Origin of the sequence: Zhongshania sp., from assembly GCF_041623545.1 — a bacterium.
In the GTDB taxonomy this organism is placed as follows: Bacteria; Pseudomonadota; Gammaproteobacteria; order Pseudomonadales; family Spongiibacteraceae; genus Spongiibacter.
In genome coordinates this window covers 1-115,343 of the sequence record NZ_JBFJWS010000001.1, presented here as the reverse complement: position 1 = coordinate 115,343, position 115,343 = coordinate 1, and the positions used below count along the sequence as shown (strand labels likewise).

98 protein-coding genes, 1 tRNA gene and 1 pseudogene (1 of these 100 running past the window's edge) are annotated in these 115,343 nt (G+C 50.7%); 83 read left to right on the top strand and 17 right to left on the bottom strand.

Annotated elements, in window-relative coordinates; translation table 11 throughout:
- Both ABYT30_RS00500 and ABYT30_RS00495 read right to left on the bottom strand, forming a co-directional pair.
- On the bottom strand, positions 1-2,422 hold the 5' portion of the coding sequence (locus ABYT30_RS00500) for a translocation/assembly module TamB domain-containing protein (RefSeq protein ID WP_373078217.1). Its footprint begins 1,301 nt before the window's first position; 2,422 of the gene's 3,723 nt are visible here — the first part of the coding sequence; it begins with the start codon at positions 2,420-2,422; its stop codon lies off the left edge, out of view.
- Positions 2,419-4,275, bottom strand: coding sequence for an autotransporter assembly complex family protein (locus ABYT30_RS00495; protein WP_373078215.1), 1,857 nt, complete (start codon positions 4,273-4,275; stop codon positions 2,419-2,421). Before ABYT30_RS00495 ends, ABYT30_RS00500 begins: the two co-directional genes overlap by 4 nt.
- Before the next feature lie 241 nt (positions 4,276-4,516).
- Here ABYT30_RS00495 and ABYT30_RS00490 point away from each other — a divergent pair, with 241 nt between their 5' ends.
- On the top strand, positions 4,517-5,791 hold the full coding sequence (locus ABYT30_RS00490; RefSeq protein ID WP_373078212.1) for an MFS transporter: 1,275 nt from the start codon (positions 4,517-4,519) through the stop codon (positions 5,789-5,791).
- Positions 5,792-6,025: 234 nt separating this feature from the next.
- Positions 6,026-6,493: a PleD family two-component system response regulator gene (locus ABYT30_RS00485; RefSeq protein ID WP_373078210.1), complete on the top strand. Its 468-nt coding sequence runs from the start codon at positions 6,026-6,028 to the stop codon at positions 6,491-6,493.
- An 80-nt stretch (positions 6,494-6,573) separates the two neighbouring features.
- Here the strand turns inward: ABYT30_RS00485 and ABYT30_RS00480 are convergent, their stop codons facing one another.
- Together ABYT30_RS00480 and ABYT30_RS00475 are read right to left on the bottom strand one after the other, a co-directional pair.
- Positions 6,574-7,239, bottom strand: coding sequence for a nitroreductase (locus ABYT30_RS00480; RefSeq protein WP_373078209.1), 666 nt, complete (start codon positions 7,237-7,239; stop codon positions 6,574-6,576).
- A gap of 180 nt (positions 7,240-7,419) precedes the next feature.
- Positions 7,420-8,400, bottom strand: a complete 981-nt coding sequence (locus ABYT30_RS00475) for a malate dehydrogenase (protein WP_373078208.1) — start codon at positions 8,398-8,400, stop codon at positions 7,420-7,422.
- A gap of 297 nt (positions 8,401-8,697) precedes the next feature.
- Here ABYT30_RS00475 and ttcA point away from each other — a divergent pair, with 297 nt between their 5' ends.
- From ttcA to ABYT30_RS00360, 23 genes are all read left to right on the top strand, one after another.
- The gene (gene ttcA / locus ABYT30_RS00470; RefSeq protein ID WP_373094850.1) at positions 8,698-9,591 is read left to right on the top strand and encodes a tRNA 2-thiocytidine(32) synthetase TtcA; all 894 of its coding nucleotides are present in this window, start codon (positions 8,698-8,700) and stop codon (positions 9,589-9,591) included.
- Positions 9,592-9,825: 234 nt separating this feature from the next.
- Complete coding sequence (locus ABYT30_RS00465) at positions 9,826-10,494, top strand: hypothetical protein (RefSeq protein WP_373078559.1); 669 nt, start codon at positions 9,826-9,828, stop codon at positions 10,492-10,494.
- A gap of 53 nt (positions 10,495-10,547) precedes the next feature.
- Complete coding sequence (locus ABYT30_RS00460; protein WP_373078557.1) at positions 10,548-11,549, top strand: flagellar motor switch protein FliG; 1,002 nt, start codon at positions 10,548-10,550, stop codon at positions 11,547-11,549.
- A 62-nt stretch (positions 11,550-11,611) separates the two neighbouring features.
- Positions 11,612-11,953 (top strand): Hpt domain-containing protein, encoded by a 342-nt coding sequence (locus tag ABYT30_RS00455; RefSeq protein ID WP_373078555.1) that lies wholly within the window; start codon positions 11,612-11,614, stop codon positions 11,951-11,953.
- 185 nt (positions 11,954-12,138) lie between these two features.
- Positions 12,139-13,086 carry a flagellar motor switch protein FliM gene (gene fliM, locus ABYT30_RS00450; RefSeq protein ID WP_373078553.1) on the top strand — a complete coding sequence of 316 codons (948 nt, stop codon included), beginning with the start codon at positions 12,139-12,141 and terminating at the stop codon, positions 13,084-13,086.
- A 41-nt stretch (positions 13,087-13,127) separates the two neighbouring features.
- A complete protein-coding gene (fliN, locus tag ABYT30_RS00445) occupies positions 13,128-13,559 on the top strand; it encodes a flagellar motor switch protein FliN (protein WP_373094848.1) in 432 nt (143 codons plus the stop codon).
- Positions 13,560-13,572: 13 nt separating this feature from the next.
- Positions 13,573-14,130 carry a hypothetical protein gene (locus tag ABYT30_RS00440; protein WP_373078548.1) on the top strand — a complete coding sequence of 186 codons (558 nt, stop codon included), beginning with the start codon at positions 13,573-13,575 and terminating at the stop codon, positions 14,128-14,130.
- Positions 14,127-14,975 (top strand): MinD/ParA family protein, encoded by an 849-nt coding sequence (locus tag ABYT30_RS00435; RefSeq protein WP_373078546.1) that lies wholly within the window; start codon positions 14,127-14,129, stop codon positions 14,973-14,975. Before ABYT30_RS00440 ends, ABYT30_RS00435 begins: the two co-directional genes overlap by 4 nt.
- Positions 14,976-15,066: 91 nt before the next feature.
- Complete coding sequence (locus ABYT30_RS00430) at positions 15,067-15,441, top strand: response regulator (protein ID WP_373078568.1); 375 nt, start codon at positions 15,067-15,069, stop codon at positions 15,439-15,441.
- A gap of 129 nt (positions 15,442-15,570) precedes the next feature.
- The gene (locus tag ABYT30_RS00425) at positions 15,571-16,425 is read left to right on the top strand and encodes an Hpt domain-containing protein (protein WP_373078543.1); all 855 of its coding nucleotides are present in this window, start codon (positions 15,571-15,573) and stop codon (positions 16,423-16,425) included.
- 152 nt (positions 16,426-16,577) lie between these two features.
- On the top strand, positions 16,578-17,207 hold the full coding sequence (gene ccmA, locus ABYT30_RS00420; protein ID WP_373078540.1) for a cytochrome c biogenesis heme-transporting ATPase CcmA: 630 nt from the start codon (positions 16,578-16,580) through the stop codon (positions 17,205-17,207).
- Positions 17,207-17,884, top strand: coding sequence for a heme exporter protein CcmB (gene ccmB, locus ABYT30_RS00415; protein WP_373078537.1), 678 nt, complete (start codon positions 17,207-17,209; stop codon positions 17,882-17,884). The genes ccmA and ccmB overlap by 1 nt, the downstream gene beginning before the upstream one ends.
- Before the next feature lie 88 nt (positions 17,885-17,972).
- Positions 17,973-18,740: a heme ABC transporter permease gene (locus ABYT30_RS00410; RefSeq protein ID WP_373078565.1), complete on the top strand. Its 768-nt coding sequence runs from the start codon at positions 17,973-17,975 to the stop codon at positions 18,738-18,740.
- Positions 18,730-18,918, top strand: a complete 189-nt coding sequence (gene ccmD, locus ABYT30_RS00405; RefSeq protein ID WP_373078535.1) for a heme exporter protein CcmD — start codon at positions 18,730-18,732, stop codon at positions 18,916-18,918. Before ABYT30_RS00410 ends, ccmD begins: the two co-directional genes overlap by 11 nt.
- A gap of 26 nt (positions 18,919-18,944) precedes the next feature.
- Positions 18,945-19,406 carry a cytochrome c maturation protein CcmE gene (ccmE, locus tag ABYT30_RS00400; RefSeq protein WP_373078563.1) on the top strand — a complete coding sequence of 154 codons (462 nt, stop codon included), beginning with the start codon at positions 18,945-18,947 and terminating at the stop codon, positions 19,404-19,406.
- On the top strand, positions 19,403-21,379 hold the full coding sequence (locus ABYT30_RS00395; protein WP_373078533.1) for a heme lyase CcmF/NrfE family subunit: 1,977 nt from the start codon (positions 19,403-19,405) through the stop codon (positions 21,377-21,379). The genes ccmE and ABYT30_RS00395 overlap by 4 nt, the downstream gene beginning before the upstream one ends.
- Complete coding sequence (locus ABYT30_RS00390) at positions 21,366-21,920, top strand: DsbE family thiol:disulfide interchange protein (protein ID WP_373094845.1); 555 nt, start codon at positions 21,366-21,368, stop codon at positions 21,918-21,920. Before ABYT30_RS00395 ends, ABYT30_RS00390 begins: the two co-directional genes overlap by 14 nt.
- On the top strand, positions 21,917-22,408 hold the full coding sequence (locus ABYT30_RS00385; RefSeq protein ID WP_373078528.1) for a cytochrome c-type biogenesis protein CcmH: 492 nt from the start codon (positions 21,917-21,919) through the stop codon (positions 22,406-22,408). Before ABYT30_RS00390 ends, ABYT30_RS00385 begins: the two co-directional genes overlap by 4 nt.
- Complete coding sequence (ccmI, locus tag ABYT30_RS00380; protein WP_373078526.1) at positions 22,408-23,625, top strand: c-type cytochrome biogenesis protein CcmI; 1,218 nt, start codon at positions 22,408-22,410, stop codon at positions 23,623-23,625. Before ABYT30_RS00385 ends, ccmI begins: the two co-directional genes overlap by 1 nt.
- A 144-nt stretch (positions 23,626-23,769) precedes the next feature.
- Positions 23,770-27,270, top strand: a complete 3,501-nt coding sequence (gene smc / locus ABYT30_RS00375; RefSeq protein ID WP_373078525.1) for a chromosome segregation protein SMC — start codon at positions 23,770-23,772, stop codon at positions 27,268-27,270.
- A gap of 144 nt (positions 27,271-27,414) precedes the next feature.
- A complete protein-coding gene (zipA, locus tag ABYT30_RS00370; RefSeq protein WP_373078523.1) occupies positions 27,415-28,368 on the top strand; it encodes a cell division protein ZipA in 954 nt (317 codons plus the stop codon).
- Between the two features lie 41 nt (positions 28,369-28,409).
- Positions 28,410-30,437 carry an NAD-dependent DNA ligase LigA gene (ligA, locus tag ABYT30_RS00365; RefSeq protein ID WP_373078522.1) on the top strand — a complete coding sequence of 676 codons (2,028 nt, stop codon included), beginning with the start codon at positions 28,410-28,412 and terminating at the stop codon, positions 30,435-30,437.
- Positions 30,434-31,039: a transglycosylase SLT domain-containing protein gene (locus ABYT30_RS00360; protein ID WP_373078521.1), complete on the top strand. Its 606-nt coding sequence runs from the start codon at positions 30,434-30,436 to the stop codon at positions 31,037-31,039. The genes ligA and ABYT30_RS00360 overlap by 4 nt, the downstream gene beginning before the upstream one ends.
- Before the next feature lie 4 nt (positions 31,040-31,043).
- Here the strand turns inward: ABYT30_RS00360 and gloA are convergent, their stop codons facing one another.
- Positions 31,044-31,484 carry a lactoylglutathione lyase gene (gene gloA, locus ABYT30_RS00355; protein WP_373078518.1) on the bottom strand — a complete coding sequence of 147 codons (441 nt, stop codon included), beginning with the start codon at positions 31,482-31,484 and terminating at the stop codon, positions 31,044-31,046.
- Positions 31,485-31,572: 88 nt separating this feature from the next.
- Here gloA and ABYT30_RS00350 point away from each other — a divergent pair, with 88 nt between their 5' ends.
- From ABYT30_RS00350 to ABYT30_RS00330, 5 genes are all read left to right on the top strand, one after another.
- Entirely contained in the window at positions 31,573-32,046 is a 474-nt protein-coding gene (locus ABYT30_RS00350) for a flavodoxin family protein (RefSeq protein WP_373078515.1), read from the top strand.
- A 203-nt stretch (positions 32,047-32,249) separates the two neighbouring features.
- Positions 32,250-34,640 (top strand): TonB-dependent receptor, encoded by a 2,391-nt coding sequence (locus ABYT30_RS00345; protein WP_373078514.1) that lies wholly within the window; start codon positions 32,250-32,252, stop codon positions 34,638-34,640.
- A gap of 291 nt (positions 34,641-34,931) precedes the next feature.
- The gene (locus ABYT30_RS00340) at positions 34,932-37,457 is read left to right on the top strand and encodes a TonB-dependent receptor (RefSeq protein WP_373078511.1); all 2,526 of its coding nucleotides are present in this window, start codon (positions 34,932-34,934) and stop codon (positions 37,455-37,457) included.
- Between the two features lie 77 nt (positions 37,458-37,534).
- Positions 37,535-38,515 (top strand): XdhC family protein, encoded by a 981-nt coding sequence (locus ABYT30_RS00335; protein WP_373078510.1) that lies wholly within the window; start codon positions 37,535-37,537, stop codon positions 38,513-38,515.
- Positions 38,515-39,114, top strand: a complete 600-nt coding sequence (locus tag ABYT30_RS00330; protein WP_373078508.1) for an NTP transferase domain-containing protein — start codon at positions 38,515-38,517, stop codon at positions 39,112-39,114. Before ABYT30_RS00335 ends, ABYT30_RS00330 begins: the two co-directional genes overlap by 1 nt.
- A gap of 5 nt (positions 39,115-39,119) precedes the next feature.
- On the opposite strand, the gene ABYT30_RS00325 is transcribed toward ABYT30_RS00330, so the two are convergent.
- Entirely contained in the window at positions 39,120-40,004 is an 885-nt protein-coding gene (locus ABYT30_RS00325; protein ID WP_373078505.1) for a LysR family transcriptional regulator, read from the bottom strand.
- Between the two features lie 128 nt (positions 40,005-40,132).
- Between ABYT30_RS00325 and leuC the strand changes: the two genes are divergently transcribed.
- The 20 genes from leuC (at position 40,133) to ABYT30_RS00225 (ending at position 63,514) form a co-directional block, all read left to right on the top strand.
- Positions 40,133-41,554 (top strand): 3-isopropylmalate dehydratase large subunit, encoded by a 1,422-nt coding sequence (leuC, locus tag ABYT30_RS00320; RefSeq protein ID WP_373094861.1) that lies wholly within the window; start codon positions 40,133-40,135, stop codon positions 41,552-41,554.
- A gap of 10 nt (positions 41,555-41,564) precedes the next feature.
- A complete protein-coding gene (gene leuD, locus ABYT30_RS00315; RefSeq protein WP_373078503.1) occupies positions 41,565-42,215 on the top strand; it encodes a 3-isopropylmalate dehydratase small subunit in 651 nt (216 codons plus the stop codon).
- Positions 42,216-42,254: 39 nt separating this feature from the next.
- A complete protein-coding gene (gene leuB / locus ABYT30_RS00310) occupies positions 42,255-43,337 on the top strand; it encodes a 3-isopropylmalate dehydrogenase (RefSeq protein ID WP_373078501.1) in 1,083 nt (360 codons plus the stop codon).
- 74 nt (positions 43,338-43,411) lie between these two features.
- On the top strand, positions 43,412-44,530 hold the full coding sequence (asd, locus tag ABYT30_RS00305) for an aspartate-semialdehyde dehydrogenase (RefSeq protein WP_373078500.1): 1,119 nt from the start codon (positions 43,412-43,414) through the stop codon (positions 44,528-44,530).
- Positions 44,530-45,495, top strand: coding sequence for an Asd/ArgC dimerization domain-containing protein (locus tag ABYT30_RS00300; protein ID WP_373078497.1), 966 nt, complete (start codon positions 44,530-44,532; stop codon positions 45,493-45,495). Before asd ends, ABYT30_RS00300 begins: the two co-directional genes overlap by 1 nt.
- 138 nt (positions 45,496-45,633) lie before the next feature.
- Entirely contained in the window at positions 45,634-49,044 is a 3,411-nt protein-coding gene (locus tag ABYT30_RS00295) for a FimV/HubP family polar landmark protein (protein ID WP_373094842.1), read from the top strand.
- A gap of 21 nt (positions 49,045-49,065) precedes the next feature.
- Positions 49,066-49,902 carry a tRNA pseudouridine(38-40) synthase TruA gene (truA, locus tag ABYT30_RS00290; RefSeq protein WP_373078493.1) on the top strand — a complete coding sequence of 279 codons (837 nt, stop codon included), beginning with the start codon at positions 49,066-49,068 and terminating at the stop codon, positions 49,900-49,902.
- A gap of 75 nt (positions 49,903-49,977) precedes the next feature.
- Complete coding sequence (locus ABYT30_RS00285) at positions 49,978-50,613, top strand: phosphoribosylanthranilate isomerase (protein ID WP_373094839.1); 636 nt, start codon at positions 49,978-49,980, stop codon at positions 50,611-50,613.
- Entirely contained in the window at positions 50,614-51,837 is a 1,224-nt protein-coding gene (gene trpB / locus ABYT30_RS00280) for a tryptophan synthase subunit beta (protein WP_373078487.1), read from the top strand.
- A gap of 12 nt (positions 51,838-51,849) precedes the next feature.
- Positions 51,850-52,659 (top strand): tryptophan synthase subunit alpha, encoded by an 810-nt coding sequence (gene trpA, locus ABYT30_RS00275; RefSeq protein ID WP_373078485.1) that lies wholly within the window; start codon positions 51,850-51,852, stop codon positions 52,657-52,659.
- Positions 52,660-52,818: 159 nt separating this feature from the next.
- The gene (gene accD / locus ABYT30_RS00270) at positions 52,819-53,688 is read left to right on the top strand and encodes an acetyl-CoA carboxylase, carboxyltransferase subunit beta (RefSeq protein WP_373078483.1); all 870 of its coding nucleotides are present in this window, start codon (positions 52,819-52,821) and stop codon (positions 53,686-53,688) included.
- A gap of 14 nt (positions 53,689-53,702) precedes the next feature.
- Positions 53,703-55,016, top strand: coding sequence for a bifunctional tetrahydrofolate synthase/dihydrofolate synthase (folC, locus tag ABYT30_RS00265; RefSeq protein ID WP_373078480.1), 1,314 nt, complete (start codon positions 53,703-53,705; stop codon positions 55,014-55,016).
- Positions 55,013-55,648: an SPOR domain-containing protein gene (locus tag ABYT30_RS00260; RefSeq protein ID WP_373094838.1), complete on the top strand. Its 636-nt coding sequence runs from the start codon at positions 55,013-55,015 to the stop codon at positions 55,646-55,648. Before folC ends, ABYT30_RS00260 begins: the two co-directional genes overlap by 4 nt.
- 96 nt (positions 55,649-55,744) lie before the next feature.
- The gene (locus ABYT30_RS00255) at positions 55,745-56,269 is read left to right on the top strand and encodes a CvpA family protein (protein WP_373078476.1); all 525 of its coding nucleotides are present in this window, start codon (positions 55,745-55,747) and stop codon (positions 56,267-56,269) included.
- A 36-nt stretch (positions 56,270-56,305) separates the two neighbouring features.
- Entirely contained in the window at positions 56,306-57,826 is a 1,521-nt protein-coding gene (purF, locus tag ABYT30_RS00250; protein ID WP_373078474.1) for an amidophosphoribosyltransferase, read from the top strand.
- A gap of 25 nt (positions 57,827-57,851) precedes the next feature.
- The gene (locus ABYT30_RS00245; RefSeq protein ID WP_373078471.1) at positions 57,852-59,063 is read left to right on the top strand and encodes an O-succinylhomoserine sulfhydrylase; all 1,212 of its coding nucleotides are present in this window, start codon (positions 57,852-57,854) and stop codon (positions 59,061-59,063) included.
- Positions 59,053-59,982, top strand: coding sequence for an AAA family ATPase (locus ABYT30_RS00240; RefSeq protein WP_373078469.1), 930 nt, complete (start codon positions 59,053-59,055; stop codon positions 59,980-59,982). The genes ABYT30_RS00245 and ABYT30_RS00240 overlap by 11 nt, the downstream gene beginning before the upstream one ends.
- Positions 59,983-59,984: 2 nt before the next feature.
- Positions 59,985-60,938, top strand: coding sequence for a DUF58 domain-containing protein (locus ABYT30_RS00235; protein ID WP_373078467.1), 954 nt, complete (start codon positions 59,985-59,987; stop codon positions 60,936-60,938).
- Entirely contained in the window at positions 60,939-62,948 is a 2,010-nt protein-coding gene (locus ABYT30_RS00230; RefSeq protein ID WP_373094835.1) for a DUF3488 and DUF4129 domain-containing transglutaminase family protein, read from the top strand. It begins immediately after the preceding gene.
- Positions 62,945-63,514, top strand: coding sequence for a mechanosensitive ion channel family protein (locus ABYT30_RS00225; RefSeq protein WP_373078461.1), 570 nt, complete (start codon positions 62,945-62,947; stop codon positions 63,512-63,514). Before ABYT30_RS00230 ends, ABYT30_RS00225 begins: the two co-directional genes overlap by 4 nt.
- A gap of 12 nt (positions 63,515-63,526) precedes the next feature.
- Here the strand turns inward: ABYT30_RS00225 and ABYT30_RS00220 are convergent, their stop codons facing one another.
- Positions 63,527-64,138: a TetR/AcrR family transcriptional regulator gene (locus tag ABYT30_RS00220; RefSeq protein ID WP_373078458.1), complete on the bottom strand. Its 612-nt coding sequence runs from the start codon at positions 64,136-64,138 to the stop codon at positions 63,527-63,529.
- 115 nt (positions 64,139-64,253) lie between these two features.
- On the opposite strand from ABYT30_RS00220, the gene ABYT30_RS00215 reads away from it, so the two are divergent.
- From ABYT30_RS00215 to ABYT30_RS00205, 3 genes are all read left to right on the top strand, one after another.
- Entirely contained in the window at positions 64,254-65,321 is a 1,068-nt protein-coding gene (locus ABYT30_RS00215; protein WP_373078456.1) for an efflux RND transporter periplasmic adaptor subunit, read from the top strand.
- Positions 65,322-65,327: 6 nt separating this feature from the next.
- Entirely contained in the window at positions 65,328-68,459 is a 3,132-nt protein-coding gene (locus ABYT30_RS00210) for an efflux RND transporter permease subunit (RefSeq protein WP_373094833.1), read from the top strand.
- A gap of 213 nt (positions 68,460-68,672) precedes the next feature.
- Positions 68,673-69,029 carry a YibL family ribosome-associated protein gene (locus ABYT30_RS00205; protein ID WP_373081569.1) on the top strand — a complete coding sequence of 119 codons (357 nt, stop codon included), beginning with the start codon at positions 68,673-68,675 and terminating at the stop codon, positions 69,027-69,029.
- Positions 69,030-69,287: 258 nt separating this feature from the next.
- On the opposite strand, the gene arsB is transcribed toward ABYT30_RS00205, so the two are convergent.
- From arsB to ABYT30_RS00190, 3 genes are read right to left on the bottom strand one after another with little or no spacing between them, the layout of a single operon-like run.
- On the bottom strand, positions 69,288-70,292 hold the full coding sequence (gene arsB, locus ABYT30_RS00200) for an ACR3 family arsenite efflux transporter (protein WP_373081566.1): 1,005 nt from the start codon (positions 70,290-70,292) through the stop codon (positions 69,288-69,290).
- Positions 70,293-70,329: 37 nt separating this feature from the next.
- Positions 70,330-70,812: an arsenate reductase ArsC gene (locus ABYT30_RS00195; protein WP_373081563.1), complete on the bottom strand. Its 483-nt coding sequence runs from the start codon at positions 70,810-70,812 to the stop codon at positions 70,330-70,332.
- Between the two features lie 36 nt (positions 70,813-70,848).
- Positions 70,849-71,178, bottom strand: coding sequence for a metalloregulator ArsR/SmtB family transcription factor (locus tag ABYT30_RS00190; protein ID WP_373081574.1), 330 nt, complete (start codon positions 71,176-71,178; stop codon positions 70,849-70,851).
- Between the two features lie 221 nt (positions 71,179-71,399).
- Here ABYT30_RS00190 and ABYT30_RS00185 point away from each other — a divergent pair, with 221 nt between their 5' ends.
- The 3 genes from ABYT30_RS00185 (at position 71,400) to ABYT30_RS00175 (ending at position 74,391) form a co-directional block, all read left to right on the top strand.
- Positions 71,400-71,837: a hypothetical protein gene (locus ABYT30_RS00185; protein WP_373081560.1), complete on the top strand. Its 438-nt coding sequence runs from the start codon at positions 71,400-71,402 to the stop codon at positions 71,835-71,837.
- Positions 71,821-74,163 (top strand): CFI-box-CTERM domain-containing protein, encoded by a 2,343-nt coding sequence (locus tag ABYT30_RS00180; RefSeq protein ID WP_373094830.1) that lies wholly within the window; start codon positions 71,821-71,823, stop codon positions 74,161-74,163. Before ABYT30_RS00185 ends, ABYT30_RS00180 begins: the two co-directional genes overlap by 17 nt.
- Positions 74,164-74,304: 141 nt before the next feature.
- A tRNA-Leu gene (locus ABYT30_RS00175) sits at positions 74,305-74,391 on the top strand.
- A gap of 111 nt (positions 74,392-74,502) precedes the next feature.
- Here the strand turns inward: ABYT30_RS00175 and ABYT30_RS00170 are convergent.
- Positions 74,503-76,038, bottom strand: coding sequence for a fatty acyl-CoA reductase (locus ABYT30_RS00170; RefSeq protein WP_373081555.1), 1,536 nt, complete (start codon positions 76,036-76,038; stop codon positions 74,503-74,505).
- 407 nt (positions 76,039-76,445) lie between these two features.
- Here ABYT30_RS00170 and ABYT30_RS00165 point away from each other — a divergent pair, with 407 nt between their 5' ends.
- From ABYT30_RS00165 to ABYT30_RS00135, 7 genes are all read left to right on the top strand, one after another.
- Positions 76,446-77,111: an outer membrane beta-barrel protein gene (locus tag ABYT30_RS00165; RefSeq protein ID WP_373081553.1), complete on the top strand. Its 666-nt coding sequence runs from the start codon at positions 76,446-76,448 to the stop codon at positions 77,109-77,111.
- A gap of 230 nt (positions 77,112-77,341) precedes the next feature.
- Positions 77,342-77,848, top strand: a complete 507-nt coding sequence (locus ABYT30_RS00160; RefSeq protein ID WP_373081551.1) for a (2Fe-2S)-binding protein — start codon at positions 77,342-77,344, stop codon at positions 77,846-77,848.
- Positions 77,848-80,010 carry a molybdopterin cofactor-binding domain-containing protein gene (locus tag ABYT30_RS00155; RefSeq protein ID WP_373081548.1) on the top strand — a complete coding sequence of 721 codons (2,163 nt, stop codon included), beginning with the start codon at positions 77,848-77,850 and terminating at the stop codon, positions 80,008-80,010. Before ABYT30_RS00160 ends, ABYT30_RS00155 begins: the two co-directional genes overlap by 1 nt.
- A 60-nt stretch (positions 80,011-80,070) precedes the next feature.
- On the top strand, positions 80,071-81,171 hold the full coding sequence (locus ABYT30_RS00150; RefSeq protein WP_373094827.1) for an MBL fold metallo-hydrolase: 1,101 nt from the start codon (positions 80,071-80,073) through the stop codon (positions 81,169-81,171).
- A gap of 50 nt (positions 81,172-81,221) precedes the next feature.
- A complete protein-coding gene (locus tag ABYT30_RS00145; RefSeq protein WP_373081544.1) occupies positions 81,222-81,665 on the top strand; it encodes an HIT domain-containing protein in 444 nt (147 codons plus the stop codon).
- A gap of 144 nt (positions 81,666-81,809) precedes the next feature.
- Positions 81,810-82,679 carry an amidohydrolase family protein gene (locus ABYT30_RS00140; RefSeq protein WP_373081543.1) on the top strand — a complete coding sequence of 290 codons (870 nt, stop codon included), beginning with the start codon at positions 81,810-81,812 and terminating at the stop codon, positions 82,677-82,679.
- A gap of 52 nt (positions 82,680-82,731) precedes the next feature.
- A complete protein-coding gene (locus ABYT30_RS00135; RefSeq protein WP_373081540.1) occupies positions 82,732-83,175 on the top strand; it encodes a nuclear transport factor 2 family protein in 444 nt (147 codons plus the stop codon).
- Positions 83,176-83,229: 54 nt separating this feature from the next.
- On the opposite strand, the gene ABYT30_RS00130 is transcribed toward ABYT30_RS00135, so the two are convergent.
- Both ABYT30_RS00130 and ABYT30_RS00125 read right to left on the bottom strand, forming a co-directional pair.
- Positions 83,230-84,144: a haloalkane dehalogenase gene (locus ABYT30_RS00130; protein WP_373081537.1), complete on the bottom strand. Its 915-nt coding sequence runs from the start codon at positions 84,142-84,144 to the stop codon at positions 83,230-83,232.
- 31 nt (positions 84,145-84,175) lie between these two features.
- Positions 84,176-85,990 (bottom strand): cation:proton antiporter, encoded by a 1,815-nt coding sequence (locus tag ABYT30_RS00125; RefSeq protein ID WP_373094824.1) that lies wholly within the window; start codon positions 85,988-85,990, stop codon positions 84,176-84,178.
- 161 nt (positions 85,991-86,151) lie between these two features.
- On the opposite strand from ABYT30_RS00125, the gene ABYT30_RS00120 reads away from it, so the two are divergent.
- The 12 genes from ABYT30_RS00120 to ABYT30_RS00065 all read left to right on the top strand — a co-directional run bounded on the left by ABYT30_RS00120 (position 86,152) and on the right by ABYT30_RS00065 (position 101,386).
- The gene (locus ABYT30_RS00120) at positions 86,152-87,789 is read left to right on the top strand and encodes a hypothetical protein (protein WP_373081890.1); all 1,638 of its coding nucleotides are present in this window, start codon (positions 86,152-86,154) and stop codon (positions 87,787-87,789) included.
- Positions 87,790-87,908: 119 nt separating this feature from the next.
- Positions 87,909-88,847 (top strand): recombination-associated protein RdgC, encoded by a 939-nt coding sequence (rdgC, locus tag ABYT30_RS00115; protein ID WP_373081888.1) that lies wholly within the window; start codon positions 87,909-87,911, stop codon positions 88,845-88,847.
- Between the two features lie 246 nt (positions 88,848-89,093).
- Complete coding sequence (locus tag ABYT30_RS00110; RefSeq protein WP_373081886.1) at positions 89,094-89,867, top strand: SDR family NAD(P)-dependent oxidoreductase; 774 nt, start codon at positions 89,094-89,096, stop codon at positions 89,865-89,867.
- A 76-nt stretch (positions 89,868-89,943) separates the two neighbouring features.
- Entirely contained in the window at positions 89,944-90,726 is a 783-nt protein-coding gene (locus ABYT30_RS00105; RefSeq protein ID WP_373081885.1) for an enoyl-CoA hydratase/isomerase family protein, read from the top strand.
- A 54-nt stretch (positions 90,727-90,780) separates the two neighbouring features.
- Entirely contained in the window at positions 90,781-91,545 is a 765-nt protein-coding gene (locus ABYT30_RS00100) for a crotonase/enoyl-CoA hydratase family protein (protein ID WP_373081883.1), read from the top strand.
- Positions 91,546-91,617: 72 nt separating this feature from the next.
- Positions 91,618-92,862 (top strand): acetyl-CoA C-acetyltransferase, encoded by a 1,245-nt coding sequence (locus ABYT30_RS00095; RefSeq protein WP_373081880.1) that lies wholly within the window; start codon positions 91,618-91,620, stop codon positions 92,860-92,862.
- Between the two features lie 266 nt (positions 92,863-93,128).
- The gene (locus tag ABYT30_RS00090; RefSeq protein WP_373081878.1) at positions 93,129-94,436 is read left to right on the top strand and encodes a homoserine dehydrogenase; all 1,308 of its coding nucleotides are present in this window, start codon (positions 93,129-93,131) and stop codon (positions 94,434-94,436) included.
- Between the two features lie 132 nt (positions 94,437-94,568).
- Positions 94,569-95,966: a threonine synthase gene (thrC, locus tag ABYT30_RS00085; RefSeq protein ID WP_373081894.1), complete on the top strand. Its 1,398-nt coding sequence runs from the start codon at positions 94,569-94,571 to the stop codon at positions 95,964-95,966.
- Positions 95,967-95,982: 16 nt separating this feature from the next.
- Entirely contained in the window at positions 95,983-97,710 is a 1,728-nt protein-coding gene (gene recJ, locus ABYT30_RS00080) for a single-stranded-DNA-specific exonuclease RecJ (RefSeq protein WP_373094821.1), read from the top strand.
- A gap of 104 nt (positions 97,711-97,814) precedes the next feature.
- A protein-coding gene (gene prfB / locus ABYT30_RS00075; protein WP_373081872.1) for a peptide chain release factor 2 occupies positions 97,815-98,913 on the top strand; the annotation gives its coding sequence in 2 pieces (ribosomal slippage) (positions 97,815-97,889 and positions 97,891-98,913; 1,098 coding nt in all).
- Positions 98,914-99,077: 164 nt separating this feature from the next.
- On the top strand, positions 99,078-100,574 hold the full coding sequence (gene lysS / locus ABYT30_RS00070; protein ID WP_373094818.1) for a lysine--tRNA ligase: 1,497 nt from the start codon (positions 99,078-99,080) through the stop codon (positions 100,572-100,574).
- Positions 100,575-100,732: 158 nt separating this feature from the next.
- Entirely contained in the window at positions 100,733-101,386 is a 654-nt protein-coding gene (locus ABYT30_RS00065) for a Crp/Fnr family transcriptional regulator (RefSeq protein WP_373083440.1), read from the top strand.
- Positions 101,387-101,443: 57 nt separating this feature from the next.
- On the opposite strand, the gene xseA is transcribed toward ABYT30_RS00065, so the two are convergent.
- On the bottom strand, positions 101,444-102,817 hold the full coding sequence (xseA, locus tag ABYT30_RS00060) for an exodeoxyribonuclease VII large subunit (protein WP_373094816.1): 1,374 nt from the start codon (positions 102,815-102,817) through the stop codon (positions 101,444-101,446).
- Positions 102,818-102,927: 110 nt separating this feature from the next.
- Here xseA and guaB point away from each other — a divergent pair, with 110 nt between their 5' ends.
- The 6 genes from guaB to tadA all read left to right on the top strand — a co-directional run bounded on the left by guaB (position 102,928) and on the right by tadA (position 109,730).
- Positions 102,928-104,394: an IMP dehydrogenase gene (gene guaB / locus ABYT30_RS00055; protein ID WP_373083442.1), complete on the top strand. Its 1,467-nt coding sequence runs from the start codon at positions 102,928-102,930 to the stop codon at positions 104,392-104,394.
- Positions 104,395-104,498: 104 nt separating this feature from the next.
- Positions 104,499-106,082: a glutamine-hydrolyzing GMP synthase gene (gene guaA, locus ABYT30_RS00050; protein ID WP_373094813.1), complete on the top strand. Its 1,584-nt coding sequence runs from the start codon at positions 104,499-104,501 to the stop codon at positions 106,080-106,082.
- 270 nt (positions 106,083-106,352) lie between these two features.
- Complete coding sequence (locus ABYT30_RS00045) at positions 106,353-108,317, top strand: flavin-containing monooxygenase (RefSeq protein WP_373083003.1); 1,965 nt, start codon at positions 106,353-106,355, stop codon at positions 108,315-108,317.
- Between the two features lie 38 nt (positions 108,318-108,355).
- Positions 108,356-108,535, top strand: a complete 180-nt coding sequence (locus ABYT30_RS00040; RefSeq protein WP_373083002.1) for a hypothetical protein — start codon at positions 108,356-108,358, stop codon at positions 108,533-108,535.
- 63 nt (positions 108,536-108,598) lie between these two features.
- Positions 108,599-108,988, top strand: coding sequence for a hypothetical protein (locus ABYT30_RS00035; protein WP_373083001.1), 390 nt, complete (start codon positions 108,599-108,601; stop codon positions 108,986-108,988).
- A gap of 253 nt (positions 108,989-109,241) precedes the next feature.
- Complete coding sequence (gene tadA / locus ABYT30_RS00030) at positions 109,242-109,730, top strand: tRNA adenosine(34) deaminase TadA (RefSeq protein WP_373082999.1); 489 nt, start codon at positions 109,242-109,244, stop codon at positions 109,728-109,730.
- A gap of 386 nt (positions 109,731-110,116) precedes the next feature.
- Here the strand turns inward: tadA and acnB are convergent, their stop codons facing one another.
- Positions 110,117-112,744, bottom strand: a complete 2,628-nt coding sequence (acnB, locus tag ABYT30_RS00025; RefSeq protein ID WP_373082998.1) for a bifunctional aconitate hydratase 2/2-methylisocitrate dehydratase — start codon at positions 112,742-112,744, stop codon at positions 110,117-110,119.
- 219 nt (positions 112,745-112,963) lie between these two features.
- Here acnB and ABYT30_RS00020 point away from each other — a divergent pair, with 219 nt between their 5' ends.
- The gene (locus ABYT30_RS00020; RefSeq protein ID WP_373083004.1) at positions 112,964-113,422 is read left to right on the top strand and encodes a DUF1289 domain-containing protein; all 459 of its coding nucleotides are present in this window, start codon (positions 112,964-112,966) and stop codon (positions 113,420-113,422) included.
- 108 nt (positions 113,423-113,530) lie between these two features.
- Entirely contained in the window at positions 113,531-114,139 is a 609-nt protein-coding gene (locus ABYT30_RS00015; protein ID WP_373082996.1) for a tRNA-(ms[2]io[6]A)-hydroxylase, read from the top strand.
- A gap of 79 nt (positions 114,140-114,218) precedes the next feature.
- On the opposite strand, the gene ABYT30_RS00010 is transcribed toward ABYT30_RS00015, so the two are convergent.
- Both ABYT30_RS00010 and ABYT30_RS00005 read right to left on the bottom strand, forming a co-directional pair.
- Entirely contained in the window at positions 114,219-114,788 is a 570-nt protein-coding gene (locus ABYT30_RS00010) for an ANTAR domain-containing response regulator (RefSeq protein ID WP_373082994.1), read from the bottom strand.
- 8 nt (positions 114,789-114,796) lie between these two features.
- Positions 114,797-115,343: pseudogene (locus tag ABYT30_RS00005) on the bottom strand (nitrate ABC transporter substrate-binding protein); the annotation flags it as partial.

Here is a 115,343-nt window from a genome sequence, read left to right as displayed (position 1 = left end):
GCTTGCCGCTCATGGTACCTACTTCGGCGATATTAAACTCTATATGACTGCTTATTTTATTGTCTTCAAGCGTCGCGCCGAGGCTCAGATTGCCGTGATGCTCAAGTAGGTCTTCATCAATTCCGGCTTGGTAGCGAATCACTATTGGCTCAGCGTGCAGCGCAAACTGGCCAGTTAGCTGATCGAGGCGGCCTCCAACATTGAATTCGCTATCGACCTTACCCTGCAACGACGAACCTGGCGGAAGGCTTGCACTGAGCCGGTCTAGCGACAGATTGTTCAGGCTACCATCGAGTTTAATGGCCTTGTTCAATAGCGCGAAGGTGCTACACAAGCTTGCTGGAACGCCTTCTTGTTCTTGAACTAAACAAAAGCTTTCGAGCTGTACTTCAGTTGCTGATAACGTTAATGAACTAGGCCGCGGTGATTGCCACGGACCTAATTGGGGGTGGTGCAGTGCAAGGCTTTTTATCTGGCCACGCCATGCGGTGGCTTTGCTTTGTTTTGTGGTTTGACCAAGCCCGCCCGCGAGGTGTAGTTCAAGTTGCTGGTCGCGGTCACTTATATTGAGGGCGAATGTGTGGCTGTCGAGATCGCCGTTACCAAGCAAGGCAATTTTAGCGTCATTGAGCGGCCCGGCATTCAGTTTTGTGGCAGTAATGTTCAGTGCGAAGCTTTGGTCCGCTTTTAAATGTATGGCTAAGTCGGCAAGGCCAATTGTGTAGCCTTGGTACTGGACTTTGTTTGCCCTGACGGTGGCATTGATCTGCGGTGTGTTAATAGCTTGGTTGTTTAGCGGGCCTAGGAGCAAGGCCAAGGGACCGCCCCGTAAACTGCCTTTACTTACGATGGCGCCGCTTAGCTCCGGGAGAATTTGACCGAGGTCTTGCGCGTTTATCTGCCAGTCCAGTGAACTTGTTTTGGCTAGGCGACCATGTAATTGAACTTGGTTGTCGCCTAAACTTAGATTAAGTTGTTTAAACTCTTGGCTTTGCTCATCGACTTGAATCACGCCACTTCCTGAGAGAGGCCTGCCTAAAAAATTGCCATTTAGGGCGGCGATGTCGAGGCTGGTCTTATAGTGTTCGGCCTGCCACTGGCCACGACTGCTCAGTTTTGCGGATACCTGTGCAGGCCAATCGGGAATAAACGGGCTGCTATCAATATTGCTAGCTTCGATACCAAGTTGCCAATTAAGCGCTTGTCTCGAGTTTGCGGGGGAGTTGTCGAGAAAATAATTGGCATTGACCTTGCCTGCTACAGCCAAGTCGCCCGCGGATGTTTCCGCGGTGAGTTTGGCAATGGCAATGTTAAGTTCATTGCCACTGAGTCGAGTGCTGATATGTAAGGGCCGCTTAAATAGTGTACTTAGTATATTGGCGATATCTGTGGTCTGCTTGTCTGCGACAGTAGTGGTGATTTGCGCGACCTTTTTCGCACTAGCTGCTGGCGCCACGGGCATTTCAATGGCGCTGATTGTGCTGTCTAAATTGAGTTTGTATTCCTGCCAGCGGCCTTCAATGTTAAGGCTGCCAGTACTCGTTAGCGGTAAAATAGTGGTGTTTAAGGCCGTCGTCTTGAAGTTCTGCCACCGGTTTTTCAGATCTAGGTGAATTTCTTTGTAGTCAATACTCATGCGCTGAGCATTGTAAGGGAGGCTAATTTCCGCCTGAGAATCGAGCTGAGCGGGCTGTATTAAGCGATGTTGCAGTTGCAGCTTGCGGAGATCGCCGCTGAGTTGAGCCTGGCCACTTAGTCGGCCAATATCTTCTAAGGATGTTGCCCAGTCTACGTTTAAGTTCATTGGGTAGGGGGGGGCATTGTTTATTTTAGCGCTTAAATTTAGCTGCTGAGTGCTTGTTTGAATGTTTAGGGTTTTAATTTTACTGCGAGTTAAGCCGAGTGCGGCGCTGAGGTGTATACGATCAATTTTTTGAACACTCTCTCCCTGAATACTGTCGCCCTGAATTAACATGACTCGGGTAATCGTCACGTCGTCAATTGTAACGGGCATCGGTAAACCCAAACTGGGCCAGGGGCCGGGACTACTTGTGGGCTGGGCTGGGTGCGGCGACTCGTCAGGGCTAATTCTTACCGTTAGCTCGGTAAAGTGGAGCTTATTGATGGACAAGCTGCCGCTCAGCATGCCCCATAAATTCCAGCTACTGTCTAACTCACCGAGTTGAATATCAATTCCGTCTAAAGGTAGATGCAATCCTTCGAGCTGAATTCCACGCGCTAAACTACCGCTATAGGCAGTGAATTTAGCCTCTGGCGACAGCATTGCGAGGCCACGGTGTAAAAGCCAGTCGCTGCCACGCTGAGTGTCTAATATTAGGTGAATACTGGCGACGCATAAAACAGCGAGACCAAATAATGCGAGGAGTGTGCGTAATGCGTAGCGACCGATTGTGGCGATCATAAATCCGGCCCCATCGATAAATGGAAGTGGAAACCACCGTCTTTAAGAGGAAATGCAAAGTCGACTCGTACCGGACCAATGGGTGATAACCAGCGTAGGCCAACGCCGGCGCTTTCATAAAAAGTGAAGTCGCTGGTGTTAAAGGCATTGCCCGCGTCATAAAACGTCGCAAGGGCAAAGTCGCCCCAGACACGGTGATCGTACTCGATACTGCCGGTGAGGCGATGACTGCCGCCAACGACTTTACCCTCAGCGTCTTCGGGCCCGAGGGTCTCATAGCCAAAGCCCCGCACACTATTATCGCCGCCGGCAAAAAAGCGCAGCGATGCAGGTAGCTCTGAAAAGTCATCGAGCGCGGTGATACCTAGGCCGCCGCGGCTGATAAAGCGGCCACCCCATAGTGGTAAAATCCATTTTGTGTCGAACTCGGCCTGAGCCAGACTGACATCGGAAACCACCCCTTTGAGTGCAGCGCGTAAGGAAGTATTAATTCGCCAGCCCCGGCTTGGGTAACGGCGGTCATTGGCTTCACTGCGTGACCAACCAATGCCGGGCATGAGCAGGGTTGATGTGTTGCTCAGCTCGGCTATATCGTAATTTTCGCGGAGGAATTTGAGGCTAAGGGTTTGGATCCAATTATGGTTTTGCAGTGATATTTGGGCGACTTCAGCGCGGTAACTGGTGCTGTCTGAGGTATCGGTATTCTTGCGTTCAACACCAGTGGCCCACTGTAGTTTGTCGGTCAGGGGCTTGCGACCGGGCACGGTGTATTGAAAACTAAGATTGGATAAGACGGGTGAATACTGGCTCGCTATTTGGTAAGTGTGGCCGTCGTCATTAACCCGCCTATTGCGAAGTCCATAGCTAACTCGGGGCCCGGTATCGGTGGAGGCCCCTATGCCCGCAGTGGTTTCGTATTTCCGTTTTTCCACGGTAGCGATATTAATGCCAACGCTGTGGGTTACTGGCTCTGGGCTTTGCTGGTCGATGTTGACGGATGAGAAGTAATTACTGCTGATTAAATTGTTTTGCAGTTGAACAATTTTGGTCGACTCGAAGGCATCTCCTGATTTAAAGGGGAGGTAGCGCTCCAAAAACGTTGTTTTGAGTAGTGACGGTGCAAACTCGATATCCCCGAAGGTATAGGGACTGCCACTATCAAACACCAAAATGATGGCGGCGCTGTGCTGGTCTAGGTCGACTTCGAGGCGGTGCTCCACGAACTGTCCGTCGAGATAGCCAGCGTTCCGCGCGCGCTGGTTGATCGTCTTTTTGGTTTCTTCGTAAAGTTCATGCTGAACAGGATCGTCGACCGCAATCGGCAATTTTCCGAGGTACTGGGTGAAGAGTGGGTCGTTTGCGCCGGCGCCGGTGATTCTAACATCGACACGTTTGATCAAGGTTTGTGGGCCGGGCGTTAATTCGAGTGTCAGTAGCCAGCACTCATCGGGTTTTGATTTGCTTTTATTTGACGAGCCGTTGCCTATTTTTTTTACTGCAGTAGTGAGCGGGTTACTTTTTAGGAGTTTGGGCTTTATTTGCGCGTGCTCGCGACGCATGACCCATGTGCCGTGGTAATAGCCAAGGGCCCGCATGGCCTTGGAAATTTTCTCGTCGCTGCCCCGCAGGCGGCTGCGCACTCTCGCTTCGGTGCTATTGCAGGGGATATCGTCTAGATCGAGATGGGCACGAATATTCTTTTGCAATTCGCTTTTGCCGCCATCAATCTCCAAGCTAGCGAAATCAGCTGCCCAGCTGGGGGTAGCCAAAAACAGGCCGCAGAGCACGGCCAGAATAAAACGGCTGCTTTGCTTTTGGGCTAACAATGAGTTGGAAAGCAAAGCTTTAAGCATAAATCCAGATATTGCTTGTTATGTAAATGCCCGAATATGCCGGGGTGAATTGTGATGTAAATAGCGGTTCTAACACCATGTGGCGTATTTTAGCTTGCCATGAGGGTTTGTGATACGTACGAGCTAAATTTTAGATTTAACAGGGCTTAGTTTAGTACAATAAGCTGCATGTGCATGCTCCAGTGTAGTGAGTTTTTGGCTTGGCCGATATTGCAGCGCCAGCCCCCGAGATGGACGATTCATGAGACGCTTATTATTGCCCCTGACGGCGCTGTTGTTATCTGACGCGTTACTGTTACTTGCTCACGGCATGATGCTTACACTGCTGCCGTTGCGAGCCGAAATTGAGCAGTTTAGTCCAACGGAAATAGGCTTCACTGCGTCCTGTTATTTTGTTGGCTTTGTCGTTAGTAGCCTAGTTACGCCTCATATTGTTCGTCGCGTTGGTCATATTCGCAGCTTTGCGGTTCTGGGTTCAGTATTCTCTGCGATTGTATTTTTATTCCACGCCATGCCAATTTTTGAGGTGTGGCTAGTGCTGCGTTTTGTGTTGGGTTTTTGTATCTCTGGTTTATACATGGTCATAGAGAGCTGGCTTAATGATCGTGCTACCCGTGAAACGCGCGGCACCTTATTGTCGACCTACACTGTGATCAATTTAAGTATGATTATTTTGGGCCAGCAAATGATCAACTTTGCGGCGCCATCGGGACCAGTATTGTTTGGTCTTGCGGGGGTGCTGTTGTCGTTGGCGATTGTGCCAGTGTCACTGACTTTGACCTTAGCGCCAGCGCCGATGCAAGTGGTGAGGCTAGACTTTAAACGCTTGTGGCAGCTGTCTCATGTTGGCATGGAAGGCGCGGTGTGCAGCGGTTTGATTACTGGCGCGTTTTGGGCATTGGGGCCGGTGTATGCTCGAGGATTAGGTTTAGACACCAGCCAGTTAACACTCTTCATGAGTGGTGCGGTATTGGGCGGGGCTTTATTCCAGTTACCGCTGGGGCGGTTGTCTGATCATTATGATCGACGTTTAGTGTTGTTTTTTACCAGCATTTTTGGAGCTGTGGTATCACTGGTCTTGGCATTTATTCCCGCAAGCGGAACTGGCTTGCTCATCCTCGCGGTACTGTGGGGCGCTGCGGCAATGACAATGTACTCAATTTGTTTGGCTCACACGTCAGACAATGCTGAGCCCAGCGATTTTGTATTAATTGGTAGCGGGATATTGTTTATCTTCGGTGTTAGCTCCGCACTGGGGGCACCACTGGCTTCGCTATTCATGACGCTGCTTGGCCCGCCAGGTTTGTTCGTGTTTTCCGCACTTAGCCTCCTTGGCTTTACCCTTGGTATTGCGATTCGTCGCGAATCCCATACCCTGCCAATTGTCGACGAAACCGAACCCTTCCAGCTGGTATCAGTGACCTCACCGGTTATTTTTGAGCTAGACCCCCGCATGGAGGAAGACGCTCTAGCGGACGCTGGTGGTGATATGCCGCCAGATGGGCCAATAAATTAGCGTAGTTACTTCTCGTCGCTGGGTTTTATGGGTGGGGGGGTATCGCCGATATGCTCAGATCACTTTGCAAATTGCAACGCGACTTAAGAAAAATAGGCGTTGCTTTTGCGTTTATATTATTAATATTTTAATTAGTTTAATAAAAACAATGTGTTATAGGTTTTTAAATATTCGGCGTAGTCGGTATGTGATTTGCAATATTGCTATTATCAATGCGTAAGTGGAGTAGCAACTATGACAAATTTATCCGAAGGTGGGCTTGACCCGATCGTGCGCGTTCTCGTAGTGGAAGATAATCGTGTGGAGCGGACACGCTTACAGGCTGTATTACAATCAATGGGTATGCAAGCCATACTCGCCGAAAATGCGGATGAAGCGGTGCGGTTCTTAAAAAAGCACAAAGTCGATATCGTGCTCAGTGACTGGTTAATGCCGGGTATGACAGGCTTGGAGTTTTGCCAGCGCCTGGCCGGTGATGAGGATTTGGGGAACCCCTATTTCATCATGCTAACTGGCCGCAATGCGTCGGTTGATTTGATTGCGGCGATGGACGCCGGTGCCGATGACTATATTGCAAAGCCTGCTTGGCGTGAAGAGCTACGTGTTCGCTTACAGGCGGGTGTTCGCTCCCTTAGTCGCTCGCGGGAGCACCGCGTTTTGCCATCCTCACCTGGACTTATCAGTGTTAACGCGAAGGCTTAAGTTAACACTGATCGCCACTGCCTAGATGGCGGTTAAGTTGTTTGTGGTCGGTGCCCGCTTAATACAATGACTCGCTTTTTTTAAGCGATAAACTGCACAGTGTCAGCCAGTGGCGCTCGATCCATGATTACATTGTTAATTTGCGCGCCAACTTCCTCGTAACCAAAAGATAAACCGCAGATAATGCCATTCCCCTCGGGGATGTTGGCAATTTTCTTCACTTCATCTGGGTAAAATGCCAGTGCGCCCTGGGGGCAGCTAGCCAGGCCATGCTCCACAAGGACAAGCATCAGTGTTTGCAAATAAATACCGATATCAACCGCATTGACCGGCCCCATGCTGGTCGGCATGGAAATGAAGGCGACATGGGGTGCGCCAAAGAACTCCCAGTTTTTCATCATAAGTGCAAAGCGCTTGTCTTTTTCATGCCGTTCAATGCCCATCGTTCCGTAATAGCCAAAGGCGCATTGATATTGGCGGTCTTTGTAGTCGCCAGTGAGGTTTTGATCGCCGGGTGGAAAGGCTGGCGAGGGCGTCTTTCCTGCGCTCATTTCAGCGAAGATTGCTTTTTGCAAATCTGCCCGCGCCTGTCCAGAAACTACCACGGTGTGCCATGGCTGAGTGTTGCAATTGGACGGCGCGAGGCTGGCAGTGGTGAATATTTTCTCGAGTAGCTCGGGTGCGACCGGATCTGGTTTAAAGCCGCGAATGGAGCGGCGGGCGGCGATGGCATCTGAGACATTCATGGTGTTTATCCTGTGTTACTGAGCAAATAGTGAAAGTTTTCACTGAAAACAAGCGAGCTAAGATAAGGTATTTTGGTGTAGCTGTCACCGCCGTTTTGTTTAAGAGAGACAGCAGTACTTATTCTTGAAATATAAAAAAGGCGACCATAAGGTCGCCTTTTGGAGCTTACTTTTTATAGCTTAAGGCAGTAGGTGCTTTACGCCGTCGCGCTCTTCAGCCAACTCTTGTTCAGTGGCTTGCATTTTAGCGCGGCTGAAATCATTGACTTCAACGCCTTGCACAATTTCCCACTCGCCGTTTTTGCAGCGGCAAGGGAAGGAGTAGATCAGGCCTTCGGCAATGCCGTAGCTGCCGTCACTGTAAACGCCCATAGATACCCAGTCGTCGCCTTCAGTGCCGAGTGCCCAGCTGCGCACGTGACCGATTGCAGCGTTAGCCGCAGAAGCAGCAGAAGAAGCGCCACGTGCTTTTATGATGGCTGCGCCGCGCTGCTGTACAGTCGGGATGAAGTCGCCTTCGAGCCATGCTTGATCAATCAAGTCACTTGCCTTTTGGCCGGAAACCTTAGCATTGAACAGGTCTGGGTACTGAGTCGCCGAGTGGTTACCCCAAATAGTCATATTGGTCACGTCGTTCACAGTTTTGCCGGTTTTGATGGCAATCTGAGTCATGGCGCGGTTGTGATCCAAGCGGGTCATCGCAGTGAAGTTGCGCGGGCTGATAGACGGCGCATTGCGCTGAGCGATCAGGGCGTTAGTGTTAGCTGGGTTGCCAACAACCAATACTTTGATGTTTTTGCTAGCGTTCTGGTCAATGGCCTTGCCTTGAACAGAGAAGATTGCCGCGTTTGCTTCCAGCAGATCTTTGCGTTCCATACCTGGGCCACGTGGGCGTGCGCCAACGAGCAGGGCGTAGTCGGCATCTTTAAAACCAACGTTTGGATCGTCAGTGCATACCACACCGGCGAGCAGTGGGAATGCACAGTCTTCAAGCTCCATACGCACGCCTTGCAGGGCGTCCATGGCTGGAGTGATGTCTAGCAGGTGCAGAATGACGGGCTGATCGTCGCCCAACATAGCGCCAGAAGCGATACGGAAAAGAAGAGCGTAGCCAATTTGGCCGGCTGCACCGGTAACGGTGACGCGAACTGGTTGTTTCATTGGGCGATTCCCTTTCTGAATGAGTGGCTGATTTGTGAGCGGGTGCGATCGGATGTGGATTACACAGTCCGACATGCACCCGTGCCGGGGTCTGGCCGTGTCCAATACACCTCGTGCCAGCAGATTTTGGCGCGCTAATGATAGTCATCTCGGCCGAGGATTGCCAGTGCCGCTGGCCTTGGACGGCAAAAACGCGCGATTCTTTGCTTCGGGAGTGATTAGATTGCTTACTTTGTAGCCGCATTATTGGCGTTTCTATATAATGCGCAGCCCCAGACTTTGATTGATTTGTGTGCTATGTCCAGTTTGCCCAAGCTCGAATTTAACAAACTCCAGAAACGTTTGCGCCGGCACGCCGGTCAGGCGATTGAAGATTATAAAATGATCGAGGAGGGTGACCGAGTAATGGTGTGCCTGTCTGGCGGTAAAGACAGTTATACCATGCTGGATATCTTAATGAACCTGCAAAAGAGCGCGCCGGTTAAGTTTGAACTGATCGCGGTTAATATGGATCAGAAGCAGCCGGGCTACCCAGAGCATATTCTGCCGGAATACCTAGAAACACTGGGAATTGAATATTACATTGTCAATAAAGACACCTATTCGATTGTTAAGCAAAAGATTCCCGAGGGGAAAACCACCTGTGGCCTGTGTTCGCGGCTGCGGCGGGGTACTTTGTATGCATTTGCAGAAGAGATTGGCGCAACTAAAATTGCACTGGGTCACCACAAAGACGATATTGTGCAAACCCTGTTCTTAAATATGTTTTACGGCTCGCGGTTGTCCGGTATGCCACCAAAGTTACTGTCTGACGACAAGCGCAATATTGTCATACGACCGCTGGCTTACTGTCGTGAGTCGGATATCGAAGCTTTCTCCCAATACAAAGAGTTTCCCATTATTCCTTGCAACTTATGTGGTTCGCAGGAGAATTTGCAGCGTCAGAATATTCGGAAAATGCTGCTGGACTGGGAAAAAGCCGATGGCAGCCGCATTGAGAAAATTTTCTCGTCTATGCAAAATATTGCGCCATCACAAATGGCAGATACCGAATTATTCGATTTCGCCAGTCTCACCATTGACCGGTCGGGGGAGCGCAAAGAATATGGTTTTGACTCGAGTCAGACCATTGATTCTGGCGGCGTGCCGCTGTCGTCAAGAAGTGATTATATTGAGATCACTCAGCTTTAGTTGGCCTAATGGCTAGTGCTGAGTGTTAAGGTCGCGCTCACTATCGCCAATGGGCTCTGATGCTGGCCCAATTCCTGCTCTATTTACACTTAATGAGTTCGCTGAGCGGTTTAGCTCGGCATTTACTTTCGTTTGTCAAAAAATTGACGGCTTGAAAGTCTGCTTTTTTACTGGCTTTGTAGCTTTGTCATAAATTTGACGCTGATGTGTGGAAGAGACGGAGTCGATTACGCTGTGCTTGAGAAAAGCCTGCTTGAAAAATTAATGCCACTCGCGCTTTTACTCTTGTTGCTTTGCGGCGCAGGATTAGTGGCGCAGGCAACGTGGCAGTTGACCAAGGGAAAAGACGTTCGCCCGCCTTCGGAGGAGGGGCCGCTCACTGATGAACTAAGTCAACGCGAAATGCATCTTCAGCGGCAAGCACTGCACTTGGCTGAGACCATGGTTGTGCGGACAGATCTTCGTCTTGCAGTGACTATCGATGACACCAAACCCGGCGCTAGACAGATTACACTGCTGGTTCATCGCCAGAATGCGGACCCCATTCTCGAACAAAAATTGCGGGAAGTCATTTGGTCCGGCCTTGCGCTGCGTAAAGATCGCGGCGATCGCATTGTTATCCAGTTTCACGAATTTGCGGCTACTCACTCAGGAGGCCCCGAGGGCGAGCAGCTGCCGACTCTAAGCTTCGCTGGATGGCGCGCTGCCGCAGGTGTTGGTTTGGTGTTGCTGGTGTTATTGGCGTTGTGGTTGCAGCAGCGGCGGCAAAATCGCGATTCTATAAAGTCGCAGGAAATAAATGATTATCAAGAACAACTGCTGGCGCTTAAAGAGATTGCTCAGCAGGAGCCAGCGCGCGTCGCTGGGGTATTAAGTGCTTGGTTAAATGATGAGCGTCATTGATATGGATGCAAATTTGTTTGACCTTGAGCGCAGTGAGGAAAGGGAGCGCGGTTATGACAAATGACGTTGGCGCAACCTTGTCTAATACTGAGCAGGCTGCAGCGTTGCTCATGTCACTGGATAAGGCGGATGCTGCGGCGGTAATGCGAGCAATGCCGCCGCGGGATTTGCATCGCATTGCGACTGCCATGACAGTGATAGCAGCACCTAATAACGCAGATTTTTTGGGCGTCCTACGTCGTTTTCACGCTGATGTTAAGGGGTTCTCTGGGGTGAAGTCCGGCGCCAGTGACGCGGTGCAGAGTCTGCTTGAGGATGCCTTGGGGGAAGATCACGCTAAGCTAGTGAGTGACCGCCTGGCATTTCATGGTCAGGCAAAGCATATCGCAAAACTAAAATGGCTCGACGCGCCGACGATTGCCGGTATTATTCGCCGTGAACACCCGCAGATTCAAGCTGTCGTGATTGCCTGCTTGGAATCGGTGTTGGCGAGCGAGGTTATACTTGAGTTTGACGAGCCTAAGCGGGTTGATATTTTGGCGCGGCTATCAAATCTTCGATCGCTTACACCCGCAGCACTTGATGAGCTGGATTGGCTGTTGGAGCAGTATTTTAATGATCTCGGTCGTCCGGTTGGCAGGGCGTTGCAGGGCGATTTTATGGCTGCTAATTTATTAAACGAAATGGACGTTGGCACTGAAAGCGCGCTTTTAAATGGCCTGCGTGCGGCACAGCCAGAAAGCGCGGCGCGGGTTGAAGAGTTGATGTTTGGCTTTTCGCAAATTAGCAATATGGCCGCGCGTGACATCAAATTACTACTGGCGCAGCTCGCGCCTGAAGTGCTGGCACCTGCGCTGCGGGGCAGCGATGCGGTGGTGCGGACGCAGTTGCTTGGAAATTTATCGGCAGAGAAGTTGGCGGCCGTTAATGGGCTCGGTTCGCGATTTACTCCAGCGGAAATTGATTCTGCCCGCGTTGAGATTGTTAGTATTGCGAAACAGATGGCTGCGGTTGGTGAAATAATACTCGATGCGCGTAAAATAGACGTGTTTTAACGTTTTTGAATTTAAAGATTGTTAGCCCTTGGTGGGCAGATTAATGCATGGATGGCGTAAGTATGAAAGCTCTTGATTTAGAACTGTTAGAGGAATTGCGGGAGTTTATGGACGCCGATGTCAATATTCTGATTAGCGAGTTTGAAGTTGATACCCGCGAGCGGCTTATCCAGGTGGAGCAAGCTATTGAAAATCGCGATGCAGAAACCTTGCGGCAGACAGCCCATAGTCTAAAGGGTGGTGCGGCAACGTTGGGTGCGGTTAGTCTATCCCAGCAATTTCGCGGCTTGGAACTACGGGGTAGGGATGCCAGTTTTAGCGGGATCGAGCAAGATTTTGGGAACACTCAACGCAGTTTTGAGGAAGCCATGACCTCCCTTCACCAGTGGCTGGGCCAGTTTTAGCAGCAGATTGAGTAAATCGAGCACGTTTTTAGTCTCCCTACTTAAGGCCTTCTTTTATTGAGCGTCAATTTATTGACACTTATTGATTTATGTAAGCCATTGATTTATAACGTAAAATAATTGGCTTATCCCTTGCATTCTTTAGTGCTGAAGTCCTAATTCAACACTGATTGGTGTGTCTCCGTATGGTTAAAGATTTACTGTCCCAAGCCGAGATCGATGCCTTGCTCGCCAATGTGCAAGCGCAGGATCATCGTGCGGAGAATATTGAGACGCCACCACGCGCTTTTGATTTGGCGAGCCGCCGACAGCCCAAGAAGCGACGCCTACCCGGTTTAGAGCAAGTTAATAAGCGTTTTGCTGAGCGCTTCCGCGATAGTATTTCAGACGTTTTGGGGCAGGGCGTGGATGTCGTTGCACTGGATTTGCAGTTTTTACCCTATAGTGAATATCTGCATTCCCTCTATGTTCCCACAAGTTTAAACCTGATGCGTGTTCACCCGCTTAAGGGCGCGGCTATGCTGGTGTTTGATGCGCGGCTAGTGTTTAGATTGGTTGATATGTTCTTTGGTGGGAGCGGTGCGCAGGGCAGTGCCGATGGTCGCGATTTTAGCCCAGTTGAGCGTCGCGTTCTTGGACGTTTGGTGCAGCGTGCCCTCGGTGATTACCAGCAGGCTTGGACCTTGGTCAGCGAAGTGGCCTGCGAAGGTATCGCAATGGAGGTCAACCCTGCGATGGCCGCTATTGCCGGTCCGGCGGAAACCGTTATCCTGTGCCGGTTTCAAATTGAACTTGAGGGCGGAGGTGGTGGCGAGTTTCATATTACCCTGCCGCAATTGATGTTAGAGCCTGTGAAGGAGCGGCTTAGCAAGCATGAGAGCGCTGACCAGGCGGTCGAAGACCCGCTGTGGCAAGCGGCGCTGCGTGATTCCTTAATGGACTTGCGGGTGGCGACTCGTTGTACTATTGCTGAGCCCGTGTTGAGTTTGCGGGAGGTGGCCAGTATGAAAGTTGGCGATATTATCCCCTTGGGCGCGGGTCAGCGCTCAATATTAAAGGCCGGCGGTATTGCTATGGCGTCGGCAAGTTTAGGTGTCGCCAATGGCCAGCTGGCCCTTAGAATTATTGAATGAAGCGCTGCGGTTAATGAATAGCGCGGCGGGAGATGTGGTCTATGGATAATCAGGAAGAGCTGCGACGTCAGCGTCGTGCCCTTAAAGAAGAGATAGAGGCTGCTGATAATGGGGTTGCTGGGGTGTCAGGCAAGTCGCGGGGCGGTGACGGGTTTCAAAGTGCTGGCGCCTTTCAGGAAGCTGGCGTGCGGCTCCGAGACCGCAAACCGGCCGCACCTGATTTGGAGATGGTGCTAGATATTCCTGTGCGTATAACCCTTGAGGTTGGTGGCGCCGATATGCCAATTAGAGAGTTGCTGCAACTGCACCAAGGCGCAATCGTGGAGTTGGACCGACAGGCTGGCGAACCCCTCGATGTGTTGGTCAATGGCACCCTCGTTGCGCGCGGCGAAGTCGTGGTGGTCGAAGATAAGCTCGGAATTAGATTGACTGAAGTGGTTAGTCCAGCCGAACGCCTTCAGTCTTTGCGATGATCAGGAATATTCAATGAAGCACCGCCTTATCTTTCTCAGCAATACCCCGGCTAAGCTTAAGGAGGTTGCTGAATTACTTGACCAGCCCCACTTAACGGGCTGGCGTTGGTGTGTGGTGAGCAAACATACCGCCGACGTGCAGCGTTTGGGGGTGCCGGTGGCGTCAGTGGCGCTGCTCAGTAATTTATATGGCCGCGCTTGGCGGGGTGGCTTCTGGGGCTTTTTACTAGGCTGTTTATTAGTGATGGTCTTTAGCTCGGTATTTGCTTTGGAGGAGGGCTTGGCGCGCTCAATTCTGTATTATTCGCTGCCATTGAGCTTTCTTTTTTTTGGCACTTGGGAGGGCGGGTTTGTAGGCCTCACTGAAGACAATCCGGATTTAATGCACTTCCAATCCTATGTGGATGCTGGTCGCCTTGTGGTTCTTGTTGATGTCCATGCCATCGATCAGCGTTTGGTTAAAAAGATAATGGCCATGTGCAATGTGCGACAAATTGGTGACTATACCCGGCTTTTGCCAGGAATGCCGTGGCGGATTAATAGTGTTGTCAATGAAGAGGTGGCGGGGTGAGCCGTCGCCCAGTGCAAGTGATTGCCGTGAGCGGGGGCAAGGGCGGCGTCGGCAAAACCAATGTCTCGATCAACCTAGGTGTTGCACTGGCCGAAGCCGGTAAAAGAGTTGTTATATTGGATGCCGACTTTGGCTTGGCGAATATCGATGTGCTACTGGGCTTGCAAAGTACCAAAACCATTGAAGATGTCCTTGCTGGCGATTGTTCTTTGCAAGAGGTGATGTTGACGGGCCCAGCGGGCATTAAAATTATCCCTGCGTCATCCGGCACTAGACGCTTAACGATGTTGTCTAGCCTTGAACACGCGGGATTGATCGGGGCGTTTAGTGAGATTGCTGACCAGCTAGATGTTTTGATTGTCGATACGGCTGCAGGTATTTCTGATTCGGTGGTTAATTTTGTTAGCGCCGCCCACGAAGTGTTATTGGTCGTCTGCAATGAGCCGAGTTCGATAACTGATGCCTACGCCATGATCAAACTATTAAGCCGAGATTTTGCCCGCAGCCGCTTTCGGATTATTGCCAATATGGTGGCTAATGACGCGGAAGGGCGGCAGTTATTTGCAACCTTAAATAATGTGTGTCGGCAGTTTATTGATGTATCGTTGATTTACACAGGGGCGATCCCCTTTGATCAAAATTTGCGAGATGCAGTGCGCCAACGGCGCCCTGTTATTGTGAATGCACCAAGTAGTGTCTCGGCCCGCGCTTTGCGCGAGATAAGTCAAAATGTTCTAGCCTGGCCACTGCCGACGCGGTTAGAGGGGCATTTGATGTTTTTTATTGAGCAATTAATGACCTTAGACAGCGCTCGTCGCGGTACAGTAGCGCCCGCCCATGAGTGATAATTACGATAAGTTGTCATCGCCAAGTCCCTTTGATCACAACCAAGCGGCCAGTGATCCGGTGTCTTCTGGCTCAGGTCTGCGCAGCGAGATGCGAATTCTGGTCGTTGAAGACTTTTCGACTATGCGCCGTATAATTCGTAATCTCCTTGGCGATTTGGGTTACCACTATATTAGTGAAGCCGACGATGGTTTGGCAGCGCTGCCCATGTTGCACAACCAGCATTTTGATTTTGTTATCACCGATTTATTAATGCCCCATATGTCGGGCTTAGAGCTGTTGCGGGCAATCCGTGCAGATCGTCGGCTCTGTCATATTCCGGTACTAATGATTACCGCTGATGCCCATCGCGAACAAATTATTGAGGCCGCTGAGGCTGGCGTGAACGGTTATATTGTCAAGCCGTTCACTGCGGCAATGCTAGAAAGCAAAATATTGCGGATTTTTGCGCGAGTTGGCGGTTAATCAATGCAATGGGGCGCTTAATTTGCTGGATTGTGATCAGTCCTACAGTCGGTGTTGGCTAAATTGGTGATAATGAAATTATGTATTGGTGTCCCGCTCGCCTAGCAGCGGGCCTTAAGTGAGTTGTGTGTGAATAAGACCGAACATGAAGGCATTATGGCGATTTTTTTGGCGGAAGCTGAAGAGATCGTCCAGCGTTTATCTGAACAATTGACCGAATTGCAGTATGGCTATGACGGTCAGCGCATCCTTGATGATATTCATCGTGGTTTCCATACCTTATATGGCGGCGCAGCGGTACTTGAGCTGGCGGAGCTGGTTGAGTGTGCACAACTTTCTGAGCGCTTAATGGAGCGGCTGCGCACTCGGCGCCTAGCGTTAAACCCCGGCGCGGTTTCACTTATTTTAAGCGCTGTTGCTGCCATCGAGGTGATGCTCGCGCGGCGAATAAATCATCAGACACCGGAAACTGTGAACCATGATTTAAAGCAGCGCCTAATTAGGGCGGCTGACGGCAGCGATAAAGCGGCAAACACGGTGGTATCAGCGAGCGCCGATGCCGATCCTATGGGCTTGTTTTTTGATGGTCGTCTAGCGCCGCGCAAGGTCGATGCCGCGGCTAATATGCCATCTGACGCCGCTGCGCAAATTACCGACGACGAATTTGAAAATTTACTCGATCGCCTCTACGGGGAGGGCCGCGGGCCTACTTCTCGTAAAGCTAAGTCCTCAAGCGGTGAGGCTGCGGCTGATGTTGCTCTTGAGACACTGGCACGGCCGCAGCAACAAAGCGCTATTGCGGAGGTTGCGGCGGATAACACCGGTATCAGTCATCTGGTTCAAGAGCTTTGTTGGGTGCGTAATCGCTTATTGCGTTTTCAGGGGCTTGAACAAAAGACCGAACTTGATAAGGCGCTGGCCTATCTTGATTTGGTTACGCAGGATATGGAAGCATGGTTGCAGGATAGGGCCAATACTCCGTAATACTGAGAAAACCAAATACTGCCCTCGTCTGCCAGAAAAGTGATTTGCGCGACGCCAATCCTGTTTGGACACTAAATTCCGCTCGGCTTCGTATATACTTGCAGCGTTTTGATTAATGCTGAGGCCCGCTATGGCCTGCTACGGGAGTAATTTTGGCACAGACAGGGCTGGAGGTTAGGCAACTCTATAGTGAACGCGACGATCGCGTTCTGTTTGCTGACCTGTGTTTTACCCTTAATGCTGGCGATGTACTGCAAATTGCTGGGCCAAATGGCAGCGGTAAAACCAGCTTGCTGCGCATTTTGGCAGGACTGTCGAGCCGCTATCAAGGTGACATTCTTTGGCACGAGCATTCCCTTGCTCAACAGCGTGCTGACTACCTTCAACAGTTGCTGTATATCGGTCACGGCGCGGGCATCAAGGCGACATTAAGCCCTTTGGAAAACTTGCGCTGGTCCTGCGCCCTGCGTGGCTTAGCCGCGGATGATCAGAAAATTCTAGCGGCGTTGGCCAAAGTGGGTCTCGCAGGGTTTGAGCGGCAAGCTTGTTACAGTCTATCGGCTGGGCAGCAGCGCAGGGTGAATCTCGCTCGGTTGTTTTGTATTCCCGCGCAGCTGTGGATCTTAGATGAACCCTTTACGGCAATTGATCAGCGCGGTGTTGCTGAAATTGAAGAGTGGATTAGCGATTTTGCCGATGATGGTGGCGCGGTTTTGCTAACGACCCATCATCGCCTCGCCATTAGTCGCCCACTTCGTGTTATCGAACTGGGGGTGGCTTGATGACATTATTTAGCCTGGCTTGGGCGGTGTTGCGAAGAGATTTATTGGCAGCCGCGCGCCGGGGCAGCGAGTGGTCAAATCCACTGGTGTTTTTTATTATGGTCTGCGCCTTGTTTCCTCTTGGAATTGGCCCCCAGCCCCAGCGTTTGGCGGAATTGGCCCCGGGGATATTGTGGGTGGTCGCTCTGTTAGCGTCACTACTTGCTAGTGATACCGTGTTTCGTAGTGATTACGACGACGCCACACTTGAGCAGATGCTGCTTAGCCACCAAGCACTCTACCCCCAAGTGATAGCTAAAACCTTAGCGCACTGGCTTTTAAGTGGTTTACCCTTAAGTTTACTTTCGCCTTTATTAGGGGTGTTACTGCATTTGCCCACCACTGGCATGGTGGCGTTAATGCTCAGTTTGGCACTCGGCAGTGCGGTATTAAGTTTTATTGGCGCTATCGGTGCGGCGCTAACAGTTGGCTTACGTAAAGGCGGTTTGTTGTTGTCATTGATTATTTTGCCCCTGTATATTCCGGTGCTGATCTTTGGCAGTAGTGCGGTCAAACAAGCGGTAGAGGGTGCCCCGTTTCTACCTCAGCTCGCGATGCTAGGCGTATTTTTTCTCGTGTCACTGGCGTTGGCGCCATTGGCAATAGGCGGCGCTTTGCGTATTAGCGTAGATCAGTAGTGGCGCATTGTATCTGGTATACTGCCGCGCGGTGTTTATTCGTATAACACCCATTCGGCTTGAGTGAAAAGAGAGAATAGTTTTGTCAATTTGGACTACGTTTCACAAATGGGGCTCACCGCGCTGGTTTTATCAGTTCAGTGGTCGTTTGCTTCCGTGGCTTGGCGCCATGGCGACGCTATTGCTCGTCGGCGGCGCGGTATGGGGCTTGGCCTTAGTTCCTCCTGATTATAAACAGGGCAATAGCTTTCGTATTATTTACGTCCATGTTCCCGCCTCGGCTGTCGCCATGGGGGCATATATGGTGATGGCATTTGCCGGCGCCATCCACTTGATTTGGCGAATGAAGCTGGCGGCAATGGTGATGAAAGCCATTGCGCCGATTGGGGCATCATTAACTTTTCTCGCGCTGGTGACTGGGGCCGTGTGGGGGAAGCCAACTTGGGGGACATGGTGGGTATGGGATGCTCGCATCACCTCAGTATTGATTTTGTTCTTTTTGTACTTGGGTGTCATTGCGTTGCACCAGGCTTTTGAAAATCGCGAGGCCGCGGCTAAAGCCTGTGCGGTTTTGGTCATTGTTGGCGCAGTAAATATCCCCATCATATATTGGTCAGTAGAATGGTGGTATAGCCTTCATCAGCCCGCCAGTATTCGCTTTGTCGGCGAGTCTACTATTCACCCCACAATGTTGCGGCCGCTAATGGCGACCATGTCCGGTATGTATTTGTTTTTTGCATGGGCCATGTTGCTGTTTACCCGGGCCGAGATTCTCGATCGCGAGCGCAATACTCGTTGGGTTCAAGACCTTGTCATTGGCGGCGACAAATCAGCGGAGAGCACTAATGTACTTTGAGTCCTTTGGCGCACTACTTGCGATGGAAGGCCACGGTCCCTACGTGTGGTTTTGCTATGGCATAACAAGCTTAGTGATAGGCGCAATATTATTTGACGCCCGTCGCCGCCGGCGCAGTGCAGAGCAAATGGTGCGCACGGTGATCCGCCGTAAACAGGCTAGCCTCGGTAAAGAGTGAAAGGTAGAGAGTAAAAAACTATGGCAATGCACCCCCAGCGCAAACAGCGCTTGATGATCATTCTTTTTATTTTACTTGCGGCGGGTCTGGCGGCAGGTTTACTTGGTTATGCATTAAAGGAAAATATTAATTTGTTTTATCCCCCAGCCGAAATTGTTTCGGGGAAAGCGCCTGTTGGCAAGGCTATCCGCGCTGGTGGAATGGTGCAGGAAGGCAGCGTACAGCGCGCCACCGATAGTTTAAAAATTCGTTTTGCGGTGACTGATTACAGTGCCGTCGTCAACGTGGAATACGAAGGTATTTTGCCAGATTTATTCGCTGAAGGTGAAGGCGTGGTGGTCTCCGGCAAGCTTGCTGAGGACGGAATATTTTACGCGAGCGAAGTGCTGGCCAAGCACGATGAAACCTATATGCCACCGGAAGTAAGTGAGGCATTGAAGGACTCTGCGGCTAAACGCGCCGAGCTGGAAAAGAAGGGATCCCTGTGATTGTAGAACTGGGTCATTTTGCTTTAATTCTCGGCTTTTGCTTTGCCATAGCGCTAGCAATTTTGCCTCTGTGGGGCGTGCAGCGCGGTGATCAGCTGGCGATGTCGACAGCGCGCTATTTGAGCTTCGCTCAGTGCCTATTTACCACGATTGCTACGGTGTGCTTAGTTTACGCCTTTATGACCGATGATTTCTCTGTGGATATTGTTGCTGCGCAATCGAACTCGCTGCTGCCGACGGCCTATAAATTCAGCGCACTGTGGGGTGGTCACGAAGGTTCACTATTGTTGTGGTTGGAGATTCTGACGCTGTGGACTGTGGCCGTGGCGATTTTTTCCCGACAATTGCCCCGGGATATTCTCGCTAGGGTACTGGCCGTAATGGGCATGATCGCAGTGGGCTTTTTTAGTTTTTCGCTGTTTACCTCAAACCCCTTTGCTCGGCATATGTTGAATGTGCCTCGCGACGGCCAAGATTTAAATCCACTGTTGCAAGATCCGGGTATGGTCATTCACCCACCAATGCTCTATATCGGCTATGTGGGGTTTTCGGTCGCCTTTGCCTTTGCAATTGCGGCGTTGTTGAGCGGGCGTATGGATGCAAGTTGGGCGCGCTGGTCCCGACCGTGGACTAACACCGCTTGGCTGTTTTTAACCGTGGGAATTGCGCTGGGCAGTTGGTGGGCCTACTACGAGTTGGGTTGGGGCGGCTGGTGGTTTTGGGATCCAGTAGAAAACGCTTCATTTATGCCGTGGCTGGTTGGCACCGCGTTAATTCATTCCCTTGCGGTGACTGAAAAGCGCGGGGTCTTTAAAAGCTGGACGCTACTGTTAGCGATATTTGCATTTTCTTTGAGTTTGTTGGGCACCTTCTTGGTTCGCTCCGGGGTATTAACCTCGGTCCACGCTTTTGCCGCTGACCCCACGCGGGGTATGTTTATTTTGGCGTTTTTGGTCTTAGTGGTAGGCGGCTCTTTGACGCTCTACGCTTTTAAAGCACCTGCGGCAAAGACGGCACCAAGCTTTGGTTGGTTGTCGCGGGAGGCATTGCTGCTGGCAAATAATATCGTGTTACTGGTTGCTGCGATGACCGTTCTGCTCGGTACTTTGTTTCCTTTGATTATGGATTTTGCTGGGCTGGGCAAATACTCGGTTGGTCCGCCGTATTTTAACGCAATCTTCGTTCCCTTGATGTGTTTACTGGCGTTACTCGTCGGGGTCGGCCCGTCATCCCAATGGAAGCGGACCGGCGCTCAGCGATGGTGGCGGGCATTGCTTGGGGCTTTTGTCAGTAGTGTATTAATTGGCTTGATTTTGCCAAATGCCTTTGCCGAGACATTCCAGCTTGGTGCCACCGTCGGCGTGTTATTGGCCGCGTGGATTGTGCTCAGCAGTGCCGTTAATTTACGCAGTAAAACCCGTAATGCTGGGACTTTGATTGCAGGTTTGCGGCGGTTAACTCCTTCTTACTACGGGATGCTGCTCGCGCATATTGGTTTTGCCGCCAGCGTGCTTGGGGTGGCTATGGTGACAAGCTTTAATGATGAGCGCGATATCCGCATGCAGGTCGGCGAGCGAATGGAGAGTGTGTCCGGCTACGAAGTTAGTTTTGACGGTGTAAAATCCATAACAGGGCCCAACTATAGTGGTCAGAGAGGTAGCTTCACGCTTTGGCAGCACGGTGAATTTATCGCCGATATGCACCCAGAAAAACGTCGTTATCACGCTCGTAGCTCTCAGGTGATGACCGAGGCCGCGATTGATGCCAATTTATTGCGTGATGTGTACATTGCCCTTGGTGAGCCTGTGGGTGAGAGCGCATGGGCGGTTCGAATTCACGTTAAACCCTTTATCCGTTTTATTTGGTTGGGCGCCATTTTGATGGCGCTGGGTGCGTTGTTGGCAATATGTGACAAACGTTACCGAGGCGGTGTGCCGCGCAATGAGCAAGGGGCAGATTATGCAAAGGTTTAAGCTTTTTATTCCGCTATTGGTGTTTGTCGCCTTGGCGGCGATGTTTTTTGGCGTGGAGCGCAGGGTGCAACGGGGTGAATACACGCCGACTGATTTACCTTCCGAATTATTGAATCGGCCGTTGCCTGACTTTTCTTTACCCGCCCTGGATGACGGTAGATTGCTCAGCAAAGCTGATATTCAAGGTGAGCTGTTTTTATTAAATGTGTGGGCGACGTGGTGTCCGACTTGTCACTACGAGCATCCTTTTTTAGTCAAGCTTGCTGAGCAAGGTGTCAAAATTTACAGCGTCGATTACAAAGACAATGCGGAGGCGGCGCGCCGCTGGTTGGTAGAGAAGGGCAATCCCTATGTGGCAACGATCTTTGATGAAGCTGGTAACTTTGGTTTAGATTTAGGCGTGACTGGGGCGCCGGAAACCTATTTGGTAGATTCTAGCGGGATCGTTCGCTTTCGTTACCAGGGGGCGCTAGATCAGCAGATCTGGGATCGCGAGTTTGCGCCAATAATAGCTGATCTTGCAGGCGAGGCCAGTCAATGAAGTATCTACTGCTAACGAGCTGGCTGTTATTCGCCAGTTTTGCGGCGCACGGAGTTATTGAAACTTATCAGTTTGATACGGATCTGCAGCGCGCCCGTTATCACCATTTTATTGAGGAGCTGCGTTGTCCAAAGTGCCAAAATCAAAACCTATCAGGTTCTGACTCAGCTATTTCCCAAGATTTGCGGCGGCAGATCCACCGTATGATCATGGATGATAAATCGGATATCGAAATCACCCAGTACATGGTGGCGCGTTACGGTGATTTTATTCTTTATCGGCCTCAGTTTAACGCTGCGACAGCGGTATTGTGGTTGGCGCCACTGGGCTTATTATTACTTGGTATTCTGATTTGGTGGCGTATGGCAGCAATGCGTGCGCGGCCCAAATTGACCGTTGAGCAGACCCTGTCACCGGCCGAGGCGCAGCGCTTAAAGCAGCTACTTAGCGATGACGAAACCGTTGGTAAGGATGGGGACGACAAGTGATGGGTTTGTATGTAGGTATTTCAATCCTGTTGGGCCTTGCCGTGCTATTTATACTCCTTGGCGCGCGAATGGGCGTGCGTGTGGAGGCGGACGGCCAGTTGCATCGCCGTGCCCAGCGTCAATTTTATTTGCAGCGCAAAACGGAGTTAATTGCTGATCGCGACGCCGGGCTGATAGATGTGGCTCAGTGCCAGGAGCTTGAACGGGAACTCGATCGGCAGTTAGTTTCTGAATCGGAGACTGACGCGCCGGCCAAGAATATCCGTCGTCAGCGTTCATTGGTCGTTATCTTAGCGTTTGCTTTACCTTTGTTAGCCTTATTTATTTACGCTCAACTCGGCTACCGCCTAGACCTACAATTGCGGACTTTACAGTCTGAAATTCTTGCTGAAGGCTTGGATGAGGCGCGCTGGCAGCGCTACCAAGATATTGTTGCAGACATCTTGGCGCGGCGTCCGGAGAGTGCCGAACATTTGGTAATGATGGCAACCTTGTTTCGTCAGCAAGGTGACTTCGCCGGGGCTTTACCGTATTACCAGCGATTGGCTGCATTGTATCCAAAGGATGCGGATGTTTTGGCGCAATTGGCTCAGGCCCGTTATTTGTCAAATCAGCGCCGAGTCGATAGCGAAACACAGGGGCTTTTAAATAGGGCGATTGCCATTAACCCTCAGCAGGCAACTGCCTTGGGCGTGCTCGGTATTGATGCCTTTGCGGGTGGTCGCTACCTCGAGGCACTGAATCATTGGCAGCGTTTATTGCAGGTATTGCCGGCAACGTCTGGTGAAGCAGCGGTGATCGCAGGCGGAGTCGCGGAAGCTAAGCGCTTAGCGATTACTGCTGGCGAATTAGACGGCGTGGCGGTCAGTGTGGGTCTAAATCCAGATTTAGGCCCCGCGCCGACAGGGGTCTTATTTGTTGTTGCGAAGAGTGCAGATGGGTCGCCAATGCCGGTTGCGGCAACGCGGATACCACTGTCTGGTGATGCCGCGGATCAAAACTGGCCAATTAGCGTCTATTTAACGGATGGTGATGTTATTCGTCAGGGTAAGGTGTTGGCAGATTTTCCGGATTTACTGGTATCCGCGCACATTAGTGTGGCAGGTACCGCTATTCGCCGATCTGGCGATTGGGTTGCGGCACCGGTTGCCTACAGCGGCGGGGTGGTGCAGTCGCCGGTCGCGTTACGTATTGATGTGATACAAGGCGCTGAGTAGAAATTCCGCCAAAGTCGGAATTTCTACTGTTAGTCGTCGCCATGACGGCTATAATCGCGCTTTGCGCAAATTTATCCTGCGTTTGCCCCGAAAACGATAAGAATACAGCGGCTGGCAAGGGCTTCATGTCTTGGTTATTGGTTTATGCGTCTAAAAAGTATTAAGTTGGCTGGATTTAAATCCTTCGTAGATCCGACTACGGTCCATTTTCCGACGAATTTGTCGGCGGTGGTGGGTCCGAATGGTTGCGGTAAATCGAATATTATCGATGCGGTGCGCTGGGTAATGGGCGAAAGCTCCGCGAAAAACCTTCGTGGCGAGTCCATGACCGATGTTATTTTCAACGGTTCGGTCAATCGCAAACCCGTTGGTCAGGCGACTATCGAGCTAGTATTTGATAATACTGATAGGAAGTTAGGGGGGGAATACGCCGCCTATGATGAAATTGCTATTCGCCGTAAAGTGACCCGCGAGGGGCTCTCTGAATACTATCTAAATGGCAGTAAATGTCGGCGCCGTGACATCACCGACATCTTTTTAGGTACGGGGCTGGGGCCGCGCAGTTACGCGATTATTGAGCAGGGCATGATTTCCCGGTTGATCGAGTCCAAGCCGGAAGAGCTGCGGGTGTTTATTGAGGAAGCCGCCGGTATTTCCAAATATAAAGAGCGTCGCCGGGAAACTGAAAGCCGGATGCGCCGCACCCAGGAAAATCTTGAGCGCCTAACCGACTTGCGCGATGAATTGGAACGCCAATTACAGCATTTGCAGCGTCAGGCAGCGTCAGCTGAAAAATACACTGAGTTTAAGAAAGAAGAGCGCCTACTTAAAGCTCAGGTACAAGTTTTACAGTGGAAAGCCTTAGATGAGCAGGCCAGCCTCAAAGAAAAAGATATTAATCAGCTGGAATTGGATCGCGAAGCCATTGTTACGGAGCAAGTAGGCCTAAATACCGGTATTGAGCAGGCGCGGGATCAGCACAGCCAATTAAACGATACCTTTAACGAAGTGCAGGGCCGCTTTTATAGCATTGGCGCCGAGATTGCGCGGGCGGAACAGGCGATAAAGCATCAGCAGGAACGGCGCCGGCAATTAGACGCGGATCTCCAGCAAGTCGCGGGCAATGTTTTAGAGACCACGCGTCATCTCGACAGCGATAAAGAAAAAATAGCGCTGTGGGAAGAGGAGATAGCGGAGATTGAACCAGAGCTGGAGCTCACCGAGGCCAGTGAAGAAAGCGCCAGTGAGGCATTGGCTGCGGCTGAAGAGGCTATGCAATCTTGGCAGCAGCGTTGGGATGAATTTAACCACGCCGCCGCTGGGCCCCGTCAGCGCGCCGAGGTTGAACAGTCTCGTATTCAGCACCTTGAATTGAGCCTACATCGTATTCAGGAGCGCGTTGAGAAGCTAGATCTCGAGCGTAAAGGTTTGAGTCTTGCCGATGTCGATGAAGACATCGAGCTCCTTCAGCAGGAGGTCGCTGAGGGTGAACTCGAAGAGTCTACGGCGCAAGAGCGCCACGCTGGGTTGTTACCACAAATTAGCGAGTGTCGTGAGCGAATTAAGCAAGCTAATGATGAGCTCGATCGCTGCCGCAGCGACTTGCAGAGTATGCGTGGTCGCATGGCTTCGTTGGAAGCCCTGCAGCAGGCCGCACTGGGGCAGGGCGATAAGGCGACGAGTCAATGGCTCGCCAGTCATGGTTTAGACAAGCATGCACGGTTGGCGGAGCAGTTGCAGGTTGATGAACACTGGCAGCAAGCGGTAGAAACCGTGTTGGCGGATCAGTTGCAAGCATTGTGCGTGGATTCCTTAGATGGCGTTGCAGGCTTGCTGGCAGGACTTGCTGAAGGCAGTGTGGCCTTTGTTGAACCGCAGACAGCAGGGCTGGGTAGTTCTGCGCCGTCGCTGGCAGATAAAGTGACTGGTAACGCGGCGTTGTCGGGTATCTTAGCCACAGTTAAATTGGCGGATGACCTCAATGCGGCGCTCGCGATGCGTGCTAGCTTGGCTGCTCACGAATCGGTCATTACCCCAGAAGGTCTGTGGTTGGGTGGTAACTGGCTGCGAGTCAGCCGGGGCAATACCGCCCAGGGTGGTGTGTTGCAGCGCCAGCAGGATTTACAGGATCTTCGTGAGGCCGTTGCCACGAGCGAGGCCCGTGTCGAGGCTATTGTCAGCGCGCTTGATAGCGATCGAGAGTTGCTGAAAAGCCACGAGCAGGAACGCGAGAATTTAAATCGCGAGGTACAGCAGTTTAATCGTAAGTTAAGCGAGTTAAGAGCCAAGCTTAGCGCGCAGAAAGCGAAAGTTGAGCAATTGAGCGCGCGACGCCTGCAATTAGAAAATGATGCTAAGGAATTACGTAATCAGTTTGCCATCGAGCAGGAGTCTATTGCCGAAGCGCGGATGACCTTGCAAGAGGCTATCGAGGCGATGGAGCAGGACTCGGGGAAACGCGAAACACTCTTGGGTGAGCGCGACAATAACCGCACAGTTTTAGATGCGGCGCGGCAAACCGCGCGGCAATCGAAGGATCACTCTCACCAGCTCGCGATGCGCCATCAATCTTTGCGTACTCAGCGCGATTCGGTGATTCAGAATATTGGCCGTACAGAGGAGCAGTTGGCACAGTTACAGGAGCGTCGTGAACAGTTGGCGCTGACCTTAGAAGATAACGACTCGCCTATCGATGATTTAAAAATTGAGCTGGAATCTCGCCTTGAACAGCGTCTCGCGGTTGAAGAAGAATTGGCAGAGGCGCGCCGTGCGCTGGAAGTTGTTGATCATCAGTTGCGCGAAAATGAACAAAAGCGTCACGGGATTGAGCAGCGTCTGCAGACCGTTCGCAGCCGTTTGGAACAGGCGCGTATAGAAAACCAAGGCCTGCAAGTGCGTCGTAAGGGCTTGCAAGATCAGTTGCAAGAGGCGCAGTTCGATTTACAGTCCGTGCTCGACAGCCTGCCAGAAAATGCCAATGAGTCTGAATGGCTAGAGGCTTTGGAGCAGGTTGGGCGTCGCATTGCGCGCCTCGGGCCGATAAATCTTGCGGCTATTGAGGAATATAAACAGCAGTCTGAACGTAAAAATTATTTAGATGCTCAGAACGCCGATTTGGTGCAAGCACTGGAAACCCTAGAAGCAGCGATTCGCCGCATTGATAAAGAAACCCGCAATCGTTTTAAAGAAACCTTTGATCGGGTTAATGCCGGTTTACAAGATTTGTTTCCGAAGGTATTCGGCGGTGGTAGCGCATCACTAGAAATGACCGGAGATGATCTGCTTAATACCGGTATCTCTATAATGGCGCGGCCGCCAGGCAAGCGCAACAGCACAATTCATTTGCTGTCTGGCGGGGAAAAAGCGTTAACAGCGATAGCCTTGGTATTCTCAATCTTCCGGCTAAATCCCGCGCCGTTTTGTATGCTTGATGAAGTCGATGCGCCATTGGATGATGCCAACGTTGGCCGCTATTCACGAATGGTGAAAGAAATGTCATCGGAAGTGCAGTTTATTTATATTAGCCACAATAAAATAGCGATGGAAATGGCTCATCAATTAATGGGTGTGACCATGCATGAGCCGGGTGTTTCGCGTTTAGTTTCAGTTGATTTAGAAAAAGCGGCAGAAATGGCGGCGATGTAAGGCTAAGCTTTAGTTTATCGTTGGCGCGGAAAACGGGAAATTATGGAAATTTATTAAAACGCGTGGAACAATAGCGGCAGAATTTCATCCAAGGCCACAGCGTATTAACGGGGATGCGGTCGTAAGGGCCAAAAGGGCTAAATAATGGACCTCAGTGTCAGAGATTGGTTAATTATAATTGGCTCACTGCTAGCATTGGCAGTTTTGCTAGATGGCTATCGGCGGATGCACAAAGACCGCAGTGATACCATTCGCTTAACGCCGAAAGCGCGCAGCGAAGCGGATGACGACCTAGTGAACCCGGAGTTGCCGGGTGGTGCTGCGCGAGTGATCGCCGTGCGCGAACAGCCAAGCTTGCATGTTAAGCGCGCGCCGGGCGGATCAGGTACTGCACGCAAGGAACCTGTCGCGAGCCCAGTAGACGACGCTGCAGATGATGACATTCTATTTCGCGACCCCGCTGAGGAGTACGCTCGCAAGGTCGTCGATGATTCGGAAGAGTCAGATGAAAGGCACGATGTCGATGCTGGTTGGAGTGGCGACTTAGACGATGGCGAGGAACTTGGGGAGCCCCGCCGCAGTGAAGCCAAACCTGTAACAGCTGGTGCTGAGCGCCAGTCAGAAAATGAGGCCAAATCCCTGAAATCGGCTCAGTCGACACCTACTGCGCATCAAGAATTAATTGTAATCAATGCAATGTCGCCAAGCGGCAAGCCCTTTAAAGGCAGTGATTTACTACAGATATTAATGGCCTGCGACGTACGCTACGGCAAAATGAACATTTTTCATCGCTACGAAAATGCCGATGGCAGTGGGGAAATCCAATTCAGTGTGGCAAATTTGGTGGAGCCAGGTAATTTTGACTTGGATGAAATAGAGGATTTTAGTACGCCCGGCGTCGTTTTCTTTATGCATCTACCAGGCCCTGCCGACAGTATGAAGGCCTATGAAGCTATGGTCGAGACGGCTCGTTGCTTAGTCAAAAACCTCGACGGCGAGTTGCGCGATCAGACCCACAGTGTGGCGACCAAGCAAACACTTGAGCATTATAAACAGCGAATTCGCGATTTTGAGCGTCGCCAGCTCACTCTTATGTGAGTGTGGCGGCCGCGCAATCCACTATAACAACGGCGTCCTGAATGGCTGAACCCTCCCTGCGCGAGCGCTTAGATGTGCTTCGCGAACGACTTCACACTTATAGTTACCATTACTACGTTCTCAACGAATCAAGCATTCCCGATGCGGAATACGATCGCTTGTTTCGCGAGTTACAGGAAATTGAAGCAGCCCATCCAGAATGGCAGAGCGCTGATTCACCGAGCCAGCGAGTTGGCGCGGCGCCATTGGCGGCCTTTAATCAAGTTCGTCACGAAACCCCCATGCTGTCTCTCGATAATGTGTTTTCTGAAGAAGAACTACTGGACTTCGATCAGCGGATTAAAAGTCGTTTAAAAGACAGTGCTGAATTGACGTATGCCTGCGAACCGAAATTAGACGGCATAGCTGCAAGCCTGCTCTATGTCGATGGTGTTTTGGTGCGGGGCGCAACCCGTGGTGATGGTCGGGTGGGCGAGGATATTACTCAGAACGTTAAAACCATCGCGTCGATTCCACTGAAATTACGCGGCACTGGATGGCCGGAAGAGTTAGAGGTAAGAGGCGAAATCTATATGCCCCGGGCCGGTTTCGCGCGAATAAATGAGCTGGCGCGCAATAGTGACGGCAAGGTGTTTGTAAACCCACGGAATGCAGCGGCAGGTAGCCTGCGTCAACTTGACAGCCGAATTACCGCGACTCGTCCCCTTGAAATGAGTTGTTATGGTATTGCTCAAGGTGACGGTGAACCTTGGTTTGCAAGTCACAGCGAAGGCTTGGCGCGATTGCGGGATTGGGGCTTTTTGGTTAGTCCTGAATTACGGGTGGTGAACTCGATTCAAGGCTGTCTTGAATACTACCGAGATCTTTTGGCGCGTCGCGATAATTTAGCCTATGACATTGACGGTATCGTGTTTAAAGTTGATTCATTGGCATTGCAAGATCGCTTGGGCTTTGTTTCCCGTGCACCGCGTTGGGCAATTGCCCATAAATTTCCGGCGCAGGAAGAGATTACCCAGCTCCGGGATGTAGAATTTCAAGTTGGCCGCACCGGCGCGGTCACGCCTGTTGCCAAATTGGAGCCAGTATTTGTAGGGGGAGTGACGGTCAGTAATGCCTCGCTGCACAATTTCGACGAAGTCGATCGTCTTGGCGTAATGATTGGTGATTATGTCGTGGTGCGTCGCGCCGGTGATGTCATCCCTCAGATCGTACAGGTGGTTCTCGAGCGACGGCCTATAAACGCGCAGGCGATAAATCCGCCAGCGCGTTGTCCTGTTTGTGATAGTGCGCTGGAAAAGGCGCCAGGAGAAGCGGTATTACGCTGCACTGGCGGTCTGGTATGTGGTGCCCAACGCAAAGAGGCGATTAAACATTTTGCCAGTCGCAAGGCCATGGATATTGAAGGGCTAGGCGATAAGCTGGTAGAACAATTAGTTGATGCCGGCATGATCGACACTGTGGCGGATTTGTTCACGCTAGAGCTCGAGCAGTTAGCCGGTCTTGATCGCATGGGCCAAAAGTCGGCGGAAAATGTCTTGGCCGCTTTAGAAAAATCACGGTCTACGACCTTGCCGCGATTTCTGTACTCGCTAGGTATTCGGGAGGTCGGTGAGGCCACTGCCTTGAATTTAGCAAATCACTTTGCCGAGTTGCCGGCCTTGATGGCTGCCAGCGAAGAAGCTTTGCTTGCTGTCCCAGACGTGGGGCCGATTGTGGCGAGCCACATTCATGCGTTTCTGAACAGCGATTATAATCGTGAGGTGATTAATTTGCTGATAGCTCGGGGTGTTCATTGGCCCGCCGCCAGCCAGGCGGGTGGCGAGCAGCCTTTGGCAGGTCAAACCTGGGTGTTGACTGGTAATTTGGAGTCGATGACACGGGGCGATGCAAAAGAAAAATTACAAACACTGGGCGCGAAAGTCGCGGGCAGCGTGTCGGCAAAAACGGATTGCGTCGCAGCCGGTGCTAGCGCGGGATCGAAATTGGCCAAAGCCGAAGCGCTAGGGGTGAAAGTGATAAATGAGCAGGAATTACTGCAGTTGTTTGCCGAATATGGCGGAAATGTATGAGGATTTTTGGGCTTTTACTGCTGCTGGTGGTCATTGGCGGTTGTACGACTTCACCGCCGCGTAATCCCGGTGATATCTGCGCCATTTTTAAGGAAAAAGACGACTGGTATGGCGATGCGAAATCGGCATCAAAAAAATGGAATTCACCAATTCCAATTATGATGTCGATTATGTATCAGGAATCCGCTTTCGTGGCTAAAGCTAAGCCACCTAAAAAGTACTGGTTGGGCTTTATCCCTGCTGGTCGTATGTCAGATGCCTATGGTTATGCTCAAGCGAAGGATTCAACGTGGGCTTGGTATATTGATAAGTCCGGGAATTGGGGGGCAGATCGCGACGATTTTGCTGACGCCATCGATTTTATCGGCTGGTATAACAATGTGAGCACCCGCACCGTTGGGATTAGCCCCACTGATAGCTATAGTTTGTATATGGCTTATCACGAGGGGCATGGCGGCTTCAAAAGACGCACTTATAATAACAAGCCGTGGTTAAAGCGCGTCGCGAGTAAAGTCTCGTCGCGCTCCCAAACGTATACCGCGCAGCTCGCCCGATGTGAAAAAGAACTGAAAAGCGGCGGCTGGTTTTTTGGCCTTTTTTAGTTTATTACCATTCCCCGGTATTTGGCATAGATAGCCACGGTTCTTGGGGCGAGAGCGCATCGCCGCGCTGCAATAACTCTATGGAGATGTTGTCAGGAGAGCGGACAAAGGCCATATGCCCATCTCTAGGCGGCCGCCTAATGGTTACACCGCCAGCCTGCAGCGTCTTGCAGCTTTCGTAAATATTGTCGACTAGAAAGGCGAGGTGGCCGAAGTTGCGGCCGCCTTGATAATCTTCTGGGTCCCAGTTATAAGTAAGTTCGATGGTTGGTGCTTGGGTTTTTTGGGCGGTTTCGACATCCTCGGGCGCTGCGAGAAAGATCAAACTAAAGCGGCCTTTGTCATTGTCGTAGCGGCGTACTTCTTTGAGGCCGAGTAGTTCACAATAAAAATGTAATGACGCATCGAGGTTTTTAACTCGAATCATTGTGTGTAAAAATTTCATAACATCGTGTCCTTAATTTCGCGCTAGCGCGTAAAGCTTTGGTCTCAGTATTTCCGCTGCCGAGCATGCGGCAACTCAGGTATTACTTGTGGATGACAATAAACCCAAACATTTACTCATTGTATATCACAGCCAGTCCGGTAGAAATGAGCGCTTGGCCTACGCCGCACGAGCCGCTGCGTTAGCCGCTGAATCGGAGGTTGATGTCCGTTTGTTGCGGGCAGCGGAGGCGGGTACCCGCGATGTAATATGGTGCGATGGGCTTTTGCTTTTCATGCCGGAAAACTTCGGCGCTATTGCGGGTGGGATGAAGGATTTTTTTGACCGCAGTTATTACCCAGTGCTGGCGAGGGAGCTAATTCGGCCTTACGGCGTGTGTATTTGTACTGGTAACGATGGCAGCAATGCGCTGCGGCAGTGGGAGCGTATTGCTAAAGGTTTTGGGTGGCGCATGGTTGCCGACCCCGTTGTTTGTTTTGGCGACCCAAGCGCGGAGGCCTTTCGACATGCGGAGGACTTGGGCGCGGCGCTTGCCGTTGGTCTCGTGTTGGGTGTTTTTTAGTAACTTTCCAAGCCATTATTACTGATCTAAGCCACCCTACTATTCGTATCATGTCTTGCGCCATTCAGCTGCGCTTATAGGGGTTATTCACATTTTACATTGGCGAATTCCCGACTAGACTGTGTATTAGCCCTTATGCGTGTACTAGATGTACCGCTAATGGAGCGGAAATAATTACAATAAATCTCTTGGGAGAGACATTGATGAGAAATCATTCCAAATCGAATCGCCATTTAGTGCCCTTGGCCATGGCCGTGGGGCTTTGTGCAAATACTGCCGTATTCGCCGCGCCGGCGCTTGAAGAAGTGCTCGTCACGGCTACCCTGCGTACCGAGAGTTTGCAGGACGTGCCGGTATCAGTAAATGCGGTGTCGGGTGAGAAAATGGCCGAAGCGGGCATCGATAAAATCGAAGACCTGCAGGCCTATGTGCCTAACTTATCAATGTCGGAAACGGGCATCGGTACCAATATTTATATTCGCGGTATCGGTTCGGGTATTAACCCCGGTTTTGAACAATCGGTGGGTATGTATTTCGATGGCATTTCTTATGGTCGTGGTCAGCTTACCCGGGCGCCATTTCTAGATTTAGCTCGCGTCGAAGTATTGCGTGGCCCGCAAAATATTCTTTACGGGAAAAATAGTATTGCAGGTGCTTTGAGTCTGGTTTCGGCTCGCCCTGGCCAAGAAGATGAAGGCATGATTTCTGGTTTGTACGAGCCGGACCATGGCGAAAAAGTTATTGATTTTATGGTCTCGGGTCCACTCACTGACACCCTTGGTGCGCGATTAGCGCTGCGCAAGCGTGAGATGGACGGCTATATTGAAAATCTGACCTTGAATCGCGATGAACCTCAGCGCGATGAGAGCACCGTTCGCGTAATCCTCGATTGGGATGCTACAGAAAACCTTACCGCGATGCTTAAGTTTGAGTTGGGCAAATTTGATGTGCTCGGACGGCAGGTAGAAATTATTAATGATCAGCCCTCGGTGATATTGGGGGGGGCAACTTATGCCCAGGCCTTGAATGCGTCATTTGGTGCGGACTCATCGGTTTTAAATACCAAACAAGATTACAAACGATCGTCTAATGGTGACTACAGTAATAACCGCACCAAGAATCTGACTTTAAATGTTGATTACGCCCTCGGCGAAAGTACATTAACGTTTATAACTGGATTGATGCATTATGAGTTTGCTGAATTGTGCGACTGCGACTTTACAGGCGCGCCAGTGTTTAGTGTGCCATTTGAAGAAGATTACGACCAATACAGCCAGGAAATTCGCTGGGTCTCTGCGGCTGGCGGTGATTTTGAACACATCGGTGGTATGTACTATCAAAAAAGTAACTTGGATTTCTTTGATACAATCTTGATTGATAGTCCAATTATTCCCAATGCTGTTCGCTCAAGAGTCATTGCCGGTGGTGGATCTGCAGCGGCAGGTGATGCCGCGAGAGATGCAATTTCAAATACGACGACACCTCGCTACTTTACGAGCGATGCGGAGCTTTGGTCGGTCTTTTGGCAGACTACATGGAATGCCTCTGATCGCGTGAGAGCGACTTTGGGGGTTAGATACGCCTACGAGGAAAAGGAGGGTAGTAGAAGCCTTTCTGTTGCTGATCTGAATGGCCAAGTGCGTCCGATAGGTACCGTTGATGGGGTGCTTGCGAGTGTGTTTAAAATGGAGCGTCACGATCTCAAAGGTAGCCAAGATGGCGGCAATGTAGCTCCGTCATTAAATGTGCAGTTTGACGTTAATGATGACGTGATGGCCTATGCAACGGCGAGTATCGGTCATAAATCGGGTGGCTTTGATGCGCGCTCTAATGCGTCGCCAAGTGCGGCTCCCAACCCAGTTGGTGCTTCGATTTCAGGTTCGTTTGAGTACGATGAAGAGAAGGCGACCAGCTTTGAAATGGGTGCAAAAACCAGCTTCATGGACGGGCGTGGCGAATTAAATATCGCGGCTTTCTTTACTAAATATGACGACCTCCAAGTGAGTATTTTTGACGGAACCCTCGGCTTTAATGTGGGTAACGCCGGTGCCGCCGAGACTAAAGGTATCGAATTGGATGGCCGTTTTGCGCTTACCGACCGCTTGATGATGAGTGCTGCATTGGCTTTCTTGGACTTTGAGTTTACTGATTTTGAAAACGGTCAGTGCTACCAAGGCCAGACTCCAGATAAGGTCACTCCTACGGCTAATTACTGTAATTACAAAGGTAAAACCAATCAGTACGTAGCGGATTACTCGGGTAATGTTACCTTTACCTATACTCGCGAATTTGGTGATGCCATGGAGTTGCGTGCTGGCACTGACTTTGTCTTTACTGATGACTACAACTCCTCTCAGAATTTAGACCCGAGTCAGGAGCAAGACGGCTACGTAAAAGTGAATGCCCGTCTAGCGCTTGCGGACCTGAAGTCAGGTTGGGAAGTGGCCTTGGTAGGTAAGAACTTGACTGACGAGGATGTGATTTCCTACTCTAATGACACGCCATTGGCGAAGAGTAGCTTTGGTAGTACTGGTCATTACGCCTTCATTGAGCGTCCCCGCAGTGTAGCGGTGCAGGCCAGCTATCGTTGGTAAAAATGGCGACCAGCTCTCATTGGGGGCTGGTCGAAAATGGTAAAGTAAATGCCGCTTTTGCGGCATTTACGTATTGCATTTAAGTGCTTCGCTGATTATTTCTAGTTGCTATAATAGCTATACTGATAAAAAATGCTAATTCATTGAACTAAAAGCCAAAATGCTATATGTTTTCGATGCAAACATTTTGGTAGCAACGTATAATAACGGCTACTTTATATAGGCCGCTAGTTCAACTGGCTAACTTAGTTAGTTGGCAGCACATAAAAATTAACTGCATCTGGAGGTCATATGACCTTGAAAAGAACTATTTCCGACTTTCGCTTATCCGCTTTAGCTGCTGGTCTCCTGCTGTGTTCGGCACACAGCCAAGCCGCTGGGGTGCTCGAAGAAGTTATCGTTACGGCCACCTTACGCGCCGAAAGTCTCCAAGACGTTCCTGTGTCAGTAAATGCGGTATCTGGCGATAAGATGATGGAAGCGGGCATCAGCAAGGTTGAAGACCTGCAAGCTTATGTCCCTAACCTTACAATGTCTGAAACCGGTATCGGTACTAATATTTATATTCGCGGTATTGGCTCGGGTATTAACCCGGGCTTTGAGCAGTCCGTGGGTATGTATTTTGATGGTGTCAGCTATGGCCGTGCGCAGCTGACTCGTGCACCGTTCTTGGATTTGGCGCGGGTTGAAGTACTGCGCGGTCCGCAAAACATTTTGTTTGGTAAAAACAGTATTGCTGGTGCCTTGAGTTTGATTTCGGCGCGTCCAGGCCAGGAGTTTGAAGGTCTAGCATCTGCGACTTACGAAGTGGAAACGAATGAGCGGGTCATCGATTTGGTTTTGTCTGGTCCAATGACTGACACCATCGGTGGTCGTTTGGCGATTCGTAAGCGCGAAATTGATGGTCACATGGAAAACCTGACCTTAAATCGTGATGAGCCCCAGCGTGATGAGCAAACTATTCGCGCCATGTTTGAATGGGATGCGACCGCGAATTTAACTGCAGCACTAAAATTAGAAGTTGGTCAATTTGACGTTAATGGTCGCCAGATTGAAATTATCAATGATAACCCATCTAACTCATCGACCAGCGCATTCACGGGCCGCACTTATGGTGAGATCTTGGATTTTACAACAATAGATGTTGGCCCTGTAAATCTTGTAACGGTTGATGCAGATTCATCGGTGCTCAACAACTACCAAGATTTTAAGCGCTCATCGAACGGTGATTACAGCTACAACGACACTCATAATGTCACCTTGAATGTTGATTACGCTTGGGGTGAACACACATTTACCTTTATTACCGGTATTTTAGGTTACGAAACTTCTGAGCTATGTGACTGTGATTTCACCGGCGCCTCGGTGTTCAGTGTTGCCGCAGAAGAAGAGTACAGTCAGTTTAGTCAGGAAATTCGCTGGGTGTCACCCGTGGGCGAAACCTTTGACTTTATTGCTGGTGCCTTCTATCAGCAAAGCTCTTTGGACTTCTTTGACAGTATCCGTGTAGAGAGCGATATTCTCCCTCAGCTTTTAAATGCAGCTGATATTCAAGAGGGTGGTGCTCGCGGTGAGCGTCCGCCGTTTGATACGCAAGGTGGTCCAACAATCAACGGTGTGCCGGTTGTTGCGGGTGGTGTCGGTGATGCGGGTGATGAAATTCTTAACCTAGGAACTCCACGTAATTTTAAGTCTGACACTATGCTGTTGTCTGGTTTTGTGCAGGCGACGTGGAATATGTCTGATTTGACTCGTGCAACCCTCGGTCTGCGTTATTCTTATGAAGAGAAAGAGGGGGCGCGTAGCCTTAACTTCAGCGACATCACTACCGGTGAAATTCGTCCTGAGGGTGAAATTGATACCGTTGTGGCGAAAAACTTCTCGGCAGAACGTCACGACCTAAAAGGCAAGCGCACTGGCGGCAACCTCGCGCCATCGTTAAATATCCAGCATGACTGGAGCGACGATGTGATGCTGTATGCAACGGCAAGCCTTGGTTATAAGTCAGGGGGTTACGATGCGCGTTCCAATGCATCGCCTGAGGCCAATGTGATTCGTCCCTTACAAAATCCTGACTCTGCGCCAATCATTTTAGTAGGTAGCTTCGAGTATGATGAAGAACAGGCCACTAGTTTGGAAGCGGGCGCCAAGACAACTTTGCTGGATGGCGCAGCTGAGCTGAATGTGGCGGCGTTCTACACCCAGTACGATGATCTTCAGGTCAGTATCTTTGATGGTACCTTGGGCTTCAACGTCGGTAATGCCGGTGCGGCAAAAACCATGGGTATCGAACTTGATGGCCGTATGGCGCTAACCGAAAACTTGATGATGACCGGTGCTTTGGCAATCTTGGACTTCGAGTTTACCGATTTTGCTAATGGTCAGTGTTACCAAGGCCAAACGCCTGATTATATTGTTGATGGCAATCCCTACTGTGATTACAAGGGTAAGACTAACCAGTATGTGGCAGACTACTCGGGTAACATGACCTTTGTTTACACCACTATGGTGAGCAAAGATTTGGAATTCCGCGGCGGCGCTGACTTTGTATTCACTGGTGCATTTAACTCGTCTCAGAACCTTGATCCGAGCCAAGAGCAAGATGCTTATGTTAAGACTAACTTGCGCTTTTCCTTGTCTGACGTAACGGCGGGTTGGGAAGCGGCTTTATTGGTTAAGAATGCGACCGATGAAACCACAATCTCTTACTCAAATGACACGCCACTGGCGAACAGCATATTCGGCGCGCCAGGTCACTATGGCTTTATCGATGCCCCTCGTACTGTTGCATTGCAGGCAACTTACCGCTGGTATTAATTTAGTCCCAGAGACGATAGATTATAACGCCGCGTAAGCGGCGTTTTTTTTGGCTGGAATAAAGTAAGGTCGAGCGAGTGAAAACAGTAGATCAATTAGTATTGGCGGCGGCATTGGCATTTTTACAGCGTGGAGAATCGGGCTGGCTGTGCACGGTCGTTAAAACCTTTGGTGCGTCACCGCGGCCATTAGGCTCTATGATGGCTTTAGATGAGCACGGTAATGTGCATGGCTCACTTTCAGGTGGCTGTATAGAGGATGAGTTGCTCGCCAAATTACAGCGTGGTGAGCTGGCTGTGACGACCCCGGTAATATTGGAATACGGGGTAAGCCCTGAAGAAAATGAGCGCTTTGGTTTGCCCTGTGGCGGCCGTATGCATATTTTACTTGAGCCTTTAGCGCCGACACCAGTGCGCTGCGATCAATTGCAGGAGTTATCCAATGCGCTCGCCGCGCGTCAACCGATTCGCCGAACGGTTGATTTGCATACTGGTAAGTGGCTGCTTGAATGCATTGATAGCTGTCAAACATTGGGCATAGATGGCAAATGTTTGCGGCAGGATTTTGGTCCGCGCTTTCAGCTATTGCTGATCGGCGCGAATGAATTGGCGCGCTGTATTGCTGAAATTGCACTGGCGATGGACTACCGCGTTTTGGTTTGTGACCCCCGCGAAGATCGCCGTAGCCAGTGGTCGGTGAGTGGCGCTGAATTATTGGCAGATATGCCAGATGATGCGGTAAGCGCGTATGGCGACAGCTATACTGCGGTCGTTACTCTGACCCATGACCCGCGTATTGACGACATGGCTCTGATGCAGGCACTCACACAATCGCTTTTCTATGTTGGTGCGCTGGGCTCGCAGCGTACTTCAGACAAGCGGCGCGTGCGCTTAAAAGAGCTTGATATAACTGACGCCCAGTTGCAGCAATTGCATGCGCCGGTAGGCTTACCAATTGGCAGTAAATCGGCAATGGAAATCGCCGTGGCGATTATGGCGGAACTGACACAGCTGCGGGCAGCTCATAAGCAAGTTGAAGCTGTGGGCATCACAAGCTAATGAGCTTACCAATATTAATTTTGGCCGCAGGTAAAAGTCGGCGTTATGGCGCGGCCGATAAGCGTTTTACTAAGCTACCTCACGGTGGTTTGCTGGTGAATGCTATGGTGAGGCGGACACGTAAAGCTGGCTTGGAGGCTAGCGTAGTGCTTGATGCCGACGACGATGTGTCGGACAAAATTGATGCGCCCTGTATTTTATCCGCTAATGCGAATTTGGGTATGGGGCACAGCATTGCCGATGGGGTGGCGGCGCTCGCCTCGGCAGGCACCGCCGAGGCGGTATTGATTTTGCCAGTTGATTTGCCGCTGCTACGAATTGCGTCTTTGCAAGCCGTTGCGCAGGCGGCGCAGGCTAATCAAATAGTGGTTCCAGTGTGTCATGGGCAGCGTGGGCACCCCGTGGCGTTTGGTCGAGATTTTTGGCCGCTGTTGAGCGCTTTGACGGGGGATGTCGGTGCCAAATCAATTCTGCGCAGTCGTGTGGATTGTGTTCGAGAGCTGTTGGTAGAAGATCACGGTATTTATCAAGACGCCGATACGCCAGAAACCATGAGTGAATTGCTATTGAGTTTAAAGCCGCGGTTGCGGCCTCGGTGATAAATTTATTTTAGCGGGGTAGTGCGGGCGGCAAGTAGTAGCGCAATAAAAGCCTCGGCGGCATTAGACAGGCTGCGGCTGCGATGATGAACACAGCCAAGGGTGCGCGACAATGCCTGGCCTTGCCATTGCAGAGCGAGTACCGAGTCGTCGAGCAGAGTGAGTGGCAATATGCTCCAGCCCAAGCCAATACTCACCATCACCTTGATGGTTTCCAAATAATTGGTCGACATGCCGATATTCATACTCAGACCTTGTTGGTCGAATAGATCCTTAATAATTTGCCCGGTGTAGGTGTTTAAGCCCGGCGGCAGCGCAATGTGCTGGCTGAGCATTTCTGCGCTGACTGTTTTGAACTGGGCGAGTGGGTGGTCTACCGCGACCGTGACTGAGAGCGGGTCCTCCCAGATTGGGATTGAGAGCAATTGTTGCTCGTCGCTGGGGGATAGGGTGATTACCGCCAAATCCATTTCGCCGTGCAAAATGCGTTGGTGGGCAAGCTCCGAGTCCATAAAGTCGATGTCGAGTTTTACCTCTGGGTAGCGCTGGCTGAACTCCCGTAATACCGGCGGCAGGCGGTGGAGGCCAATGTGATGACTGATGCCCATGGAGAGGCGACCGCTGACTGCCCCGCGCAGGTCGTGAATACTGCGCTCAGCTTCTTTAATATCTTGTAAAATCCGCCGACTTTGGGGCATAAGGGCGCGCCCAGCTTCGGTTAAATGAATGTTGCGCCCTATGCGGTCGAATAATTTACAACTTAATTGCCGTTCCAGCGCGGCGATTCGTTTGCTTACCGCAGGCTGGGTTATGTGCAGCTGTTCCGCAGCGAACGAGAATGACTGGAGCTCGGCGACGGCGAGAAAGGCTTTGAGTGATTCGGTATCCATGCTGAATTGTATTTGTATTCCACATAGGAATGCAAATAATGAAAAATATGAATTTGTGTTATTTGATGGGCCTGCGTACTATTGCAGCTCTGAAAATTACTCTTTTAGATAGTACGGCGGAACAGGATATGGCTGGACAAACACTATATGACAAATTGTGGGCGGCTCACTTGGTAAAAGAGCGCGACGATGGCACGGCGCTGCTGTATATCGACCGTCACTTGGTACACGAAGTCACCTCGCCCCAGGCATTTGAAGGCCTGCGTTTGGCCGGCCGCAGCCCATGGCGGGTAACGGCGAATTTGGCTACCCCTGATCACAATGTACCCACCGAAGCGGTAGAGCGCAGCGGCGGTGTCGAAGCCATTGCCGACGAAGTGTCGCGTATTCAAGTGCGTACCTTGGACGAAAACTGCAGTGAGTTTGGGATTACCGAATTCTCTATTAATGATGTGCGCCAAGGTATTGTTCACGTGGTTGGCCCCGAGCAGGGCGCAACCCTGCCAGGCATGACAGTGGTGTGTGGCGACTCCCACACTGCAACTCACGGCGCTTTAGGTGCTTTAGCCCACGGTATTGGTACCTCTGAGGTAGAGCACGTGCTGGCGACCCAATGTCTGATTCAGAAAAAAAGCAAAAACATGCTGGTGCGGGTTGATGGTGAACTCGGTCCCGGCGTGACCGCAAAAGATGTGGTGTTGGCCATTATCGGCAAAATCGGGACGGCCGGTGGTACTGGCTATGCGATTGAATTTGGCGGAGAGGTAATTCGCAAGCTGTCTATGGAGGGTCGTATGACCATCTGTAATATGGCGATAGAAGGCGGCGCTCGAGTAGGAATGGTTGCGGTAGATGATATTACCCTCGACTACGTCAAGGGTCGTCCGTTTGCACCCAATGACGCCGAGTGGGATCAGGCGGTTGCCTATTGGCGGACTCTGCACAGTGACAGCGATGCGGTGTTTGATGAGACGGTGGTGCTCAACGGCGCTGACATTTTGCCGCAAGTAACCTGGGGTACCAGCCCCGAAATGGTTCTGCCCATTAATGGCTTCGTGCCTAGCCCCAATGATTACACGGACTCCGCCAAACGCAGCGGTTGTGAGCGGGCGCTGGAGTATATGGGTTTAAGTGCGGGGCAGGCGATTACTGATATTAAATTGGATCGCGTGTTTATCGGCTCTTGCACCAATTCGCGTATTGAAGATTTACGCGAAGCTGCCGCCGTCGTTCGTGGTAAAAAAGTGGCCGCGAATGTGAAAGAGGCCTTGGTGGTGCCCGGTTCTGGCTTGGTTAAAAAGCAGGCCGAGGCTGAGGGCTTGGATAAGATATTTATCGAAGCAGGCTTGCTGTGGCGCGAGCCTGGTTGCTCGATGTGTCTGGCAATGAACGCCGACAAACTGGGTGCTGGAGAGCACTGCGCATCGACCTCAAACCGCAATTTTGAGGGGCGCCAGGGCTTCGGTGGTCGCACCCATCTGGTAAGCCCCGCGATGGCTGCCGCCGCAGCGGTAGCAGGTCATTTTGTTGATGTTCGGGACTGGATTTGAGGAGTTGGCTATGAAGGCATTTACAGTGTTAGACGGTATTGTGGCGCCAATGGATCGCGCTAATGTTGATACTGATATGATAATTCCCAAGCAGTTCTTAAAGTCGATTAAGCGCAGCGGTTTTGGTCCTAATTTGTTTGATGAGCTGCGCTATCTTGACGAAGGGCAGCCGGGCCAAGACTGCAGTCAGCGGCCCTTGAATCCAGACTTTCCATTGAATTTTCCGCGATATCAAGGCGCTGAAATTTTGTTGGCGCGGGAGAATTTTGGCTGTGGCTCGAGTCGAGAACATGCGCCGTGGGCACTTGAAGATTACGGGTTTAGCTGCGTAATTGCGCCTAGCTTTGCTGATATCTTTTTTAATAATTGTTTTAAAAATGGCGTTTTACCAATTGTTTTGCCAGCACAAAAAGTCGCTGATTTGTTTGCCCAGATGTATGCAGACGAAGGCTATAAGCTCAAAATTGATTTGCCCGCGCAAACGGTTATTACGCCCTCGGGGGAGTCCATCCCCTTTGCGGTCGATGAGTTTCGTAAGCACTGCATGATTAATGGCTTGGATGATATCGGCTTAACCCTGCAAGACGCCGACGATATTCGCGCTTACGAAAGCAAGTTACAAAGCACTGCGCCGTGGTTGTTCCGCGAACATATTGCTTAAGCTATCAGCTCGGTAAACGTATTAATAAAGGAAACTAACGTGTCTACACAAAGAACAATTGCAATATTGCCCGGTGATGGCATCGGTCACGAGATCATGGCGGAAGCTGTAAAAGTTTTAGAACACATTAACACCCGCTATTCGCTAGATTTAAAGCTAGAGCATGCATTGGTTGGTGGTGCGGCTATTGATGCTCATGGTAATGCTTTGCCCGAGGCGACATTTGAACTATGCGCTCGCGCTGACGCCATTTTACTTGGCGCGGTAGGTGGGCCAAAGTGGGATAAACTGCCGCCAGCGGATCGGCCGGAGAAGGCGGGTTTATTGGCGATTCGCAGCCGTTTGGATTTATTTGGCAATCTGCGCCCCGCGATTTTGTATCCGCAATTAGCGGATGCGTCGTCGCTAAAGCCGGAGCTGGTTGCCGGTTTGGATATTCTGATTGTGCGAGAGCTGACCGGTGGGATTTACTTTGGTCAGCCCCGCGGCATTCGAGTGTTGGAAAACGGCGAGCGCGAAGGTTTTAACACTTATGTGTACAACGAGTCAGAGATTCGGCGCATCGGCAAGGTCGCCTTTGAGGCAGCGCAAAAGCGTGGCGGGCGGCTCTGTTCGGTAGATAAGGCCAATGTCCTCGAAGTCACCATGTTGTGGCGGGAGATCATGGATGATATGGCCAAGGACTACCCAGATGTTGAGCTGAGCCATATGTATGTCGATAACGCCGCAATGCAGCTTATTCGCGAACCTAAGCAATTCGACGTAATCGTCACCGGCAATATGTTTGGTGATATTTTGTCAGACGCCGCCGCTATGCTTACCGGCTCGATCGGCATGCTGCCGTCGGCTTCGTTGGATGTGAATGGTCGGGGTATGTATGAACCCTGTCATGGCTCGGCGCCGGATATTGCGGGGCAAAATAAGGCTAACCCATTGGCCACTATTTTGTCGGTGGCCATGATGTTGCGCTACTCCTTGGGGGAGGCGGAAGCGGCGCAAACGATCGAAGACGCAGTGAGTAAAGTGCTGGATAAGGGCCTGCGCACTGGCGATATTTTCTCACCGGGAAGCACCTTGGTGAACACCGTTGAGATGGGCGATGCAGTTATTGCTGCGCTTTAAAGCTTAAGGAATGAATTACGGCGGATATTAGCGCTAGCGGTGTCGCTGGTTGCAAAACAGGTTTAGGAGTCGTTATGAAAAAAGTAGGATTTGTAGGTTGGCGCGGAATGGTTGGCTCGGTATTAATGGGCCGTATGTTGGACGAAAATGATTTTGATGGTATTGAGCCGGTCTTTTTTACTACCTCCAATGTCGGCGGTCAGGGCCCAGCAATTGGTCGTGATATTGAGGCATTGAAAGATGCCAATGATGTCGCCGAATTGCGGCAGATGGATATCATTATTTCTTGTCAGGGCGGCGATTACACAAAGGCAGTGTTCCCGGCGCTGCGTGAGGGTGGCTGGGATGGCTACTGGATCGACGCGGCCTCGTCGCTACGGATGAAAGATGATGCCATTATCGTTCTTGATCCGGTCAATCTCGACGTGATTAAAGACGGTTTAAGTCGTGGCGTTAAAAACTTTATCGGTGGTAACTGCACAGTGAGCTTGATGCTTATGGCCGTGGGCGGTTTATTCCGTGAAGGCTTGGTGGAGTGGGTGAGTGCTCAGACTTATCAGGCGGCCAGTGGCGCCGGTGCGCAAAACATGCGGGAATTAATCGCGCAAATGGGCAGTGTGCGTGATTGTGTTGCCGATGAATTGGCTGATCCGCGTTCAAATATCCTTGATATCGACCGCAAGGTTGCCGAAATGATGCGCAGCGATGCCTTCCCTAAAGAGCAGTTTGGCCATGCCTTGGCTGGCAGCTTATTGCCATGGATTGATACTCAGCTTGAAAACGGTCAGAGCCGTGAGGAGTGGAAGGGGCAGGCCGAGACCAATAAGATTCTTGGTCGTGAGCAATCGCCTATCGCGATTGACGGTAATTGCGTGCGGATCGGTGCTATGCGCTGCCACAGTCAAGCGTTGACCATTAAATTGAATAAAAATGTGGCGATTAGCGAAGTTGAAAGTATCTTGGCCAGTGCCAATGATTGGGTGCAAGTGGTACCTAATGATCGCGCAGAAACCCTTGCCAAACTGACACCTACTGCTGTTACCGGCAAGCTCCATGTGCCGGTTGGCCGTTTGCGTAAATTGAATATGGGCGAGCAGTATTTGTCAGCATTCACCGTCGGCGACCAGTTGCTGTGGGGCGCTGCCGAACCGCTGCGTCGGATGCTGCGAATCCTGCTGGGAGATATAAAGTAATGGCCTTTAAACGCGTTGCGGTTTTTGGGGCCACAGGGCTTGAAGGCGAGTCGTTGTTGGAAGCCTTGTCTGAGTCAGACCTTGGTATCGAAAGTGCAAGCGTGTTCGCGGTTGATGCCGAGGGCGAAACCGCGATGTTTAAGGGGCGGCCGGTGGGTGTTAAGGCACCCACTGACGCTGATTTTAGTGCGGTAGATCTCGCTATATTTTTACCCGAAGTGGGCAGTGATCCAAGCTTGGTCGATGATGCCTGTGATGCCGGTATTGTGGTGCTTGATGCTACCGATACCTTGGCGCAGCGCGACGACGTGCAGGTGTTTTGTGAGGGGGAGGCTGTTGTCGGCGGCAAATGCTTTGCTATTGCTGATGCGCCTGCTAGCCATATTGCAGCTTTATTAAAGCAGCTGCCGCCATCGACAGTTAGTCGTGTTGATGTGAGTCTCGCTCAGGCTGTTTCTGTTGCCGGTCGAGATGGCATCGAAGCGCTCGCGGCAGAAACGGCACGCTTACTTGGTGGGCAAACGCCGGATAAAACTGTGTTGGGTCAGCAGATTGCCTTTAATGTTTTGCCTCAGCCAGCAGACCGTGCAGCGGCTGAATTAGAGCATAATTTAAGCCGACTCCTCGGTGATGGCGTCACTATTTCGGCAAATGTGATGATGGTGCCAGTGTTCTATGGGCACACGATTATGTTGCGAGTTGGCTGTGTGTCGCGGCCGGATTTGGCGGAATTGAAGGCGGGATTAAGTGCCGATTCGCGCTTTCGCTTATTTCCAAATGATGATGCTGAGCAGGCCTCGCCCGTTTGCCTGCAAGGCAGTGAATGTATAGATATTGATCAGCTTAATTATGATCGACGTGAAGAAACAGCCTTTCGTTGTACCGTAGTCGGTGATAATCTCCGTAAAGGTGCGGTGTTTAACATTATTGAGCTACTTAAAAACTTGATTAAAATCAACATCTAGCTAATATCTACGCATGTGATTTGGAGATGCAGTCGGGCTTCACGCTGCGTATTATTTGAAAGATGGATTTAATTATCTAAGTGCAGTATTTCAGTTTAGCCGCTGAGAGCTGAGTGCTAAGACACAGACGGTGACAATATGGGTAGGAAGAGGCTTGCAACAGCGGTACTGGTAACGGGTGCCCTGCATAGCGGATTTGCGAGCGCGTTGGGCTTGGGGGACTTAACATTAGATTCGGCGTTAAATCAGCCTTTTCGCGCGGAAATCCCGTTGCGGGATGTTGGCGAGCTGGACGTGGCCGAGATCAAAATTGCCCTAGCCGATGATTCTGCTTTTGAACGTGCTGGTGTTGAACGCAGCCAGTTTCTTAGCTCACTCCAGTTTCAGGTTGAGCTGCAATCCGGTGGAAATGGTCGGATCATTGTTACGACTGCGAAAACAGTCCAAGAGCCCTACCTCGATTTTATATTAGAAGTGCGCTGGCCCAACGGCAAAATGAATCGTGAATACACGGTGTTATTGGATTTGCCGGTATTTGCCCCAGCGTCTCCGGCACCGACAGTGAATGTGGCGCGCAGCGCCGTGCAAAGTGCACCTGTTGTTAGGCCTGTCGTGGTCAATGAAGTGATGCCTGTTCGCGAGCAGGGTGGCAGTATTGGTGTTGCCAGCCGCGTTGCCCCGCAAGCGCGCGATATTGATCGGCAGCAAAGTTTACCTGAAGCCGCTGACGCGACGGAATACCGCGTCCAGCACCACGATACCATGTGGAAGATTGCTGATAAATTGCGCCCGAGTTCTTATGTGACCACACAGCAAACGATGCTGGCGCTGCTGAAAAAGAACCCAAAGGCTTTTGTCGCGGGTAACGTGAATAGAATCAAATCTGGCTATATTCTGCGTATACCCAGTGAGGCTGAAGTACGTGAAATTAGTCACGATCACGCTGTTGACGAAATTCGTGCTCAAGCAGTTGAGTGGCGTGGTGGAAAAGTTAGCCGAGTAAGCCCTGAAAAAAAGTCTGCGTCGACCTCTGCGAAAAGCTCGTCACCCGATCCTGCCTCAGCCAGCGCGCCGCAGCTTGATGCTACCGATAAATCTGGCCGGGAAACGCCAGCAATTGAAGAGCAGGCAGTTAAGTTCTCCGTTGGCAGTGCTGGCAGCGATACAGCCGCGAGTAACGACGTTGACGCACTGCGCCAAAAGGTGCGAGAAGAACAGGAGAATCTCGAAAAATCAATGCTAGAAAACGGCGCTATGCAAGCCCGTGTCATTGAAATGGAAAAGCAGATTCGCACTCTTCAAAATCTGATCACTCTTAAAAATAGCCAGTTGGCCGCGTTGCAAACTGGTCTGGCAAAAGGCGAAACGCCTTCTATCTCTGAAACACGCGCTGTAGGCGAAGATAATAGCGATCTTGTTGTGGCATCGGATGCCGAGCAAAAGGCAATGGCGCCAGTTGTGGATGTGGATAGCGGTAGCGAAGTAGTAATCACCGATCCGCTGCAAACAGAGAGTGTCGCAGAGGCTAAAGCGCCAGCAGTTGCTGAGGTGGATGAGACAGTTTCTGTAATCGATAGTGTTAAGTCTTCTGGTGCAAGTTTACTGGCGACTGCTCAGGCTTGGTTGAGCAATGGTTTTGTGAAATTTATTGGTTTGGGCGTTGCGGTACTGGCCCTGCTGATTTTAATACTGCGTCGTCGTGGTAACGAGAGTGATAGCGAGGCTGATCTTGCCGCTTTTGAGGCGAGTTTGGCTGGCAATGACGCCGCCGAGCAAGATGTGTTTTCGGCGGAGCGCGATACTTTTGATTTCGATATTGGAAATACCGACGCTACCGAGCTGAGTGATTCGGCCGACGAAGGTCGTGAACAGTCCTTTAATGCCGACGATTTTGATTTTGATAAGCTTGACGCCTCCGTAGATGGCTCCGACAAAGTGATGGTGGAGGAGGATGAGGGCGAGGTAAGTGTTAGTTCAATTGAAACTGAGGCTGTGCAACCCCAGACCGGTGATATTGTTGCTGAGGCTGATATTTATGTCGCTTACGGCCGCTACGATCAAGCGGCGAGCTTATTGAAAACGGCCATAAGCCAGGACCCTAGCAACGCCGATTTACAAGTTAAATTGGTTGATATTTATTTGGATACTCGGGATCGTGATAATTTTGCGTTGGCGTTTGCCGGGCTGCAAAGTTTGGGGGATAGCAATGCAATTGCCCGCGTTAAAGAATCTATGTCGGCAATTGAAGGGGTAAGTGATTGGCTTGAAGACGACGGCGATTTCGATCTTGATTTGGCCGTAGCGGATGAGGTCAGCCCGGAGTTAGTAGATAGTGACTTGGACTTTGAGCTTGACGACGACCTCGACTTTGAGCTTGGCGAAGAGGAATTAGCCAGTAGCGACACTGTTATTGATAAAGCAGTGATTGCAGAGGATGTCGCGGAGTCGAATGCCCCAGAAGCTACTGACGTTGACGACTTCGCTGAAGCTGCGTTGACGGGGGCTGCTGCAGATGAGTTGAATGAGGATAAAGCAGAAGACAGTGGCATGCTTGCTGAGAGTGATGTCGTTGACGAGTCAATTCGCAGTGCTGAGGCGGATGCATTGGCGTCTCTCGATGTCGATTTAGCCGATCTCGATTTTGATTTTGAGCCGAGTGCCGCGGCGAGCGCTGAAAATGACAGCGGATTGGATAATGTCAGTGATGACGAGCCTGAGTTGAGTGAGCTTACCAAGGCGGAGTCCTCATCGCTCGATAGTGATAGCGTTGCGGGTGTCAGTGACCTTACTGAAGATGATGATTTCGAGTTTGATTTTTCTGCATTTGATGAAGCAGAGGAAACCGCAGAAAGTTCCGCGAATGGCTCTGAGCCTGATTCCTTGCCGCCTAAGGCTAGCGAAGCCGATAGTACTGACGATGGTATCGATTTGGGTTTGTCTGAGTTCGCCAGCACAAGCGACGAGAATGAGGAGTTGCTCTCTGCTGATAAGGACTTTAGCTTCGACGAAACTGATCTCGAGCTCGATACCACGACGCTTAATGCTGATGCAGATCTTTCTGAATCCATCGACTTTAGTGCAGATGACGATTTAGATCTTAATTTGGCCGATTTCGATACGCCGGTAAACCCTGCAGCTGCAACGTCACCGCCGAGCGAAACGTCATTTAACGCTGGCGCTAGCAGTGATGCTGAGAGCTCGTTGGATTTAGATGATGACTTCTTTATGGACGCTGGTGACGGTGATGCGGTCTCAGATAATATTGAAAGTGAGTCAGAATTAAGTGGTACTGAATCGGCCGTTAAGCCTACCGACAGTGGCATAGCGGTTGAAGACTTGAGTTTTGACGAATTTGATGCGACCGAAGGCGAAGAGGAGTTTGATAACTTACTCGACACCGAATCCGTGGCAACTAAGCTAGATCTTGCCAGAGCCTATGTAGATATGGGCGACAGTGAAGGCGCACGCGAAATGCTTGAAGAGGTCTTGGTCGAAGGGGATATTCAGCAACAAAGTGATGCCAAGGCACTATTGGATATTATTGGCTAATCAACAGATATGGCAGTTGGCATGACGAGTTTTGATCGCTTTGCCGATGAGCAATTAGCCCCCGGAAGTCGGATAGCACTGGCCTTTGAGTACCAAGGTAGTGCTTATCGCGGCTGGCAAAGTCAGCTAAAGCCCCAGGTAGCAACGATTCAGGAGGTGCTTGAAAAAGCGATCTCCGCAATTGCGGCAGCGCCTGTGATCGTCATGTGCGCTGGGCGAACTGATGCGGGGGTGCATGCCACTCATCAGGTTGTGCATTTCGATGCGCCAGTAAGCCGGTCCTTAAAGTCCTGGGTGGCTGGCGTCAACGCCAAGCTACCGAAGGATATCGCCGTGCTGTGGGCGAAAGTCGTTCCAGATGATTTTCATGCCCGATTTTCTGCGACTGCTAGGCGCTATCGCTATGTTATTCTCAATCAGCCCCGTCGCTCCGCTCATCTTGTTCACGGTGTGACCTTAGTCGATACCGCGCTCGATGAGTCGCTTATGCATAAAGAGGCTCAGGTTTTAATTGGTGAACAAGATTTTAGCGGGTTTCGGGCCGCGTCTTGCCAGTCAAAAACAGCGATGCGCAATATCCATTTTGCCAACGTAAGTCGACGTGGTCGCTACGTGGTTATTGATATTGCCGGTAATGCTTTTTTGCATCACATGGTCAGAAATATCGCCGGCGTGCTTATTGCTGTTGGCAGTGGTGAAATGCCTGTGGGCTGGACGCAGCAAGTTTTGGATGGCAGGGATCGCAGCAAAGGCGGGGTAACCGCGAAGCCTGACGGCTTGTATTTGGTCGATGTTATCTACCCTGAGCGCTTTAATTTGCCACCAACCCATTTGGGCCCCGATTTTCTTGTGTCCTAAAGCGGGGTTTTACAGACACATCCCTAGCTTATTTGTTAATATTCGCTCCAATTAATTGCCTGGTCGTACATCCGAGTGTCCCGTACCCGCGTAAAAATCTGTGGTATTACCCGCGCTGAAGATGCTGTTGCAGCAATACGTGCTGGCGCAGACGCCTTGGGCTTTGTTTTTTATGAGGCAAGCCCGCGCTATGTCAGGCCTGAGCAGGCCGCAGGGCTAATGGCTGGATTACCGGTATTTGTTAGCAAAGTCGGCTTATTCGTAAACGCGAATGCTGCAGACGTACGCCGAGTAATGGCAGCGTGCCCTTTGGATTTATTGCAGTTTCATGGCGATGAAACGCCGGAGTATTGTGAGTCCTTCGCAAAGCCGTATATGAAAGCCATCAGAATGCGTGATGACATCGACGTAGAGCAGGTGATACTCACCTACGGCAGCGCCTCGGCAATATTACTAGACAGCTATAAACCGGGTGTACCCGGTGGTACGGGTGAATCCTTCGACTGGGGGCGTTTCCCTAAAAGTAGTGAGCAGCGGTTGGTCCTTGCCGGAGGCCTGCGCCCAGAAAATGCCGATGCGGCAATAGTGAGCTGCAAGCCTTATGCCGTAGATGTCAGTGGCGGGGTAGAGGCTGCACCGGGCGTTAAGTGCAGCCACGCAATGACGCGATTTATTGAAGCGGTCAGCCTTGCTGATCGACGGGAGGATTGAGTGAGTAGTAAGGTAGTAACACCTGATTTTAGCCAGTTTCCAGATGCCAAGGGCCACTTCGGTCCCTATGGTGGTCGGTTTGTATCTGAGACTTTAATTTTCGCTTTAGACGAGTTGGCTGAGGCCTACCAGCGACTGCGCAAAGACCCTGCCTTCCAGGCTGAGTTTGATCACGACCTAGCACACTACGTTGGCCGGCCGTCACCGCTTTATTACGCTAAGCGCTGGTCCGAAGAGCTTGGCGGTGCACGAATTTATCTAAAGCGTGAAGACCTTAATCATACCGGCGCTCATAAAGTAAATAACACCATTGGCCAGGCCTTGCTAGCAAAATACATGGGTAAGAAGCATGTTATTGCCGAAACCGGGGCGGGCCAGCACGGGGTTGCGACCGCTACTGTAGCGGCGCGCCTGGGTATGAGCTGCCAGGTATTTATGGGCGAGGATGATATTCAGCGACAAGCCTTAAACGTTTACCGCATGAAATTGCTCGGTGCGGAAGTTATTTCGGTTAAGTCGGGTTCGCGGACCTTGAAGGACGCCATGAATGAAGCCATGCGTAACTGGGTAACGAATGTTGATGACACCTTTTACATTATTGGTACTGCAGCGGGTCCGCATCCATACCCGATGCTGGTTCGAGATTTTCAGTCTGTCATCGGCCGCGAAGCACGGGAGCAGTGTTTGGCGCAGAATGGCCGTCTGCCAGACGCCTTGGTTGCCTGTGTTGGTGGCGGCTCTAACGCGATTGGCTTATTTCACCCCTTCTTAAATGACGACGATGTTGCAATGTACGGCGTTGAGGCTGGCGGTCATGGTCTTACCACAGGTGAGCATGCGGCGCCGCTAAATGAAGGTATTCCGGGAATATTGCACGGCAATCGCACTTACCTGATGCAGGATGAGGCGGGCCAGATTATTGAAACTCACTCTGTCTCTGCTGGCTTGGATTACCCAGGCGTTGGTCCCGAGCACTCATGGCTTAAAGATATGGGACGAGTCAATTATGTTGCAATTAATGACGACGAAGCTTTGGCCGCTTTCCGCAAGCTAACCTTGGTTGAGGGCATTATGCCTGCCTTGGAGTCTGCTCACGCAGTCGCTTACGCTGAGAAACTGGCTAAAACCATGAGTCCGGAACAACACATTGTGGTGAATTTATCTGGCCGCGGTGATAAAGACATTCATACCGTTGCAACACTCGACGGTATTGGGATTGAATAACGGGGAAGTATTTTGAGTCGTTTAGCTGCTTTATTTGCAAGTTTAAAGAGTCAGGGGCGTAAGGCTCTAGTGCCGTATATTGTTGCTGGCGACCCAGAGCCGTCGGTGACGGTCAGTCTGATGCATGAGCTGGTTCGCCAAGGTGCCGATATAATCGAATTAGGTGTGCCGTTTTCTGACCCAATGGCCGAAGGCCCGGTTATTCAGTTAGCTCATGAGCGGGCTTTGGCGCATAAGGTGTCATTAACCATGGCTTTGGCAATGGTCGCGGAGTTTCGCCAGACAGACAGTAAAACCGCGGTTGTGTTAATGGGCTATGCCAACCCCATTGAACGCATGGGTTACAGCGTGTTTGCCGAGCGCGCAGCCGCAGCCGGGGTCGATGGTTTATTGACCGTAGATATGCCGCCGGAGGAAGCGGAAGAACCAAGTCGAATCCTTAAAAATGCGGGCATCGACAATATCTTCTTGTTGGCGCCGACAACAGACGATGCGCGAATAGCAAAAATTGCGGCGCTCGCCAGCGGCTATCTTTACTGTGTCGCTCTCAAAGGCGTTACTGGGGCGGGTAATTTGGATATTGCCGCGGTTACCCAATTATTAAACAATATTAAAGCACACACAGATTTGCCCGTTACTGTGGGCTTTGGCATAAAAGATGGCGCCTCAGCGGCGGCTTTGGCGCCCTTGTGCGCTGGTGTTGTTGTCGGGAGTGCGTTGATTGAGCGCTTGGTTAAAGCCGACCGGAGTCAGAGTGCAGAAGAGTGGATTCCATCCGTTGTGGGCTTGATAGGCGAAATGAGAGCCGCGATTGACGTCTGATTGCTGGTAATGATTTTGCTCTAAGTGTCTTTGCGCTATGATGCCATTTTTCGTGTGAATGCGATAAGGTGGCGGCCCTGCGGCGCGTTACACATATTGCTATGCATAATAATTTTGTAAATTCAGCCAGTGGCTGATTATAACTAACAGGAATGGATTATGAGTTGGGTAGACAAAATTCTTCCTTCGGGAGTGCGTCGGGTAGAGTCAGAAAAACGCAGCGCGAAAGGGGTTGTTCCGGAAGGGCTTTGGAAAAAATGCGTGAAATGCGAGGCGGTGTTATATCGCCCAGAATTGGAAAGCAATATGGACGTGTGTCCAAAGTGCGACCACCATATGCGCATTGGTGCCCGCCGTCGTATTTCACTCTTTTTAGATGAGACTGGCCGTGAAGAAATTCTAAGCCACATCGAGCCTGTAGATCGTCTTAAATTTAAAGATAAAAAGAAGTATCGCGATCGCCTATCCGCAGCGCAAAAAGCCACGGGGGAAAAAGATGCGCTCATCGCCTTTACCGGTAAGGTAAAGGGTTTGCCCGTTGTCGTTGTGGCTTTTGAATTTAATTTTCACGGTGGATCAATGGGCTCGGCAGTGGGCGAGAAATTCACCCAGGCAGCCAATGTTGCAATGAAAGAAGGTTGGCCACTTATCTGTTTTTCTGCATCCGGTGGTGCGCGTATGCAGGAAGCGCTGATATCCCTGATGCAAATGGCCAAGACCAGTGCGGTTCTAGAGCGCATGAAGCAAAACAGCGTGCCTTATGTGTCGGTCATGACCGACCCCATCTATGGCGGGGTGTCAGCGAGCCTAGCATTGTTGGGTGATATTAATGTTGCTGAGCCCGGTGCAAGAGCTGGATTTGCTGGCCCCAATATTATCGAGCAGACTATTCGGCAGAAGTTGCCCCCAGGTTTTCAGCGAAGCGAGTTTTTGCTCGCCCATGGCGCTATTGATATGATCGTGCGCCGCGCGGATATGCGTGACACTTTAAGTCGAGTTTTATCTAACCTGACTCATTACACGCATTAAGCATTAGAAAAGCGATGCGCTTCACAAGGCTTGATGATTGGTTGCGGTGGCTGGAATCCCAGCACCCCCGTGAGATTGATTTGGGTCTTGAGCGCGTATCTGTCGTTGCCAAGGCTCTTAATATCGCCCTAGCTATGCCAGTGATTACCGTCGCGGGCACTAACGGCAAAGGTAGCTGTGTGGCGCTGAGCAGCGCCATACTGCGCGCCGAAGGGTATCGGGTTGGTACATACACTTCTCCTCACCTCGTTGAATACAACGAGCGTATTCTCATTGATGGTCGCCTAGTCAGTGATGACGAGTTAATCTCTGCGTTTGCGGCAATAGATGCGGCGCGCGGGCTCACTTCACTCACATATTTTGAATTCGGCACCTTGGCCGCGCTGTGGCTTTTTCAGCGAGCTGAACTCGATGTTGTGGTACTTGAGGTCGGTCTTGGCGGCCGTTTGGATGCGGTGAATATTGTCGATGCTGATATCGCCATTGTCAGCTCAATCGCGATCGATCACGAGGCGTGGCTGGGCCGTGACCGAGAGGTGATCGGGCGTGAGAAGGCGGGCGTTTTTAGGAAGGGGCAGGTCGCTGTGGTGGGCGATTTACGTCCTCCGCAGTCTTTGTTGGATTATGGTCGAGATATCGGTGCTCGATTATTTGTTAGGGAGCAGGCTTTTACTTACAGTGCCTCTGCGAATCAATGGCGGTGGCGGGGTGTAGGTGCTGATGGTGAGCCCGTCGAGTACCGCGGCTTACCTATGCCGGTACTCAAGCTAGACAACGCGGCATCAGTTTTACAGGCTTTGCAGCATCTTGACATGCCTGTTTCCGAAGGCTCAGTGTGCCAAGGTCTACGTCGAGCTACCTTAGCGGGCCGTTGTCAGCATATTGTGCTCGATGGCGTTGATATTGTCTTAGATGTCGCGCATAACCCTGCCGCAGTTGTTACACTGCGCGAACATTTGCGTGATCACGAGGTTAGTGGGCGTACGCGCTGTGTGTTTGCAGTGATGGCTGATAAGGCCCTTGCGGAAATGATTACTATTTTAATGCCTAGTTTTGATAGTTGGGTGTTGGCTGATCTGCATGGAAATACCCGCGCAGCGACTAGTGGAGATGTCGCTGCGCAGTTGGCGGCGCTGGGAGTATCGGGTGTCGAATGCGGGGGCTCGGTGGCAGAAAGTTTGCGGCGAGCTTTGGGTCAGTCGCAAAGGGGTGATCGCCTAGTGGTTTTTGGCTCTTTTTTCACTGTGGCAGCAGCGATGTTGTACTTGTCTGAAAATGGGGGAGTTACATTGAATTCGGCAGTGGCGCCCAGAGGAACCATATTATGATGAAACAACGCTTAATTGGCGCCTTGGTATTGCTTTGCGGCGGCGTAATATTGTGGTCTTTACTGTTTACCGGCCCGGCCGCTTCTAAGCTTGATCGTCACAGTCAAATTCCGGCGGCACCACAGAATGAGCCCCTGCTTGCGGTTGAACCGGAGCGGCCCGAGGGGATATTGCCGGCGAACACCGAGCTGCTCCCGCCTCAGCCGGTTCCGCGTGTTGACGATGACGCGTCGCAAGTACCAGTAGACACCAAGCCTAAGCCGCTCCCAGTCGCTGAGGCGCCGGCGCCTAAAGTAAAGCCAAAGCCAGCGGCGGCACCGGTACCGGCGGAAAAGACTAGTACGCCAAGGCCTAGTGTCGCGACCAAACCCGGCCTAGATCAACATGGGCTGCCGTTAGCTTGGGTGGTGCAGGTAGGGGTGTTTGGCAATGAAGGCAATGCTGCCGCGCTTAAAAAATCCCTGCAAAGTGCTGGCTATAAAGCGTTTACAGACCAAATTCAACGCGATGGTAAGCGTTTAAACCGCGTTTTAGTCGGGCCGGTAGTGAGCGAAGAGAAGGCTATTGCCCAGCAATCTGCAATTAATCAGCGATTCGGCGTAAAGTCGATCGTTAACCGCTTTGAACCATAGTGTCGTCATTTTAACGCTCAGAGTGAAATCTTACTTGGGCTGGGAGCGCGGGCTTGTTAGAATTCGCGTCTCGAAATTCCACGGGAGCTGTTTAGAGTGCTAAGCACGTTTGTTTGGGTAGACTGGGCCATTATTGGCGTCGTCACCATGTCAGCACTTATTAGTTTGATTCGTGGGTTTGTCAAAGAGGCTTTGTCACTGGCCTCGTGGGCAGTTGCTTTTTTTGTAAGCGTGGCATTCCACAACCAAGCTGTTGGTCTGCTAGAAAACCTAGTTGACAAAATTTATCTGCGAGAATTATTGGCGTATGTGCTGTTATTTGCCGGGACTTTGGTGCTTGGCAGTTTAACGACGCACTTTATTGCAATGATTGTTAAGCGCACTGGCCTGAGCGGCACCGACCGTCTGCTAGGTATGATATTTGGCACCACCCGTGGTTTGATTGTGGTGTTGGCCGCCTTAGTTTTACTGCCGTCTATGTTGACGGGAATAGAAAATGATCAGTGGTGGAAGGAGTCGCAGCTGATACCCGAGTTTCTGTTGATGAAGGACTGGTCAGAGCAGAGCTTCAACGATGTCGTTACCTGGTTTTCGACCTTAGTGTCGAACAATTCAGTATAAACGCATTGATCTTCACCTTAATTGAGGTAGTACTGCATGTGTGGCATTGCAGGCATAGTCGCCAAGTCCAACGTAAATCAAGATTTATATGATGCTTTAACGGTATTGCAACATCGCGGCCAGGACGCCGCCGGTATTGTGACCTTTGCCGATGGCAAATTAAATCAGCGCAAAGGTAATGGCTTGGTGAAGGATGTATTCCACACCAGACACATGCAGCGCCTGACTGGCAATATTGGTATTGGCCATGTTCGTTACCCAACAGCGGGCAGCTCAAGTCCGGCGTTGGCACAACCTTTTTATGTTAACTCCCCCTATGGTATCAGTCTCGCTCACAACGGAAATTTGACCAATGCTGCTGAGCTGTCCCAGGAGCTATTTCAGTCGGATTTGCGCCATCTCAATACGGATTCCGATTCCGAGGTTTTATTAAACGTTTTTGCTCATGAATTGCAAAAGCTTGGTAAATTAGTGCCTGAAGCAGACGATGTTTTTTCTGCTGTTAGCGGTGTCCATAATCGCTGCAAAGGGGGTTATGCCGTTGTCGCCATGATTGCCAATTACGGTGTGATTGGCTTTCGCGACCCGAATGGTATTAGGCCACTGGTTTATGGTGTGCGGGAATCTGCTGCTGGCAAAGAGTATATGCTGGCGTCAGAAAGTGTGGCTTTAGATGCTCTTGGCTATAAACTTATTGGAGATGTTGCCCCAGGCGAAGCGGTTTATATTCAAACTACTGGCGAAATTCACGTGCGTAAGTGCGCGGACCAAGTAGATTACCGCCCCTGTATTTTTGAACACGTGTATTTTGCCCGTCCAGATTCAATTATGGACGGCATTTCGGTTTATAAATCACGTTTGCGTCAGGGCGAGCGTTTGGCGGATAAAATTCTGCGCGACCACCCTGGTCACGATATTGACGTTATTGTGCCAATCCCTGATTCCAGCCGAATTGCAGCCCAATCTATGGCGGCAAAATTGGGTGTGAAATTTCGCGAAGGCTTAGTAAAAAACCGCTATATCGGTCGTACCTTTATCATGCCAGGTCAGAGTGCTCGCAAAAAGTCAGTAAAGCAAAAGCTCAACGCCATTGGCCTTGAGTTTAAAGACAAAAACGTGATGTTAGTCGATGACTCTATTGTGCGCGGCACCACCTGCCAGCAGATCATAGAGATGGCGCGGGATGCCGGTGCTCGCAAAGTTTACTTTGCCTCAGCAGCGCCACCAGTTCGCTATCCCAATGTTTATGGCATCGACATGCCGTCGGTTGACGAACTTATTGCCCACGGCCGCTCCGTTGAAGAGATACGCACCGAAATTGGCGCCGACTGGCTGATATACCAAGATCTCGATGACTTGGTAAGTTGCTCGTCGGAAGGCAACCGGAGAATCAACGATTTTGAATGTTCGGTCTTTAATGGTGAATACGTTACTGGTGATGTTGATAAAGCCTATCTTGATAAGCTGGCGGCTGACCGCAATGATAACAGCCAAAACGAACGTAACTCAGGCGGTGGTGACGGCGCGCTGATTGGCTTGCATAATGACGTTTCATAAAGACAGAGTGGTCTAGGTAGGCGATATGACGGAACAGGAATATTTAGCCCAGCGCGTGGCGGTACTGGAGGCTGCAGCGCTTGATACGCGCGCAGTGCGCAGTGGTCAGCGGCGCAGTGCTGAAGGCGAGCACTCTGAGCCAATATTTACAACTTCTAGCTATGTTTTTGGCTCCGCCGCAGAAGCGGCGGCGCGATTTTCTGGCGACCAGCCCGGTAACGTTTATTCTCGTTATACCAACCCAACCGTGCGAACTTTTGAGGAGCGTATTGCCGCTCTAGAGGGCGCTGAAATGGGGGTGGCTACGGCCTCAGGTATGGCTGCTATTCTCAGTACTTGCATGGCGCTATTGAAGGCAGGGGATCATATCGTCTGTTCTCGCAGTGTGTTTGGTACCACCACGGTATTGCTGACTAAGTTTTTAGGCAAGGTCGGCATAAGCACTACCTTTGTCGACTTGGTTGATCCCAGTGTTTGGCAAGCGGCAATTTGTGACAACACCCGACTTTTGTTTTTGGAAACCCCCTCTAATCCGCTATCGGAAGTGGCAGATATTCGCGCGCTGGCCGATATTGCCCATCAGCATAATTGTTTACTTGTTGTTGATAATTGTTTTTGTACACCGGCACTGCAATTGCCGTTAGCTTTGGGCGCCGATATCGTTGTGCACTCGGCTACGAAATATTTAGATGGCCAGGGGCGCTGTGTAGGCGGCGCTGTGGTAGGTCGTCGTGAGCATATGGATGAAGTTCTCGGCTTTATTCGGACAGCTGGGCCGAGTATGAGTCCCTTTAACGCTTGGGTATTTCTTAAAGGCTTGGAAACATTGCGACTGCGGATGATGGCTCACTCCGCCAGCGCATTGAGCTTGGCCCAATGGCTCCAGACCCAGCCCAATATTGCCAAAGTGTATTACTCCGGTTTGGCCGATCACCCCCAACATGCTTTGGCCGCGGCACAACAAAAAGCCTTTGGCGGGGTCATGTCCTTTGAAGTACATGGCGATAAAGACGCTGCGTGGCGGTTTATTGATGCGACGCGGTTGGTGTCAATTACCGCGAACCTCGGTGATGCGAAGACGACGATTGTCCATCCGGCAACGACTACCCATGGTCGCTTAACACCTGAACAGCGCGCCGAGGCGGGCATTCGCGATAATTTGATACGTGTTGCCGTGGGGCTTGAAGATATCGACGATTTACGTGCTGATTTACAGCGTGGTCTCGATGCAGTCTGATCAGTTGGCACTGCTAGCGCAGGTTAGCGCGGAAATTGGTCGCGTTGTTCTCGGTAAAGATCGTCAGGTACAGCAAGCCTTGTGCTGTCTGCTAGCGCGGGGTCACCTATTAATCGAGGACGTGCCCGGCGTCGGTAAAACGACCTTGTCGCAAGCCTTTGCCAAGGTCACTGGGCTAGATTACCAGCGGATGCAATTTACCAGCGATCTACTGCCCGCCGATATTCTTGGCGTGTCGGTATTCGATCGCAATAGCAATGCCTTTCATTTTCATCCGGGGCCGATTTTCACCCAGTTTTTACTTGTCGATGAAATAAATCGCGCAAGCCCTAAGACCCAAAGCGCGCTGCTTGAAGCAATGGCGGAGCAGCAGGTCAGCATTGAGGGGGAAACTCGGCCCTTGCCTCAACCGTATTTCGTTATGGCCACTCAAAACCCTTGGTTTCAGTCAGGAACTTTTCCCTTGCCGGAATCCCAGCTCGATCGTTTTTTGATGCGTATTTCACTGGGCTATCCAGACGAACGATCTGAGCGGCGTTTATTGGCCGGCGGCGATCCACGGGGATTACTTGCCCAGCTGCGGCCGCTGCTTAATGCCGAGAAAATTATTACTCTGCAAAATGCGGTAGATAAAGTCGAAGTTCGCGACAGTGTGCTGTCTTATGTTCAGCGTTTAATCGGCTTTACTCGACAAGACTCCCATTACGCGTTTGGTTTATCGACAAGGGCAGCGCTAGCACTTATTCAGTGCGCTAAAGCGTGGGCAATGTTGCAAGGGCGGGATTATGTTTTACCCGACGATATTCAGTTGATTCTCGAGCCGGTAGCGGGACATAGATTAAAAGCGGCGGCAGATAGCCAAGACGATGGCCCTGATTTAATCAAGCGCCTAATGTCGCAGGTACCGGTAGTGATATAGCGATGACGAGCCGGATCAGAGCGTTGTTTCGTCGCCGGTTTAACAGTTGGCTAGACAAACGCAGTCCGCGCTGTAGCGAGATCACCCTCAATCAACGCCGTATTTTTATTATTCCCTCCAGTGCCGGGCTCGGATTTCTGATCATGGTGCTGGGGCTGCTATTACTCGCCATTAATTATCAGAACAATTTAATTTTCGCACTGTGTTTTTGGTTGTTTAGTTTGTTCTTGGTGGCGATCTTACACACTTATGCGAACTTGTCTGGCTTGTTATTGCGCGCCGGTGCCGCTGAGCCTGTTTTTGCTGGCGAGCTCGCCAGCTTTCATTTGCACCTAGAGGCGGGGCGTCGCGATCGTCATCGATTAAGTGCAGGCTTTCCGGGGCAGCAATTAGAAGTCTGTGATATCGATGCTGATACTGGCTCCGCCAATGTCATTATTAAATATCCCACACAGCGCCGCGGGGCTTTGCGGCCCGGGCGAATGGAAGTGACGTCGCGATATCCCCTTGGCATACTCCGATGCTGGAGTGCGCCATCTCTAGACTGGCATTGCCTAGTTTACCCGCGTCCGCGCGCCTTGCGGCCGCTGCAAAATAGCGCCGACAGCGGAGAGGGGCATATTCCAGATCGTAGCAACGACAGCGATGAGTTCAGCGGGTTTAATCGCTATCAAACTGGCCACTCTCCTCGTCGCATATTTTGGAAGGCGTATGCCAAGGGGCAAGGGTTACTGATTAAACAATATGAACAGTCGCAGGCCGATGAGCTAATTCTGGATTGGGACAGCTTAGAGGGCCTCGGTGTGGAAGAGCGCTTGAGCACCCTGTGTGCTTGGGCCCTAGAATGCGATAAGCAAGGCCTTGCCTACGGTTTAAAGCTGCCAAGTGTGAGTCTAGCGGCAACGACTGGCAGTGGACAGCTTGGTAAGGTCTTACGCGAATTGGCACTTTTCTAAATGGCGACAACTAAAATTAATTTTGTCGCGCAGCGGCAGTCGGTAATTTGGTTGCTATTGGCGCAACTGGCGGCATTGGCACCACAAATTGGGGTGTTGCCCCTGTGGATGCTGGTTGTCTGGGCGCTGGTAGCGGTTTGGTATTGGCGTATTGTCACTGCGGCCTGGTCGTTTCCGTCGCGCTGGGTAAAGACGGGGGTATCGCTAAGTACCCTCGCGGGTGTTTATTTCTCATTTCCATCGCTGTTCTCCCTTGAAGCCATGGTCACCATTTTGGTGTTAGCGGTAATTCTTAAATTATTGGAGTTAAAAACCGCTAGGGATCACTGGCTTATTTTAATGCTCAGTTACTTTATTGTGGCATGCGGTCTATTGTTTTCTCAGCAGATTGGCGCGCTTATTCTAGCGCTCATCCAGATCGCGATTTTGTTGATGGCACAGCAATCACTGCAGCGTAGTCAAGCTAAAGCACTACCCATGTTGCGGGTGGTTGGCGTGATGGCGCTCCAATCGCTGCCGTTAATGTTGTTGCTCTTCGTAATATTTCCCCGCATCGGGCCTTTATGGACCATGCCCCTGCCGGGCGGTGAGGCGACAACGGGAATGTCGGACTCCCTTGAATTTGGCGATATTGCAAAATTAAGTCAGTCAGGTGCACTGGCATTTAGGGTTCAATTTAAGGGCCCGATGCCGGCTACTCAAGACTTATATTGGCGGGGGCTGGTACTTGACGAATTTGATGGTCGGCGCTGGAGTCGGAGTAGCTGGTCCCTGTGGTCCAATAAAATAGCAGCCCCATTACTGGGGGAGCAACAGCTTGATTACACGGTGACTCTAGAGCCAGGCAACCACAAATGGTTGTACACCCTGCCTTTGGCGGTCGTGCGCCGAGACGACGTTTATTATGCAAATCAACATTTGTGGATGCCTGAGCGGCCCTTGAACGGCCGCTTGCAGTATTCTGTGAGCAGCCATTTAGGCGGTACGTTGGCTGATACTGGGGCTGCAAACCGAAAAAACCTGAGCTTGGGTCGAACGCCTAATCCGCGCGCACAGGCATTGGCTGCGCAGTGGCAGGCGCAGTGGCCCGATAGTAAAGATCGCGTCGCTGCCGCTATCGCGTTTTTTAAGGAGGCGCCGTTTATCTACACATTGACGCCGCCGCTATTGGGTGAAAGCAACGTTGATGAGTTTCTGTTTGATAGTCGCCAGGGCTTTTGCGAACACTTCGCCGGTAGTTTTGTGTATCTAATGCGCGCGGCGGGAGTGCCTGCGCGGATAGTGGCTGGGTATCAAGGTGGCGAATTTAATGACCGCGACGGCTACCTGCTGGTTAATCAGTCCGACGCGCACGCTTGGGCGGAAGTGTATATTGAAGGGCAGGGTTGGCTGCGGGTTGACCCAACGGCAACAGTGGCACCGAATCGAATTCGCTTAGGCGCGGAAGCGTCACTTCGGGGCCAAAAAGGCTACTTGGGGGAATCGCCTTTGTCGTTGCGAAAATTCGATTGGACCAAACGCCTGCGTTATTTTGTTGATAATATTAATTACGGCTGGGCGCGTTGGGTACTGAATTTTGATTCTAGTACCCAAAATGATTTTCTCCTTCGTGTATTGGGTGATATAAATCCCCAGCGTTTGATGTTGGTGATTATGTTGGCTGGCGGTATTCCATTGGCGCTGGCGGCATTTTTTAGTTTACGGCTACCCCGCCGCGCGGGCGAGGATTTGGCTGCCCGTTACTACTTGGCCAGCTGTCTAGCGCTATCAAGCAAAGGTGTGGTACGAGGCGCAGGGGAAACGCCTGACGATTTTGCTCGGCGGATTGCGCTAGAGCAGCCTTGCTGGGCCGCCTGGTTAAATGAACAAACACGCCTGTTTACTGTGTGCAGTTATTTACCGCAAAACAGCGCTGCCTATCAGGAAAATCTTCAATCTTTAAAACGCGGGCGCCGACCCCAAAAGTGGCTAGGCCGCGCTAATGTTAAAACGGGAAGTGTGAGTAAATGAGTAAGTTTTTAATTGTGTTACTTGCGGTTGCGGTCATGTTTTATTTGAACCGTGTACTCAATACCATGCTGATCAATTTTGCTGAGAAAAATCAGCGTTCCGCGCTGCGTGTAGGCTATGTCCGCAAAAGTTTAAATTTTGGTACTTTGCTTTTGGGTTTCGTCCTAGTGTGCTTTTTTTTAGGTCTGGGGTATCACCAAGTATTTATTTTCATCTCGTCGTTTTTGGCTGTTCTGGGTATTGCCCTGATCGCCCAATGGTCAATGCTCAGTCATTTAACCGCAGGCGTGATAATCTTTTTTGCTTTCCCGTATGGTATTGGCGATCGCATCAGGGTCGTGGATAAAGACGATGATATCAGCGGCCGAATTCTGGAAATCGCTTTGTTCCATGTGCTTATTCGGCGCGATGACGGAACCACAGTGGTTTACCCCAACAGCATGATGCTGCAAAAAGCGATTATTAAATTAAATGCAAACTCATCCTTGGCCGCGCAAACAGAGGGCGCTCGCCCTCAAGCAGATCCGGGTGCGGCGCCGGCGCTGCACAAGGAGCTTAAGGATTAACGCTGTATAAATTTAGGCTTTATAAGCCTTTAAAAACATCTGCACACAGTGCTCGGCATAGCTTTGTAGTTCTGCCGTGGATTTGGAATTGCCAATACCAAGCAAGCTGCGGAATTGGGCTTCGCTGTGGATCATGGCGATGAGTTGGCTGGATGCAAAGTCGATATTGTCGATGTGCAAATGGCCTAACTGGTTTTGTTCATGTAAATAGTTGTTCAGGCGTTGTCTTATTTTACCGGGGCCGGCAGCCCAAAATAATTCGCCAACCTCAGTATTGCCGCCTTCACGTACGCAGACCCGAAAGATACCGATAGCTTCCGGACTGCCTAGTAGCGAGGCGAGGTGGCTACAAAAGTAATTAAGATAGGCCTCGCAATCCATGGCGCTGCTTTGTTTTTGGGGCACTAATTCGTATTCATCGCATTTGGACTCGATGGCGGCGGTGAATAGCTGCTGTTTGCTGCCAAAGTGGCTATAGACCGTTTGCTTCGAAACCCCGGCGGTCTTGGCAATACCTTCCATGCTGACTTTTTCAAAGCCGTGCTCGACAAACAGCATGCCCGCCGAGTGGATGATTTGTTGGCGCTTTTCTTCGCTTTTGGAGCGGCCGCGTTTTTCTTGCACGTTTCTATATCCGTTATTGCTTTTTTGTAATGCTAATTTAAACAAAATAGACTAGACAGTCCAGTTTGATTTATCTATATTCGTGCCATTCTGGTCCCACTTGAGAATTTTGGCAATGAAGCGCTTTTATACCGCAGCGGCACTGATATGTTTAGCGAATTTTCTTAATGGGGCAGCGCAAGCTGAAACACGTTTACATCCAGTCAGTCATCTGACGATCGAAGAACAGGAGTCTTACGAGGCTCAACGTTTATTTGCTGGCCGTGTGATTGGTAGTCAGCGCGCAGAAATTGGCTTTGAACTCGCAGGGCAAGTGTTGAGTGTCAGTGTCAAAGACGGTGAGCGGGTCGAAGCAGGGCAGCTGCTTGCTAGTTTAGATACCAGAGGCTTGCAAATTGAACAAACTGAACTCAACGCGGCACGGGTTGAAGTCAGCGCTAGGTTAGCGCAAATCGATAAAGATTTAATTCGTTTTCAGGCCTTACGTGACAAGTCTTACGTATCTGAAGGGCAACTCGAAACCCTCAATTCAAATCGTCAAGCGACAGCTGCGCAATTGGCGCAAGTTGAATCTAAGCTCAAAGGTGTCGCCCTACGTTTACAAAAATCAAAGTTAACCGCGCCCTTTGCCGGAGAAATCGCCGGCATGCAGCTGGAGGCCGGCGTTTTGGTTGCCGCTGGACAGCCACTTATGCAAATAGTGCAGTCTAGCCGCAGCGAAGCCGTATTTGGTATCTCCGACCAATTGGGTCGTAACCTTGTGGTCGGGCAGCCGCTGTCCGTCTTTGGTGACTTTGGTCAGTGGCAGGCGAATCTCATTTCCGTTTCGCAGAATCTCGACTGGCGTACTCAAACTCGAACTGTTCGGGTGAGCTTGCCGGTGGAGGCGCCAGCCGTTGACGGTAATACCGCATATTTATTGCTGCCCGAGACTCGCCCGGTTGAGGGTTTTTGGTTGCCCTTGCAAGCGCTACTTGAAGACGTGCGTGGGACCTGGGCTGTTTATCAACTTGCCCCCACGGAAGACGGGGTATTTCAGTTGAAAAAACGCTCCGTGCAAGTCATCTACCAATTTGAAGATCAGGTTTATTTAAGTGGCGGTCTGCGCAGTGGGGACCGCGTTGTTAGTGCTGGCATTCATCGGCTAGCGCCTGAACTCCATGTTAGTTTGGCTCAGGAGTAAAATCGAATGAGCCAAAAACTGCTGAATAACCCGCGCCTAGTCGCTCTGGCGTTCGCGCTCATTGTGGTGGCGGGGCTCGCTGCGATCGCTAGTTTGCCGCGTATGGAAGACCCGCAGATGACCAATCGGCATGCACTGGTCATCACTGCCTTTCCTGGCGCCAGTGCTGAACGGGTAGAAACCCTGGTGTCTGAACCCTTAGAAGACGTCATTCGTCGAGTTCCTGAAGTTGTTCATGTCACATCACATTCCAGCTCGGGTGTTTCGATTGTGGTTGTGCAATTGAAGGACGAGATAAACGGTGACGAGAATGTTGTATTGTGGGCGGAAATACGCGACAAAATTGATCAGTCGCGACACCTGCTGCCAGCAGGCGCGTTAGCGCCGGTTGTCGATACTGAGCGGGGGCACGCTTTTACTTGGATCGGCGCGCTGGTTTGGCAGGGTGAAGGCCAAATTGATGAGTTGCGCCTTGGTCGTTACGCTGAGGAATTGGCGAGTCGGCTGCGAAGTCTGGCAGGAACCGATTTGGTGAAGCTTTACGGCGCGCCAGTAGAAGAAGTTCAGGTAAAAGTTGATGTCGTTAAAGCCGCTGCGGTAGGACTAGACGTACCACAAATTGCGGCCTTGCTTAATAATAGTGATGCTAAAACGGCAGCCGGTGAATTGAGTAATAGCACTCAACGTCTTTCCTTGGAGTTGGAGGGTGGTTTTGACGAGCTTGAGCGAATCCGCCGTACCCCGCTGCTAACTCTGCCGACAGGTGGTTCACTGCAGCTGCAGGATATCGCAAAAATATATCGTGGTGAGCCAGATTCGCCGTCTGAATATGCCATTATTGATGGCCAGCGCGGCGTAGCCGTTGGGTCGCGGATGCTTTCAGACCGCCGTGGCGATCGCTGGACTGAAAGACTGCAGCAGGAAGTCGCGGAGTTTAAGAAAACATTACCAGTAGAAATCGCGGTGCAGGAATTGTTTGTGCAAGAGCGCTATAACGATGTCCGGCTCAGCGAATTGGTTAACAATATTCTACTCGGCTTTATCTTTATTTTTATTATTTTACTCTACACTTTAGGCTTGCGGTCTGCGGTCATTGTTGCGGTGTCACTGCCATTGACGATGATGTTTTCCTTCGCATGTATGCGCTTCTTTGATTTGCCTATTCACCAGATGTCGGTGACTGGGCTAATTGTTGCGTTGGGGATTATGGTTGATAACGCTATTGTGGTTGTCGATACTGTAATGCGAAATCGTCGTCATGGTTATTCGCCAGTTGCCGCATCCGCGAAGGCTTTACGTCATCTTTGGATTCCATTGTTGGGATCAACATTAACGACTATTTTAACGTTTATGCCCATCGTGTTGATGGCTGGCCCCGCAGGTGAATTTATAGGTCCTTTAGCTTATGCGGTGATTTTTTCGCTAGCGGGTTCCTGGCTCATTTCGCTGCTGATAATTGCACCAATTGCCGGTCGCTGGCTGGACAAAAAACAGCGCAGTGGTACCAGTCACCCGAGATTGGATAGTTACTTTCGGTCCACGCTTGAGTGGGTTTTACTGAGACCGCGCCGAGTGATGTTATTAGCGTCTATTCTGCCGCTGTGTGGTTTCTTTTTGATCAATACTTTGCCTGAGCAGTTTTTCCCGCCATCAGACCGGGATATGATCAATTTTGAGCTATTTCTCCCCGCGGGCACCAGTATCCACAGTACCTTAGCGGCAACCGAGGAAATCAGCGCGCTTATCAATGCCCATCCAGAGGTAAAAGCCTTAAATTGGTTTGTAGGGCGAAACGGACCGTCGTTTTATTATAATTTAAAAGATAGTCGTGACGGCTCATCTAATTATGCGCAGGCGATGATTACCATGGTCGACTTTCAGGCGGCCAATCGCTTGGTCGGTGAATTGCAAGCGGAATTAGATGCGGCATTTCCTGACTATCAAATTGTGGTTCAGCGCCTAGCGCAGGGGCCGCCCTCTAACGCCCCTGTAGAACTGCGCTTGTACGGCAATGATTTGGCCCAGTTAAAAAGACTGGGTGATCAGCTTCGGCGAATAGCCTTAGAAACCGAAGACGTTATTCATACGCGAGATTCGTTAGCGGAAGTTGTGCCCAAGGTTTGGTTAGATATTGATGAAAGTGAGGCGCAGCGCAGTAAAGTTGGGTTAAAGGATTTGTCACGGTTACTTGCAGCAAGTGTCGACGGTATTGTTAGTAGTAGTTTGCTCGACCGCACTGAGCAAATTCCGATTAGGGTATCCGGTGCTGAAGTTAAGCAACTGAGCGTTGATATGTTGATGTCCTTCCCCTTAGCGCTGCCTACTGGGCCACGCCCTCTGTCGGCCTTGGCAGACGTTAGTTTACGCCCGGCGCAGGCTAAAATATCTCGGAGAGACGGTATGAGAATGAATACCGTTGAGGTGTATATCGGAAACGGTGTATTGCCTGCGGTGGTGCTTAATCGGATTAAAGCAAACTTGGCGAGTGAAGGCTTTGTGGTTCCCGACGGCTATAAACTGGAGGTTGGCGGCGAAGCTGAAGAGCGTAATAACACCGTAGGCAAGTTACTTGGGAGTGTCGGTATTATCCTAGTGCTACTGGTCGTCACGGTGGTGATGGCCTTTGATTCATTTCGGTTTACGGCTTTGGTCTTTATTGTGGCTATTCAGTCGGCGGGTATGGGGATGTTAAGCCTTTGGTTAGGGCAATTCCCATTCGGTTTTACGGCAATTATCGGCTTGATGGGCTTAATGGGGCTAGCGGTTAACGCGGCCATTGTTATTTTGACAGAGCTTAAAGCTTCCCCGTTAGCGATGTCAGGAAGTCGCGTTGAAATTGTTGAAACCGTCGCGGTTTGTACTAAACATATCAGCTCGACGACCATAACGACGGTCGTGGGCTTACTACCTCTCATTATAGCTGGGGGCGGATTCTGGCCGCCATTTGCGATTGTGCTAGCGGGTGGCACAGTGTTGACGACCATTTTGTCTCTGTTTTTTGTGCCTGCAGCGTTTCTCGTGCTGCGTAGACCCTATTTCTTGAAATATTTTCCTAAATCAAAAGCTGACAATGGGCAGCCTGAGGACTTACTTGCCGCGGAAACGCCTACGCGCCAGCAGGTCAAGGATTTAGTCTAGTGTTCAAATATCGGCGGTGACCCAATTGCCATCACCGCCGATATTGCTTGAATTGATGGTCCTCATCAGCGCTTTATAAGGTAATTTTCGCGAACTGGCTTAGTTGATTCAATTCTGGTCGAGACTTCTTGTTATACTGCGGCCCATTACGCCAGCCTGCACTAGGCTCGGGGCCGGGGTTTGCTGTTGCACGCCCAGACTGAGGTTTATGCCATGAATTTGAATCAAGATATCCAACTACTGAATAACAAAATTGACCTGTATCGCCGCAAATTAGAAGCGGCGAAGCTGCGCGACGATCAAAAATCGGTACTGCAGTTTAAGAAGGAGCTCGGTGCGCTTAATCGCAAAGTTGCCAGTATCAAAGGCATGCGCGGTGCACAAAATGCTGGCAAAGCCGAAGACCTAAAAGCTTTGGGTTTTAGTCGTGCACTGACTAAAAAAGAACAGGCCGATATGGGGCAATTCAAAAAGACTGTGCGGGGCTTGGTAGTGGTACATCCACTGACTGCACTTGGTAAAGAAATGGGGATTAGTGAAGTGACAGGCTACGCACCTGCTAAATTCTAGCAATGCGCTCGCGCTGGAATGGACGGACATCGGGCGTCGGATTTAGTGGGCCATTGCCTTTGTATTGTTCAATACTAGATGGGAGACCTTAGGCGCAAAGATCAAAAACACGTTTCAGTTGCACAAGGCCGATAATGCCGAAGCCCGTGCTAAATCTAGTTCTTACATTTTAACGCAAGCATCTAATGAAATTTTCGTTAGCACGCTTGCGTATGCCATCTCCCGTCAGGCATTGAGGGGGGGTTCCCCTAGCCAGCTTCACGCAAACCGATGCTGATTGCGATTCGCAAAATACACCAGTGATAACATCACCGGCACTTCGACCAATACGCCAACAACGGTCGCGAGGGCCGCTCCTGAGTTTAAGCCAAACAGAGAAATAGCCACCGCGACGGCGAGTTCAAAAAAGTTGGAGGTGGCGATCATGCACGCCGGGGCCGCAATGTTAAACGGTAGGCGCAGACGTTGCGCGACGAAAAAACTCAGGGCGAAAATACCGTAGGTTTGGATCAATAACGGAATGGCAATAAGGACAATAATATGGGGTTTGGTCAGAATAACCTCAGCCTGGAAGCCAAAGAGCAGCACGATTGTCGTTAGCAAGCCACAGATAGACCAAGGTTTTAGTGTTTTCCCCAGTTTAAGCACGCCCTGGGAACCGATAATTTTACGGGTGAGGTAGCCTGCGGCGAGGGGGATGAGCACGTACAGAAAAACCGATAGCAATAGGGTTTCCCACGGCACAGTGATCGCGTTTACGCCAAGTAGCAGCGCGCAAATAGGTGCGAAGGCAAAAACCATAATGATGTCGTTCACAGAGACCTGAACAAGTGTGTAGTTCGGGTCGCCATTACATAATTGGCTCCACACAAATACCATGGCGGTGCAGGGCGCAACCCCGAGTAAAATCATTCCAGCAATGTATTCGCTAGCAGATTGTGGGTCGACCCAGCGTGCAAACACGATGTCAAAAAATAGCCAAGCGATGATCGCCATGGTAAACGGCTTAATCAGCCAGTTTACGACCAACGTGAGTGCTATCCCCTTAGGCTTTTTGCCCACATCCTTCATTGCAGCAAAATCGATGTGGATCATCATGGGATAAATCATGATCCAAATTAGCGCCGCGACCACGAGATTGACATGGGCTATTTCTAAACTGGCGACGAGGCTAAATAGTGCGGGGAAACCCGTACCTAAGGCAACGCCGACCACAATGCTCAAGGCCACCCACAGACTTAAATAACGTTCAAACAATCCCATGTTTTGCTCCGGAAAAGGGTTTAATAGGGCGAGGCACTTATAGTGCGCCGAGCTTGCGCAATGCGTCGGCACGCTCATGGATTGGCATAGCACCAAGATTTAAACTGATTAATGCCTCTGTACGCTGCTGAATTTCGGCGATGCAGGCGCGAAAGGCCGCTTCTATTTCGCTATCGCTGCCGTTGAGCTTAGATGGGTCGGCTAAGCCCCAGTGAACCTTTTGTGCTTTTCCAAGCCACAGTGGACATGCTTCACCAGCAGCGCTGTCGCAAACTGTGATGACTAAATCGGGGGCAAAATCGCGGTGTTCATCCCAGGACTGGCTACGTAGACCATTGGTTGAAATGCCAATTTCTTCTAAATGGCGAAGACTTAGTGGGTGGACGATGCCACTTGGCTGGCTGCCGGCACTGCGGGCGTCTAAAACCCCGTTGCCGATAGTATTGCTAATCGCTTCGCACAAAATACTCCGGCACCGGTTGTGGGTACAGACATATAGAATTTTAAATGGCGTGGTCATTTGTAGTCTCAATGTGTTGGGTCAACTTGGCGCTTTCTAGCAACAGCGCTCAGTAAGGTGCTTGTTTAATAGCGCTGTTTCTACATCGATGAATTCGGCGTTGCTGTCTAACGCTGTGCTGATAATGATGGCTTGCCAAGAAGGGAGATCGGCACTTAGGCGGTAATAAATCCATTTCCCGCGTCGCTCGTCACTGACAAGTCCATATTTTTTGAGCTCAGCTAGGTGTCGTGAGACTTTTGGCTGGCTTGTCTCAAGTGCAAGGGTAATATCACAGACGCAAAGCTCAGGGTGGCTTTTAAGAAGCAATAATATTTTGAGTCGCGTGTCTTCTGCGAGACATTTGAAAAATTGAGTTGGTGGCATGTGGGCATCGGTGCTGAAATTCATATTCGAATTTTCATATATGAAGTGCCGCCGTGTCAAGCAAGCATTCTGAATACAAAACATGTGAGAATCCCTTACTTATAAAGCATCGCATCGGCGTTAAACTATGCCGGTTAAACAAGCATTAATCTCATCAGTTCTAGATAGGAGGACAGATTCTGACGCTCAAAAGGTATTTTATCGCAGCAGTTGATCTGTGCTTGGTCGTAGTCGCTTTGGGCGGACTGCTATTTGCCTGTACTAACCAAGAGGCGGATCGTCAGCGCCAAAGCCGTGATGCCGCCATAATTCAAAATGTTGTTTTGCAGGCGCCTTTAGATACATTAGTAAATCTAGATGAGTCGCTTTGGCGTATAACGGCCGAAGGCTTAGCCGTAGATGTTGATCCGGAGCGGGGTTTGTTGGTCGATATTCGCTATTGGTCTAAGAATGTCGATTTGATGGTCGCCAATATTAAAAATGCAGGCTATACCTTAGACTATATGGATCCGGTCAGTCAGCGCTTAAGGCTCTGGGTGAAGACTCGTTTGGAATTACAGCAGTTAGTGGCGATCGATGGTATTAGTGCAGTGTCAGCGAGCGCGGGCACTGCCAAGCGTGAATTATCTCTGAAGGCATTTGATGAGCGTAAAAACTAGCTGGGCAATTATATTGGTTTGTGGCATTAGTCTCTTTGCTGGGGCGAGTGTTGCCGATGAAAATTTAAAACAACGCCTCACTCAAACGCAGCCCGCTGTTGCTAAAATGGACAGCCATTTGCGACGTGTCGTCGGCGTTGATCCCCAAACCCCTCAAACTGCTGGGCAAGACCTGCGTTTCCTGCGCGGGGACAACAGCTCGCCAGCACAAGACGTCATTGTTGAGCTGAATCTCTATAGCGCCGACGGTTTGCCGGAGTTTTTAGCTGAACATGACATTCAGTTATTGTTCTTAAGTGACAATGGTAAGTACGCGTCGGTGAAAGCCCGGTCCACCAGCGCGCTGCTTGCGCTAGCGGAACACAGTAACATCCGTTCACTGAATTTGCGTACCCCATCGATACTGCGCGTTGGCTCAGTGACCAGTCGCGCTGGTCGAGCGATGCGCTCCAATATTTTAAGTAATAAGCTCAAAGTAAACGGCAGTGGGCAAACCATTGGTATTATCTCAGACAGTTTCGCTCAAACCAGTGCAATGCGGGATGCTAATACCTCCCCAGCGCTGAACACAGCGGGTAATTTGCAGGGTAGTCGCTCCCAAGTCAGTGGCGACCTTCCTGCATCAATTGGCATACTTCGCGATGATGTCGATGGCGGTACTGATGAAGGTGCTGCTATGGCTGAGTTAGCTTTCGACGTTGCGCCGGGCGTCAATTTTTTGTTCCACACAGCGGGTATTAGCCGGTTTGAGCTGGCGGCGGCAATTGATCGATTATGCAGCCCGGGGCAGGCGGATATCGTTGTCGACGATATCCTGTTTATCAGTGAAAGCGTTTACCAAGACGATTTACCGGCAATGGCGGCAAGTCGCTGCGTAGCGGCCGGTATTCCCTATTTGACCGCGGCGGGCAATGACGGTGATCAGGCCTACCGCTATATCTATAAAGATGCCAATACTGCTATAGATGAACCCGGTATTAAAGACATCCCAACTGGCAATGACCTGCACAACTGGAGTGCAAATGGCACTGATCGATTTTTGACGGTGAGCCTTGCAGCTAACTCAACAGTTTATGTGGTCTTGAACTGGAATCAGCCCAATGCTTCAGTAAATACTGACAACGGTGCACAGATTGATCTTGATCTATACGCCACGCGCGCGCCGAATGTGCAGGCCTTCAATCGAGGCAGCCCAGATTTTGTTGATGCCAGCACGAATGAGCAGGGCACAACCGGAAATCCAAAAGGCGATGCTTTTGAATATGTCACCTTAAAGAGCGGTGCAAATGCCGAGGTGTTTTATATCGCGGTAGAGCATTTTGCCGGTAACCAAGACGCTATCCCCCAACAGCTTAGCGTGCCGTTGGAGTTTAGGATGCTGCTCACTGGAGGCAGGCCCAGCGCCGTCGAATACCCCTATAACGGCGTTGCTGTTTGGGGGCACTCAATGGCGGCCAATGTTGCTTCGGTCGCCGCAGTCCCCTGGTGGGAGTCGCCAGAGTTTCGGCCTGAGGGGTACGACACCATTGGCGTTGACCCTGAACCGTTTACCTCGCGTGGTGGTATTAATCGTTTACAGTTTGATAGTAATGGCAATTACCGAGTTGAAAATCGCAATGTTCCAACATTTGCGGCGATCGACGGCAATAATAATACCTTTTTAGGCTCTAGCTCAGCCACGGTTGCCCCAGAAGATGGCGAGCCAGATCGCTTCCCGAATTTTTTTGGGACCTCTGCAGCTGCGCCTAATGCCGCTGCGGTTTTTGCGCTCTACAAAGAGGCTTATGCAGCGGCTACGCCAGCGCAATTAATTGCGGCAGTGACCGACACCGCGATTGACGTAAATGGGCGTCGTGCAGCCAATGGCTATGATGATGTGAGTGGCGAGGGCTTAATCAATGCAGAGGCCGCAGCAATTGCACTCGCAACGGCCCTTGGTCAGGCGCCTCCAGTAAACCCTACGCCTACACCTACACCTGCGCCAAGGAGTGGCGGTGGCGGGGGAGCATGCTTTATTGCAACTGCCGCTTATGGCAGCTACCTCGCGCCGGATGTGAAAGTGCTGCGGGATTTTCGCGACACGGTCTTATTGCCCTACAGTTGGGGGCGCAGCTTGGTAGCAAGCTATTATCAATATTCACCGCCGATTGCCGATGCCATTGCAGACTCAACAGCACTGCGCTTAGTCACTCGGGTGGGCCTCAGCCCCTTGGTTTACGGGCTTAAATACCCGTTGTGGTCGATCACTGGCTTAATCGCTGCTTTGTTGCTGTCTTTTCGCTATCGCGCCCGCTTGCAGGCGCGCAAGGCAGAAATTGCCAATTAGGGAGTAATTAATGCGCCTAAGCCGTTGATTTTTTTGAATCATATCAGTAGACTGCGAACGCTTTTAAAGCACTAGCGCTACCCAAAAGCTGTTTGTCCTAAGCTTTTGTATCATTACCGGCATCGAAGCCGGAACCCCTTAGCCCGGGTGGTGAAATCGGTAGACACAGGAGACTTAAAATCTCCCGACAGCAATGTCGTGCCGGTTCAAGTCCGGCCCCGGGCACCAAAAATCTGTTTCACTCTTGTCTGTAAGTCCTAAATACTCGTCCGACCCGCAATCGTCCAGCACTCGTCATCGGCTAAATGATTTTAGTCATTGTTTTGGTTTGCGCCTTTTTCAGGCCGCTTGCTTTTGGCTTGTTGCCAGAATTGTTCTACTTGCAACTTTATCGCTTTTGCCTTTCAAAGCGTAACGGTTGAGGCCGGCCATATGGACTTTACGTAAGTAGTGTTCCCAGTCAATTGCGCGGGCGTCAACGGGGAAAAGGGCTTGGTCTACAGGTCCCATGCGCTTCGCAAGGTCGATGAGTTTGTCATTATGAAAGACGTACTCTGGCTCGGTGTAGAACGAGAATATCGTCGACAACGTGATCGCAGCGTCTAGATTACGGCGCGCCTTTAGGCTGCGTTTCCAGCCTAGTTTGCCAAGGGTTTGGCTGGCGATAAGCAATATTATGCTCATGCTGTAGGTGATGGCATTAAACAGGCGTTTGTTTACCGCAATAAATGGCTTGCGAGGTTGGCGCAGGAAAAGTTTGTCGTAGGTCGCATGATTTTCTTTGGCTTCAGCCATAAGGTGGTCGATAAAATTGCCAAGTGTTAGGGGGTTTGCCGCGCCACTGCAGCACTGGTAAACGTGGTGGTTGCCGGGGGTTTTAAACTGCTCTGCCAATGACAATAAGATACTATTGGCCACGAGGTCTGCGGGAATTACGTCGATCACGCCACTGCGTTTCCCTGGGAAAAAAGTCACTTTTTCTTTGGCGTAGGCAAGTAAAATGGCGTCGGCCACTTTTACTCCCTCAATCCAACCTGGCGCAGGTTCGTTTAGCGTGCTTTCAATAATCGATGGCCTTAGCAGAGTAAGCGAATAACCGCGCAGGGATTTTAACAGTAGTTGTTCGCCTAGCCATTTTGTAAAGGTATAAGTGTCGTTCCAGCCCAGTGCATTGGCTTCGCGAATACCGAGATCGATTAGTTTGCTTTTGAGTTCTCTACCCTGATATTGACTGCGGATATCGGCGATTTTTAATTCTAGTTCCTCGATTAAACTGCCGACTTCAAAATAGCCTGCCTTGTGTTGTGGGAGCTCGCCGCGCGTCGGGGCTACCGTAGTCTCATGAATATGTCCTTTGTTAAAGCCATTTACATAGCAGGTTGAAACTTGAATCACAGGTATATTGCCAGCGATATCGGACAATTCGACAATATTTCGAAGGCTGTGGGTGTTTATGGCGAAGGCGCGGTCTAGCTCCTCGCGGAAATTGACACTTGCCGCACAGTTCACAATCGCATCGATTTTACCGGCAAGTTCGCGAAATTCTTGCCGAGGTAGGCCGAATTGCGGTTCGCTGATTTCGCCGCTAATACAGTGTATGCGCCTGTCGCAAAAATCATTAAAGTAGTCTGCGGAATTTAATTTTAAAGATTCAAAAACGGAGGAGGTGGCTATTTCCTTTGCAAATCGACTGCCCGCATTGGCGTACTTTTTATTACCGCGTATGACTAAATAGACACCGCCGATATCGGGGATGCTACGCATTATTTTCTCTAGCATGACTTTGCCAACAAAACCGGTAGTACCAGTAATTAAAACGTGTTTCCCCCTGAGAAGTGGCAAGGTTTGCGAGACTTTATTGCTAGATACGTCCATGAAAGCGTCCTCATTAATGCTGGTGTGTTGACCTGTTGCGTATGATGCTTGTTCATAAAGCATATTACGGGCAAAAGTTGACTCTGATGTGACAGTTAAATTGCGGCCGCTAAACAGCGGTATTAGCGAGTTGGATGCATCAAGCAAGCCAAGTTGGGCTAGTCATGTGATTCGCCAAATATCTGCGTTGGGTATTGGCTAGTAGGTTCTTGATGGGAAAGGGTGTCTTTTTTGCTGCACCAGGCTTAAGCGTGTGATGCTAGTTTGGTGCAAATTTGGCTTAGGATAGATTGCTGCGGCGAGCTTTAAACTTGAGTCTTTCCTTGCAAATTATACCGGCGCCTTGTTAAGCCGGGATTAAGTTAGCAGTGAGCATACTGCGCCCATACTTAATCTGGAGCACCGCCATGAAGATACTTCCTATAATGACTCTCGCTACCGTTGTCACGTTGCCTAGTTTGGTATTAGCTGAGCATGGCAGTAGCAATCGCTATCGCAGTCAACCAAGTATGTATGTGTTCGGTGGGCTCAGTGCGACGGAGTATGACTTTGAGGCTTCCGACTTTCGCTACAGTTTTGGCGATGGTTCGCTGTCGGATGTGAAAATAGACAATGAAACGAATGGGCTGCGCTTCGGTGTTGGTTTCGGCTTTAGTCCTGAATTGGCACTAGAAATGGGCTTTGTTGATTTGGGTAAATTAACAGCAAGCGGTGTGTCTGATGGCTCACAAGTATTGAATAATGGTTATAGCGCTGGGCGCGTGGATATGGACGCCGAGGTGGATGGGGTATTTCTCGGTGTGAGGGTCCATACCCCGGTGCGCGAGCCGATGGGAGCTTATGCTCGCTTCGGTGTCTATTCTTGGGAGTTTGCCGGTACTTTAGAGGATAGTAGTCGCAGCGGTAAATTCTCGGTGGAAGGCACTGACCCCTATATTGGTATAGGATTGCGGTTTGCCGTGGCCCATAACGCGGACATACAGATCGGTTATGATCATTACGTGCTTGACGATGATGAGTCGGTGAATATGTCGGCCAATACCTTGTCGGCAGATTTGGTTTTACGATTTTAAAGTGATCAGGCAGTGCGAAAGCGGCGGCAATTCATATGATTGCCGCCGCTTTTTTATTTCCAAATTACGCCTGATGAGGCCATGCCTTTATATTGGCAAGTTTCGGTGTTCGCTGGGTATCGGCACTGCAATTGGCGGCGGCTGAATCGCATTCTGGCTATTTTGTAACAGGACATTGATTTCCCAGATCGGTATAGTGTGGCCCATTCCAATATGTTCTCGGAGACAACATGGCAGATCTAGCGTTTACTTTAAATGGGCAGCAGCAGACCTTAAGTGTCGATGACGGTACGCCGCTGCTGTGGGTCTTGCGCGACCACCTTGCTATGACGGGCACCAAATTTGGCTGTGGCATGGGCTTGTGTGGCGCCTGTACTGTGCATTTAGACGGTAACCCCATCCGGAGCTGCAGCTACCCGGCTGAATTTGTAAACGGCCGTGCTATTACCACGATCGAAGGTTTGGCTGCTTCAGAGAAGAATTTGCACCCAGTGCAACAGGCTTGGCTGGAGATGAATGTCCCCCAATGCGGCTACTGTCAGTCGGGGCAAATCATGTCTGCGGTGGCGCTGCTTGCCAACAACAGCGCGCCCAGCGATGCTGAGATAGATGCAGCTATGTCAGGAAATATCTGTCGCTGTGGCACTTACCCCCGTATTCGAAAAGCAATTCACCGTGCGTCAGAGCTTGTTGTTCAGCACTACCAGCCGAGCAATAGCGTTAAGGAGACTGTGTAATGGGCCTATCTCGACGCGGATTTATTAAGAGTAGCGCTATTTTAGGTGGGGGCTTGGCGATTGGCTTTAACCTCAGTGGCTGTGAAAAGGCAAAGTACCCTCATTTTGCAGCTGCTGATTTACAACCCAATGCTTATTTGCAAGTTAGTCCCAGTGGCGAAATGATTTTGCAATTGCATAAGTGTGAAATGGGGCAGGGCGTATATACCGGTATGGCGACCATGGCCGCTGAAGAACTGAATATGGACCCCAGTTTAATTACGGTGCAGCAAGCTGAGTTCCACCCTGATTTTCGCGATCCGGAATTTTACGTGATGATCACCGGCGGCAGCTCCTCAATTAAACTGAGTTATAGCATTGTGCGCGAGGCCGCCGCCACAGTTGCCGCAATGTTAAAAACCGCTGCGGCTCAGCATTTATCCTTACCTGAGTCAGCGTTAAATCTGAAAGATGGGAAACTCGTCTACGCTGGCGGTGAAGTGTCTTTTGCCACACTATTGCCTATTGCTCGCGCCTTGCCTACGCCTGCGGAGGTGACACTGAAGTCGCCACAGGATTTCCAATACATCGGCCGCTACAATCGGCGCCTAGACGCCTTAGCTAAAGTGACTGGTAAGTCCGAATACGGTATTGATGTTCAATACCCAGAAGCGTTAACCGCAGTACTACTGCGTTGCCCGCACTTTGGCGGCAAGATGAAAAGCTTTGACGCAGCTAAGGCGTTGACAAAGTCTGGCGTTAAAGCGGTATTCGAAGTCGATGGTGCCGTGGCGGTGTTGGCTAATAGTTATTGGCAGGCACGTCAAGCAGCTGGTGTAGTGCAGGTGGTGTGGGACAAAGGTCCGCTAGCTGGCGTAAGTAGTCAGGCGCTGCGGGAAGAGCGCCATCGCTTGCTCACGAGTGAAGACGGTAAAAAAGTCGAAGAGAAAGGCGATGTCAGCGCTGCAACAGGGGAGTTGTTTGAGGCTATTTATGACGTGCCTTACCTTGCGCACGCGACGATGGAGCCCATGAATGCCTTGGCTGTCGCTAGTAAGGACGGTATTGAGATCTGGACCGGCAATCAATCGCCGGATATCGCTATGTCAGAAATTGCGGATGCCACAGGGTTTAAGCGCGAGCAAGTTCGAATTCATAACCAAATGCTTGGCGGTGGTTTTGGTCGTCGAATCATGCCAGATTATTTGGTCGAGGCCGCGCGCGTTGCCCAGATAAGTGGCAAGCCAGTCAGAGTGGTTTGGAGTCGTGAGGACGATATGCGGGGCGATTTTTATCGGCCTAATTCGACTGTGGCAATGCGTGCGATGATTGATCAATCTGCGGTGACCAGTCTGCAGGCCAAGGTCGTTGCGCCCAGTATAATGGGTAGCTTTGTGCAGTTTATTAGCAATACTTTGTTGCCCCAGTGGCTGCCCAATGGTTTGCATTCAAAACTCGCTGGCTTGGCCAGCGGCGAAGACCCTGCTGCATCGGAAGGCCTAGCGCATTCTGATTATGGGTTTCCCTACATGCGTACTGATTTCGTTGAGCAGAAAACCACAATCCCACTTGGATACTGGCGCTCAGTAGGCCATTCGCAGAACGCCTTTTTTATGGAGAGTTTTATCGACGAGCTTGCGCACCGAACTGCGCAAGATCCAGTTGCGTTTCGCTTAGCGCATTTAGCAAAAGACTCTCGGCGGCGTAAGGTTTTAGAAATGGCTGCTGCTAGAGCGAATTGGGGTAATCCGCCTGCCGGACAATTCCAGGGCGTCGCGGTGCACGAGTCGTTCTCAACCGTGGTTGCGCAGATCATCAATATCTCGATTGTGGATGGCAAGATAAAGGTTCACAAAGTCGTGTGCGCAGTGGAATGCGGTATGGCAATTAACCCTGATATTGTCACTATGCAAATGGAAAGTGGTATTGTGTTTGGCTTAACGGCTGCGTTGAAGGGCGAGATTACCATCGATGATGGTGCGGTTCAGCAGAGCAATTTTCACGACTACGAGATGCTGCGCATGAATGAGTCGCCGGAAATTGAAATATATCGTGTAGACAGCGCGAACGCGCCAACGGGCGTTGGTGAGCCAGGCGTACCGCCGTTGGCGCCGGCCTTGGCTAACGCCGTGTTTGCTGCAACAGGGCAGCGCTTGCGGCAATTGCCCCTGCGATTAGGGTAAGTTGTACGAGGTGATGTCGATCAATTCATTGCCTTGTTTGCCGTATTAATTGGATAAATTATGAGTAGTGATTCGAAAGCCGGAATTTCATATCCTTTCCCAGACGTGCCTGAAAAGGGACGGTGGCAAGAAGTTGCCAAGGGAGTCTACTGGCTGCAAATGGCGCTGCCGATGGCGTTGGACCATATCAATCTCTACGTGCTTGAAGATGATGCCGGTTGGTGGATTATTGATACTGGGATAAATCTCGGCGATACCCGTGAGCGTTGGGAGCTGCTGCTCGCTGGACCAATGGTGGGCAAGCCCGTGGTCGGCGTAATTTGCACACATATGCATCCAGACCATATAGGTCAAGCAGGGTGGTTGTGTGAACGGCTGCGCGTGCCCTTGTATATGAGTTTTCGCGAGTATTTTGCGGCGCGTACCTTCACTAGCATGGAGAATGGGCGCGTAAGCTGGACGACTGAGGAGTATTACTCACGGGCTGGCGTAGACAAAGCCTATCAGCAAGAGATGGCGTCGCGCTTTAAGGGTTTTGGTTCCGTAGTAGAGCCTTTACCTAATGCGTACCGGCGATTGGAAGAAGGGCAGGTGTTACGAATTGGCGGTCGCGACTGGCTGATAATGACCGGTGCTGGTCATTCGCCTGAGCATGTTTCGCTTTATTGCGCAGAAGACAAATTGATGATGTCGGGGGATCAGATTATTCCGCGCATCACCTCTAATGTTAGCGTCATGCCCTCGGAGCCGGAGGCGAATCCACTGGCGGATTGGTTTAGTGCATTGCGTCGTTTTCGCAGAGACCTTGCCGGTGACACCTTGGTCATGCCCGCGCACAATGCGCCTTTTTACGGCGTTCACGCTCGATTAGATTATTTGATTGCTCATCACGAAGGGCATTTGGAGGCCATCGAAAAGGCCTGTGTAGAACCGAAAATTGCCCTGGATTTATTTAGTATTATGTTTGCCCGGGAAGTGGGTATGGATCAGCTTAGTTTAGCGCTGGGAGAAGCGGTCGCTCACCTTCATTATTTGTGTGCCGAGGGGAGAATGCAGCGCGAGCTCGGTAGTGACGGTGTTTACCGATATCGCAGTATTGATCCGCAAAACTGCCCTTATCACGGCGTATATGAACCTGATAGCGGTCCAATGGAAGTTTAGTTCAGGGGCTGTGCCTAGACAATTCACCGAGCGAAAAGGGTAGGACAACCATGCAACAAGGCTTGTTTGGCGATGAGTCAGTGGCACAGAACTGTGTTTTTTGTAAAATTATCGCAGGTAAGGCGCCTGCTCATATCCTGCATAAAGACGATAAAGTTCTAAGTTTTTTGGATATTTCGCCGGTTAGCGCCGGCCATAGTTTGATTATCCCCATCAATCATCACGACAACATATTCTCTCTTAGTAGTGACGAAATGACTGCCGTTGCGCTGCATGCTAAGCGCCTTGCACCGATTCTAAAGCGAGTTGCTAGAGCCGAAGGTTTGGCGATTCATCAGCTCAATGGCCGCGCCGCTGGGCAGACCGTTTTTCACTATCACATGCATTTAATTCCCTGCCAACACAGCACGCCAAAACAAATTCACGGCCGGCGTCCCGCGACGCAGAGTGCTTTGGCGGAAATCGCAGCCGACATTCGCCAAGCCCTATCATAAGCTCGCCAAACGCCTTTCTCAGCTGACCGTTTTTGCTATGCCGATGACGTCTTATGTTATTGAGGGCAGCGGGTATATCGTGAAGAATGTGAAGTCTGAATTGGTGTACCCGGCCATCATGCAACCATTAACAGGAGCCGAACCATGGCAATGCCCAACGACATTAAAGTAATAGACCTGATGCTCAGTGTACCGGGCGAGGACAATACCCAGTGGTATGAGTTTATGAAGCCGCTGCTGATGGATGAAGAAAGTCGTACGATGTTTAAGATGCCGGCTCAGTATATGTTTAAAGATATACCGGAGAGCGGAAAGAAAGAAGATTATATTGCGTATACCATTGAGCAAATGGATAAACACAATATTGAGCGAGCGATGCTCGGTATTGACGATCACAATGAAATCGCTAAGGAAGCGCTGCGTCGTCACCCGGATCGCTTTTTTTGCTCGCTAGAAGTTAATCCTAACAATGGTATGGACGAAGTCAGAAAAATGGTGCGTTTGCACAAGGAGTTCGGAGTAAAGGCCATTACTGGTTTTGCTTCTGGCTTGTGCCCACAGGTACCTTATGATGATAAAAAATGGTATCCGATTTACGCCAAATGCGTTGAGTTGGATATCCCGTTCTGCCCCTGTGTTGGTGTTCCTGGGCCGCGTTTGCCAATGGCGCCGCAAAAGGTCGAGCTGTTGGATGAAGTATGCTGGTTCTTCCCGGAGCTAAAAGTCGTTATGCGCCACGGCGCTGAGCCTTGGGAAAAACTGGCATGGAAGCTCATGCTCAAATACCCAAATTTGTATTACATGACCAGCGCTTTTGCACCGAAGCACTACCCAGAAGAAATTGTAAAATTTGCTAATAGTCGCGGCGCAGACAAAATCATGTACGCTGGCTATTTTCCCATGGGATTATCGTTGGATCGTATCTTTAAAGACATGCCTAGTGTGCCTTTTAAAGATGAGGTGTGGCCTAAGTTCTTGCGTGAAAATGCGCGTCGGGTTTTTAAACTCGATTAAGTAGGGCGGGGCAAGCGCAATCGCATTAAAACAATAAAAAAGGAGCGGCGAGATGCCCCTATCTTTGCAAGAAATGTCAGATCGTTTTGAAATTCAAGATATGCTGTATCGCTATGCGGATATTATCGACCGTAAAGCGCCAGCGGAATTGACTGAGATTTTTACTCCCGACGCCCATATTGATTACAGTGCCTTTGGCGGAACTGTCGGCGACTTACCGAGCACTATAGCGTTTTTGAATGAGGCGATGCCCGCCTTCAGTGCCACTCAGCACCTCAACGCCAATATACAGATCACGGTAAGCGGCGATACCGCCAGCGGCCGAGTGATGTGCTTTAATCCGATGGCAATGCCCGTGGGTGAAGAGACTAAGGTATTTATGTTGGGACTTTGGTACGTTGATAGCTACCGGCGCACTGACGGTGGGTGGCGGATAAGTCAGCGCAAGGAGGAAAAAAGTTGGGTATTTAATGTGCCGGATTTTATGGCACTTTAAGACGCTAGATACAAAAAGCGAGACGCCGAGGAAGTCAATTCTCCCTCGGCGTTTTTATTTGTGCAGCGTTGCGCCAATAAAATTCAGAATGACCTGGACTAATTGTTCGCTTTGATCTTCTTGTAAGAAATGCCCACCACCTTGAATTGTGGTGTGAGCTTGGCCGTTGCAGCCGGGAATCATTTTCTGAAAAGCCGCATCGCCCCCTTTAGTGATAGGGTCTTTATCACTAAAGGCCGTTAAAAAGGGTTTCTGCATTTTGCTTAACACTGCCCAGGCCTGTTGATTGGGAATAGCTGCGGGATCCTCAGGTGAAACAGGTACCAACATGGGGAATTGGCGTGCGCCCGCTTTGTAGCTTTCATCAGGAAACGGCGCGTCGTAGGCCGCAATGGTGTCGGCTGAAACCGCGTTGACACAAGCGCCAGCAATGATTTTACCCGTCGCAAAAATGGGGATGTTTTGGGATAGCTGCTGCCATTGAATAAAGGCATCTCCAGGGTGACGATCGCCAGTTGGTAGCATGGTATTGGCGGCGACGGTGCGGCGGAAGCGGTCTTGTTCCTCCGCTAAGAGACGCAGGCCAAGCAAGCCGCCCCAATCTTGGCAGAACAAGGTAATGTCCTGAAGGTCGAGCTGAACCAACAGCGCTCGTAGCCAATCGACATGGCGCTGGTAGGTGTAGTCGCTGCGCTCGCTCGGTTTGTCTGAGCGGCCAAAACCAATTAAATCCGGGGCTATTACGCGAAATCCCGCTGTAGCCAGTGGCGGTATCATCTTACGGTATAAATAACTCCAAGTTGGCTCACCGTGGAGTAATAAGATGATTGGGGCGTGCTTTGGTCCCTCATCCACATAGTGCAGTCGTAAGCTACCGCCTTCAGTATCGTCAACGTTGATGTAATTTGGCGTAAAGGGGTAGTCCACCAAATTAGTGAAATGGCTGTCGGGGGTGCGAAGTGGGGTCATTGTTGGCTCCGAGTGCTTTTATATTTAGGCATTAGCCCGGCAGTAGCGATGGCTTTTCGGCTGGTTCATCTGTCGACTCAGGCGGCACAAAACTAATCACCGTGTCGCCAGCTTGAAGTTTGCGGGCTTTTTGACTCAGCCATTCCAGCTTGCCACTTTCTGGAATAATGGCCAGCCGCACCGCATTTTCAGGTAGTTTGCCGAGAAAGTCGTTCTCGGTATAAGTATCGGTGATGATGGTCTTGCGTATTGCCCAGCCACGAATCATTCGTGTCCATAACTCGGCATAGGAGATATTGGCCGAGAAAGCAGTAATACCACGGCGGGTCTCTGATACGACTCGGCTGTGACGCTCCATGCCGCTATCATAAGGCTGGAACACTCGATGACGCCCTAGGTGTGGTGCGAAGTGGTTACAGACCATGGAGTTGTAATGGTTGTTGCCGGTTGCTGCAAGGACAGTATAAATATTATCTAGGGCCATGGCTTCTTCGGCCAAATCAGAGAGTACCTCACCAAACCACGTATCAATACCCTGCTGGCGAGCAGATTGCAGGCGTCCCCATTCGGTATCCGCAATGACCACATCTTGATTAATCTTTTTCAGGGCACTGGCAAGTTCTACTGTCCATGGCGAGGCACCAACAATCAAAATTCGGCCTTTACCTGCCGACCCGAGCTTGAGTAGTTTTGTAAGGGGGCCAAGGGAGAAGCCGTGGGCGATGATGGTGGTAAAAATAAGCATAAACACGGCGGGTACTAGGTATTCCGCGTCGCTGAATCCGGCGTCGATAAGCGCTGGTGCGAAGGCACCGGCAGACGCGGCCGCTACAACACCACGGGGTGCTATCCAGCCCATTAATACGCGATCCTGCCAGCTGCAATCGGTGCGAATGGTCGCAAGAAATACCGCGAGCGGGCGTACCACAAAAACAAAACCCGCAACCATGGCGATCAGCTGCCAGTGAATAGACCTAATCGAATCCATGGTGAGTGAGGCGGTGAGCACCACGAACAAGAAAGAGACGAGAATAATGGTGATATATTCTTTGAAACGGCGCATCTCATCTAAGCTACGCAGCCGCATATTACCCATAACCACCCCCATTAAGGTGGTGGCGAGTAGGCCGGACTCGTGTTGAGCGAGATCGGATAAGGCGTAAACTGCGAGCACGGCGGCGATGATCGAGGGTGCTTTTAGGTACTCAGGAATCCAGCCTTGCCGAAAAGCGTGGCCCAAGCCATAGGCAACACCGCCACCGAGCACGGCTGATACCGCGAGGGCTAAGCCAAGGCTCGCAAGAATAGATTGCAGCGCGGGGCCTTCACCTGAGTACAGCAGGTACTGATAGACCAACACTGCTAATAAGACGCCAATGGGGTCATTGATGATACCTTCCCACTTTAAGTAAGACGCTGTGCGGCGGTTGAGCTTGGCATGCTTTAATAAAGGCATAATAACGGTAGGGCCGGTGACGACCAGAATCGCGCCGAGTAGGGCGGACACAGCCCAGCTTAAACCACCGACCCAGTGCGCCATGGCAATGCCGAGCGCCCAGGCTAATATGACGCCAATAGAGGTTAAGCGCCGTGTTACTTGCGCTGTTTCACGTAATTCGTGGAACTGAAGGTTAAGTCCGCCCTCGAAGAGAATGATTGCGACAAATAATGAGGTAACGGCAGTGAGGCCTGTGCCAAAATCAACGGCGGGTTGAATCCAGCCGCTAATTGGGCCGAGTACCAAACCACAGGCAGCTAATAGCACAATCGCGGGCAGGCGGAACCGCCATGCCAGCCACTGGCAAATAATTCCGGCAACTAAAATACTGACTAAAGCGATGGTCATTGTTAAGCGAATTCCTTTGTTATATTGCGGTGCTGAAGATGTCACGGTCTGGGCTGTAAAGTAAAGCTGGGAACTGGGTCAAATCAAATTAAACTGTGTGAGTTATGATGGCTTAGCGCTAAAACCATGTATCTGCGCGCTTTTGGGTTATGGGGGAGTCAATGATTAAGCAACTCAGCAGCATCCTTTGGGGATGTTTGCTTGTGTTTGGATTAAGCGCCTGCGCACAGCATGCGGAGCAGCGTCGTTTTAGTGAAGAAGGTCAGCCGTCGCCGCTGTTTACTGGCGAATATCGGCGGGGGGTGTTTCAGCGGGGTGAAGTAAGCTTTGAAGATGCCGCGAATTCGATATTTGTAGGTACGTTTGATGAAGCGGGGTTTCCCCTGCGAGGAGAGCTTCGTCAGACCTATGAAGATAGTCGCGGCGCTTTGCTACAACTGATATTGAAGGGCGATTTTATCGCAGATGCTGCTACAGCCAGTCTTGGTTTTAGTGGTGGATTCGTCATCGTGGATGCCGACGGGCGTGCCTTGGCGAGCGCAAAGGATAGTCGTTGGCAGGGGCAATATGACGCTATTCATCCATTTCAAGCGCCGGCCCTGATGGCAATGGCCGGAGAAAATCGTTACACGCAATATCGCCGTGATATTAGCCCAGCGGGCATGCCGAATGCTTTCGTAAAGATCCATCGTCGCTTATCGGGCCCGTTTTTTGTTGGGCTGAGGTATGAGGCTGGAGTCCCGCGTGGGATCGTAAAGATTACGACGGCAGTCCGAGAGGGGAAGGCCTATGTGGTCGAGCGCCAATACTTTAATTACCAAATTAAAGCAGCGCCGGTTCATTATTTTTACTATGAGCCTGGGAGTTTTACTGAGGTCGATATCTTGGGTAGCTGCCAAAGTATGCCCAATTTAACGGTGCCTCAGCAGCTATTGAGTGTCTATGCCTACGATTGCGATAAAGCGGCGTTTTACGCCCTTAGCGAGGATTTTCCCGCCTCAGTATTAGAAATCGCGGCAAGAGATTTGGATAATAGCGGTACGTTTAACCGTTTTACACTCTACCATCACGGTGAAGTTAGCAAGATCAGTATTAGTGTTGATGCCTTGTATGATGGTCAGTGGTTGCGCCATGGCGAGATTCAGCAAATGCATTATGGTGAGCTTAGGTCGTACGCTAAATACCAGTTTGGTGCGCCAATAGGTATCGGTATTAGTGTTGACGATAGCGGTGCGAAATATATTCGCTTTAGCCACCCTCAAGGTGCGCCGGAAGCGCTTCCTAGCGCAGAATTATATGATCGAATTAATGGCCGCTATGAGTGGCAGCTGTCGCGCTTAAACGCTCATTTCTCGTCGTTGTTAAGCAGCAAGATTCTTTCTGGGGAAGCTCTCGCGGGTCTTAAAGAGAAACTATTGGCCGATGTTACGGAAAACAAGGCTATTGCCCAAGATGGTCAAGTGGCTGGCCTGAGTGAGCTGTGGCAGAGCTGGCAACGCCAGAGTAAAGCGCGGGTCGTCACGTGGCGGCCAAATGGAGTCGATGGTCAAGAAAATACGCCAGCGGTCATGCATTTACGACTTAAGGCGGATCTCGATAAGTGGTTGGCGCAAAGCCAAAAGTTGCTTATTAGCGAGGCGACTCGGCGATGTGAGCTAAGTGGCCGGAGTTTTAGTAGTGACGATTGGCAATGTCAAAGTCGCCCAGATGTTCGCTTAGCGGCGGTGTGCGTAAACTTCTTAGGGAAGTCGGCGTGCGACAAGATGGCTAACGAGTTTACGGCAGCGGCATCGCAGTAGGTTTACCGCTGGCGTTATAAAAATACCAGTTAATTCGTTTTGTTGGGTTTCCCCTCGGCCATAAAGCACTACAATGGCCGAGAATATTTTCTTTTATCGTTACACAGGCAACGCGATACATGTGGTTTAAAAATCTTCTTATCTACCGTTTTACCAAGCCGTTTACCCTTACAGCGGACGAAGTTGATCAAAAATTAGGCGAAATGGCTTTCACACCTTGTAATAGTCAGGATCCGTCCAGTTATGGCTGGACTGCGCCACTCGGAAGTCAAGGTAGCCAATATGTGCACAGCGCCAACGGCTATATTATGGTTTGCGCCAAAAAGCAGGAAAAAATCTTACCGGCTGCGGTCGTGAATGAAGTGTTGGCCGATAAGCTCGAAGAGATAAAGTTGGAAGAAGACCGCAGACCCGGTCGTAAAGAGCGCACTGACTTAAAAGAAGAGATTATATTTTCATTGCTGCCCCGGGCATTTACTCGCTCTAATCGAGTGTTTGCCTATATCGCACCGGCAGAAGGCTTATTGATTGTCGACGCTGGCTCACATAATAAAGCCGAGGAGTTAATGGTTCTTTTACGTGAGTCGCTGGGTAGCTTACCGGTCATTCCGATTAAAGCCAAAAATGTTGCCCAGCACGCAATGACAGAGTGGCTGACTAACGGCAGCGCCCCTAAGGGCTTTGAATTAGGCGGCGAATGTGAATTGCGCGACAAGGCCGACGACAGTGCAGTGATTCGCTGTAAAAATCAAAATCTTTGCTCGACTGAAATTAATAATCATATTCAGGCCGGCATGTTCGTCAATAAACTAGCGCTGCATTGGGTGGGGGATATCGACTTTATCATTGATGATCAACTCACCATCAAACGTTTAAGTTTTGGTGATCTCGTGCAAGAAAAAATTGGCGAAACCAACGCCGATAGCGCCGCTGAGCAATTTGATGTTGATTTCACCATTATGACTGGGGAATTTGCCAAATTCATTCCCGCGGTACTAGAAGCCTTTGGCGGCGAAGATACGACTGAGCAGGATCCTGTTATTTCCAGCGCGGCTTAAGTTCAATTCATACGTCCTTGTGGCGTAAAGCGTGATCCAAAAAGCCCCCATTAGCATTTGCTAATGGGGGCTTTGTTATAAAAGTGTAAGAAAATGTCAGTTTTTTTGTTCTCAAGTGACATGTCGTCAGGGTCCACGATGGCACAAAATATGGCCAATTTTAGAGCCTAGGCTTAATTGCGGTTAATGCCGTAGCGATTCTTTGGGTATTCTGAAAGTTCATTCAACAAACTCGGGAGAGATAGCATGGATATTACAGGCAAAATTGCGGTTGTTACCGGTGGTGCATCAGGTTTGGGTGAGGCTACTGTTCGCGCCTATGTGGCCAAGGGTGGCAAGGTAGCCATTTTTGATATGAACGCTGAACGCGGCAATGCCATCGTCGCGGAGCTGGGTGCGGATAATGCCAGTTTTCACAATGTGAATGTCTCTGACGAAGAGTCGGTTAGCACTGCGATTGCCGAGGTTATGGCGAAGTTTGGCGCAATCCATATCTGTAATAACTATGCCGGAATTGGTAACGCTGTAAAAACCCTAGGTAAAAATGGCCCATTCCCGTTAGATGCCTATAAGCACGTAATTAATGTCAATTTGATTGGCACCTTTAATGTTGCGCGTTTGGTTGCTGAGCAAATGGCTAAGAACGAAGCTTATGACGGTGCCAACGCCCGCGGCGTGATTATTAATACTGCGTCGGTGGCCGCTTACGAAGGTCAAGTTGGTCAGCTGGCTTACAGTGCGTCCAAGGGTGGTGTGGTTGCAATGACTCTGCCGATGGCACGCGATCTCGCGTCTTACGGTATTCGAGTCAACACAATTGTGCCGGGCTTGATCCACACGCCATTGTTCGAAACGCTGCCCGAAGAGGCTTACAAATCCCTCGAAAACAGCGTGGTAAACCCTCGTCGCCTCGGCCGGCCGGAAGAAATTGCGCACTTGTCAGTGATGATCGCTGAGAACGAATATATGAATGGCGAATGTATTCGTTTAGACGGCGCTATTCGCATGCAGCCGCGCTAATTAGCGAAGAATGACCCTCGGCCCCGCTTCTAGCGGGGCTAAATGCCGTACAGACTAATAAAATATAAGGTTAGCTATGAGTGATAAGCCAACGGTTGATTTTACTATTGATGGCCATGTCGCCACGATTTGCCTAAATAGGCCTGATTCTCTAAACGCCTTTAATAGGCAGATGCGTATCGACTTACTCGCTTCTCTTACTCGAGTGGCGGCTATGCCAAATATTCGGGTAGTGGTGCTCGGCGCGAATGGGCGAGGGTTTTCGTCGGGTGCGGATCTTGGCGAAGGCTTGTTGCCTGGGCAAAGCGTCGAACGCCAAATACTAGATGAATACGGACCGATTTTACGCTTGATCGAAACCATGGATCAAACCTTGATCGCAGCCATACCGGGTGTGATGGCGGGCATCGGTGCCGCATTAGCCATGCATTGCGATTTGTCGGTCATGGCAAATAACGCCGGAATGGTGATGGCCTTTAGTAATGTGGCATTGGTGCCTGATGGCGGAGCGAGTTGGAACTTGTTGCGTCGCTTAGGTTACCAGCGTGCGTTTCAATTGTTGGCGGAGGGCGGCAAGCTCGACGCTGCAAGCTGCTTAGAGCTAGGTTTGGTTACTAAATTAGCTGATGCTGATAAAGTTCTAGCGACCGCGCAAGATTGGGCTGGGGTATTGGCTCAGCGCGCGCCAATTGCTTTGCGGGAGACCAAGGCCTTACTGCGCAACGCGGCGACCCAGTCATTTAATGACACCGTGGCTGCAGAAGCCAAAGCACAAAACCTGTGTTTGGCTAGCGAGGATGCTGCCGAGGCGATAAGTGCTTTCATGAATAAGCGCAGCCCAGTTTTTAGTGGCCGTTAAACTCCCGGATGGGAAACACAATAAGTTAAAGATACCTTTTTAGGAGAATCGTCAATGAATGATGAAGTTATAGTCAGCGTCGAAGACGGCGTTATGTTAGTTACGCTAAATAGGCCGAAGGCAAAAAACTCGGTGAATTTGGCTGTAGCAAAAGGTATTGCCGCAGCAATGGAGGAGCTCGACAGCAATGCGAGCATCCGTTGTGCAATCATTACTGGCGCAGACAACACCTTTTGCGCGGGCATGGATTTAAAAGCCTTTGTTAGCGGCGAAATGCCCTTTGTTGAGGGGCGTGGATTTGCAGGCTTGGTAGAAGCGCCGCCGAAAAAGCCGTTAATTGCCGCAATCGAAGGGTATGCGCTGGCGGGAGGCTTTGAAATTGCGATTACTTGCGATTTAATTGTGGCTGCCAGTAATGCCAAATTTGGTATACCCGAAGTGAAGCGTGGCTTAGCCGCTGCTGCGGGCGGTTTAATGCGTTTGCCTCGTCAAATTCCAACACGGGTTGCCAAAGAAATGGCTTTGACGGGTGAGTTCATAGACGCCGCGCGAGGTTATGACTTGGGTCTAATCAATAAAGTGGTTGAGCCAGGCACTGCCCTTGATGCGGCTAAGGAAATGGCGAAACTCATAGCGGCTAACGGTCCTATGGCTGTCATTGCCAGCAAACAGGTCATTGATGAGTCTCAAGATTGGACTGTCGCCGAAATGTATGCCGAACAGCAGAAAATTATTGAGCCTATTTTTAGTAGCCATGACGCGATTGAAGGCGCTACCGCCTTTGCTGAAAAGCGCGCGCCTAATTGGCAGGGTAAATAGCGCCTTAGGTAGTTAGCTGCAATCAATGTCCCATGGCTAATTGGTCATGCCCAAACAGAGAGAATTTTGAATATGAGCGAAGCTTGGATTATAGACGCCTGCCGCACACCGCGCGGAATTGGTAAAGTAGGTAAGGGTTCTTTGGCCGGTATCCACCCCCAGCAATTGGGCGCGACGGTACTAAAAGCAATTGCAGAGCGTAATAATTTAAATACCGCTGATGTCGACGATATTATTTGGGGTACAAGCTCCCAGCGCGGCACCCAAGGCGGCGATTTAGGCCGCATGGCGGCTTTGGATGCGGGTTATGATGTGCGCTCAAGTGGCGTTACCTTGGATCGCTTCTGCGGCTCAGGTATTACCGTCGTGAATATTGCTGCAGCGAGTATCATGTCCGGCATGGAAGACGTGGTCATCGCAGGCGGGACCGAAATGATGTCGACCTACGCCGAAAATACTAGCCCGAATCAGTCGCCATTTATGGACGGCGGTAATACCCGATTGCGGGAGCGTCATCCTCAGCCTCATCAGGGTGTTTGCGCCGATGCCATTGCCTCCCTAGAAGGCATTAGCCGCGAAGATCTTGATAAATTGGCCTACACTAGCCAGCAGCGTGCGGCCCATGCAATTGCCAACGGCTATTTTGATAAGAGCTTGGTGCCTGTCTACCGTGAAGATGGCACGCTAGCCTTGGACAAAGAGGAGTTTCCGCGTCCGGGCACTACGCTGGAAGCGCTCTCTCAGTTAAAGCCGGCATTTACCGATTTGGCTAATTACCCGTTGAATGAAGAGGGTACAACCTACGCGAGCTTGGTTGCTAAGGTTTATCCGGACCTAACGATCAGCCACGTCCACCACGGTGGTAACTCCTCGGGTGTTGTAGACGGCGCAGCGGCATTGTTGCTGACTTCACCGGCTTACGCCAAGGCCCACGGTTTAAAGCCCCGCGCCAAAATCGTGGCAATGGCCAATATGGGTGACTCTCCTACGTTGATGCTTAACGCACCCGTGCCAGCAACCTTGAAAGTACTGAAAAAAGCCGGTTTGACCATCGACGATATCGACCTGTTCGAAATCAATGAGGCCTTCGCCGTCGTCGCGGAGAAGTACATTCGGGATCTGAAGCTGGATCGCGATAAGGTTAATGTAAACGGCGGCGCGATGGCGCTAGGCCACCCCATCGGTGCAACGGGATCGATTCTTATCGGTACCTTGCTCGACGAACTTGAGCGTCGTGGTCTAAAGCGCGGTCTCGTTACCATGTGCGCAGCGGGTGGCATGGCGCCTGCAATTATTATTGAGCGCATCGAAGCTTAAATTTACGAGAAACTGTAATTTTGAGATGAAAGGCCGCATTCGCGGTCTTTTTTTGCTTTATGCATGAGGAAAATGGGGATATTTAGGCGTCAAAGCCCAATCGCGCAAGAATAAAGCCCGCTGAATCCCCATAGACCATAGCCTTAGCGCCTCAGCTTGACTAAAATGCACTCCTTTCGGCTTGGAATTAATAATTTCAGTGCCAGTCCCAGTATTGTCGGGTAGCTCAGCACCCGAAATATTGCCTGATGTGTAAAGGAGCAATAGTGGATTCGGTCAAAGTAGGAATATGTGGTTTAGGAACCGTGGGCAGCGGTACGTTTGCCGTATTGAAGCGCAATGCAGCAGAAATCTCTGCTCGGGTTGGCGCGGATATCGTGGTTGCGCAAATTGGCTCACGCCGCGATAGCCCCAAGTGCGACACCGGTGACGTGGCGATTAACCGCGACGTATTTGCGGTGGCTGAAAACCCCGAAATCGATATTCTGGTGGAGTTGATTGGCGGCACCACTGTTGCCAAAGAGCTGGTCTTAAAAGCGATTGCCAATGGCAAACACGTGGTCACGGCCAACAAAGCGCTGATCGCCGAGCACGGCAATGAAATTTTCGCGGCGGCAACGGAGAAGGGCGTTACTGTTGCCTTTGAAGCGGCTGTAGCCGGCGGTATCCCTATTATCAAGGCGCTGCGCGAAGGCTTGGCGGGTAATAAGATTCAATGGCTGGCAGGTATCATCAATGGCACGGGTAACTTTATTCTCTCGGAAATGCGTGAGAAGGGCCGTGACTTTGCTGATGTACTGGCGGAGGCGCAGGAATTGGGCTACGCGGAAGCTGACCCGACGTTTGACGTGGAAGGCATCGACGCCGCTCACAAGCTGGTCATCCTTGCCTCCTTGGCCTTTGGGATTCCCCTGCAATTCGACAAGGTCTTTACCGAGGGCATTAGCCGTATTGCCCAAGAAGATGTGATTTACGCCGAAGAGCTCGGCTATCGGATTAAGCATTTGGGTATTGCCAGAGATACTGCTGCGGGCATCGAACTGCGGGTTCACCCGACATTAATTCCAGAAAAACGTTTGATCGCCAATGTGAATGGCGTAATGAACGCGGTTCTGGTGCAGTCCGATGCGGTCGGTCCGAGCCTCTATTACGGCGCTGGTGCCGGTGGCGAGCCGACGGCTTCTGCGGTGGTTGCAGATATTATCGATGTGGCGCGGACACTGAACTCGTCACAGAATAATCGCGTGCCGTATTTGTCATTTAAAACCGAATCACTTAGTGCCCATCCGGTTCTGCCAATCGACGCTGTCGAAACTGCCTATTACCTCCGAATGACAGCAGTGGATAAGCCAGGCGTGCTGTCTAAAGTCGCACAGATTCTGAGCGACGGCGGCATCAGTATAGAAGCCTTGATTCAGAAAGAAGCAGCGGACGATGCGAATTTGGTTCCAATGATTATTCTGACCAACCGCACAATAGAAGCTAAACTTTCTGCTGCAGTAAGTCAGATTGAAGGTTTGGAAAGCATTGTGGGTGAAGTGACGCGGATTCGTGTTGAGTCATTGGCTGGATGATCTGGTCAGACGTCTGAAGTCGGATGTCTGACGCGTCCGACCTCAGACATCCGACGTCCGACCCGCAGTTTATAAATGTGCGCTAAAATTAATGGACGCACTGAAACAAGTATTAGCGATGAGTACAATCAATTGAAATACATCAGCACCCGCGGCAAAGCGCCCGCCTTGAATTTTGAAGACGTTCTGCTGACGGGCCTCGCGCCAGACGGCGGTTTGTACGTGCCCGAGTCTTTGCCCAAGTACAGCAAAGCGCAGATTGCGTCGTGGTCGTCCTTGTCGTACACCGATTTGGCGTTTCAGATTATTCAGCCCTTTATTGGCGGTTGTATTCCCGATGATGATTTAAAAGCGATTATCGACGATACCTATGTCGATTTCCGTCATCCCGCGATTGCGCCATTGGTGCAGCTCGATCGTAATGAGTGGGTGCTGGAGTTGTTCCAAGGACCAACCCTAGCCTTTAAAGATTTTGCGCTGCAAATGTTGGGACGCTTGCTAGATTACGTGCTTGAGCGCCGCCACCAGAAAGTCGTCATCATGGGTGCGACCTCGGGCGACACCGGTTCTGCGGCAATTCAGGGTTGTAAGCGTTGCAGTAATATCGATATTTTTATTTTGCATCCTTATCAGCGCGTGTCAGAAGTACAGCGCCGCCAGATGACGACTGTTGTTGGCGATAATATCCACAATATCGCGGTGCGCGGTCACTTTGATCACTGTCAGGCGATGGTTAAAGCTAGTTTTGCTGATCAGAGCTTCCTGCCTGAAGGTCGTCAGTTGGTTGCGGTTAACTCGATCAACTGGGCGCGGATTATGGCTCAGATTGTCTACTATTTTTACGCTGCCTACGCCGTTGGCGCGCCAGATCGCTCAGTGAGCTTCTCGGTACCTACCGGCAATTTCGGCGATATCTACGCTGGTTATTTGGCTAAGTGCATGGGCTTGCCGATTGAACAATTGGTTGTCGCGACCAACCAAAATGATATTCTGCACCGCTTCATCAGCGGCAATAAATTTGAAAAGCACGACCTACAACACACCTTGTCGCCAAGCATGGATATTGTGGTTTCAAGTAACTTCGAACGCATGTTATTCGACTGCTACGACCGCAATGGTGCGGCCATTGACGACTTAATGACCAAGATGAACACCGAGACGGTATCTATTCCGGATGCAGCTTTTGCCAAGGTGCGAGGCTTGTTTGATAGCTACGGTGTCAATGATGAAGAAACGGTAGCGATGATTGCCTCTGTTTACGAGGATAGCGAATACCTGCTCGACCCGCATTCTGCGATTGGCGTTAAAGCTGCGCGTGAATGCCGCCGCGATACCGCTACGCCAATGATAACCTTGGCCACCGCGCATCCTGCGAAATTCCCAGAAGCGGTGATGAAAGCCGGTTACCCAACAGCGCCGGCGCTGCCGCATCATATGAGCGATCTCTTCGATCTAGAAGAGCGCTATGAGGTTGTCGATAATAAGCTGGAAGACGTGCATGCCATGATTGCCGCGAATATTCGCGCATGATTTGCTCTTTGCCGCAGTGACAGATTTTCCTAAGATAATCCTTCGTGAACCCGCTGCCGCAGAATTTTCTGCGGCAGTTCCGCCCCTTCTGCAAAGACTTTATGCCAGTCGCGGCCTGTCTTGCGATACTGATCTAGAATCTGGCTTAGAGCATTTACCCAAGCCAGAAATGAAAGGCATGGCAGAGGCTTGCGCCTTGTTGGCCAATGCCTTCGAAAAACAGCATCGCCTATTAATTGTTGGCGATTTTGATTGCGACGGCGCGACCAGCACCAGCCTTGCAGTATTGGGCTTGCGAGCCCTGGGGGCAGCGGATGTCGACTATCTGGTGCCTAATCGCTTTGAATACGGCTATGGTTTAACGCCTGAAATAGTCGCCGTGGCAGCGGAGCGTCAGCCGGATTTAATCATTACTGTGGATAACGGTATTTCCAGCATCGACGGCGTCGCCGCAGCGGCCAAGTTGGGAATTCCGGTACTCGTGACTGATCACCACTTGCCTGGTGATTCATTGCCTCAAGCTGCCGCGATTGTGAATCCCAACCAACACGCTTGCCCCTTTCCGGGAAAATCCCTTGCAGGGGTAGGGGTAATGTTCTACGTGTTGTTGGCGCTGCGCAGCGAGCTGCAGGCGCGGGGCTGGTTTACTGCTGAGCGTGCGAAACCTAATTTGGCCGAATTTCTCGATTTAGTAGCGCTTGGCACCGTTGCCGACGTCGTGCCTTTAGAGCACCTTAACCGCATACTAATTGAGCAAGGGCTGCGCCGTATTCGGGCAGGCCGCTGCCGTCCCGGTATTCAGGCCTTGCTGCGGGTTGCTGGCAAAGAATCCAATCGCTTAGTGGCTTCAGACATGGGCTTTGCGATTGGCCCGCGTTTAAACGCGGCGGGCCGCCTAGACGATATGAGTTTGGGTATTCGCTGCTTGCTTACTGAAGATGCCGATACCGCGCTGAGCTTAGCTGCCGAGCTAGACGATTTAAACCGCGAGCGTCGTGCCATAGAACAGAGCATGAAAGACGATGCCATGCGGGTATTGGCGCATTTGCAGTTAGACCCTACGGCCGTGCCAAACGGGATATGTCTTTACGACCCGACATGGCACCAAGGCGTAGTCGGAATTCTTGCCTCACGGATTAAAGATCGCTATCACCGACCCGTGATCGCCTTTGCCGACGCCGATGGCGACGAGATCAAAGGCTCGGCGCGCTCCATTGCCGGCCTGCACATGCGCGATGCCCTAGATTTGATTGCCAAACGCCACCCCGGCTTGCTCAATAAATTTGGTGGCCACGCTATGGCCGCGGGCATGAGTTTAGCGAAAGCCGATTACGAACGATTTGCGACGGCGTTTGATGCGATTGTGGCGGAGTTAACCAGCCCCGAACAACTGACCGCTGCGGTGTATAGCGACGGTGAATTGACTGCTGAAGATTTGTCTTTAGAGCGGGCTGAATTGCTGCGCGGCGCTGGCCCCTGGGGGCAGAACTTTCCTGAGCCGCTGTTTCACGGCCGGTTTCGGCTAGTGCAGCAGCGTATTGTTGGTGCGCGGCATCTGAAAATGGTGTTGGCGCCGGAGCAGGGCGGCGAGCAAATTTTTGACGCCATTGCCTTTAATATTGATACCGATGTGTGGCCGAGTCCCGATTCGGAATACATCGAACTCGTGTATAAACTCGACAGTAATCTGTTTCGTGAGCGCCTGTCTTTGCAGCTTATGGTCGAACATCTGCGCCCGTTGTGAGCTCCTTAATCGCCCCTTGTGAGTAATTGCCCCCACGATGCTTTGCGGGAGCTGGCTCATCAGGTAAAATGCCGCCCTTTCCACGTGATACCGGATAATCTTCAATGTTAGAAGTCAACGCCATACGTCAGTCCCTTAAAAGCATGAGCGAAAGAACCGACGTGCTTCGGGGGTATCTTTGACTACGCTAACAAAAAAGAGCGTTTATTTGAGGTTGAGTTAGAACTGGGCGACCCGAAAGTATGGGATGACGCCAAGCGCGCCCAAGAACTTGGGCGTGAGCGCGCTGCGCTAGAAGCGGTAGTGGCAACAATTGATGAATTAGACAGCGGCGTGTCCGATTGCAAAGAGCTTTTGGATATGGCGGTTGAAGAGGGTGACGAAGACACCATCAGCGGTATGCAGGCGGATGTTGACCGCTTGGAGGCCTCCCTTGGTGCTCTAGAATTTCGGCGTATGTTCTCCGGGGAGATGGACCCCAACAACTGCTATTTGGATATTCAGTCCGGCTCAGGTGGCACTGAAGCCCAAGATTGGGCCAATATGGTCCTGCGTATGTATTTGCGTTGGGCGGAAGCCAAGGGTTTTAAAGCAGAATTGGTCGAATTGTCAGACGGCGAAGTAGCGGGCATTAAAAGCGCGACCATCCATATTCAGGGCGAATACGCCTTCGGTTGGCTGCGCACTGAGACTGGTGTGCATCGCCTGGTACGCAAATCGCCTTTTGACTCCGGCAATCGTCGTCACACCTCGTTCTGTTCAGTGTTTATTTCGCCAGAAATTGACGACGACATTGAAATTGATATTAATCCCTCTGATGTGCGCACCGATACGTATCGGGCCAGCGGCGCCGGCGGGCAGCATATCAACAAAACCGATTCGGCGGTGCGTTTAACCCACGTGCCCACTAATATAGTGGTGCAGTGCCAAAATCAGCGCTCCCAGCATCAGAACCGCGACAGTGCGTGGAAGATGCTAAAAGCAAAACTTTACGAACTGGAAATGCAAAAGCGCAATAGCGCGGCGCAGGAGCTGGAAGACAGCAAGTCGGATATTGGCTGGGGCAGCCAGATTCGCTCCTATGTACTGGATGATCAGCGTATCAAAGATTTGCGCACCAATGTGCAGACCAGTAATTGCAATGCGGTGTTGGATGGCGATTTAGATCAGTTTATTGAAGCAAGTCTTAAATTTGGCCTTTAGCAGGCCAAGTCGGGTGTCGGAAGTCTGACATCTGACGGGAAATTCGCACAAGTGTTAAGTACGGCGCTGAGACCGGCGCCTTAGTTTTTTAAATACAAATAAGCAGCGCGCTGCTTTTAATACGTCCGACGTCAGACCTCCGGCGCCCGACCCAGGAACTAAAAATGTCTGAGAATCACAACGAAGTAGAACAGGCCCAGGAAGAGAACCGCTTGATTGCCGAGCGTCGTGCCAAGTTGACCGCGATTCGCGAAAAACGCAATGCCTTCCCTAATCATTTTCGTCGTGAAGACTACGCCCAGCGCTTGCAAGACGAGCTGTCGGAAAAGGGTAAAGAAGAGCTGGAAGTGTTGGGGCGTCAGGCCAGTATCGCTGGTCGTATTATGGCCAAACGCGGTCCGTTTATGGTATTGCAAGATATGACCGGTCGCATTCAGGTTTATGTCGATAAAAAGTTATTGCCAGCGGAGTTGATCGAAGAAATTAAAACGTGGGATATCGGTGATATTATTTCCGCGTCTGGCCCAGTACATAAATCGGGCAAGGGCGATCTCTACGTTAATATGACCGAGACCTCGTTACTGACTAAGTCCTTACGACCGTTGCCGGATAAATTTCACGGTCTGACGGATCAAGAAACGCGCTATCGCCAGCGTTATGTCGATTTGATCATGAACGAAACTTCGCGCCGTACCTTTGCGATTCGCTCAAAAATGATCAGCTCTATCCGCAATTTCTTGCAGCAAAAAGACTTTGTCGAAGTTGAAACCCCAATGATGCAGGTGATACCTGGTGGCGCTAGCGCTCGTCCCTTCGTGACACACCACAATGCCCTGAGCATGGATATGTATCTGCGGATTGCCCCCGAGCTTTATTTGAAGCGCCTAGTCGTTGGCGGCATAGAGCGGGTGTTTGAAATTAACCGTAACTTCCGCAACGAAGGGCTTTCTACTCGACATAACCCAGAATTCACCATGATCGAATTCTATCAAGCCTATGCCGATTACAAAGACATGATGGACCTGACTGAAGCTATGTTGCGCAATACCGCTGAGGAAGTCTTGGGTACGACGACCATTACTTATCAAGGCAGTGAATACGACTTCGGCAAACCGTTTACTCGCCTATCGGTGTTCGATTCAGTGTTGCAATACAACCCCGACATCACTGCCGAGCAACTCAGCGATATGGCTCAGGCCACTGAAATCGCGGTAAAGCTAGGTGTAAAAGTGAAAGACACTTGGGGCTTGGGTAAAATCCAGATTGAGATTTTTGAAGAGACTGTTGAGCACAAGCTTGATCAGCCGACCTTCATTACCGAATACCCCACGGAAGTTTCGCCACTGGCACGCCGCAGCGATGGTAACCCCTTCGTGACCGATCGATTTGAATTCTTCGTTGGCGGCCGCGAATTGGCTAACGGCTTCTCAGAGCTTAACGATCCGGAAGATCAGGCAGAGCGTTTTATGGCGCAAGTCGCTGAGAAAGATGGCGGTGACGACGAGGCCATGCATTACGACGCTGATTATATCGCGGCACTGGAATACGGCCTGCCGCCAACCGCAGGTGAGGGGATCGGTATCGATCGCTTGGTGATGCTGTTTACCGACTCACCGTCGATTCGGGATGTGTTGCTGTTTCCGCATATGCGGCCTGAATAGGTCTGATGTCGGACGTCTGGCGTCGGACGTGTGCAGAGTTCATATTTAGGTTTCCGACATCCGACTTCCGACGTCTAGCGTAAACCCCGTCTAGACAGTCACTTACGCAACTATGCTATAGTTACCTCAACGTTTTATCGTCCTTGGGGAATGTGGTAATGAGTATCGAAAACGTCGATTTATTTGACGGCCTGATGCCGGAAGAGATCCAAATTTTACGCGACACCAGCGTGTTGCGGGACTTCGCCAAAAACACGGTTTTGATTCACGAGGGCGATGTCGCTGACTCACTGTATGTGGTCGAATCCGGCCGCGTTAAAGTCTATTGCAGTGATAAAAGCGGCAAAGACTTCGTGCTCAATATTCTTGAAGACGGCGATTACTTTGGCGAATTAGCTCTGCTCGATGACGACAAACGGTCAGCATCAGTGCGCGCCATGGAGCCCACCAAAGTGCGGATCGTTTACAAGGAAGATTTCAAAGCTATCCTAGATATGCACCCTAATATCACCCGTATCCTCAATAAAAACTTAACCCGCCGTATTCGCAAACTCACCAATGACGTAAAAAGTTTAGCTTTGCAGGATGTCTACGGTCGGGTCGTTAAGGTGCTGACGAATCTGGCTCAGCCCGTCGGCGAAGATGGCGCTATGCGAATAGATGAGAAGCTGACCCAGCAAGAAATTGCTGATCGCGTGGGTTCATCTCGTGAAATGGTGGCGCGGATATTGAAAGACCTGACTATCGGTGAGTATATCGATGTTGAAGGACGTCATATCATCATTAAGCGCAAGCTGCCTGAAAGCTACTGATTGACGTTTAGTGTGCCGAAGGCCAGTTGTTGCCTTCGGTCGTCATTCATTACCTTATCAAGGTACGCTAAATAACTTTTTCCCCGTTGTCGAATTAACCTCTAAATCTGCAGTCCCCTGAGAAAACTGCGCCGTTAATTTCTGCCCCACACTGAGTTTATCAGCGCGACTAATTATCTGACCTTTATTGTCTTGAATAATAGAATAACCTCTATTCAAGGTTTGCTCTGGGCCAAGATGGCGAAGTTGTTGCTCGAGACTGAGGCTGGCCGCTTTACTTTGTTTTAGGTTTTGCTGCATGGCGTTTAGCATCCGTTTACGCAATTGGGCAAGATCTCGGAGCTTATTGCTCAACTGGCGCTGGGGATTTAGTAAAGCCAGCTGCTGATTGGCGGCGGCGAGGCGCTGCTGGCGGCGGCGCTGACTCTGCTGCCACTGGCGTTGTAGACGCAGTTCTAAATCGTCGAGGCGCTGGCTTTGCTCGCGCAACTGGCTGCGTGGGTCGCGGACCCGGCGGGTCAAAGACTGTAATTGCTCCTGCCAGCGACGCAGCCGCAGTTGCTGGGCTTTAGTGAGTCTGCCCTTGAGTAAATGCAGTTTAGACACCAGTTCCGCTTGATCTGGGCTTAATAACTCCGCAGCGGCAGACGGCGTGGCAGCGCGAATATCGGCGACAAAATCGCTAATACTGAAATCAACCTCGTGACCAACGGCGCTGATAACCGGTAATTCTGAGTCGTGGATCGCGGCCGCAACAATATGCTCATTAAAGGGCCATAGGTCCTCTAGGGAGCCGCCGCCACGGGATACTAGTATTACGTCAAAATCTTGCTGCTTAGTGCGCGCCCAGTGATTAGCTTGGGCAATGGCATTGGCGATTTGGCCCGCGGCATTGGTGCCCTGCACTAAAACCGGTAATACGCTGATTTGCATCGCCGGCCAGCGACGTTTAAATACCGATAAAATATCGTGAATAGCCGCGCCGGTGGGGGAGGTGACCACGGCGACGTGCTTGATTGTGCTCGGCAGTGGCTTTTTATGCTCGGGATCAAACCAGCCAGCTGCCAAGAGCTCTTGCTTTAGTTTTTCAAAGGCTAAAGCCAATGCCCCAGCACCCGCTTGCTGCATGCTGTCGACAATCAATTGGTAGTCGCCACGGCCTTCATAGAGGCTAACCTTGCCCCGCACAGTGACCTGTTGGCCCGGTTCGGGATTAAAGTTAACCCGCATATTTTTACCCTTGAAAAAGGCGCAGCGAATTTGGGCGCGGTCGTCTTTTAGGGTGAAATACCAGTGGCCGGAGCTGGGGCGCGACAAGGTCGACAGTTCGCCGCTGACATTGACCTGAGCAAAGCAGTCTTCTAGCAATTGTTTTGCCAGACCGTTTAATTGGCTGACAGAGAGGGTTTGTGGCGGTTCTTGTGTAGTCATGGCCCTATTGTAGCAAGATATAGTGGCCAGTTCGCCAAGAATCGGTTTACTAAGTGTCGCCCATCGCTTAAAATTGCGAGGATTCTAGCCACCGGCATTGGAATCTATTTATGCTACGTATTGCCCAAGAAGCGCTCACTTTTGATGATGTTCTTCTGCTCCCAGGTTACTCCGAGGTTACCGCCAAAGACGTTAGCCTAAAAACTCAGCTGACCCGTAATATCTCGCTGAATATTCCCCTTGTGTCTGCCGCAATGGATACCGTCACTGAAAGTGCGCTGGCAATTGCCCTTGCACAGGAAGGCGGGATTGGCATTATTCATAAAAGTATGACGATTGCTCAGCAAGCGCAAGAAGTGCGCGCCGTTAAAAAGCACGAAAGCGGCATCGTTAAAGACCCCATTACTATCGAGGCGAGTGCGCCGCTTAGCGAGCTGTTCGAACTGCGTCGTCGTCACAAAATCTCTGGTGTTCCGGTACTTGATAAAGGCGAGCTAGTCGGTATTGTCACCAGCCGCGATGTGCGCTTTCAAGAAGAATTAAACGTCCCAGTCGCCAGCATGATGACCCCTAAGGAAAAACTGGTCACGGTTAAAGAGGGTGTCGATATGGCGGTGGCAAGAGAGCTACTGCACCGCCACCGTATTGAAAAAGTTTTGGTGGTTAATGACGATTTTAAATTAACCGGCATGATCACCGTTAAAGACATGAACAACGCCCAGACCTACCCACATGCTTGTAAAGACAGTCAGGGGCAATTGCGGGTCGGCGCATCGGTTGGTACCAGCGCGGACACTGATGATCGGGTTGCCGCACTGGTGGCTGCTGGTGTCGATGTGCTGGTGGTGGATACCGCTCACGGTCACTCCATGAACGTATTGAATAGGGTGCGCTGGATTAAAGAGAAATACCCGCAGGTTGATGTGATTGGCGGCAATATTGCGACTGGCGCAGCGGCTTTGGCCCTGCTCGAAGCCGGCGCCGATGCGGTAAAGGTCGGTATCGGTCCTGGTTCTATTTGTACTACGCGTATTGTTACTGGTGTTGGTGTTCCGCAAATAAGCGCCATTGCTAATGTCGCCGAGGCGCTTAAAGGCACCGGGGTGCCATTGATCGCCGATGGCGGTATTCGCTTCTCCGGTGACTTGTCTAAGGCTGTGGTTGCCGGTGCAAACTGCATTATGATGGGCTCGATGTTCGCTGGTACTGAAGAAGCGCCGGGCGAAGTTGAGTTATTCCAAGGCCGTACCTACAAGTCCTACCGTGGCATGGGGTCTCTGGGCGCGATGACCAAAACTCAAGGCTCGAGTGACCGCTATTTCCAAAGTGCGGACGACGGCGCCGAGAAACTTGTGCCAGAAGGCATTGAAGGCCGCGTTGCCTACAAAGGCCCACTAGCAGCAATTGTTCATCAGTTGATGGGCGGCTTGCGCTCTGCAATGGGTTACACCGGTAGTCTTAATATAGAAGAGATGCGTAATAATCCAGAATTTGTGCGGGTGACCTCGGCTGGTATGAATGAAAGCCATGTTCATGACGTAAGCATCACCAAAGAAGCGCCAAATTACCCGACCTAATAAATCGTGGTCGTTTATTTTTGAATTAACAAACCCGCTATTGCAGCGGGTTTGCTGTTTTATTTATGTTCACATTTGTCGTGAACCTTGTTGAGAGAGTTGCCGTGTCAATCCCAGATATTCACGCCCACCGTATATTAATACTCGATTTCGGCTCCCAATACACGCAGTTGATTGCGCGGCGTATTCGTGAAATTGGTGTGTATTGCGAGATTCGCGCCTTCGATATTAGTGATGACGATATTAACGAATTCAAGCCTTCTGGCTTTATTTTGGCGGGTGGCCCGGAGTCGGTAACGGAAGCCGATTCCCCGCGGGCACCGCAATTAGTATTCGAGCTTGGCGTGCCGGTGTTGGGCATTTGCTATGGCATGCAGACCATGGCGGAGCAAATGGGTGGCAAGGTTGAAGGTTCACCTGTTCACGAGTTTGGCTATGCGCAAATAAAGCTGGAAACGGCTGGCGCGTTAACCGCTGATATCGCCGACCATATCGACAGCAAAGACGGCAAGGCGCTGCTGGATGTGTGGATGAGCCATGGCGATAAAGTTATTCGTCTGCCTGAGGGCTTTGAAGTTTTAGCCTCTACGCCATCTTGCCCAATTGCCGCAATGCAGTGCGAAGCCAAGAAGTTCTACGGTGTTCAGTTCCACCCCGAAGTGACTCACACCCTGCAAGGCCAGCGCATTTTTGAGCATTTTGTGCTGAAACTGTGTGGCTGTGAAGCGCTGTGGACGCCTGCCAATATTGTTGAAGACGCGATTGCGAAGGTACGGGCTCAAGTCGGCTCGCAAAAAGTATTGCTTGGCCTGTCCGGTGGCGTCGATAGCTCGGTCGTCGCGGCTTTGCTGCACAAGGCGATCGGCACCCAACTGACCTGTGTGTTCGTTGATAACGGCCTGCTTCGTAAAAACGAAGGCGATCAGGTGATGGAAATGTTCGCCAAGAACATGGGCGTGAAGGTTATTCGCGTCGATGCCGAAGAAGCGTTTCTAAGCAAGCTTGCTGGCGAAGCCGATCCTGAGAAAAAACGTAAATCGATCGGTAATACCTTTATTGAAATTTTCGATCAAGAAGCAACAAAACTAAAGGACGTAAACTTCCTTGCGCAGGGTACAATTTATCCCGACGTCATTGAATCTGCGGCCTCTAAAACGGGCAAAGCCCACGTCATTAAATCCCACCACAATGTCGGTGGTCTGCCAGACGACATGGCCATGGATTTGGTTGAGCCACTGCGTGAGTTGTTTAAAGACGAAGTGCGCCGTATTGGCCTCGAGCTGGGGCTACCTTACGATATGGTCTATCGTCATCCTTTCCCTGGCCCGGGTTTGGGGGTGCGGATTTTGGGTGAAGTGAAAAAAGAATACGCCGATATTCTTCGCGAAGCCGACGCCATTTTCTTAGAAGAACTGCACCGCGCCGATTGGTACCATAAAACCAGCCAAGCCTTTGCGGTATTCCTGCCGGTGAAATCGGTTGGTGTAGTGGGGGATGCCCGTCGCTACGAGTACGTTATTGCATTGCGCGCGGTAGAGACTATCGATTTTATGACCGCACGCTGGGCGCACCTGCCCTATGAGCTATTAGAAACCGTCTCGAATCGTATCATTAATGAGATTAAGCAGGTCTCGCGAGTCGCTTACGATGTGAGCAGCAAGCCACCAGCGACCATTGAGTGGGAATAATCTCCCCGATCATTTAGCAAGTAGTTAACTTAAAGCCCATCGTAAAAGATGGGTTTTTTGTGTGCGTTCCTTAGTCAATTGACTACGCCGAAACTAGGCTTGCAAAGGCGCTTTTTGGGAATATTTTAGCGTGCTGATCCGTATATATGTATTTAGGTGCGTAATTAAGAATTTGCGCTTGGGACTTCGTATAAGTCTGTAACAAGCCCCTAAAACCGACTAAGGTGCGTCTAATTCGTTAATAAAAATAGCGCGAAAGGGCAGGCTTACATGAATATTTCAGATGAACTTTTTTCGGCAAGTGATGCGGAAATAGACGACGCAATAAAGTATTCCTCTCCGATGGTTTTACGAGGCTTACTTTATCAATTGACTGGTGATACCGACGTTTTTGCTATGCCGCCAGGAACGTCGACTAAGTTCGGTACTGGAAAGGAGATGGCCAATGAGGCTGACGCTGATTTAATAAAAGCCAAGGCGGCGGCCTATCTGAAAAAGCTTCGCGATAGCGGCGCGGACGAAATCGATATCGGCCCAGAAGGACGTCTTCATAAGAGCCTCTCGCTTACCGCTGGTCATGATATCCCTGAGCATGAGCTGCATATTTGGCAAGAAGAAGCCGCCTTTGATCGCTGGGCGAGAGGCGTGCGTTGGAAAGGTGGCAAGCCGCCAAGAGGTGCGGGTAATTTCAAGGTGGCCGTTATCGGTACCGGGATCACCGGTCTAAATGTCGCTGTGCAGCTAAAGCGGGCGGGCATCCCCTTCGTTGTCATTGAAAAAAACCCAGAGGTCGGTGGCTCTTGGTATGAGAATCGTTATCCCGGAGCCCGGGTAGATACCTCCAGCCGAGGTTACACCCATCTTTTTAGCTACGACTACCCATACAAACACAGTTATTGCCCCCGCGATGAGAATCTCGAATATTTTAAATGGGTCGCCGACAATTTCTCGGTGCGGGAAGACATCCAGTTCAATACCGAAGTTGTCTCCATGGATTGGGGTGACGAGTCGGGTATTTGGACACTGAAGGCACAAGGTCCTTCAGGCCCGCGTGTATTTGAGGTTAACGCCGTAATCTCTTGTGTTGGTTTTCTCTCGCGGCCGCAGTTGCCGGACATCGAGGGCATGGATTCCTTTGCAGGTGATGCCTTCCACACCGCGACTTGGCCGGAAGGGGTGGAGATAAAGGGCAAACGCGTTGCGGTGATTGGCTCAGGCGCCTCTGGCTACCAGACCACGCCAGTCATTGCCGAATCTGCGGCGCACACCTTCCTTTTTCAAAGAAAGCCCAACTGGTGTATTGAGGACGAAACCTACGTTAAGAAGCTGCCACCGCAGGCCTTGTGGTTAGATCGCAATTTTCCGTTTTACAGTAATTACGTCCGTTTTCGTATTGGTGCGCTGATTAACCCCGATACCTCTAAGCCCGCGATTATGGTGGACCCCGATTTTGACGATCCGCATACCTTGAGTCCATTAAACAAGGCGACTCGCGACATGTGTGTTGGTTTCATCAAGCGTAAGCTGGCGTCTCGTCCCGACCTTATAGAAAAAATGACGCCAAACTTTCCACCCATGGCATCTCGTCCGATTCGGGTAGATTCGGACAATAGCCTGTTCGACGCACTGTTGCGCGATAATGTAAGCTTGGTAACCGACTCAATCGAGAAAATAACACCTACTGGCATTGTCGCCGGCGGTGTTGAGCATGAGCTCGATGTCATCACCTTCGCTACTGGCTTTAAAGCGAACGATTATCTTTGGCCTATGGAAGTTCGTGGTCGTGGCGGCCTTCGTATCGAAGACGCTTGGGCGAAAGACGGCCCGCGGGGCTATCTCGGCGCCATGGTGCCGGAATTCCCCAACCTCTTTATGTGCTACGGGCCCAATTCCAATAATTTTGGCGGATTTACGGTTGTTGATCTATTAGAGTTGGTGGCACAATTTTCCTTGCGTTGCATTGCTGGGCTTATTGAAAATAATCAAAGCCGCGTGGAAGTGAGTCATGATGGATATTGGCGCTTTGCATCCATCCTCGACGAGATGGAAAGTAAGATGATCTATATGGATCCGCGCGCAAACAATTACTACCAGCACGGCGGGCGCTCCTGTGTTAATGGCCCCATAGATATTCGAAGAATGTGGCGCTGGCTGAATGATCCGGCAGGTACGCCGCCTGCAGAAAACGATGCAGGCCTGCGACCTTACTTTGGGGAGGATCTCTTGGCTCGCTGACCTAAATCTAGCAAGGGTATAGCAACGTGATATTGATCATGAAGACTGAGTTCGAGAACCTTCAGCAGAATGACGCGCATTCCTATGAGGTTGACACCAATACGGATAAGCAGGTGCTTAAAATATATTGCGGTGAGGTTTTGATCGCAAAAAAAATAAAGCAGAAAAAGTCGATTCGTTATTTTGGGGTTCAGGCTTACAAAGATTATCTGAATTGATTTTGGGCTTGTGTTTTACTCTAAACCAAATTGGATATATTTATTGCGCTAGGAGTGGGGATTTTGTCTTTGTATAAAAAATTGGGCTTGGGGTTTGTTTTTCTTTGGTTCTTCCTTGGCGGTTTAGGCCATTTCTTGGCAGCTGATTTTTTTGCGAATATTATGCCGCCTTATCTACCTTGGCATTACCCCATAGTATACATAAGCGGTATTTTTGAGTTGTTTGGTGCGGTCGGCATTTTGTTGCCCCGCTGGCGCCAATTGGCGGGCAATTGTCTCTTTGTTCTAACGATTGCAGTTACCCCCGCAAATATCCATATGTTCTTAAACCCGGAGCAATTTCCAGATACGACACCGACTTTTTTAACGATTAGACTAGTTGTGCAGGTTTTTCTATTGGCCTGTATTTGGTGGTCAACGCGCGAAATTTCGGGGCAAAACCCGCAACGCTAATTGTTGCCACCACATGCTTTATCCTAATGATTGCGATCCATTACCTAGATCTTTATCTGCTATTGCTTGTAGGGTAGGGCTTTATATCGATATAGGCGCAGCGTTTTAGCGGATTCCCGTCAGGTATTGGCCTGCGGCAGTGCCGTCATTAATAGACTAAAATAGCGTCTTTAGAGATATCGTCTGTCGAAATAGGGGTGGGGAGTGATGTTTACGTTTAGGGGAATTATTGTTCCATTAAGGCCCAGTATTTATGCCTGAGTTTTCTGATGAACATTGGATGCGGGCTGCCTTAATTTTAGCGAAGCAGGCCGATGGAATGAATGAGGTGCCGGTCGGCGCGATTATCGTGAAAGATAATGCCGTCATTGCCGAGGGCTTTAATCAGCCGATATCCAGCGCCGATCCGACCGCCCACGCTGAAGTTGTGGCGCTGCGTAGCGCCGCGCAGGCCTTAGAAAATTATCGCCTGCCTGATACGACTCTCTATGTGACCGTTGAACCCTGTGCAATGTGCGCGGGTGCGATAATACACAGTCGTGTTAAACGGGTGGTGTATGGCGCGGCGGAACCAAAAGCCGGGGCCGTGTGTAGCCATTTACAGTTATTTGATCAGCCGCAAATGAATCATCGCGTTGAGTGGGTGGGTGGTGTAATGGCCGATGAGGCAACTGCGACATTACAGGCGTTTTTTGCACGGCGTAGGGGAGAGAAGCGCGCTTTGAAGAAGGCCGCTGAATAAAAATTTACATTGGCTTGTCTGCTAGAGGGGTTTTCGCCCTGCTGGGCGACTTACTTCTTTTTTGTGTGAAAAAGAAGTAAGCAAGAAAAAGCACACCCCATCACTCGCCCTTCGGGTTCCCTGTGCTTCTCAAAACTGAGCGGCGCTGCGCAACTCGCCTTCGGCTCAAACAGTGCTCGCTAAAGGCCCCGCTCAGTTTCTGCGATGCTCGGCGAGCTCAAAAGGGGGGCTTGCCGAGCTCGTAGTTGATGCGCATAAATTCGATACAGTGCGCTAAGACATGTGATGAATCTAAAAACATATAATCTCGGCATAATGTTACTGGCACAAAAAAGCCGCCCGAAGGCGGCTCTCTAAACGACTTAAGTCTAAGACTTATATCGTTCTTACATGCTTACTTCGGTAATTTCTACTGAAGCAATACGCTTACCTTCTTCCGCACCTTTCTGGAAAGACGCGATCTGGTCGAAGTTCATGTAGCGATAAATCTCGCCAGACATGGCATCCAGATCCTTACAGTATTCCATATACTCAGCGGGTGTTGGCAGGCGGCCCAGTATCGCGCCAACCGATGCCAGTTCGGCAGAGGTTAGGTAGACATTGGCGCCATTACCAAGGCGGTTAGGGAAGTTACGAGTGGATGTGGACAGTACGGTAGCACCGTCCGCTACACGCGCTTGGTTACCCATGCACAATGAGCAGCCCGGCATTTCCATGCGTGCGCCAGCCGCGCCAAAGATATTGTAGTAGCCTTCTTCCATCAGAGTGTGCTGATCCATTTTGGTTGGCGGAGATAACCACAAACGGGTGGACAAGCTGCCTTTGTTGGCATCTAACAATTTACCAGCGGCACGGAAGTGACCGATGTTAGTCATACAGCTACCGATGAAGACTTCGTCTACTTTGTCGCCAGCAACTTCAGATAACAGCTTGGCGTCGTCTGGGTCGTTCGGGCAGCAAACTACGGGCTCTTTGAGCTGGTCTAGGTCGATTTCAATAACCGCAGCGTATTCGGCATCGGCATCGCCTTCGAGTAGGCTTGGGTTAGCCAGCCATGCTTCCATATTGGCAGCGCGGCGCTCTAGAGTACGTTTGTCACCGTAGCCTTCGCTTACCATCCAGCGCAGCAGGGTGATGTTTGAACGCAGGTATTCAGAAATCTCTGGGATACCTTGCTTAATGGTACAGCCAGCAGCAGAGCGCTCTGCAGAAGCGTCAGACAATTCAAATGCCTGCTCCACAGTCAGACCAGCCAAGCCTTCGATTTCAAGAATACGGCCAGAGAAGATGTTCTTCTTGCCCTTTTTCTCAACAGTCAGGTGACCTTCTTTAATGGCTTGGTAAGGAATGGCGTGAACCAAGTCGCGCAGGGTGATACCAGGCTGCATTTTGCCCTTAAAGCGAACCAATACTGATTCAGGCATATCCAGTGGCATAACGCCGGTGGCAGCAGCGAAAGCAACCAAACCTGAACCTGCTGGGAAAGAAATACCCATTGGGAAGCGGGTGTGGGAGTCACCGCCGGTGCCAACAGTGTCTGGCAGCAACATGCGGTTCAACCAGCTGTGGATAATACCGTCGCCTGGGCGCAGTGAAACACCGCCACGGGTCATGATGAAGTCTGGCAGGTTGTGCTGGGTGTCGATGTCGATTGGCTTGGGGTAAGCCGCCGTGTGACAGAAGGACTGCATGGTCAGGTCGGCAGAGAAACCGAGGCAGGCCAAGTCTTTCAGCTCGTCGCGGGTCATTGGGCCAGTGGTGTCCTGTGAACCAACAGTGGTCATCTTTGGTTCGCAGTATGTGCCGGGGCGAATGCCTTTACCCTCAGGTAGACCGCAGGCGCGACCAACCATTTTCTGCGCCAATGTGTAGCCTTTGCCAGTGTCTGCGGGCTGCTCAGGCAGACGGAATAGGGTAGACGTGGGCAGACCCAAAGATTCACGGGCTTTCGCGGTTAGACCACGACCGATGATCAGGTTGATACGGCCGCCAGCGCGAACTTCATCGAGAAGTACTGGAGACTTCAGTTCGAAGGTGCTCAGGGTAGCGCCAGTTTCAACATTTTTAATCACGCCGTCGTAGGGGCGGATTTCAATCACGTCGCCCATGCTCAGTTCGTCAACGGGAGCCTCAAAGACCAGTGCGCCAGCATCTTCCATGGTGTTGTAGAAGATTGGAGCGACTTTGCTACCGATACAAATACCGCCAGAGCGCTTATTAGGCACGCCGGGCATATCGTCGCCAAAGAACCACAATACCGAGTTGGTCGCTGATTTGCGTGAAGAACCGGTACCAACAACATCGCCAACGAAGGCGATGGGGTGACCTTTTTCTTTCAGGCTATCGATCAGTTTAAGCGGGCCAACACTGCCTTGGACGTCGGGCTTAATGCCGTCGCGTTCCATTTTGAACATGGCGAGTGCGTGTAATGGTATATCTGGGCGTGACCATGCGTCTGGCGCTGGTGAAAGGTCATCGGTATTAGTTTCGCCGGTGACTTTAAATACGGTGTTAACAATGCTTTCAGCGACTTCAGGGCGGTTGGTGAACCACTCTGCGTCTGCCCAGCTTTGAATAACTTCTTTAGCCAGTGCGTTACCAGCTTTAGATTTTTCTTCTACGTCGTGGAAGGCGTCAAACATAAGCAGCGTGTGCTTAAGCTCTTCTGCGGCCAATTTGGCAAGATCGGCGTGGTCGAGGAGCTCAACCAGAGTCACGATATTATAGCCGCCGTGCATATTCCCTAGCAGTTTAACGGCTAGTTCTTTGCTGATAAGAGGGCTATTCGCTTCGCCTTTAACGATGGCTGACAGAAAGCCGGCTTTAACATAAGCCGCTTCGTCGACACCTGGCGGTACACGGTTGGAGATCAGGTCAACAAGGAATGCCTCCTCGCCAGCTGGTGGCGTTTTGAGCAATTCAATTAGGCCCGCGACTTGTTCAGCGTTGAGTGGCTGGGGAACAATGCCTTGCGCGGCGCGTTCGTCGACGTGTTTCCGATATGCTTCGAGCACAGTGTAACTCCTCTTTTCAGTTTCGGTACCCGTATCCGCCGGGATCGCCGGGGCCGGGGCTATCGATGCCCATCATCGATGCGAAATAGGGGGCTGCAAGTATACTGAAAAACCACACAGAGGTTAAGTGAATTGCCACCCTTGCCAGCGTATATGGTGCTGGCTTACTCTTTACGCCCTATATTTGCTGTTTTTCATTGGGAGTCTGGTTTGGCTGTTGTGCGTCCCCGAGTGGTTACACCGTGTATTGGCGTTTGTTCAACGGCGCTGGGCGATGAGGTGTGCCGTGGCTGTAAGCGTTATAGTCACGAGGTGATCGACTGGAATAGTTATAGTGACGCCCAAAAACAGATCATCGACGAGCGTTTGGACGGATTTTTAGTGCAGGTAATGGAAAATAAGCTGCGTATTAACGACGCCAAACTCTTGGAGTGGCAGCTGCAAACTCAGCGAATTCGCTATCCTGCCCATAAAAGCCCGTATATTTGGCTTTTCCAGTTATTGCGAGCCGGCGCGGGGCAAATTAACGACTGTGGCCAGTTTGGTTTTAGTGTCGATGCTGAATATCGCAGCGAACCCTTAATGGCACTGCGGGATATGATTGATCGCGAACACTATCTGCTGTCAGAAGCTTATTATCAGCGTTATATTGGTCGCTATTTGCATCGCGAGCTTTAGGCTCGGGTTTGCTGCGCCCTTATTGTTCTCGTTAGCCCTGAAATACATCTTAATTTTGCTATACTGCGCCGGTTTTCTTGGCTAGCTTTGAATTGGATGCGCCTTACTATGTCTGTCGATATCAGTGAAATACTTGAATTCCTTCCCTGTGAAACGCCCCAGGGCTGGGTAGATGCCGCGCTGCGCTTCCCTGAGGAAATGCTGATAGACCACGCTAATTGCGAGAAAAAGGCGGCGGGGACTGCCCTGAACTTGATGTTTCGCTATGTGGATAAGCCCGACTTGCTAATGAAAATGTCAAAGTTAGCGCGGGAGGAATTGCGCCATTTTGAGCAGGTTATGGGAATAATGAAAAAGCGCGGCATTGAATACCGTCACTTGTCCTCTGCCAATTATGCCAACGGGCTGCGCACTGGGGCGCGTACCAGCGACCCGCATAAATTAGTGGATATTTTGATAATTGGTGCGCTCATCGAAGCGCGCTCCTGCGAACGATTCGCGAAAATTGCACCCTTGTTGGACCCAGAGCTAGGCACTTTCTACAACTCACTTTTAAAGTCTGAGGCGCGGCATTTTAAGGACTATCTGGCATTGGCTGAGCGTTATGCGGTTGAGCCGATAGCGCCGCGAGTTGATTTTTTTCGAGAAAAAGAGCGGCGTTTAATCGAAACGGTAGAAGAGGAGTTTCGCTTTCATAGCGGGCCGTTGGCGGCTTGAGTTATTTCTTTGCGCCTTCCGTCTTACCCCAAGCATAAAGCCTTCGCTGCTCGCGGGTGTAAATGTGGGCATGCACGACTTAAATAAAAGATCCCGTATCGAGTAATTGCCGGGCTACTTCAGTAACTGGACGGCGCTGGCGGTCGGCATTCTTGCTGAGCAGATCACTGGCTTGTTCTTCTGCTAAGCCATAAGTATCCATAATAAATTTCTTGGCTTTATTTAGAGTCTGTCTCGCGTCTGTAGCGGGTTTGATGTTTTCGACTTCGTTGCGTAAAAGCTCAATGCTATAAAAATAACTTATGGCAATATCGATCAAGGCTTGCAAAAGTTGGGTGGGGACACCGTCTATGGCGTAAATGCTGATGCAGGCTTCTGCGGCGAGCCGATTGATAGCCTCTGAACGAGTGTTGTCTAATTTTATCACTGTGCGCGGTGCGGTTTTCTGAAGTTGTGCTAAATGCTCTAAGGTGTCGCGGTTGGGGGAGTCGGTGTCGACTAAAATTATTTCTGGATGAAGCTCATCAACCAACGCATAAATATCGGCAGTGTTGTCATTAATGATGATCAACTCAATTCCTGCCCAAGTAATAATTGGTTCGATTTTATTGGCGCGGCCGTCGTCAATATCAATCAATAATAATTTCATGGGCCTGCTTAAACCTCTTTTTGTATATTGATGAGCCGAAGAGCGGGAATGTCGGCCTTAGAAAGATTTTGCTTTTCCAAGTATTTAATAATCCCACCAACGCTAATGATTTGGCCGTCTAAAAATTGATTTGGACCGATGTGTTGGGATTTCGTCAACATCATTTTTTCATGTAAATTGCCCTCGGTTTTGCGGTCAATACTGGGGCTCTCTAGGCCGACTGCTGCCGCGGCAATGCGAAATAGGCCTGGTTTATATACTGCGGCTACCGTCTCTTCGATATTAACGGGTGTTGTTAACTGTCCCCAGCGGTACATCTGCGAAATAAACCACTCTGCGTGATTAAGCCACGGGAAGTTTGCGGAATAGCGGTGGAATACGTGGAAGTCATCGACTTTTTCTGGTGCTAGGCCGTGATGCTTTAGCGAGGAGCCCATGAGTGACAGCGCGACGGTTTCTTCCGGCAGGGCTATGTACGCTGCCTGACTGATAATTTTGGCCGTGAGCCTGCGATTTTCCTTTTTGTCCAGCCAAATACAAGCCTTAATTAAGGCG

Bases quoted from the DNA above. Each gene is read 5' to 3' on its own strand.
- ttcA (WP_373094850.1), top strand. From the start codon at position 8,698: ATGTCCAGTTTGCCCAAGCTCGAATTTAACAAACTCCAGAAACGTTTG.
- ccmE (WP_373078563.1), top strand. From the start codon at position 18,945: ATGCACCCCCAGCGCAAACAGCGCTTGATGATCATTCTTTTTATTTTA.
- purF (WP_373078474.1), top strand. From the start codon at position 56,306: ATGTGTGGCATTGCAGGCATAGTCGCCAAGTCCAACGTAAATCAAGAT.
- ABYT30_RS00135 (WP_373081540.1), top strand. From the start codon at position 82,732: ATGCCCCTATCTTTGCAAGAAATGTCAGATCGTTTTGAAATTCAAGAT.
- ABYT30_RS00210 (WP_373094833.1), top strand. From the start codon at position 65,328: ATGAGCCAAAAACTGCTGAATAACCCGCGCCTAGTCGCTCTGGCGTTC.
- ligA (WP_373078522.1), top strand. From the start codon at position 28,410: ATGGCTGAACCCTCCCTGCGCGAGCGCTTAGATGTGCTTCGCGAACGA.
- ABYT30_RS00015 (WP_373082996.1), top strand. From the start codon at position 113,531: ATGTCTGTCGATATCAGTGAAATACTTGAATTCCTTCCCTGTGAAACG.
- rdgC (WP_373081888.1), top strand. From the start codon at position 87,909: ATGTGGTTTAAAAATCTTCTTATCTACCGTTTTACCAAGCCGTTTACC.
- ABYT30_RS00180 (WP_373094830.1), top strand. From the start codon at position 71,821: ATGAGCGTAAAAACTAGCTGGGCAATTATATTGGTTTGTGGCATTAGT.
- ABYT30_RS00245 (WP_373078471.1), top strand. From the start codon at position 57,852: ATGACGGAACAGGAATATTTAGCCCAGCGCGTGGCGGTACTGGAGGCT.
- ABYT30_RS00325 (WP_373078505.1), bottom strand. From the start codon at position 40,004: ATGGATACCGAATCACTCAAAGCCTTTCTCGCCGTCGCCGAGCTCCAG.
- ABYT30_RS00260 (WP_373094838.1), top strand. From the start codon at position 55,013: ATGATGAAACAACGCTTAATTGGCGCCTTGGTATTGCTTTGCGGCGGC.
- ccmI (WP_373078526.1), top strand. From the start codon at position 22,408: ATGGGTTTGTATGTAGGTATTTCAATCCTGTTGGGCCTTGCCGTGCTA.
- ABYT30_RS00105 (WP_373081885.1), top strand. From the start codon at position 89,944: ATGAGTGATAAGCCAACGGTTGATTTTACTATTGATGGCCATGTCGCC.
- ABYT30_RS00040 (WP_373083002.1), top strand. From the start codon at position 108,356: ATGAAGACTGAGTTCGAGAACCTTCAGCAGAATGACGCGCATTCCTAT.
- ABYT30_RS00345 (WP_373078514.1), top strand. From the start codon at position 32,250: ATGAGAAATCATTCCAAATCGAATCGCCATTTAGTGCCCTTGGCCATG.
- ABYT30_RS00455 (WP_373078555.1), top strand. From the start codon at position 11,612: ATGAAAGCTCTTGATTTAGAACTGTTAGAGGAATTGCGGGAGTTTATG.
- ABYT30_RS00010 (WP_373082994.1), bottom strand. From the start codon at position 114,788: ATGAAATTATTATTGATTGATATTGACGACGGCCGCGCCAATAAAATC.
- accD (WP_373078483.1), top strand. From the start codon at position 52,819: ATGAGTTGGGTAGACAAAATTCTTCCTTCGGGAGTGCGTCGGGTAGAG.
- ABYT30_RS00155 (WP_373081548.1), top strand. From the start codon at position 77,848: ATGGGCCTATCTCGACGCGGATTTATTAAGAGTAGCGCTATTTTAGGT.
- ABYT30_RS00485 (WP_373078210.1), top strand. From the start codon at position 6,026: ATGACAAATTTATCCGAAGGTGGGCTTGACCCGATCGTGCGCGTTCTC.
- ABYT30_RS00160 (WP_373081551.1), top strand. From the start codon at position 77,342: ATGGCAGATCTAGCGTTTACTTTAAATGGGCAGCAGCAGACCTTAAGT.
- lysS (WP_373094818.1), top strand. From the start codon at position 99,078: ATGTCTGAGAATCACAACGAAGTAGAACAGGCCCAGGAAGAGAACCGC.
- ABYT30_RS00340 (WP_373078511.1), top strand. From the start codon at position 34,932: ATGACCTTGAAAAGAACTATTTCCGACTTTCGCTTATCCGCTTTAGCT.
- ABYT30_RS00130 (WP_373081537.1), bottom strand. From the start codon at position 84,144: ATGACCCCACTTCGCACCCCCGACAGCCATTTCACTAATTTGGTGGAC.
- leuC (WP_373094861.1), top strand. From the start codon at position 40,133: ATGGCTGGACAAACACTATATGACAAATTGTGGGCGGCTCACTTGGTA.
- smc (WP_373078525.1), top strand. From the start codon at position 23,770: ATGCGTCTAAAAAGTATTAAGTTGGCTGGATTTAAATCCTTCGTAGAT.
- ABYT30_RS00065 (WP_373083440.1), top strand. From the start codon at position 100,733: ATGAGTATCGAAAACGTCGATTTATTTGACGGCCTGATGCCGGAAGAG.
- ABYT30_RS00170 (WP_373081555.1), bottom strand. From the start codon at position 76,038: ATGGACGTATCTAGCAATAAAGTCTCGCAAACCTTGCCACTTCTCAGG.
- fliN (WP_373094848.1), top strand. From the start codon at position 13,128: ATGGATAATCAGGAAGAGCTGCGACGTCAGCGTCGTGCCCTTAAAGAA.
- ABYT30_RS00490 (WP_373078212.1), top strand. From the start codon at position 4,517: ATGAGACGCTTATTATTGCCCCTGACGGCGCTGTTGTTATCTGACGCG.
- ABYT30_RS00385 (WP_373078528.1), top strand. From the start codon at position 21,917: ATGAAGTATCTACTGCTAACGAGCTGGCTGTTATTCGCCAGTTTTGCG.
- ABYT30_RS00235 (WP_373078467.1), top strand. From the start codon at position 59,985: ATGACGAGCCGGATCAGAGCGTTGTTTCGTCGCCGGTTTAACAGTTGG.
- ABYT30_RS00100 (WP_373081883.1), top strand. From the start codon at position 90,781: ATGAATGATGAAGTTATAGTCAGCGTCGAAGACGGCGTTATGTTAGTT.
- ABYT30_RS00440 (WP_373078548.1), top strand. From the start codon at position 13,573: ATGAAGCACCGCCTTATCTTTCTCAGCAATACCCCGGCTAAGCTTAAG.
- ABYT30_RS00125 (WP_373094824.1), bottom strand. From the start codon at position 85,990: ATGACCATCGCTTTAGTCAGTATTTTAGTTGCCGGAATTATTTGCCAG.
- ABYT30_RS00300 (WP_373078497.1), top strand. From the start codon at position 44,530: ATGGCCTTTAAACGCGTTGCGGTTTTTGGGGCCACAGGGCTTGAAGGC.
- ABYT30_RS00165 (WP_373081553.1), top strand. From the start codon at position 76,446: ATGAAGATACTTCCTATAATGACTCTCGCTACCGTTGTCACGTTGCCT.
- ABYT30_RS00390 (WP_373094845.1), top strand. From the start codon at position 21,366: ATGCAAAGGTTTAAGCTTTTTATTCCGCTATTGGTGTTTGTCGCCTTG.
- ABYT30_RS00225 (WP_373078461.1), top strand. From the start codon at position 62,945: ATGAGTAAGTTTTTAATTGTGTTACTTGCGGTTGCGGTCATGTTTTAT.
- ABYT30_RS00195 (WP_373081563.1), bottom strand. From the start codon at position 70,812: ATGACCACGCCATTTAAAATTCTATATGTCTGTACCCACAACCGGTGC.
- ccmB (WP_373078537.1), top strand. From the start codon at position 17,207: ATGACATTATTTAGCCTGGCTTGGGCGGTGTTGCGAAGAGATTTATTG.
- ABYT30_RS00295 (WP_373094842.1), top strand. From the start codon at position 45,634: ATGGGTAGGAAGAGGCTTGCAACAGCGGTACTGGTAACGGGTGCCCTG.
- ABYT30_RS00110 (WP_373081886.1), top strand. From the start codon at position 89,094: ATGGATATTACAGGCAAAATTGCGGTTGTTACCGGTGGTGCATCAGGT.
- ABYT30_RS00190 (WP_373081574.1), bottom strand. From the start codon at position 71,178: ATGCCACCAACTCAATTTTTCAAATGTCTCGCAGAAGACACGCGACTC.
- ABYT30_RS00120 (WP_373081890.1), top strand. From the start codon at position 86,152: ATGATTAAGCAACTCAGCAGCATCCTTTGGGGATGTTTGCTTGTGTTT.
- ABYT30_RS00360 (WP_373078521.1), top strand. From the start codon at position 30,434: ATGAGGATTTTTGGGCTTTTACTGCTGCTGGTGGTCATTGGCGGTTGT.
- tadA (WP_373082999.1), top strand. From the start codon at position 109,242: ATGCCTGAGTTTTCTGATGAACATTGGATGCGGGCTGCCTTAATTTTA.
- ABYT30_RS00095 (WP_373081880.1), top strand. From the start codon at position 91,618: ATGAGCGAAGCTTGGATTATAGACGCCTGCCGCACACCGCGCGGAATT.
- ABYT30_RS00205 (WP_373081569.1), top strand. From the start codon at position 68,673: ATGAATTTGAATCAAGATATCCAACTACTGAATAACAAAATTGACCTG.
- folC (WP_373078480.1), top strand. From the start codon at position 53,703: ATGCGCTTCACAAGGCTTGATGATTGGTTGCGGTGGCTGGAATCCCAG.
- ccmD (WP_373078535.1), top strand. From the start codon at position 18,730: ATGTACTTTGAGTCCTTTGGCGCACTACTTGCGATGGAAGGCCACGGT.
- guaB (WP_373083442.1), top strand. From the start codon at position 102,928: ATGCTACGTATTGCCCAAGAAGCGCTCACTTTTGATGATGTTCTTCTG.
- truA (WP_373078493.1), top strand. From the start codon at position 49,066: ATGACGAGTTTTGATCGCTTTGCCGATGAGCAATTAGCCCCCGGAAGT.
- ABYT30_RS00330 (WP_373078508.1), top strand. From the start codon at position 38,515: ATGAGCTTACCAATATTAATTTTGGCCGCAGGTAAAAGTCGGCGTTAT.
- ABYT30_RS00240 (WP_373078469.1), top strand. From the start codon at position 59,053: ATGCAGTCTGATCAGTTGGCACTGCTAGCGCAGGTTAGCGCGGAAATT.
- ABYT30_RS00430 (WP_373078568.1), top strand. From the start codon at position 15,067: ATGCGAATTCTGGTCGTTGAAGACTTTTCGACTATGCGCCGTATAATT.
- arsB (WP_373081566.1), bottom strand. From the start codon at position 70,292: ATGGGATTGTTTGAACGTTATTTAAGTCTGTGGGTGGCCTTGAGCATT.
- leuD (WP_373078503.1), top strand. From the start codon at position 41,565: ATGAAGGCATTTACAGTGTTAGACGGTATTGTGGCGCCAATGGATCGC.
- ABYT30_RS00475 (WP_373078208.1), bottom strand. From the start codon at position 8,400: ATGAAACAACCAGTTCGCGTCACCGTTACCGGTGCAGCCGGCCAAATT.
- ABYT30_RS00460 (WP_373078557.1), top strand. From the start codon at position 10,548: ATGACAAATGACGTTGGCGCAACCTTGTCTAATACTGAGCAGGCTGCA.
- fliM (WP_373078553.1), top strand. From the start codon at position 12,139: ATGGTTAAAGATTTACTGTCCCAAGCCGAGATCGATGCCTTGCTCGCC.
- ABYT30_RS00150 (WP_373094827.1), top strand. From the start codon at position 80,071: ATGAGTAGTGATTCGAAAGCCGGAATTTCATATCCTTTCCCAGACGTG.
- zipA (WP_373078523.1), top strand. From the start codon at position 27,415: ATGGACCTCAGTGTCAGAGATTGGTTAATTATAATTGGCTCACTGCTA.
- xseA (WP_373094816.1), bottom strand. From the start codon at position 102,817: ATGACTACACAAGAACCGCCACAAACCCTCTCTGTCAGCCAATTAAAC.
- ABYT30_RS00215 (WP_373078456.1), top strand. From the start codon at position 64,254: ATGAAGCGCTTTTATACCGCAGCGGCACTGATATGTTTAGCGAATTTT.
- ABYT30_RS00145 (WP_373081544.1), top strand. From the start codon at position 81,222: ATGCAACAAGGCTTGTTTGGCGATGAGTCAGTGGCACAGAACTGTGTT.
- ABYT30_RS00140 (WP_373081543.1), top strand. From the start codon at position 81,810: ATGGCAATGCCCAACGACATTAAAGTAATAGACCTGATGCTCAGTGTA.
- ABYT30_RS00230 (WP_373094835.1), top strand. From the start codon at position 60,939: ATGGCGACAACTAAAATTAATTTTGTCGCGCAGCGGCAGTCGGTAATT.
- gloA (WP_373078518.1), bottom strand. From the start codon at position 31,484: ATGAAATTTTTACACACAATGATTCGAGTTAAAAACCTCGATGCGTCA.
- asd (WP_373078500.1), top strand. From the start codon at position 43,412: ATGAAAAAAGTAGGATTTGTAGGTTGGCGCGGAATGGTTGGCTCGGTA.
- ABYT30_RS00045 (WP_373083003.1), top strand. From the start codon at position 106,353: ATGAATATTTCAGATGAACTTTTTTCGGCAAGTGATGCGGAAATAGAC.
- ABYT30_RS00480 (WP_373078209.1), bottom strand. From the start codon at position 7,239: ATGAATGTCTCAGATGCCATCGCCGCCCGCCGCTCCATTCGCGGCTTT.
- ABYT30_RS00495 (WP_373078215.1), bottom strand. From the start codon at position 4,275: ATGCTTAAAGCTTTGCTTTCCAACTCATTGTTAGCCCAAAAGCAAAGC.